This is a genomic window from Actinomyces sp. oral taxon 171 str. F0337 (assembly GCF_005696555.1).
Taxonomy (GTDB): domain Bacteria; phylum Actinomycetota; class Actinomycetes; order Actinomycetales; family Actinomycetaceae; genus Actinomyces; species Actinomyces oris_E.
This window is the reverse complement of sequence record NZ_CP040005.1, coordinates 2986814-3097489: the sequence shown is the minus strand read 5'-3', so window position 1 is coordinate 3097489 and position 110676 is coordinate 2986814. Positions and strand designations below refer to the sequence as shown.

The following is a 110676-nucleotide window of genomic DNA, read 5'->3' as shown; positions in this document are numbered from 1 at the left end:
GACGGACTCCTGATCGGAATGGTTGATGAACCCGGTGAATGCAGCCCGACCGACGCCGGCCGGGTCCTGTGTCGATGATGACAGGGTTGTGTGGAACTGGCGAACCGGAAGGTCTGACCGGGCGTCCCATCATGCTGGTTCTCCACAGCCTTGTCCACACCTGGGGACACAGAGAGCGATGACTCACAGACAACGTTCAGAATAAACTCTGAAAAAAGTAGGTGCGAGTGGCTCCGATCATGTGTTGCGAGCCCACGGAATGACAGATGTGTCGTCATTGACGGGGCTTCTGAGAAGATACACACAGATCAGTGAGTTATCCACATATCCGCAAGGTTGTGGACGGAGTTCTTCCCACAGCGGTGGATATGGGCCGACCCTGGTTGTGGATGACGTGTGAAGAGGTTGTGGATGACGCCATCGGTCACAGTGGTCACAGTCGGCCACATTCGTTTGACCGGCAAGAGGGCCAAACGTAGGCTGTTGCAGACGTTCGCGCGGAGTCAGGTCCCGATCCATGGGGCAGCCGCACGAGCGACAGTGCCGCGAACCTCGCGATGCACTGTTCCGATCACCTCAAGCAGGAGTTAAGCCCGTGAGCAAGCGGACCTACCAGCCGAACAACCGTCGTCGTGCCAAGGTGCACGGCTTCCGCAAGCGCATGTCCACCCGCGCAGGCCGTGCCGTTCTCGCTTCGCGGCGCCGCAAGGGCCGCGTTCGCCTCGCCGCCTGAGGTGCTCGGCGCGGCGCACCGACTAGCGCGGGGTGAGGACTTCACTACCGCGATTCGTCGGGGTACGCGTTGCGGGAATCGCAGGCTGGTCGTGCACTACCACGCCGGCGGGAGAGGGGATGACTCCCCGGCTCTCGTCGGCGTCGTCGTGCCCAAGAAGCAGATACCGCTGGCGACCCGCCGCAATCGCGTCAAGCGCCGGGTCAGAGCCCTCATGGCGCAGCGGGTCGGCTCCCTCGAGCCGGGAACCCGTGTCGTCGTGCGCGGACTCGCAGGTGCCGACGGCGCCGACAGCACCACCCTGGGACGGGACCTGGATCGGCTTCTGAGCCGGTGCCGGGAGCGCCAGGTCGAAGGGCACCGGCGATGAGCCGGTCGGTCGCGGGTGAGCGATGAGCGAGTGGTTGACGCGAGCCCTCCTGGCTCCAGTGCGTTTCTACCAGCGCTTCATCTCTCCGGCCCTGCCGGCCTCCTGCCGTTACCACCCCACGTGCTCGGCCTATGCCGTCACCGCGCTGGAGGTGCATGGTCCGATCAAGGGCACGCTGCTGGCCCTGTGGCGTCTGCTGCGATGCAACCCGTTGACCCGTGGTGGAGTCGACCATGTCCCGGACAAGGGGCAGTGGCGATACCACCATCCCCGTGACGTTCCGAGGTTCACGGTCGAGGACCCCTGACTGAACCTGGTGAACCGATGGATACGATGCCGGCTCAGACCCTGAGCTCACACTGATACCGCTCTCGCACGAGAACCCTCATACAAGGAGTACGGATGGACACGTTGCTGTGGCCGCTCAAGGTGGCCGTGGCCTGGGTCATGGTCACGATCCACAAGGCCCTGGTCCTCATCGGGTTCCCCGATGGGCCGGGTATCGCCTGGGTGCTGTCCATCATCGGTCTGACGATCGTGGTGCGGCTGCTCATCATGCCGCTGTTCGTCAAGCAGATCCGAGCCTCCCGTGGGATGCAGCTCCTCCAGCCGGAGCTGCAGGCGCTTCAGGCCAAGTACAAGGGCAAGAAGGACCCCGAGTCGCGCCAGCGCATGAACGAAGAGATGATGGCGCTCTATCGCAAGCACGGGACCAACCCCATGGCCTCCTGCCTGCCGATCCTGGTGCAGATGCCCATCTTCTTCGCCCTCTTCCGCGTGCTGGCCTCCTTGGGTGCGGTTGCCACCGGCAAGTACGGCCGTCCCTCGATCGGTCCGCTCACGCAGCAGCTGGCCGAGCAGGTCCAGGCCTCCAGCGTCTTCGGCGCCAGCCTGTCCTCCTCCTTCCTGAGCAGCTCCGACACACAGGTCAAGATCGTTACGGTCGCCATGATCATCATCATGTCGGTGACGCAGTGGTACACCATGGCGCAGCTGTCGATGAAGAACATGTCGACGGAGTCCCTCAACTCCGACAACCCCATGATCCGTTCCCAGCGGATGATGCTGTACGTGATGCCGGTGATCTTCGCCGTCTCCGGCGTCAACTTCCAGATCGGTGTGCTCGTCTACTGGGTCGTCTCCAACTTGTGGACCATGGGTCAGCAGTTCTTCACCATCCGCAACATGCCCGCACCCGGCAGTGAGGCCGAGAAGAAGTACCGCGCCCGCATCAATGCCAAGCGGGCGCGCAAGGGACTGCCCTCCCTGGAGGAGGAGGAAAGGGCTGAGGCGGTCGCCAAGGCCGAGGCCGAGGGCCGTACCGGAGGCCAGCGGGTGCAGCCGGTGCGCAAGAACCGGCAGAAGAAGGCCGGCGGTTACGGCGAGTCCCGCAGCGATGCCTCTGCCGACCTCGCTGACGACTCCGATGTCGAGCAGATCGAGGACGAGGACGAGGCGAAGGAGTCGACGTCGTCCAAGAGTGGTGGCCTCAGCGATGAGGAGATCGCTCGACGTCGATATGAGCGCCGAGCCCGCCAGCGTCGCGAGGCGGCGGCCCGACGCAAGGTCCAGGCCAAGAAGAAGCGCAACCGCTGAGGCTCGCTCAGCGGCGACGAACCCGGTTCCCATCACAGATACGGATGACATTATGAGTGAGCAGCACAGTAACGACTCCTCCCAGCAGTCAGCGGAGGAGGCCGTGAGCCGCCCCGTGAGCAACACCGTCTCGCGCCTCGAGGAGGAGGGCGAGATCGGCGCCGACTACCTGGAGGAGCTCCTCGATATCGCCGACCTGGGCGGCGATATCGATATCGACATCGATCACGGGCGCGCCTCCATTGCCGTGGTCGCCTCCGAGGAGGGCGATGAGCGCGAGCTCGCCGACCTCGTCGGACGCGACGGAGAGGTGCTGGAATCCGTTCAGGAGCTGACCCGCCTCGCGGTTCAGGCCCGCACCGGCAACCGTTCCCGCCTCATGCTCGACATCAACGGCTACCGCGCTGACCGTCGTGTCGAGCTCACCAAGGTCGCCCAGGAGGCGGTCACCAAGGTGCTCACTTCGGGAGAGGCCGTCAGCCTGGAGCCGATGAACCCCTTCGAGCGCAAGGTGTGTCACGACGTCGTTGCCGCCGCCGGACTGGTCTCCGAGTCCGAGGGCGCCGAGCCGCACCGATACGTCGTGGTCCTGCCCGCCGATGAGAATGATGAACAGGCTGTCGACAAGGCCGACGTCAACGATGCGGCTGACGACTCCGCTTCGGAGCAGGCCTGAGCATGAGTGAGGAGCAGCGGGCCCAGGTGGAGGAGCCGACGGCGGAGATGCGGGAGATCTTCGGGGTCTCCTTCTCCGCGGCGGAGCACTTCGCGCAGATGCTCGCTGAGGAGGGCGAGCTGCGCGGTCTGGTCGGGCCGCGTGAGCTTCCCCGCCTGTGGAGCCGGCACATCGTTAACTCGGCTGCCGTCGTCCCCTTCCTGCCGGCTCGGGGAAGCGTGGCCGATGTGGGCTCCGGGGCAGGCTTTCCCGGCATTGTCGTCGCGCTGCTGCGACCCGACCTCGACGTGACGCTCATTGAGACGATGGAGCGACGCACTCAGTGGCTCTCCGACGTCGTCGAGGAGCTGGACCTGGACAATGTGACCGTTCGGCGGGCCCGGGCCGAGGAGATCAAGGACCGCTATGACGTGGTGACGGCTCGCGCGGTGGCGAACCTGTCCAAGTTGGTGCGGTTGACGGCGCCGTTGCTCCGGCCGGGGGGCGCCCTGCTCGCCCTCAAGGGTATGCGGGCGCAGGACGAGGTCGATGACGCTAAGTACGTCATTAAAAAGGCAAAATTATCAGTCGCCGTTATTCATGAGGTTGTTACAGCCGGCGACGAAACAACGGCTGTCGTTGAGATTCGCCGCACGAAGAACCGTTGAGATACGGCGCGCGTTCGGTGTAACGCGTAAGGATCGACCTGCTCGCGTAGACTCGTAACTGCCCGACTGGCTCGGGCTGTTGGGTCACCGTCCGAGGAGAAGCAGGTTTGTCCGGATCGTCTATCTTCGATCAGCTCCAGGCCGAGCACCTCGCGTTAGACGAGGTAGCGGGTGGAGAGTTCCCACATCCCGAGCGGACTCGTGTTATCGCAGTCGCCAACCAAAAAGGTGGCGTCGGAAAGACATCGACCGCAGTGAATCTTGCAGCCGCTTTAGCTGAAGGCGGGTTGCACGTCCTGCTCATTGACGCGGACTCACAAGGAAATGCCTCAACAGCACTGGGGGTGGAGCACGATGAAGACAGTGCCTCCATCTATGACGTCCTCGTCGACACCATGCTCATCAAGGACGTTGTCACCAAGACGCGATTCTGCGAGTCGCTGTGGTGCGTACCTGCGACCATTGACGTAGCTGCTGTCGAGATAGAGCTCATCTCCACCGCTGAGCGGGAGTCACGTCTGCGGCGTGCACTGGTGGACTACCTGGTTTCACGTGAAACCGAGGGTCTGGAGCCCCTTGACTACGTCATCATTGATTGCCCACCGAGCCTCGGCATAATGACGATCAATGCCTTCGTCGCTGCCGATGAGGTTCTTATTCCGATGCAGGCTGAGTACTACGCCCTTGAAGGACTCGCTCTGTTGACGCGCTCCATTGACAGGATCGCGCGCATTCACAATCCGGGACTGGGAGTCTCCATGATTGTGCTCACCATGTTTGACGGACGCACCACGCTGGCGCGTGAGGTGGAGTCCGAAGTCCGTTCCTATTTCCCTGATGCCACGCTGGACACTAAGGTGCCACGTTCCATCCGTGTTGCCGAGGCTCCCTCCTTCGGCGCTCCTGTGGTGTTCTGGGATCCCCGGTCCACCGGCGCGATTGCGTACAAGAAAATGGCTCGTGAGGTTGCTCTGCGGGGCGCTCCCCGAATTGAAGGCGAGGAAGCCTGATGGCTCAGAAACGGCGCGGACTCGGACGGGGTCTGCAGGCGCTGATCCCGGAGGCGCAAAAGGAGAAAGTCCCTGCTGCGTCTCGTCCTTCCGATGTGTTCTTCCCTGACTCGCGGAAGGACGAATCGCTTGACGACGATGCGGCTGCTCATGCCGAGTACGTCGCTTCAGAGCCTGAGCCGGCTTCGGAGGCGCGGAGTACTCGCGATCTGACTTCTGCTCTCCTGGCTCCTTCTCAGCGGAAGCGTGGATCCAAGAGCCGCTCGGCCCGGTCAACGACCTCATCCAAGACGGCTGCTCAGAGCAAGCAGACGACGCCGGTTTCACGTGAAACCACAACGAACTCGAAGGCTGAGGCTCAGGCCGAAGAGAAGAAGGCCGCGAAGGCATCGTCGTCGGCGACCTCCACCAAGCGGACCCGTTCAGCCGCTCAAGCCGCTTCAAAGCGTGCGACCAAGAAGGCCACGGAGGAAGTGTCCGCTCCGGTGGAGGAACCCTCGCGTGAGTCTACTGTCGTCGAGGACGAGGTGACTGCGGTATCGGCTCCGGAATCGACCTCAGTGCCAGCCACTCCTGATGTTTCACGTGAAACGGCGGAGGAGAAGTCGGCGGTCAGCAATAGTGAGTCCTTCGCCTCTGAGAATGAGCAGACCGAGGAGGACCCGTCATCGGGCACCTCTGTGACTCATGTCGACGTTTCTGAGGACACCGATGGCCAGCAGGACTCTGCGGACACCGACGGTCTTGTCCCGGTGCCAGGCGCCCGCTTCGCTGAGATTCCGGTGGAACTGATCCACCCGAATCCCCGCCAGCCCCGTCAGGTTTTCGATGAAGAGGACATCTCAGAACTGGCGGCCTCGATTGCGGAAGTGGGTCTGCTGCAGCCAATCGTGGTCCGGCAAGTGCCGACTGCTTCGGGAGAGGAACAGCGGTATGAGCTCATTATGGGTGAGCGTCGTCTTCGGGCTTCCAAGGAAGCCGGCTTGGAGACGATTCCAGCAGTTGTTCGGGACACGGATGATGTTGATCTGTTGCGTGACGCGCTACTGGAGAACCTGCACCGCGTCCAGCTCAATCCCTTGGAAGAGGCCGCGGCCTACCAGCAGCTTCTGGAGGACTTCCAGTGCACCCACGCTGAGCTCTCCGAGCGGATCGCTCGGTCGCGTTCGCAGATCTCCAACACTTTGCGTCTCATGAAGTTGCCACCGCTGGTGCAGCGCAGGCTTGCCGCGAATGTCATTTCAGCGGGACATGCTCGTGCGCTTCTGGGCCTCCCCAATGCGGCCGAGATGGAGCGGCTCGCACAGCGTGTGGTGGCCGAGGGCCTTTCAGTGCGTGCCACGGAAGAACTCGTCGCGCTTCATGAGGAACCCGAGCCGGAATCGGGTCAGCCGAAGGTACTGCGTGCTCGGAGCACCCCTCTCCCAGCGCTCTCGACCCGTCTGTCCGATGCCTTCGACACTCGCGTGAAGGTGACGCGGGGAGCGAAGAAGGGGCGTATCACCATTGAGTTCGCCGGAGAAGAGGATCTTGCCCGCCTTGTCGATGCGCTGGCGCCTGGGACATCCCTTGATGAGGAGTAGCCTGCGCTGATAGTGCGAGCCACGGTGGGGCCGAGACAATGAATGTCTCGGCCCCACCGTTGTTCTCGATGACGACAGCAAGTGCGTGTGTGATTCTGGCAAGTACACCGTGTTTCACGTGAAACCAGCATGCACCTGGCTGTTCTTGGGTGATGTCAGGAAGAGCGGGAAGCGCAGCGAGTGCCAACTAACGTTGGTCATCGGCGGTCGCAGGCTTCACGTGAAACACGCGAGCGTGCATCCCTTGCTTGTTATGAGGGCAGACGGGTAGAGCAGAACAGCGTGCCGCTTCAAAGTCAGTTCGTCAGAACTTTCGATGTTTCACGTGAAACAAAGGGATCGGTTACGACCAGGAACGTGTCCCGGGGTGTGCTGAGGTTGGAGCAGCTCGTTGACTGAGAAGCACCTATTGGACGAGCGAAGCATCATGAGGTGCCACGCTAGGTGTTGTAACCAGATTCCGGAAAGGGTCGCGTAAGGCCGCTCCTCTGGGGTACCCAGCAGGAGTGGACTCAAGTCCGGGAGATTCATGTTCTCGTTCGGACACTCCTGCGAGTGCGTCGTGGGCGCCTAAGAAGGAACGCAGGACGGATAGCCACGAACCTGAGCGGCTCTCAAGCGTGTTGGCCCCGTTATCAGGAATGGATCTAGGAGTGTGTTGTTACCGGGACGATCTGTGATTCGCTTGGTTTCACGTGAAACTGAAGGCGAGCCGCTATCCCGTTCGTTCAGGATAGGGCTGGGCGTTCCCCATGCGTGTGACCGTTCGTGCGCGGATGGACAGCATGGTGCGGCCGGGCTGACTTCTTGCCTCGGTCCATGACCGATGTCGATGCTGCATGATGATGCGCATCGCAAAAACTGCGGATCAGAGGCAGCAAGACCATGAGGACCTCGTGAGACTGGCGGTTTCACGTGAAACTAAAGGAGAGGTGACAGCCGGGCTTGCTTCTTCAGATGTGGCTGATGGAACTCATGAGAATACGGACATGAGGTCTCAATGAAGGGCGGGATTGAGTGATCGACCCCTCCCCAGAAGGAGATATCGGTCCGCGTCTTTGCTATGAAAAGGGAACCGGATCTGACGTCGATCTACGTACAGACAAGGTCAGCGACCGGACGACGACGTACTCGATCAGATGGAGGGCCTGTTGTTGAACTGGATCGACAAGACAGACCTTGACTCTGTTGCCCTCGAAACACGTGCTATGCATCGATATGGAGCAGACGAGTCGAGCGCACCGACGTGCATTGACGGGCTGTCCTGGGTCTGTGTCGATGATGCATTGGCGCCTCAGGACATGTTTCACGTGAAACAGCGGAGAACCGTAGGTTGTCGGGCCGTTGACGCGGGCTCTGTGGGTCGACAGCGTGCGGCGGGTACCGGAGGAGGGGTGGTCAGCAATTGCTGTCATGGAATGCTTGAACAGCGCTCTGTCGATGAGGGTGAGGTGGATACTGTGAGAAGCGGACGTAGCTGCTTCCGTTGAGAGCGTCCATCATTCGTAGCGCTCAGGTCCAGAAGTCACTCTGTCGTGTCACGTGGGTTCTCCCAGTTCGTGGGGTTACGGCACCGCTTGCTCCCGGTGAAGGGCTCGACGTCCTTCCATGACAGAGGGAGCAGATATCAGCTGGCCACGTCCCGACGTTGGGAACAATGAGCGCGAATCCTCCGCTGTATTCCACATAGAACTGCGGGCCACAGCAGGGTGCTGGTTCTGGTTCGGGATGGGGGTGGTGTTAACCGCAGCCGCAGTTCTGGAATGTGGTCTATTCTTACGAGAGAGTACGTGCACAGCGCTCCTAGGGGCCAGCACGATCCAGTAGGTATGAACTGAAGGGGTTGCCACTCCCCGGTGCACCGTGAGTTCCTCTCCCGGATTCTGGCGCCGGCACCGACAACCACCTTGGAACTAGGAGTCGGAGATACCTCAGACGGGCCGGGTTTCACGTGAAACACGGAAAGCTGTACCGACTGCTTGCGCTGGGCGCTGATGCGTACTCTGGCCTCTTCTATCGGAGGTCACGCGGTCGCCTCGGTCCGTATCGGTGGGGCGTGGGTGTCCAGGCAATGTCGGCCCGAACTCCTCTACTTTTCTTCACTTCCTACGGCGCCGGACGTACCTCGAATGGGAACACAGATACTCTCCGAACGCGAGACAGCTGTTTCAGTTCTCCAAGAGGAGTCTCAATGACGCATGAAGTGTCATGCACTCAAGGAGCAGGCACAGGGCTGTCGACGCACATGAGAAGTTCTCGGGCCATACAGATCGACTCCTGGTCCTGGTTTCACGTGAAACAGGGACGATTCTGGGCATTCGCATGCCCGTCGTCCTGCCGGTATGCGATGTCGTTCATGGTCTTGAGACATTGAGGCAGGTCTAGTTGTTGTGGGCTTTGAGGTTGCAGTCACGGGGTGCCTGGGGGCAGCGGGACCCCGGGCTGTCAGGATGAGTGGTGTCGAATCATCCTTCCGACAGGAGAAAAGTCCCGCTGTTATGACCTACCGTAACGCTGTGTTGACGCCTTAGGGCTGCTACCGGCTCGTGATGCGTGTCCAGGCAGGTCGTCCTATCGCCTGTGTGGCCGCCGAGGCGATACCCGGTTCTACTGGGCAGACCAACGATGCCGGCAAACCGATCCTGGCCCGCTCGTCGAGCTATATGATCCACCTGGACGTCAAGAAGGTTGGACGCATCCCACCTAAGGGAGGCTGGCGGGCTCATGGGCGCGGTACCCCCGAGGCGAAGGCCTCCAAGCGGGGCAAGAGCACCAGGATTGGCTACACCTACCTGCACACCGCCATCGACGGCTTTTCCCGCCTGGCCTACACCGAGGCCCTCGACGACGAGAAGGCCTCCACCACGATCGGCTTCTTCTGCCGTGCCCGGACCTTCTTCGCCGCCCACGGCATCACCAGGCTCGTGCGGGTCGTCACCGACAACGGGGCGAGCTGCCGCGCCCAGACCTTCACCACGAATCACCTTTTTGGCCTCACGCCACCAGAGGATCCGTCCCTACACCCCACGTCACAACGGCAAGGTCGAGCGATACAACCGCATCCTGGCCGAGGAGTGCCTCTACGCACGCCCCTACTCCTCACAGCAGCAGCGCCGCGATGCCGTCGCGGTGTGGAGCCACCACGACAACGACCATCGACCCCACACCACCTGCGGCAACCAGGCTCCTGCCACCTGCGTCCCAGCACACGTTACCAACGTCATGACCTCATACACCTGGGTGAGGGTCAGCCCCTACCCCGTTGGAGTCTTGGCGTGCTTCAACGATTGGGAAGGTGTTGACTGGGGGGAACGACGACTGACGCAAACTAACTCCTGGTTTCACGTGAAACCAGAGGCGTGCTGCTGTTGCTGAAGCATCGTTGAGGGAAGAGACGGGATCTTTCATGTCGACAGAACATCGCCGTAGGGTGGTGGCCGAATACAACGGTGGCTCCACTCGTATCGAGTGGAGCCACCGTTTCACGTGAAACCGAGTCGGAACTACGGATGAACGAGTGGGTTCCTGACCAACGCGTCATACAGTTCCTCCAACGACCCCTCTGCCTCGGCAGCAATGGGCAGTAGGGATGTCTCCGTCATTCCCGGAATGACATTGACATCAATGAACCACGGTGTCCCCTCATCATCGAGGATAAGGTCGGTTCGTGAGAGATTACCCAGTCCGAGCGTGGTGTGAACCGTGACAGCAGTGGCTTTCACCGTCTCGATCACCGCGTCATCCAGCCGTGCTGGAACGAAGTACTCTGAGCGGCCCGGGTTGTACCGTGCATCAAAGTCGTACTGCCCATCGGTGACGACCTCAACGGGCGGAAGCGCATGCGGCCCCTCTCCTGTGTCGACAACGGAGACCGCAAGCTCAGTCCCGGGGACGTAACGCTCAATGAGGGCGCGCTCGTCGTAGGCGAAGCAGGCCACCATCGCCGATCGCAGCTCATCCGCTGTCGATGCGTAAGAGACACCAAGGCCAGAGCCCCCCTGATGGGGCTTCACCACCACGGGAAGACCCAGATGACCTGCGACGACGGTAAGAACCTCCTGCGCTCCCATTTGACTGAAATAGGATTGTGGAAGTGTTAACGAGTCAGGAGTAATCACTCCGCCGGTGCGAACGCTCGCCTTCGCGGTTGGTTTGAAGGAGGCCCGCTGGCAGCCGTCTGAGTGCGTGCCGACATACGGCAGTCCCAGCGCGATGAGCACATTCTGCAGACCCCCATCCTCCCCGGGGCCGCCGTGAACCAAGGGCCAGACGACGTCGGGTCCGAAGGTCCTGAGTGATCCAATGGTGCGTGCGTCAATGTCCAGGACGAGCACGGTATGCCCGAGGTGCTTGAGCACCTGGGCGACACGATGCCCTGAGCGCAGGGAGATGTCGCGCTCGTGGCTCAATCCGCCGGCGAGGACAGCGATACGGAGTGGAGACTGGTTCATCGTCAACCTCAGATCTGGTCGGGTGCGGGCGCGTGGACGCCTTCGGACTGATGGGGGCTGTGGGTAGGGCCGAACAGGTTCAGCAGTTCAAGATCGCGGCTCACGACGCCGGACAGCCGTCGCACCCCTTCGCGGATCTCGGTCGGCTCGGGATAGCAGAAGGACAGTCGCAGATGGTCCTGCCCTGCCCGACCTCCGGCGTAGAAGGCTGTACCGGAGACGTAAGCGACCAGGCTGGTGACTGCGCGTGGCAGCATGTCCTTGGCGTCGAGTCCCTCTGGAAGCCGGACCCACACGTAGAAGCCGCCGTCGGGGACGTTCCATTGACACATGGGTAGGAACTCTTCCAGCGCCGATACCATGGCGTCGCGCCGCTCCTGGTACATGGATCGGAAGTCCACGATCTGCCGCTTCCAGTCGAACTGCTCCAGGTACATGGAGATCGAGAACTGGCCCACCGACGACGGGCACAGGATCGCCGCCTCCGAGGCCAGCTTCATCTTCTCCCGCACGGCCGGCGGAGCCACGGCCCAGCCCACGCGGTATCCCGGGGCGAAGATCTTGGAGAAGGAGCCCAGGTAGACGACGTCGTCGGGTGCGAGGGTCTTGAGCGCGGTGTAGGTCTGCCCCTTGAAGCCCAGGAGACCGTAGGGATTGTCCTCCACGATCAGGATGTGGTGCCGCCGGCAGATCTCGATGACCCGCGGACGACGCTCCTCGGTGAGCGTCACTCCGGCGGGGTTGTGAAAGTTGGGGAGGCAGTAGAAGAACTTGATGCGGCGTCCCTCCCGCTCGAGGCGGACGATCACCTCCTCCAGGGCCTCAGGAATGATGCCTCCGGCATCAATGGGTACCTGCTGCACGTCGGCCTGGTAGGTCGCAAAGATGGACAGCGAGCCGACATAGGTGGGTGCTTCGGTCAGGACGACGTCGCCCGGATCGACGAAGAGCTCGGTGACGATGTCGACGGCCTGCTGAGAGCCGGTGGTGACGATGACGTCCTCGGGGTCGGCTCTGATGCCCTCCAGAGCCATGACCTCGGTGATCTGCTCACGCAACTGTGGCATGCCCTGCCCGTTTCCGTACTGCAGCGCCCGGCCGCCGTCCTCGCGGATCATCCGCGAGGTGGCCTCAGCCAGACGCTCCAGCGGGAGGTCCTTGAGGTTGGGCATTCCGCCGGCCAGTGACACGACCTCGGGACGTGAGGCGACGGCGAACAATGACCGCGTCTCGGAGGCACGCAGGCCGTGGGCTCGTGCCGCATAGCTGTCCAGCCACGGATCGAGTCGGTTGCCCTTCACCTGGTTACTGCTCTCACTCACCTGAGGTCCTTCCCTGGTCGCCACTGCTGCGTCCGTGCACCCAAGTCTGCCACGGACGCAGCAGTGGTCAGGAGCCGGCGGGCCAAGAGTATTCCGCGGTGTTTCACGTGAAACAAGCGAATCACCCCGCCCGGGCCAGAACGACGAAACGGACCGGGCAAGGACGCGCCGCGCATCGTGGGCACAATGCGCGGCGCGGTGAGGTGCCAGCACCCTTGCGGGTGGCGTCGTCGATCAGCGGCTCAGAGCGCGCTCCTCAATGAGAGTACGCAAGGGAGCCTCCTCGTTGTCGATCGTTTCCACTTTCTGGGGCCGGGCGAGCAGATCGGCGACGACGTCAGGAGTCTCCGGCTCGCTCCCGAGTGCCTCGGCCACAGTCTGTGGGAACTTCGCGGCCTTGGCGGTCTCCATGACGAGTGTGGGGAAACCGGGTTCCATGACGCGCAGAGCGACCGTGACGCCGTCGGCCGTGTGCGGGTCAATGAGGCTCCCAGAGCGCTTCTTGACGCTGCGGATGGTCTCCAGCCGGTCGGCGTGCGAGGACGTCCCGGCTACGAAGCCGAACTCCTCACGCAGACGCGGAAGCTGATCGCGCAGGTCGAGCGTGCCGGTGGTCTCCAGCTCCGCCCAGCGCTGCATGAAGACCTCCGGCCCCAGCAGTGCCCAGATGAAGCGCTCCAGGTTGGAGGCCTTCGAGATGTCCATCGACGGGCTGGAGGTGGCCAGGGTGTCCTCCGCCGAGCGGGGCCGGTAGATGCCGGTGGTGAAGAACTCCTCGAGCACGTTGTTCTCATTGGTGGCCAGAATGAGACGGCGAATCGGCACCCCCATGGACCGAGCCAGGAAGCCGGCATAGATGTTGCCGAAATTGCCCGAGGGCACGCATACGTCGATGCGGGTGTCGGCGCGGCGCCCCTCCTCCACCGCATCGGTGACCCGCAGCCAGGACCACACGTAGTAGACGGCCTGCGCGGCGATCCGACCGATATTGATGGAGTTGACGGCACCCAGGTGATGGGCGGCCTTGAAGCTCGCGTCGTTGCTCAGCGCCTTGACCAGTGCCTGGCAGTCGTCGAAGACGCCGCGCACCGCGATGTTGTGGATATTGGCGTCCTGGAGGGTGTACATCTGGGCGCGCTGCACCGGGCTCATGCGGCCGGCCGGCGAGAGCATGAAGACACTGACACCCTCCTGCCCCCGGAAAGCGTGCTCGGCTGCCGAGCCGGTGTCACCGGAGGTGGCGCCCAGGATGTTGAGAACCTGGCCGTGCTTGGCCAGAACATAGGGAATCGCCTGCCCCAGGAACTGCATGGCCAGGTCCTTGAAGGCCATCGTCGGCCCCTCGGACAGGCCCACGAGGGCAAGGCCGTCGGCGACGTCGTCGATCTCGGTGACAGGGACGACCGGCTGTGGGAACCGCTCCTGGCCGTAGGCGGCTCGAGTCAGTGCGGCGAGGTCCTCCCGGGGAATGTCGGTGGCGAACAGGCCGATGACCTCCGTGGCCAGGTCGGCGTAGCCCAAGGGCCGCCAGGCCTCGAGCTGCTCGGGGCTCAGAGCGGGAAGCCGGCTTGGTACCGCCAGGCCGCCGTCGGGCGCCAGGCCCGCCAGAAGAACGTCCGTGAACCCCGCTGGTGCCATCTGGCCACGGGTGGAGATGTACTGGGTGTGCTGCATGTGCCGCTTTCTTGCCGTGTCGCATGCCCTGGTTGCCGCGTGCGATTCCGGTGCGATTCTACGGGGCCGTGACGGTGGGTGACAGATGCGGTGACGACCGCCCGGCGGCGAGACCAGACATCAGACAATCGGCGGGACAATACATCGGCCCCGCCGAGAGACACCCGTGAGGGGGCGGCTCAGCGAGGCCGATGTGTGAGAATGAGAAGAGGGGCGAAGCCCAAGCCTCAGGCCAGGACCTTCTCCACCTCGGCCTTGAAGGAGGCCTTCGGGCGCGAGCCGCTGAACTGGTGGAAGATCTCGCCGTCGCGCACCACGGCGAAGGTCGGGATGGAACGCACGCCGTAGGAGCGGGCCGTGGCCGGGTTGGCGTCCACATCGACCTTGACGAACTTGACCTTGTCACCGAAGTCGGTGGCGACCTCGTCCACAATCGGCGCCATCTGGCGGCAGGGGCCGCACCACTCGGCCCAGAAGTCGATGACGACGGGCACCTCGGACTTGAGGACCTCCTCCTCGAAGGTGGCGTCGGTGACGGCGAGAGCCTCAGACATGATTGTTCTCCTCGAACGTTGTGAATGGGTGAGTCGGGATGGGGCGTGCCGGTTCTCCGACGTCGGCGGAGCCTGCCCGCCCCGTGCTGGGTGGAGAGAGGCGCCGGGTCAGGCCTGCAGAGTGGTCAGGTAGTGCTCGGCGTCGAGTGCGGCGCGGCAGCCGGATCCGGCCGCCGTGATCGCCTGCTGGTACGTGGGGTCGGCGACGTCACCGCAGGCGAAGACCCCGGGAATGCGGGTGCGCTGCGAGGGAACCTCGACCTTGATGTAGCCGGCCTCGTCGAGCTCGAGGACGTCGGCGACGAGCTCGCTGCGCGGCACCTGACCGATGGCGACGAACAGGCCCGTGGCCTCGATCTGGCGGCGCTCCCCGGTGACAGTGTCCTCCAGGGTGACACCGGTCAGCGAGTCCTCGCCGTGAAGCTCGACGACTCGCGAGTTCCAGGCGAAGGAGATCTTCGGGTCCTCCTGGGCGCGCTTGGCCATGACCGCCGAGGCGCGCAGCTCATCACGGCGGTGGACCACCGTCACGGAGCGGGCGAAGCGGGTCAGGAAAGTGGCCTCCTCCATGGCCGAGTCCCCGCCACCGACGACGACGATGTCCTGGTCCTTGAAGAAGAACCCGTCGCAGGTGGCGCAGTAGGACACACCGTGGCCCGAGAGGCGCTCCTCCCCGTCGATCCCCAGGTGCCGGTACTCAGAGCCGGTGGAGATGATGACCGTGCGGGCCTCGTAGACGCCGTCGGAGGTGGTGATGCGCTTGACGTCGCCCTCCAGCTCGAGGGCGGTGACGTCCTCGTAGCGGATGTCGGTACCGAAGCGCTCGGCCTGCTCCTGCATCTGGTTCATGAGCTCGGGACCCATGATCCCCTCGATGAAGCCGGGGTAGTTCTCCACCTCGGTCGTGTTCATCAGGGCGCCGCCCGCAGTCACCGAGCCGGCCAGGACGACCGGGTTGAGCTGGGCACGGGCCGCGTAGATGGCGGCTGTGTAGCCGGCGGGGCCGGAGCCGACGATAACGACGTCGTGAATCATGACTCTCCTGACGAGCGGATGGGGCCGCAGTGTGCGGTCACTTGGGGTAACTGGTAATCAATACGGCCTGTTCCCGGAGAAGATCTTATTTGAGTGTGATCTCCGTCATTGTGGCCTTGTAGTTGTCCGTCCTCTTCAAATTTTGGGGAAGCTGGGTGATCCGAATGACGATGGTGTTGACCTCTTCAGGCTTGTCGATCTTCAACGTGGTGTTACCTGCAGTGAAGGAGTTCGTAGCGAGTATCGTGCCGTTGGCGTCCGATGCGTGGACCTCGACCTGACCTCCCTCGCTGGTGGTGCCCTGAAGATCGATCTCCGAGACCTTGGCGGGGTTCTTGAGCGTGATCTGGATGTCGACCGGATCCGTCTCAGGAGTCGCCGAGTAATGAGAGGACCACTCATTACTCGTGTCCCCATCAGTGAGGAATCCAGCTTGCGAGGAAGCGAATTTACTGGAGTCGTCCACAACGCTGACGCCGGCGATCTCGGGTGGGGCCGCAGTCTCCTGGGGCGCGGGCTGCTGGCCGCCCCCCTCATCGGCCTTCTGAGCACTGGCCGAGGGGACGGTGTCGGCGGCCGCGCGGTCCTTGTCCGCGAAGGGGATGCCGATCGTCTGGTACACGATGTAGCTGGCCACCACCAGTAGGACGACGACCATCAGGACGAAGGTGACCAGGATGGAGCTGGTCGTGCGCTGCTCCCGGCGAGCGGTCTCGGGGTCGACCTCCTCGTCCTCGTCGTCCTCGAAGGCCGGGAAGCTGCCGGTGAAGGGCTCGGCCGGAACCGGTGCCGGCCCGGGGACTGTCTCGGAGGCGGTCGACAGGACATTCGGAATCGGGTTCGTCGGCCCGGTGACCTGGACATAGACGTCGTCGGCGGACCGCTCCTGCGCAGCCGCCGGCTCGGGCTGCTGAGGTTCAGGGACCGGCGTGGTCGGTGCTGCGGCAACGGAGGCCGCCTCGATGACGGAGGTCCGCTCCGCAGGTGCGTCGGTAGCGGCAGGCACGGACGGTGCCGGCTCCGGCTGAACCGGCGCGGGTGCCCCCTGTCCTGCCGGGGCGCTGACCGTGGTGCTCCTGCCGGCACCACTGCGCCGCAGCCTGTCGAGGACTCCGCGAGCCGCGCTGGCGACGCCGGCTCCCGCGGCACTGACGGCGGCTGTCGCACCTGCGGTGGCGTTGGTGCCGGAGCCACTCCCACCGGTGACACCGCCGCCCGACGAGGGACGCTGGGGCGAGGGGGCATGCGTCGTGCCGGACTCGTGGTAACCGGTCACCTGATCCCAGGTGCCCAGTGAGCGCGCCACCTCCGCCGAGGAGATGGGGGGCTGGCTGCTCCACGTCCGTTCGCACAGCTCATCCAGGACCGGGTCGATTCCCGGCACGAGAGTGGAGGGCTTGACCGGGACGCCGCCCAGTCGTGGCGCGGAGGGAATGCCGGGGCGCTTGCCCGGCCACCGGCCGGTCAGACCGTAGTAGAGGATCTCCACCAGGGAACGGGCGTCGGCGCGGTCGGCGGCCGACGGGTCATGGCCGGCGACCCGGCTCTCCAGATCGAGGGCGGCGGCCTCGATCCCCAGGCCGCTGACCTTCACCGTCCCATCGGGAAGAATACGGATGGACTCGGGAGACAGGTTGAGGTGGTGCAGGCCCTTGCGTGCACCGGCGTCGAGCGCCTGCGCGGTCTCACCGATGATGGCGCGCGCCTGCGCCGGGGACATACCCCGGGAGACCAGGGAGGAGAAGGTGCGTCCGGTCAGCGGCTCGGTGACGATGACGGATGGCTCGGCGCGCTCGACGTCATAGACCTGCTGAAGACGCTGGTCCTCGACCAGTACCGCCCTGCTGGCCGACTCCAGGACGTTGTCGCGATGAAGCGTCGCATCGGTGAGAACCAGGATCGTGACGTCTCGATCCAGGATCGTGTCGACGCCACGGTGCCTGACAATGCGCGGCAGCGTGGTGGACAGCGTTCCCAGGAGCCCGTAGCGACCACTGCCGATCGGCGTCGCCTCCGACATGCGTCTCCTTCCTTGAGATGGTTGTCCATCTGAACCAGTTGTCCCCATCGTAACTGTCTGAGGGCGCCGGATAGGGGTGATGTGGCCCGTGTGGGCGGAGGCATGTGACTGGTGGAGGGCGGACTGCCCTGTGGCCACCCGGGAAGGGGGAATGCTGGCTGGCAGCGACGGCGGGATACTCCCGGGTGCGTTGGCCGGGACGTGCCCCGGGGTCTGCCAGTGGTGGGAGGAGCCTGCCGCGGCATCGGCACTGGGGGGCGGTGGCGGCGCCACTGCCTGCGAGGGCGCCGGTGGTGGCGGTGCGAGCGGGTGGACGGGCCGTCCGTCCTGGGGGTGGCCCGCCATGGCCTGAGACGGGTGGCCGCCCGGGTGCTGCGGACCCATTTGACCCGGCTGTCCCCAGGAGTGGGTCCGCGCCTGAGCCGGTGGTGGCGGTGCGGGCGCGACCGCCTGGGTGCCGCCGGAGGTGTAGCCAACAGCACCATGCCCCGTCGGGTCCGTCGAAACACCCGAGGGACCTGAAACCGTGTGAGCCGCTGGGGGTGGCGGCGGTGGTGCCGGTGTCTGGACGGCGGGCATCTGAGCAGTCGCCTGAGCCGGTGGCTCCTGCGGTGACAACCAGGCCGCCGCCGCCAGGACCACTCGCCCGGGTGTCCCGGGCAGACGACGACCGACCGTGGACAGGATCCGTGAGAAGGGCCGGAAGGCGACCGTGATCTCCTCGATCCCGACGACACGCCCCATCAGCAGGTAGATGAGTGACATGACGGTGGCGACGACGGCGATGTGCCCGAGTGCTGCCGACATGTTGGCCAGGGAGGAGTCGGCGTCGACATTGCCCAGCATCATGTTGAGCAGGATCCCGACGATGATCGCGGGCGCCACCGCCATGATGAGACGCAGGTGGGTGGTGACGATCTTTCGGCCGTCGAGGCTGGGCAGGTGGGAGCGCATCATGGGCATGACCACCACGCAGCCCCCGATCTGGCTGATCGTGTTGGCCGCGCCCGCCCAGGTCATCCAGTGGTTGGCCGGAGCGACGAAGTAGGCCATGACGCACAGGATCACCGGGATGACACCGACGACGACGTCGGCGAGCAGCAGCCGCTTGGTGTCGGAGTAGGCCAGCATCACCCGCTGAGTCCCGAACCAGATCCCCTGCGGGACGATGCCCAGCGCCAGCGCGATGAGCATGGGGGCGCTGGCCTGGGCCTCGGGCAGGGAGATCGAGGGGGTGAAGAGCTGAAGGGCCGGGACGGCCAGGACACAGATGCCCGCGGTGGCCAGCACCGTGAAGACACCCGCCGAGCGCAGCCCCAGGGAGAGGTCCTCGCGCACGCCGGCGGCGTCCCCGGCCGCGGCCTTCTCACTCATCCGGGTGAACAGGGCGGTGATGATGGAGGTGACCACGAGGGACTGGGGCAGCATGTACACCAGGTAGGCGTTGAGCCACATGGTCGTCGAGGGCACGATGACGTCCGCGTACTCGGGCTGCTCGGAGGCCGTGACCGCGTAGGAGCCCAGGTTGGAGGTGATCCAGTTGCTCAGGCTGGCCACGCCCACTCCGGCCAGCGCCCACAGGGCCACCTTGACGGTCTTGCCCAGCCCCAGGCCCCGCACCCCGAAGATGATGCGTGGCCGGAAGCCGGAGCGCACCAGGGGGATGTAGAGGATCAGTGCCTGGACCGCGATGCCCAGGGTCGTCGTCGCTCCAATGAGAGTGATCCGGGTCCAGTCCCAGACCTCTGCGCTCTGACCCGCGCTGTAGCGGCCATAGAGGTGGAGGTAGAACAGGATCGAGGCGATCGAGATGATGTTGTTGAGCACCGGGGACCACATGTAGGGCCCGAAGCTCGAGCGGGCGTTGAGCACCTGCCCCCACAGGGCGTACAGGCCGTAGAAGAAGACCTGGGGCATGAACCAGAACGCGAAGGCGAAGGACAGCGCGCGCCACTGCCCCTGAGCCAAGGAGTTGGCGTTGAGGGTGAAGATGAGGGGCGCGGCCGCGGTCGCGATGCACGTGACCGCCAGCATGAGCGTGGCCGCGGCGGTCAAGAGGCGATTGACGACCTCCTCGCCGTTGCGGCGTCGGAGTGCCTGGACGATCTGTGGCACCAGGATCGCGTTGAGGATCCCGCCGATCATCATGTTGTACAGGTAGGTGGGCAGGTTGTTGGCCGTGTTGAAGGCGTCGGCTGCCCCCGACCCGGTGGCGCCGAGCGCCATGACGATCAGGGCGTTGCGCACCATGCCCAGGATGCGGGAGACCAGGGTCCCCGAGGCCATGATGGCCGAGGACCGCGCCAGGGACGCCTGGCTGCGCCCCGGGGAGGGGGAACGCCCGATCCGTACACGCTTGATGATGCTCATGCCGTCTCCTGTGCAGCCGGGGCCACCGCGGTGCGGCGGCCTCGTCGTACTGTCCTCACCGTACCGATCACCACGATGGAGACCAGGACCCCGACGACGATGCCGGTGCCCCGGCCCTCCCAGTCGGCGCGTACTCGCATGTGGACGGTGGTGGGTGTGCCCACGGTCGTGCCGTCGGCGGCAAGCACCTGCACCCTCAGACCGACGTCGCCCGAGCCGACGGCCTGGATCGGCACCGTGACCTTGGCCTGCTGGTGGGCCGGCACCCTCACGGTGGTGGTGCGTGGGACCTGAAGGCGCTTGTTGTTCGAGACCAGGTAGACCTGGACGGTGACGTCCTGGCTCAGGGAGGAGGTGATGCGCACCGGCAGCTGCGCCTCGGAGCTGATGACGTTGATGGTCGACGACGGCACCGCGGCCAGCGAGGAGGTGACGTTGGTGCCGGAGGCCTCCGCGGCCGGAACCTGGGCGTTGCGGGTCCTGGGATCGGCTCGCCAGGACGCTGATGAGACGACTGCCTGCAGGTCGGTGTAGTCGCCCAGCACCGCGGCCGGCTCGGAGAGTACGGAGGAGATCGACTGCAGGGTTCCGGCCGTACGGCCGGCGGCGACGAGGGTGTCGGTGGACAGCTCGTTGTCGTCGATCACCGTCTCCGGCAGCTCGGAGCGCTCGATCCGCGAGGTGCCCTCGTTGACGGCTGCGACCTCCTCCTGGGCGCGCTCCTGAAGGGCGTCCAGGGGCTGGGACCGGGCCCAGGAGACCGAGCGCAGGGTGGCCACCCGCTCCCGCACGACGGACGGTTGCACGGCGGAGGCGGCCTGGCGGGGCATCGCCACGACGACGTCTCTCTCCAGCGCCGGGGCCTGGCGGGCCAGGATGGCGCTGTTGCTGCGCAGCAGCTGGCGGGTGTCGAGCTCGGCCGCCTGGGCGCTCTCGACACTCTGGGTGCTCTGATCGGAGCCAGTGGGCCTGGCGTTCTCACCGGTGAGTGCCCCCGACAGGGACTGCTCCGGAATCAGGACCGCATGGCCCCCGGACGCACCCAGACCCGAAGGGGTGTAGGTCAGCTCGTCGGCCGGTGGCAAGGACTCCGGTGAGGCGATGATGGTTGACGCCGGTTGCGGCAGCGCATTGACCGTGGTTGCGTCCGCGGCGCTGGAGGCCAACCAGGTCAAGGACGTCGGGGCCCCCGCCTTGACGATGGCCGACTCCTGGGTGCGCCGTGCGGCCGTCTCAATGAGGCCCGTCTGCTGCAGATGCGCCAGCGCCGCGGTATCGGAGTCGCCCCACGGCAGGGCCACCAGGCTGTCGGTGTGGATGGCCCGCGCGAGAGCGGCGGAGAGCTGGATGACCTCGTTGGAGGCCTGAGACGCCTTCTTGTCCGACGGTGACGCCGTGGCGGTGCCCCCCGACTGCGGGGACGGGGCGGGGCTCGCCGAGGGCCCCGTCGTCGACGGGGCCGATGACGCGGAGGGGTCAGCGCTCTGGGATGATTGAGGGGCGCCATCAGGGGTGGCGGGTTGGGAACCGCTGTTGCGCGCGGCCTGCTCCAGGCTGGCCGTGGTGACGCCGAGGGCCTCGACCAGCGCCGGGTCGACGGCGACGACGACGCCGTCGCCGGCCATGCTCACCAGGCCGAGGACCCGGCTGTGGATGCGACTGAGGGCCTCCGAGCGCTCCTGAGTGCGCGGACCGGACAGCACCGCCATCTCCTGCGCGGAGGCGGTGACCGGCAGGAAGACGGTCATGCGCACCGGTGCGACGGAGGCGCCGCTGTCCCACACGAGGATGCTGCGGTCCTGGGCCAGGGAGATGTCCTGGGCCACCAGAGCGACGGAGACGCCACGCGGCCCCCACTGGTCGGCGCTGGTCAGCGGCAGCTCGCCGGCGGGGATGGTGATGGAGAACTGGGAGACTCCCCCGGGCTGGAGATCGTGACCCAGTGGGACCGCGACCGGGTCCGACAGCCCCGACTCGTCGGTTCCGGTCAGCCACCTGCCCAGGCCCCGACTCGTGGACTCCGTGGATCGCTGCACCCTGGTCACCAGGTCCGCCCCGGTGATGGCCTGACTGGTTCCGTTGGTGATGGTGCCGGTCAGGATGAGGTCCTGGTCTGTGTGCAGCACCTCGGGGGCCAGGGCATCGATGCTCAGGGTCACCTGGTTGGTGGTCGTCTCGGCGCGCTGGCCCGAGGAGCCGGTCTTCTCGCTCGCCGCCGGAGGTGAGGAGGCCGTCGTCGCGGACGGCGTCGCCGGAGCGAGCGGTGCGACGTCAGCAGAGAGTCCACCGGGCTGCGCGACCAGGATCGCTCCGGAGCCCTGGTCCGCCTCGGCGGCGGGCAGAGCGATCACCGGCCACATCGCCAGGCCCGCCACCCCCAGTAGGGCGGCAATGGTCACCATCGCCCTGCTCCGCAGCCGGGAGCCCAGCGTGGTGACCACCTTCGCGCACAGATAGGTGGTGCCCGTCATCCATCCCCCACCAGGATGTCCCAGGCCGCGGCCACGATACGGCGCTCGTTGGGGTAGGCCAGCCGGTGGGAGACGTCGTCGAGGGCGACCCACTCGACGTCCTCGGCCTCATGGTCCGGGTCGTTCTCCGTGGTCAGCGTGCCGCTGACCGCCTCCAGCAGGAAATGGTGCACCACCTTGTGGACACGGTGCTCGTGGCCGGCGAACCAGTAGTCGATGGTCGCCAGGTGCCGAAGAACCCGACCGGTGATCCCGGTCTCCTCCATGATCTCGCGGACCGCGGCCTGCTCGGGGGTCTCAGTGCCCTCCAGGTGCCCCTTGGGCAGGCACCACTCCAGCCGCCCGCCCCGGTTGCGCCGAGCGATGACCGCGGTGAAGGCCTGCCCGTTCTGAACGTCGACGACCAGGCCGCCGGCACTGGTCTCGTTGATGATCGGCAGAGTGCGCGCACCCGCCCGGTGGGCCGGGTTTCCGGCGCGGGGCGTGCGAGTGCGTGGAGAGGGCATGGGGACACTCTAGGGCGTTCGAGCCGCCGGGCGCCTCTGGCCGAGTACGTCGTCGCACACAACTGCGCCGTGCGCGGACGGACTGCCGTGACGGTGCGTGCCCGCCTGCGCGAGATGGTCATCACCACGGGGATGCCGAGGCCGAGGACGACGGCGCGCCGGTGAGGGTTCATGGCAGGCTTGGGCCGATGACTGCGCACCCCACTCCCGCTGAATCCGCCGACTGCCCGGATGCCGTCGAGAACCGCGGCCTGACACCCAAGGCCCGTCAGGCGCTCGAGGGCCTGCCCCCCGCCCTGGCGGCCCTGGGGTACGCCTTCGTGCGCGCCGGGCACGAGATCGCCCTCGTTGGCGGGCCGGTGCGGGACGCCTTCCTCGGCGTCGCCCCCCACGACCTGGACCTGACCACCTCGGCCCGCCCCGAGCAGACCGAGAAGATCCTGGCCGCCTGGGGTGAGACCACCTGGGACGTGGGCCGGGCCTTCGGCACCATCGGCGCGCGCAAGGGCTCCACCATCGTGGAGGTCACCACCTACCGCACCGAGGCCTACGAGGTGGGCTCGCGCAAGCCCCAGGTCACCTACGGCGACACTCTCACCGGGGACCTCACCCGCCGCGACTTCACCGTCAACGCCATGGCGCTGCGCCTGCCCGACCTCGAGCTCGTCGACCCCTGCGGCGGCCTGGCCGACCTGGCCGCCGGCGTGCTGCGCACCCCCGTCAGCGCCGAGCAGTCCTTCGACGACGACCCCCTGCGCATCATGCGGGCCGCACGCTTCGCCGCCCAGCTCGGCTTCGACGTCGAGATGGACGTCATGACCGCCATGGAGGAGATGGCCTCCCGCCTGGAGATCGTCTCCGCCGAGCGCGTGCGCGCCGAGCTCGAGCGCCTGCTCATCAGCCCCTGGCCCCGGCGCGGACTGGAGCTGCTGGTCCACGCCGGCGTGGCCGACGTCGTCCTGCCCGAGCTGAGCGCCCTGCGCGAGACCGTCGACGAGCACAGGCGCCACAAGGACGTCTACGAGCACACCTTGACCGTCCTGGACCAGGCCATCGACCTGGAGACCGGCCCCGATGGACCCGTCCCCGGCCCCGACCTGGTGCTGCGCCTGGCCGCCATCCTCCACGACATCGGCAAGCCCGCCACCCGCCGCTTCCTGCCCGATGGCACCGTCACCTTCCACGGGCACGACCACGTCGGCGCCCGCATGACGGCCAAGCGCCTGCGGGCGCTGCGCTTCGACAAGCAGACCGTCAAGGACGTCTCCCGGCTGGTCGAGCTCCACCTGCGCTTCCACGGCTACGTCGACGCCGCCTGGTCGGACTCGGCCGTGCGCCGCTACGCCACCGACGCCGGTCCCCTGCTGGAGCGTCTCCACCGGCTCACCCGGGCCGACGTCACCACCCGCAACCGCCGCAAGGCCGCCATGCTGGACCGCGCCTACGACGACCTCGAGGGGCGCATCGAGTCTCTGCGCGCCGCCGAGGAGCTCGCCGCCATCCGCCCGGACCTCGACGGCGGCCAGATCATGGCCGAGCTCGGCGTGGCCCCCGGACCGGTCGTCGGCGAGGCCTACCGCTTCCTCATGGACCTGCGCATGGAGAAGGGATCGATCGGAGAGGACCTGGCCCGCCAGGCACTGCGCTCCTGGTGGGCGGCCCGGCAGAAGAGCTGAGGGCGAGAAATGCGTGAAACCTCAAAGGATCTGCAGGTCGGTGTCGTCGGCATCGGGGCCCGCTGCTACCTGGCCGCGCTCGCGGATACCTCACCGGTCCCGGCCCGGCTGGTCGCCGCGGCCGACATCGCTCCCGACGCCGCCGAGCGCGCCCAGCGGCTCCTGCCCGAGGGCGTGGCGGTCGTGGCCGACCACCGCGACCTGCTGGGTCACGGGATCGACGCGGTCGTCCTGACCACTCCCGACGACACGCACGAGGAGCTGGCCCGCTTCTTCCTCGAGGCCGGCATCCCGGTCTACCTGGAGAAGCCCCTGGCCATCACCATCGAGACCGCCGACCGCATCCTGGAGGTGGCCCGGCGCACCGGCACCCGCCTCTACGTGGGCCACAACATGCGCCACATGGAGGTGGTGCGGCTGCTGAAGTCGATCATCGACTCCGGGCGGATCGGCGAGCTCAAGGCCATCTGGTGCCGCCACTTCGTGGGCAACGGCGGCGACTACTACTTCCGCGACTGGCACGCCGAGCGCCGCCACGTCACCGGCCTGCTGCTGCAGAAGGCCGCCCACGACATCGACGTCATGAGCTGGCTGGCCGCCTCCGCGCCGGCCCGCGTCGTCGGCATGGGCGGGCTCATGGTCTACGGGGAGGCCGAGCGGCGCCCGGCCGGGACGAGCGCCGGCACCGTCATGCAGGACTGGTTCAGCCTCGAGCACTGGCCCGCCTACGAGGTGAGTGACCTCAACCCCGTCATCGACGTCGAGGACCACTCCATGCTCATGATGACCATGCGCAACGGGGTCATGACCTCCTACCAGCAGTGCCACTTCACCCCCGACTACTGGCGCAGCTACACGGTCATCGGCACCCGCGGCCGGGCCGAGAACCTCGGCGACGGGGCCGGTGACGTCGTCAAGGTGTGGACCGAGCGCACGGAGCACTACTCCGAGCGCGCCACCCAGGAGTACGTCATCGCCGAGGAGGGCACCGGGCACGACAGCGCCGACCAGCTCGCCATCGACGAGTTCCTGCGCTTCGTGCGCGACGGCGGGGCCACCGACGTCTCCCCGGTCAGTGCGCGCGACGCCGTCGCGGCGGGCGTGCTGGCCACCCGGTCCCTGCGCTCGGGGTCCGTGCCCTTCGACGTGCCCGAGCTCGACGCGGATCTGGCGGCCTACTTCCACCGCGGACAACAAAATCCTCACTCACCGGCGGAATCTTCATAAACGACGTGGCTCCGCGTCATCTTTGAGGAAAATGTCGGTCTGGACGGTCGGTACCACGTACAGTGCGAGCCGGGCGGTGCCGGTGCCTCAAGGGGGACCCGACCCGCGGGCAGGACAGGCCGGAGCCGAGGAGAGCGCATGATTCACCACATCACCCTGACCGGGCGCAGCATCGCCCTGGCCTGCGACGGCACGGTGACCACCCAGCACGGGGCCGGCGGCGCCACCGGCGCGGTCTACATCGAGGCCTCCCACCTGACCCTCCTGCACGACATGCGCGACGGCGAGTTCTACCGTACCGGCCAGAACTCCTGGTCGCCGTCGGGCTGGCGCCGCCTGAGCGAGGCGCCCATGCGCATCGCCAACGAGCAGCGCCGTCGGACCGCTGACGACGCCCCCTGGGACGACCCGGCCCGCCACCACTCGGCCTGGATGGCGGTCCTGGAGGACTCCGCCGGGGCGCTGCTCGTGGGCTGCCTGGACGGGCGCACGCCGCGCCTGCGCGCCGACACCGCGGTCCTGGAGGCCTTCACCGAGTCCGGTGACCCGGCGCGCTGGGTGATCCTGCCCGGCCCGGCCACCGCCGTCATGGCCCGCTACGCGCGCGAGCTCGGTGAGAGCCTGGGCGGCCGGGAGATCGAGCCGCAGAGCGTGTGGTGCTCCTGGTACTCCTACTACGAGGGCATCTCGCAGGACGCCCTCGAGCGCGAGATCCCGCAGGTCGCCGAGCTGGGCTTCAAGACCCTCCAGATCGACGACGGCTGGGAGGTCGCGGTCGGCGACTGGGAGGCCGGCGAGAGCTTCGGCGACGGCATGGAGGCCGCCGCGACCCGGATCCGGGAGGCCGGCATGCAGCCGGGCCTGTGGGTGGCGCCCTTCATCGCCCTGCCCGGCTCCCGGGCCGTGCGCGACTACCCGGAGATGTTCGTCCACAACGCCGACGGCGGCCTGGCCGTGGCCGGCTCCAACTGGGGCGGCGACTACTACGCGCTGGACACGACCCACCCCACCGCCCAGACCTACGTGCGCAAGCTCATCGCCAAGATCGTCCACCGGTGGGGCTTCAGCTACCTCAAGCTCGACTTCATCAACGCCGCCGCCATCCCCGGCTACCGGCACCGGCAGATCGATCGCGAGGAGGCCTACCGCACCGGGCTGCGCCTCGTGCGCGACACCGCCGGCGAGGAGACCTTCCTCCTGGGCTCCGGGGCGCTCATCATGCCCTCCATCGGGCTGCTCGACGCCGTGCGGGTGGGGCCGGACGTGGCCCCCATGTGGGAGAACTACGCCTCCGACGACCTGTCCGACGCCAAGGCCTACAACGCCCTGCACGCCGGCATCAACCGGCTCTGGCTGGGGCGGGTCATCGGGGTCGACCCCGACGTCGTCTTCTTCCGCCACCGCCGCAACCTCCTGGACGACACCCAGATGCAGTGGCTGCGCGACGTGGCCGAGGCCAGCCGCTACCGGTGCCTGTCGGACCAGATGACCTGGCTCGACGAGGAGGAGAAGGAGGCCGTGCGCGCCTACCTGGCCGCCGAGGACGAGCCCCTGGAGATCCTGGGCCGCTACCGCTTCAGCCTGGGTGAGCGCGAGATCGACCTCACCGAGGCCATCGAGGGCGAGGCCTCGGCCTACCCCCTGTGAGGCGGGGCTGGGGCGGCTGTCTGAAGTCGGTTGAAGCTAGGCGGATCGCTTCATCGACTGTTTGGTCGCCTCTTCGCAATCTATTTGGTCGCCTTTTCATGATCTGTTTGGTCGCCTCGGAGCCCGCGCATCGCTCTCTTGAGGCTCTGCAAGCCATCTCTGTGCCAGCACAGGAGATATCGGTTGGTGGCCTCTTTGCACTCGACCCAGTACCCGGGCTCGGTCAGCCAGCCCAGGACGACTACTGCACGAGGGTCGGGTGCTACTGGAGGAGGGTTGGGGCTACTCCATAGGGGTCGGGGGTTCGTGCAGTACGCACAACCCCTGGCCAGTAGATCCCCACCCTCGTGGAGTGGGCCGGCTCGAGGCCAGCGCCCAGCGCTGAGCCGATGTCGAACCGCCGCCGGGAGGCTGCGCGGGAACCAGAAGGGGCTGGGCGGGGGAAGGTGAGGCCGGCTCCGGGCCGGTCCTCCGCCAAGAATCCGTCAGGACTCCGCCGTCGGGCCCGGCCTACGTGGTGGGGGTGCGGCCCAGGGTGAGGTAGCCGGGGAGCGTCTGGTCCTGGCCGGCGCTGGAGAAGCGCAGCGGCTGGCCCGACTCCAGCGGGTTGACCACGCGCACCAGGATCGTGTTCTGCCCGGCCGGGTCCGCCGGGAGCTGCCCGGAGAAGGTCTGGGTCTTGCCGACCTCGATCTTGCGCAGGTCCCCGTTGAGCGTGGTGCGTCCGACCTCCGTGCCGTTGGAGGTGTTGATGGCCACCGCCTCCACGTTCCAGTTGTAGTAGAAGGGCGCCACCCCGTTGTTGGCGATCTGCACCTCGACCTTGCCGTTGCGCATCCGCCAGCGCGCCACAGCCAGGTCGTAGCCGGTCTCGGCGGAGGCCTGCACGGCCCGCTCCCGCTCGGTGCCGTTGAGCGTCGTCGTGAAGGCCCAGTTGTCCACCAGCCAGCTCGCGTGCGTGGCCTTGATGGAGGCGTTGATGTCCACTGTTCCTCCGTTGGAGCCCGAGGCCATGCAGCTGCCCGGGTTGCGCACGGAGCACTCCTGGATGCCCGGGTAGACCTCGCCGCCGATCGGGTGCTGCTGCCAGGCCTGGTCCGCCTTGGCCTGCTTCAGCTGCGGCAGGAAGTGCCAGTCGGCGGTGTCCATCGTCGCGTAGCCGAAGGAGTCGTCGTGGTAGCCGACCCCGCGCTTGACCGTCTCCGCGGACGGGTAGCGCGCCAGCGTCGGCGTCACCTGGAAGGCGCCGTCCCAGGTGTCGATGAGGGTGTTCTGGTTCGCCGATGACGGCATCCAGTTCTCGCCGGAGGGGTTGTCCCCGGAGACCTTGCCGTTCATCGGGAAGGTGTGGCCCTCGCCCCAGAAGCCCACCAGGCCGTGGGTGACGAAGGCCAGGCGTGGGTCGCCGTCGTACTGCTGGCCGAGGGCGGAGACGAAGCCGGTGAGCATCGACATCATCTCGGGGTCGTTGTAGTCCGGCGCCAGCGACTGGCCCGGCGCGTTGCCGTTGACCGTGTACTCGTGGGTCGCCACCGCGTGAGAGGTCAGCAGGTAGGACGGGATGCCGCTGGAGCGCCCGGGGTAGTCGACGTAGAAGCGCAGCACCGCCTGGTGCCCGCGCGAGGCGATGGCGTTGAGGTGCGCATCGAGCTTGTCCCACGAGTACGTGCCGGGCCCGGTGACGACGTCGCTGACCGGCAGCGTCAGCCACTCCATCGTGTACGGCGGGGCGTTGTCCTGCAGCCCCGGCGAGTGCGAGGCGTCCGCCGGCGCGAAGGGCATCATGCCCTTGAGCGGGTTGGCCTCCGGCGTGGCCGCCGCGGAGACCTCGGTCCAGGCGCGGTTGCAGTTGCAGGCCCGGAACCCGGTGGCCAGGGACACCACGGCGATGAGCGCCACAACGAGCGCGCCGAATCGCGGCCTGCGTCCCCTGCGGAGCCGGTCGAGCATCTGACGGCCCATCGGGCGCCGACGTGCTCCTGCGCCGGATGCGCCGGCAGCGTCGTCGGCGCCGGCGTGAGACTCTTGCACGGCTCGGACGATGGGGGCCGCAGAGCCTGCTGAGGGGTTGTTGTCGTTCTGTGAGGCGATCATGAGAACTTGTCGGTAGGGACTTGAGCGTGAAGGCAACCCTAGCGGTCAGTTGAGCAGTCCACCTGTGCTATCGCTGACAACGTGCTTGGTTGACAGGGCGGAGGGGCTGTGTCACCCATACTTTGGGCGGACATGGGAATTCCGTGCCGCCTTACGCCCTGTTCCAGTGGCGGACCGACGTCGGTGGGCGTCACCAGTCGGGACGAGATTGCCGACGCGCGTATAAGCGGCAATGATGACTCCGTGCGCGTCTTCAATTTCTCCGCCGGTCCCGCCCAGCTCCCCCTGCCCGTCCTCGAGCAGGCCGCCTCCGAGCTCACCAGCTGGCGAGGATCGGGAATGTCCGTCCTGGAGGTCTCTCACCGCGGGGCCGACTTCGTGGCCTGCGCGGCCGACGCCGAGGCCACCCTGCGCCGACTCCTGGCCGTCCCCGACAGCTACCGCGTGCTCTTCCTTCAGGGCGGGGCCAGCGCCCAGTTCGCCGGTATCCCCCTCAACCTGACCGCCCCCGGTGACACGGTCGCCTACCTCAACACCGGCCAGTGGTCCGCCAAGGCCATCAAGCAGGCCGGCGCCTACGAGCTCGACGTCGTCGTGCCCGCCGACGAGGCCGCCTCCTCCTACACGACCACCCCCGAACCCGGATCCTTCACGGTTCCAGAAGCCGCCCGCTACCTGCACTACACGCCCAACGAGACCATCGGCGGCGTCGAGTTCGACTACGTGCCTGAGGCCGGCGACGTCCCGCTCGTGGCCGACTTCTCCTCCACGATCCTCTCGCGGCCCATCGACGTCTCCCGCTACGGCCTCATCTACGCAGGCGCCCAGAAGAACATGGGTCCCTCGGGCCTGGCCGTCGTCATCGTGCGCGAGGACCTGCTGGGGCGGGCCCGTGCGGTGACCCCCACCATCCTGGACTACCAGAAGATGGCCGACGCCGACTCCATGCTCAACACGCCCCCCACCTTCGCCATCTACCTGCTGGGGCTCATCGGCCACTGGATCGAGGACGGCGGCGGCCTGGAGGCGATGGCCGAGCGCAACCGCGCCAAGGCCGAGCTCCTCTACGGCTTCATCGACTCCTCCGACTTCTACGCCAACCCGGTTCAGGAGCGCTCGCGGTCCTGGATGAACGTGCCCTTCACCCTGGCCGACCCCGCCCGTGACGCCGACTTCCTGGCCGGCGCCCAGGCCACCGGGCTCACCAACCTCAAGGGGCACCGCTCCGTGGGCGGCATGCGCGCCTCCATCTACAACGCCATGCCGATCGAGGGCGTGCGCGCCCTCATCGACTACATGACCGACTTCGCCGCCCGGGCCTGAGCGCCCGCCGTCCCGCCCGGCCTGCGGGCCCGGCCGCCCGTCACAACCCTCCTCCACCCGGACCGTCCTGCAGAAAGTATCTCCGTGACCACCAGCCGCGTTGACCACAAGTTCCGCATCCGCACCCTCAACGCCATCTCCGGGGCCGGCCTGTCCCGTCTGCCCGACGAGCTCTACGAGGTCGGTGGCTCCGTGGAGGAGCCCGACGCCCTCCTGGTGCGCTCGGCCAAGCTCCACGACACCCCCATCGAGGACTCGGTCCTGGCCGTGGCCCGCGCCGGCGCCGGCACCAACAACATTCCGGTCGAGGCGCTCACCGAGCGCGGCGTGCCCGTCTTCAACACCCCCGGCGCCAACGCCAACGCCGTCAAGGAGCTGGTCCTGGCGGGCCTGTTCATCGCCTCGCGCAACCTCATCCCGGCGGCTCGCTTCGCCCACACCCTCGATGGCGACGACGCCGAGATCGCCAAGGCCGTGGAGGCCGGCAAGAAGCAGTTCGTCGGATTCGAGCTTCCCGGCCGCACGCTCGGCGTCATCGGGCTGGGGGCCATCGGTGTGCAGGTGGCCAATGCCGCCCTGGGGCTGGGGCTCAACGTCGTCGGCTTCGACCCGGGCATCTCCGTGGAGCACGCTTGGCACCTGAGCGCCGAGGTCGAGCGGGCCGGCTCCATGGAGGAGGTCTTCCGCCGTGCCGACATCCTCACCGTCCACGTGCCCCTCATCCCCGCCACCCGTGGGCTGGTGAGTACCCAGCGTCTGGCCCTCATGGAGGAGACCGCGGTGCTGCTCAACTTCGCGCGGGCCGAGATCGTCGACACCGACGCCGTCGTGGCGGCCCTGGACGAGGGCACGCTGGGTGGCTACGTGTGCGACTTCCCCTCCACGCAGGTCCACAAGCACCCCAAGTGCATCTCCCTGCCCCACCTGGGCGCCTCCACCAAGGAGGCCGAGCGCAACTGCGCCATGATGGCGGTGGACTCCCTGCGCGGCTTCCTCGAGGACGGGCAGGTCCACAACTCGGTGAACTTCCCCGAGGCCGTCATGGCCCGGCAGGAGGGCACGCACCGGCTCGTCATCGTCAACCGCAACGTGCCCAACATGGTCGGCCAGGTCTCCACGATCGTGGCCCAGCACGGGCAGAACATCGCCAACCTGCTCAACAAGTCGCGCGGCGAGCTGGCGGTGACGCTGGTGGACGTCGAGGGCGAGATCGAGCCCAAGGTCCTTAAGGAGCTGCGCGCCATCGACGGCGTCCTGTCCGCCCGCGGCATCTGAGCCGAGCCGGGGTCCCGCGCGGCCGGGGACATGTGACGCGTGCGGGGACATATCTGTACGGCCAGGGGCACTCGACGCCGTCGGGGACAGGAATGTGGTCCCCGAACGCGCAGGGTGGCCCCGGCTGGAAGGACACGCACCCGGTCGCGTGGAATGTCGCCTTCGGTGATGAGGGTCTGCCGGAGGCGCGTGCCCCGGGGGGGCGAGGTCGTACCTAAGGCTCACGGTCTGCACCCGTGGGGGCAGTACTCGCAGCCTCAGGTGCGTCCTGGACGAGGCGCGGGGTCAGTTGTGCGCGCACAAGGCGTGACAGGACGACGTCAGGTCCGGTCCCGATCCACGGGGCCGGCCACCTGAGTGAAGGGCTCAGCCCAAGCGCTGCGCCATGGCCACTCAGGCGCTCAGCCGCCGTTGTTGTTCCCCCCACCGCCAGGATTGGGGTCACCGGGCTGCTGGTTGTTGTCGGCACCGTCTTTACCGGTGGAGACCGTGAGGTTGACGGTGGATCCGGCGCGCACCTGAGAGCCGGCCTTCGGGTTCGTGCCAATGACCTTACCGGCGTCCACCTTGTCCGAGGACTTGGGGTCCATGGTGACGGTGAGCCCGAGATTCTGCAGATCGGCAGCCGCTTCGTCAGCGGTCTTGCCGTTGAGGTTGTTGGGAATCGTCACGGTGCCGTTCGGCGTCGGCGTGGCCGCGGCACCGCTGGAGAAGTGCACGGTGATCGTGTCTCCCGCTGAGGCGCTGGAGCCTGCGGCCGGGTCGGAGGAGACGGCCTTGCCGCGCTCAACATCGGCGGAGGCGACGTCATCGCCCTTCTTGAACTTCAGGCCGGCGTCCTCAATGGCCTTCTTCGCTGTGGCCTCGTCCTGGCCGGCGACGTCGGGGACGGAGGTATTGCCGGTGGAGAGCACCAGGTCCACCGTGGTACCACGCGCAACGGAGCTCCCCGTCGTCGGGTTGGTGTAGATGACCCGGTCCTTCGCGACCGTGGCGGAGTCCTCCTGGGAGGTGTTGCCTCCCTCGAGCCCGGCGTCCTTGAGGGCCTTGCGGGCGTCCTCCTGGGTCTTGCCGGCCAGGTCGGGAACCTTGACCATGGCCGATCCGGTGGAGAAGTGGACGGTGACGGTGGAGCCCGACTCGACCTTCGTGCCCTTGCCCGGGTCGGAGGAGACGGCCAGGCCCGCGCTGACCTCCTCGTTGGCGACCTCGTCCTTGGCGAACTTCAGGCCGGCGTCCTCAATGGTCTTCTTGGCCGACTCCTCGTCCTGACCGGAGGTGTCGGGGACCTCCACCTTGCTGACGGTTGGGCTCTGTGTCGGAGTGGGCCGGCTGTCGAAGGCCCCGGAGGCCCACCGTCCGGCGACGACGGCCAGGGCCACGAACAGCAGGAACACGAGGATCCAGATCCAGGCGTGGCTCCTGGACCTCTTCTCCGGCTCCTCGCCCTCCTTGACCGTGGACGCCGGAGAGGGCTCGGAGGCCACCTGGGCGAAGGCGGAGGTGGGCTGAACCGCTGCGGTGGCCGGTGAGGCCATGACCGAGGTGGCCGGGGACCAGGAGTCGGCGGCCGGCGCGGCCACGGACATCCCCCGGGCGGCCGCCTGCAGGTCGGCGCGCATGTGGGCGGCATCCTGATAACGGTCCTCGCGGCTCTTGGCCAGCGACTTGAGGATCACTCGGTCCAGGGACTCGGGGACATCGGCCGCCAGCGACGAGGGACGCTTGGGGATCTCCCTCACGTGCTGGTAGGCGATGGCCACGGCGGAGTCACCCTGGAAGGGCGGCTGGCCGGTGAGTAGCTCGTAGAGGAGGCAACCGGTGGAGTACAGGTCCGAGCGGGCGTCCACGGACTCACCGCGCGCCTGCTCCGGGGAGAGGTACTGGGCAGTGCCCACCACCGTGTGGGTCTGGGTCACCGTGGAGGCGGAGTCCTCAATGGCCCGAGCGATGCCGAAGTCCATGACCTTCACCGCGCCGGTGGAGGTCAGCATGATGTTTCCGGGCTTGATGTCGCGGTGGACGATCCCCACCCGGTGGGAGTACTCCAGGGCGTCCAGGACACCGGAGACGATCTCCACCGCCTCCGTGATCGGGACGGCCTCGCCCTCGCTGAGGAGCTCGCGCACCGTGTGCCCCTCGATGTACTCCATGACGATGTAGGGGACGGTGCGGCTGGCGCCGCCGGGCTGAAGGAGCTCCTCCTCACCGGAGTCGTAGACGGCCACGACGGCGGGGTGGTTGAGCGCCGCCGCGGACTGGGCCTCACGGCGGAAGCGGGCCTGGAAGGTGGGGTCGCCGGCGATGTCCGAACGCAGCAGCTTGATGGCCACGACCCGTGACAGGCGAGTGTCGTAGCCGAGGTGCACCTCTGCCATACCACCACGTCCGATGAGGTCGCGGATCTCGTAACGGCCCGCGAGGACCTGGGGGAACTGACTGGTCACAGTACCTCCTTGACAGGGATGCTCAGCATCAAGGCTGGCACGACCTGATGCGCATGGGCAAGCGTACCCGTGCTGTGCAGGGTGATGAGCGAGAGGGCCGGGATGAGGACCCTCAGGGTCAGCAGGTTGAGACCGAGAAAGGACCGACCCGAGGCGTGCCGGGCGGTGCGAGACGGCGTCGGCTCCTGAGCCGCGTGACGGCCGGGACGTACGGTGGCGGGCTGGGGCAGCTCGCGGGTCTGCGGGCCACGGCGGCCGGTGGACTCCCAGCTGAGCGCCTCACGGGGGTCCCACGCATCCGTGGGCAGGTTCACCACCGCCCGGTCCAGGGCGCGGGCCACCTCACGAGCGGAGTGCGGCCGGTCGGAGGGCTTCTTGGCCAGCAGCTTGAGGATGATGGCCTGGACCTGAGGCGGGACGGCGTCGGGAAGGGCGGGCACCTCCTCGTTGACGTGCGCGAAGGCGATGTCCACCTGGGTGGCTCCGCTGAAGGGGCGCCGCCCCACCAGGGCCTCGTAGGCGATGATGCCCAGCCCGTAGAGGTCACCGGCCGGGGTGGCCATATTGCCCATGGCCTGCTCGGGGGCGAGGTACTGGGCCGTGCCCATCACCATGCCGGAGGCCGTCAGCGGGCGCTGGTTGATGCCGGTGGAGATGCCGAAGTCGGTGAGCTTGGCCAGGCCCTCGCGGTTGATGAGGATGTTGGAGGGCTTGACGTCCCGGTGGACGACGCCGGAGTCGTGGACGACCTGGAGGGCGCGGGCGACCTGAGCCAGGACCGGCAGGATCTCGGCGGGTGACAGGGTCCCCTTCTCGGCGATGATGTCGGACAGGGCGCGCCCCTGGACGAGCTCCATGATGAGCCAGCCGGTCCCGTCCTTCTCCCCGGAGTCCAGGACGACGGCGAGGTTCGGGTGGCGCAGACCCCGAGAGTTCTTGGCCTCCGCGCGCAGGCGGGACAGGAAGATCTCGTCGCCGGTCAGCTCGGGGCGCAGGATCTTGGCGGCCACCGCCCGGCCCGAACGCAGGTCGGTGGCGCGCCACACCTGGCCCATACCGCCCAGGGCGATCTGCTCCACCAGCTCGTAGCGGCCCTGGAGCTGGAGCCCCGCAACAGGTTTCACTGGTTCACCGCCGCATCGATGACCTTGGCGGCGACGGGACCGGCCACCTTGCCACCAGTGGCGCCGTCCTCGGTCTCGGTCTTACCGTCGAGCACGACGGCCAGCGCGATCTGAGGCTTGCTGATGTCGGTGCCGGCGAAGCCCACGAACCAGGTGGTCGGGCCACTGCCCGTGCCGGTCTCCGCGGTACCGGTCTTTCCTGCCACCTGGACCCCGGCGACCTGGGCGCTGGTGCCCGTGCCGTTGGCGACGGCCTCCTGCATGAGGGAGGTCAGGGACGAGGCGGTGGTGGAGTCGATCGGGGTGCGGGCCACCTTCGTGGAGGTGGCGCTGACCTCGTTGAGGTCGGGGTCCAGGGTGCGTGAGACCAGGTAGGGGGTCATCTGCTCGCCCTTGTTGGCCACGGTGGCGGCCACCATCGCCATCATGAGCGGAGTCGCCTGCACCGAGGCCTGACCGATGCCGGCCATTGCGGTCTGGGCCTGTGAGTCGTTGTCCGGGTATGTCGACGGCGTGACCTTCAGCGGGATGGACAGGTCGGAGTCGAAGCCCCAGTTCTTCGCCTCCTTGGAGAGCTCCTTCTCGCCGACGTTCATGGCCAGCTGGGCGAAGGGGGTGTTGCAGGACTCGGCGAAGGCGTAGGTGAAGGTGGTCCGACTGCCGCCGCAGGACTCTCCGCCGTAGTTCTCCAGCGCGTGGTTGGTGCCCGGCAGGGTGATGGTGTCGGGGGCGTCGACCTCGGCGTCCGTCGTGATCTTGCCGGTGCGCAGCGCCGCCGCTGTGGTGATGATCTTGAAGGTCGACCCCGGCGGGTAGCGGTTACCGGCGATGGCCCGGTTGTCCAGGGGACGGGAGGGGTCCTGGCTGAGGGTCGTGTTGGCCTCGTTGGCGGCGTTCCCGTCGCGGGTGGCGAAGGCCGAGGGGTCGTAGGAGGGCGAGGAGACCAGGGCGAGGATGGCTCCGGTGCTGGGGTCCAGGGCGACGACGGCGCCCTCGCGCCCGGCCAGGGCGTCGTAGGCGGCCTGCTGGATCTCGGGCTTGATGGTCAGCTCAACGGCCCCGCCCCTCTGGGAGTCACCGGTGATGAGGGTCTTGATCCGGGAGGAGAACAGCGAGGGGTCGTCCCCGTTGAGCACGGAGTTGCCCTCCTTCTCCATGCCGGTCATGGAGGCGAAGGCGGGCGAGAAGTAGCCGGTCACCGGGGCGTAGAGCGGTCCGTTGGCGTAGACGCGCTGGTAGTCCTCGGAGCCCTGACCGTCGTCGGACTTCTGGGTGCTGGCGATCGTGGTGCCGCCGGCCAGGAGGATCGGGCCGCGCTCGGTGTCGAAGTTGCGGTTGACGGCGCGGCGGTTGCGCGGGTCGGAGTTGAGGGCCCCGTTGGCCGACCACGGTTCCCACACGGAGGGGCGGGCCAGCCCCTGGACGCTGGTGACGGACAGGGCCAGCGCGGTGAACATGACCAGCACCAGGAAGGCGACCTGACGGATCTGTCGGTTCATGGCTGCTGCCTCCTGTCGCTGTCCTCAGTGAAGCCCGGGGCGCGCGATGAGCGCAGGGTCCCCCCGTCCGGTGCGGTGTGCGGCGGAGGCGGCGCCTCCGGACTGACGGCGACGACGGGGCGAGCATCGTCCAGTGGATCGCCGGGACCGGGTACGGCCGACGGGGACGTGTAGCCGCCGACGTCGGCCTGCTCGGCTCCGGTGGGTGCGTCGTCGACGTCCTCGGCGATCGCCTCCTCGGCCCCGGCGTCCTGGACCCGACGGCGCAGGGCGAGCGGCAGCTCGGCGGTGTCGATGATCCGTGGCGCGTGGGTGGCCGGACGCCGGGCGGCGTCGGACAGGCGCAGCAGCAGGGCCAGGATGATCCAGTTGGCGATGAGTGAGGAGCCGCCGTAGGCCAGGAAGGGCAGGGTCAGTCCCGTCAGTGGGATGAGCCGGGTGACGCCGCCGATGACCACGAAGATCTGCAGAGCGATGGCGAAGGACAGGCCCACGGCCAGGAGCTTGCCGAAGCCGTCGCGCAGCGAGACGGCGATGCGCAGCCCCCGCTGGATGAGAACGAGGTAGAGCATGAGGAGGACGAGCGTGCCGGTCAGGCCCAGCTCCTCACCCAGTGAGGCGAAGATGAAGTCGGAGTTGGCGAAGGTGACCAGGGTCGGTGAGCCCTTGCCCCAGCCGGCGCCCATGAGCCCGCCGGTGGACATCCCGAACATGCCCGTCAGCAGCTGCCAGGAGCCACCGACCTGGGCGTTGAACACCGCGCTGTCGGTGGCGTGGAGCCAGCCATCGATGCGCTGCTTGACATGCTCCAGGTGCGTGGCGGCGAACCACGCCGCCGGGAGGAACAGACCCGTACCGATGAGCAGCCAGGAGGGCCGGTCGGTGGCCACGTACAGGACGACGACGAACAGGCCGAACAGCAGGACCGAGGAGCCCAGGTCCTTCTGAAGGACCAGGACGCAGATGCTCGCGACCCACACGATGAGCAGAGGGCCCAGGTGTCGGGCGCGCGGCAGGCTCATCCACAGGATCTTGCGGCCCGCCAGGGCCAGGTTGTCCCGGTTGGCCACGAGGTAGGAGGCGAAGAAGACCGCCAGCAGCACCTTGGACAGCTCGGCCGGCTGGAAGCTCATGGGGCCGATCCGGATCCAGATCCGGGCTCCGTTGATGCTCTGGCCGATGCCCGGGACGAAGGGAAGGATGAGGAAGACCAGGCCGGACCACATGGCCCAACGGTCCCAGCGCCTCAGGCGCCGGTAGTCGCGCAGCAGGAGGAGCACGGCGCAGAAGAGGCCGACGCCCAGCAGCGTCCAGACCAGCTGCTTGGAGCCCACGTAGAACTGCCACTGCTCGTTGAGCTCATAGGCCAGGTCCAGGCGTCGGATCATGGCCAGGCCGATCCCGTTGAGCGCCACCGCCGTCGGCAGGAGGACCGGATCGGCCCACGGGGCGGCGTAGCGCACACACAGGTGCATGACCACGGTCAGGGCGAGGAAGGCGATCGCCACGACCACGGTCTGCGCCGGGGATGAACCGGTGCGGTTGAGAGCGGTGAGCACGAAGCCGCCCAGACCCAGGACCAGGGCGACGCCGAGCAGCGCCGCCTCCGCCCACCGTCCCGAGTATCGCGCGGCGCCGGCGGGCTGGATGGTCGCGACGCCCGCGGGGGCGCCCATGGGGCCGGGAGCAGCAGTCATCTCACCCCTCCTGCCCGGGCTTACCGGGCCGAGTCGGTGTGGTGGAGGCCGGCGACGGGGTGGAGGTGGGTGAGGACGAGGGCCTGGCCGTGGGACCCGAGGTGCTGTGCGGGGCGGCGGCCGGCTTGCGGTAGGAGCGGACCGTCTTGTCCACGTAGGTCTCCGCGTCGCTCATCGACGACTGGGTGACGGTGGCCTCCAGGCGCTCGCGGATGTTGTGATCGAGGCTATTCACCGGCAGGTCCTCGTAGGTCTTGACCGAGTGGCTCAGCTTGAGGGGGCCGACGGACTGGGGGATCCCCTGGTAGATGGCGACCTTGCCCTCGTCGGTGGAGACGTAGTAGCGGGTCTGGGTCCAGCGGTAGAACAGGGCGCTGGCACCGACGAGCGTGACCAGCAGGATGAGGCCGCCCACGAGGACCCGACGACGATGACGGCGTCGGGCCTTCTGCTGGGTGGCGGCCTCGGCGGCAATGGCGTCGTTGACCTTGGAGGACTCCTTCGTGGAGGAGGGGCCGGCCTGCTCCTCCAGGGTGGCCAGGAGGGCTGCGGCCTTGGCGGCGGGGCTGGTGGCCTCGGTGTCCTTGGCCCCGGCGTCCCCTCCACCGGCGCGGTGGGCGGCGGCGGCACGCTCCTGGGCCAGGCGCTCGGTGGCGGCGCTGCCCACCACCTGCGGGACGGTCTGCGGCTCGGGATCGTCCTTGACGACGTCGAAGACGACGGCGGTGACGTTGTCCGGTCCGCCGGCGCGCAGTGCCAGGTCGATGAGCTGGTCGGCGGCCTGGCCGGGGTCGGCGACGCCGGCCAGGACCTCGCCGATGGTCTCGGCGGTCACCGGGCCGCTCAGGCCGTCGGAGCACAACAGCCAGCGGTCGCCGGGAACGGCCTCGCGGATCGACTCGTCGAGCTGGACCTCGCCCTCGGTGTCCCCCAGGACGCGCAGGAGCACCGAGCGCTGCGGGTGCTGGCGGGCCTGGTCCCGGGTGAGGCGCCCGGTCTCCACGAGGTACTCCACGAAGGTGTGGTCGGTGGTGACCTGGGTGAGTGTGCCGTCGCGCAGCATGTAGGCGCGTGAGTCGCCCACGTGGACCATGGCGAGCTTGTTGCCGCTGCGCATGACGCCGATGCAGGTGGTGCCCAGGCCGGCGAGGTCGGGGTCCTGCGAGGACAGGGTGACGAGCTCGGTGTGGGCGGCCTGGACGGCGTCGCGCATGAGGCCCAGCAGCTCGCCGGCCTGGTGGGAGTCGGCGTCCAGGGGCATGAGGTGCTCGACGGCGACCGCCGAGGCGATGTCTCCGCCCGCCGGTCCGCCCATCCCGTCGCACAGGACGCACAGATGGGGGCCTGCGTAGCCCGAGTCCTGGTTGGACTGGCGGACCAGACCGACGTCGGAGCGCGCGGCGAAGCGCAGGGAGATGGTCATGAGCGCAGCTCCAGCGTCGTTTGGCCGATTCTGACAGGTATGTTCATGGGGAGCTCCACGGCGCCGTGCACGGGGCGGCCGTCCATCATGGTTCCGTTGGTGGATCCGAGGTCCTCCAGCCACCAGGCGCCGTCCTTGGGGAAGACGCGGGCGTGACGCGATGAGGCGTAGGAGTCGTCGAGGACCAGGGTGCAGGAGGGCGAGCGGCCGATGATGATCGACGACGGGCTCAGGGGCACGGTCGAGCCGGCCAAGGGGCCCTCGGTGATGACCAGGCGGGTGGCGCTGCGGCGTCGGCCCCTGGGGGGAGGAGCTGAGGGCTGCTCGGAGCCACCCGTGGAGCGCCGACGTGCCGAGCCGGCGGCGGGGGAGTCGGCCATGTCGCGGCGCATGACGCGCACGATGAGGTACAGGAAGAACCACAGCAGGACCAGGTAGCCCAGCCGTAAGATCGTGAAGGCGAGTGCGCTCACCCGTTGACTCCGCTGTTCTGGGTGCCGTCCCAGAACAGGATCTGGGTGCGGCCGATGGTCAGTGTATTGCCGTCCACGAGCGTGACGGCGTCGACCCGCTGGCCCTCGACGAAGGTGCCGTTGGTGGAGCCCAGGTCGCTGGCGATGGCGTTGCCGTGTGTCAGGCGGATCTCCAGGTGACGGCGTGAGACGCCGGAGTCGTCGACGATGATGTCCGCCTCAGAGCCGCGCCCGATGACGGTGACAGGCCCGGTGAGCAGGTAGCGCTGGCCGTTGATGTCGACGATCGGGTGCGTCGGGGTGGCGGTGGCGGAGGCGGCCGGGGCGGCGGCGCCGCGCCGCGTGGAGGACTCGATCTCGATGGCCGGGGCGTTGGGGTTGTTGTTGACGAGGAAGGAGACCTCGACCGGGCCGACGAAGGAGTAGCCCTGGTCCGCGGCGTGCGAGGTGGCGACCTCCTCCATCTGACGCACCATCTCGTCCTGGCCCCAGGCGGTGATGCGCTCGATGCTCGGTGGGGTGAGGTGGATGCGGAAGATATTGGGAACCACTGAACGGTCGCGGGCGAAGGACGCCGCGCGCTTGTCCATGGTCTCGCGGAGCTTCGAGGCGATCTCGATGGGCTCGATGTCGTCCGAGAAACGGGACATGGCGCGGTTCGTGACGTTCTCGACGCCCTTCTCGAACTTGTCCAGGAATCCCATGGACAGTACCTCCCCCAAATGTGGTGTGGCGGCCCCCGGGATGGAGCCGGGAGGCGGGACTGTCCCGCCTCGCTATGGGCCTGCACGGACCTGCGTGCAGGCCGATACCGTTCCCATCGTAACGGTAGCGAAGCCATTGCAGGGAAGACGGCCCCCCGCTGTGTGAGGTAATTGTGTCGTGAGCGGTCTCACGGCCGGATGTGGCGGTGAGGATTGGACGACGGCGGGGCCGGCAGGCTAGTCTCATGCTCGCTTCTCGCGCGAGTGGCGGAATTGGTAGACGCGCACGGTTCAGGTCCGTGTGATCTTACGATCATGGGGGTTCGAGTCCCCCCCCGCGCACAGAACGGAAAGGCCCGGGCCACATGGTCCGGGCCTTTCGCTGTCTCGGATGATGCCGGCCCCGTGGACACTGAGCCGCGGATCGGCCTACTCCACGGGGGTGGGGATCCACTGGCCGGGGTTGTGTCCACTGCACGAAGGCCCCACCTACCTGGAGTGCCCCCGACCCACCACCAGTAGCACCCCACGCTCGTGCAGCACACGCCCCGCACCACCCGAGGGATGAGCCTGCTTGCTCCCCCGGGACGACAGGCGTTCGTCGCGCCCTCATGGCTTCCTCAGTCCCCTCTGAGAGGACATCGGGCGCACATGGTGACGCAGTTCTCTTGGAGGGGGCGGTGTCGTTCCGGTGATGACGGGGGAGTCAGGCGGCGGTCCGGAGGTGCCAGCGGCGCAGCAGGTACCAGGCGGTCAGGGCCCCGGCCCAGGCGCCGACGGCGTTCTGGCCGACATTGGCCAGCGAGGGGCGCCGCTCCAGCATGGGCAGGAGGCTCTGGAGCACCTCGGCGCTCAGCCCGATGACGCAGCCCACCAGGGCCCACATCCACCAGGGGACGTCCCGCCAGCCCGCGACGGCGCAGAAGGTGGCCGGTGCCAGCATCACCAGGTTGAGGACGATGTCCTTGCCCTCGGAGCTGAGGAAACCCGGTCCCATGGTGTCCTTGAGGTCGGCGACCTCGTGTCCGGAGGGCCATGTGACCGCCACGCAGATGATGGACAGGAGGATGACCGTCGCGACGCGGGCGATCCGCTCGTAACGGGCGCGGCCCGGGAGGACGTCCTCGGGCTGGTTCGGGCCCGAGGCGCGGTTGGCGGATGGCGAACCGGCCGACACCGGTGATGTCTCTCGGGAGGTGTCGGGGGAGTCGGCGGACGTCAGTGCGTCGGGCGCGGGCTGCTGGGCGGGCACGCTCACGACGCTACCGCCCGCCCTCCGGGGACCCGGAAGGCGGGCGGTGACGATCCGAGCACAGGAGTGTGCTCCGGGGCTCAGCAGCAGCTGGCGTTGATCTCCGTCTCAGCCTGCTTGGCCCGGGCGCGCCAGAACTCGCGCTCGCTCATGGGGCCGTGCCCAGAGCCGTGCCCGGAGCCGTGGTCGCCCCCGTGACCGTGGAGGCACTGCGCGTGCTCGCGGGCGTAGCGCTCCAGGTAGCGGTCATAGGCGGACTCCCCAGTCATGTCCCGCCACAGGGCACGGGCCCGGGCCAGGGCCTGGTGCAGTCGACTGCGGGTGCTCGGCCGACCTGCCGGCCGCGGTGTCGGAGGGGTTGACGTCATGACTTCTCCGCGTGGGCCTTGTGGGGGATGAGGGCCGGGTCGCCCACCTGCTCGTACTCCCGGGAGACCTTCTTCATGAGCGAGGAGGCGATCATCGTCTCGGGCGCGTAGAAGTTGGACTCCTGGTAGGGGTCCTCCGACGTCGTCGTGTCCCGGTTGCGGATCGTCTGGACGATGCGGATGAGGGCGCAGACCATGACGAAGGCGACCATGACCAGGAAGACGATCGACAGCGTCCCCTGAATCATCGTGTTGCGCACGATCGCCTTGGTCTCCTCGATCTTGGCCGGGTCGGAGAGCGTGCTCAGTTTGGCGACCGCCTCGCGATGCTGCTGGAAGTAGCCCACGAGCGGGTCGGTGGAGAAGATCTTCTGCCACGAGGCCGTGAAGGTGACGGCCGTGTCGAAGACCAGCGGGATCGCGGGGATCCACACCCACTTCGTGTAGCCCTTGCGCACCACCATGACGGTGACCACCAGCAGTGCCACGGCCGCGATGAGCTGGTTGGCGATACCGAACAACGGGTAGAGCGTCTGGATGCCGCCGCGCGGGTCGGTGACGCCCATGAGGAGCAGAGCCCCCCAGGAGGCGACGACGACCGCCGTTGTCCCCCAGGCGCCCACGTGCCAGGACGGGTCCTTGAACCTGGGGAAGGCGTTGCCCAGGGCGTCAGAGAGCTGGAAGCGGGCCACGCGGGTGACGGCGTCGACGGCCGAGAGGATGAACAGGGCCTCGAACATGATGGCGAAGTGGTACCAGAAGCCCATCATGGTCCGGCCTCCGCCGATCTGGTGGAGGATGTGGGCGATGCCCACCGACAGGGTGGGGGCGCCGCCGGTGCGCGAGACGACGTTGGGCTCGCCGACGTCGCTGGCCAGGCGCTCCAGGGCCTCGGCGCCCGTGTAGGTCTTGGGGTTGCCGTTGTCGTCCCAGGAGTCCCACTCGGGGGTGAGCCTGCGGCCCTGGGCGTCGGTGACGCCGAGCTTGGCGACGGCGGACTCGGCGAGCTTCTCGCAGTGGTGATCGGGGTCGTCGGTGGTCTTGCAGGGGGCGGCGGCCACCGTCTCGGGGCCGGCGAGCTTGTTCATGGTCGCCGTCGAGGTGTTCATGGAGAAGTAGATGCCCGGGCTCAGTGAGACCGCGGCCGCCAGCGCCATGATGGCCACGAAGGACTCCATGAGCATGCCGCCGTAGCCGATCATGCGGACCTGGGTCTCCTTCTCCACCATCTTGGGGCTGGTGCCCGAGGAGACCATGGCGTGCATGCCGGACAGGGCGCCGCAGGCGATGGTGATGAACAGGAAGGGGAAGAGGGTGCCGGCGAAGACGGGGCCGGCGGTGTTGAAGGCGAACTCGGTGACGGCGGACATCTCCACCAGGGGGCGCACAATGATGATGCCCAGGGCCAGGATCGTGATGGTGCCGACCTTCATGAAGGTCGACAGGTAGTCGCGCGGGGTGAGCAGGACCCACACGGGCAGGACCGCGGCCAGGAAGCCGTAGATGATCATGGCCCACACCAACGTGGTGGGGGATAGGTGCAGGTAGTGCCCGAAGGAGGACTCGGCCACCCAGCGTCCGCCGATGATGACAGCGATGAGCAGGCCGAAGCCGATGAAGGAGACCTGGGTGATCTTGCCGGGCTGGACGAAGCGCAGCCACAGGCCCATCCCGATGGCGATCGGGATGGTCATGCCCACCGAGAAGACGCCCCAGGGGGAGGCGGCCAGGGCGTTGACGCAGACCATGGCCAGGACCGCCAGGACGATCATGAGCATGACGAAGACGACGATGGTCGCCACGATGCCGCCGATCTTGCCGATCTCATCCGTGGCCATCTGGCCCAGAGAGCGGCCGCCGCGGCGCATGGAGAAGAACAGGACGAGCATGTCCTGGACGGCGCCGGCCACGAGGACGCCAATGATGATCCACAGGGTGCCGGGCAGGTAGCCCATCTGGGCGGCCAGGACCGGGCCGACCAGCGGGCCGGCGCCGGCGATGGCTGCGAAGTGGTGGCCGTAGAGGACGACACGGTGGGTGGGGTCGAAGTCGCGCCCGTTGTTGATGCGCTCGGCCGGGGTGGCGTTGGTGTCGTCGGGGCGCATGATGCGCCGCTGGATGTAGAGGGCGTAGAAGCGGTACCCGATCGCGTAGGTGCACACGGCGGTGACTACGAACCAGATGGTGTTGACGTGCTCGCCGCGCACGACCGCCAGCATCCACCACCCCAGGACGCCCAGGGCGGTGATGGCCACCCATGTGGCGATCCGTACGGGTGTCCATCGATTGTCAGGACGTATGCCGACGGGGACGCCGTCGTCGTTGCGGATGATCCGTTTCTCCTCCTGCTCGGTGTATGTCGGCAGGGAGGCTTCTTTCTGGGGCATCGGGATTCCGTTCTCGTCGTCGAGAAAAGGTGTGACGTCATCGTCTCCGGTGACCATCCCAGGGTATTCCTCCTGGTGGCGGAAGGGAAGCGATGGCGGATCCGACGGCGGGGCGTACGGCTACCCTGGCGTCGTGTCCGTGCTTCATCCCGTCCTCGACGTCCTCGCGCAGGCGCCGATCCTCACCGTCTTCCTCGTCATCGGCCTGGGGACCGCCGTCGGGCAGATCCCGCTGGGACCGATCCGCTTCGGCGCGGCCGGGGCGCTCTTCGTCGGCCTCGCGGTCGGCGCCCTCGACCCCCGGCTCGGCGCTGATCTGACCCTGCTGCGAAGCCTCGGCCTGGCCCTGTTCTGCTACACCGTGGGCCTGGCCGCCGGCAACACCTTCTTCCGCGACCTGCGCAGGCAGCTGCCGCTCATGGCCGTGTGCGTCGTCGCGCTCGTGATCGCCGGTGCGGCGGGCGGCCTCTACTCCCACCTGGCCGGGGTAAGCCCCGCCATGGACTCCGGCGCCTACGCGGGCGCCCTCACCTCACCGGTGCTCGACGCCGCCATCGAGGCGGCCGGCACCCAGGAGCCCGCCGTCGGCTACGCCCTGGCCTACCCCGTGGGCGTTGCCGTCGCCATCCTCATCGTCTCCGGGGTCGTGGGGCGCTCCTGGCCCGGGGGGCGCGACCCGAGGCCCGCCAGCGCTGACGGCATCACCGCCACCAGCGTCTACCTCCTGCAGCGGGTGGCCCTCGGCGAGATGAAGGCCTTCAAGGAGGGCAGCATCCGCATCTCCTACCTGGAGCGCGACGGCGAGACCCGGGTCGTGGCCCCCGGTGAGGTGCTGCTGCCCGGGGACAAGGTCGTCATCGTCGGGGCGCCGTCCGCCGTCGAGTCCGCCGTGCACGACCTGGGCACCGGGTTTCACAACTGCCTGGCCAAGGACCGCACCGCCGTCGACTTCCGGCGCCTGACCGTCTCCTCGACACGGGTGGCCGGCCGCACCGTCGCCGAGGTGGACATGCCCGGGCGCTTCCAGGGCGTCATCACCCGCGTCAAGCGCGGTGACCTGGACCTGCTGGCCCGTGAGGACCTCGTCCTGGAGCTCGGTGACCGGGTGCTGGCGGTCGTCCCCAGCGACGAGCTGGAGAAGGCCGGCGACTGGTTCGGCGACTCCGAGCGCTCCATCGCCCAGATCGACGCCTTCTCCGTCGGGGCCGGCATGGCGCTCGGCGTGCTCCTGGGGCTGGTGGCGATCCCGCTGCCCGGCGGCATCACCCTGCGGCTCGGGGTGGCGGCCGGGCCGCTCGTCGTCGGCATGGTCCTGGGGTGGGTGGGGCGCACCGGGCCCTTCGTGTGGGGGCTGCCGCACGCCGCCAACTCCACCATCCGTCAGCTGGGGCTGCTGTTCTTCCTGGCCGCGATCGGGTTGGCCTCGGGGCCTGACTTCGCGGCCTCGGCCTTCTCGATGACGGGGCTCAAGGTGGGGGTGCTCGCCGCGCTCGTCGTGGCGGTCAGTGCGATCGTCATGCTGGCCGGGGCGCGGTGGGCCGGGGTCTCCGCGCAGCGCGCCTCCGGCGGCCTGGCCGGGCTCGTCGGGCAGCCCGCGATCCTGGCCTTCGCCCTGTCCAAGCGCGATGACGAGCGCATCGAGGCCGGCTACGCGACCCTGTTCGCTCTGGCCATCGTCGTCAAGATCGTCATGGTCCAGGTTCTCGTGGCGCTGTAAGGGGTGACTTGACAGCGGTGGGCGGGGGAGTGCCTCCGGGGCCGCCGGATCCGGGCCGAGTGAGCCCTGGGTGTCCAAATCGGTGACAAAGAAGCCTGCGGCCCGATGAGGCTGGCAATAGAAGCGCGGAATCATGCGGTTTCTTTGTGGCAGTGTGCACCCGGAGCCCGCCTTTGTCACCGATTTGGACACGCACGCCTCTTTCACGACCTGCTGAGGCCGCGCGATACGAGCCGATGCGGACGATCATTCGGCGGCGTCGCGTTCGGTGAACACCTCGCGGGCCACGAAGGTGGCGTTGAGCGCTCGCGGGAAGCCGGCGTAGACCGAGGCGTGCAGGATCGCCTCGATGATCTCCTCACGGGTCAGCCCCACGTTGAGGGCGGCCCCGATGTGGATCCTCAGCTGCGGCTCGCAGCCGCCCAGGGCCGTGAGCACGCCGATCGTGACGAGCTGGCGGCTGCGCGGGTCGAGCCCGGGGCGGGCGTAGACGTCCCCGAAGCCGAAGGCCGCGATGTGGTGGCCGAGTGCCGGGCTGATGTCGGCCAGGGAGTTGATGACGGCCTGGGCCGCCTCGCCGTCGACCGAGCGGGCGATCTCCAGGCCGCGCTCGCGCCGGGCCAGGTTCTCGGGGCTGTTGACGTCGTGCTGGGGGTGAGTGGTTTCAGTGGTCATGAGGGGTTCTCCTTGTCAGTCTCGGAAGTGTCGATGTCGTCCACGGTGGTTTGCCCCTCCAGCTCCCGCGTGTAGACGGTGATCTTGTACTCGGTGGCGGACAGTGCCAGCCGGAGCTCGTCGATCCGGGTGCGCAGGCCGTCGCGGTGCTCGGTGAGCAGGGACAGGCGCTCGGGCACCGTGTCCCGACCGGCCTTGACCAGCGCGACATAGCGCCGCAGATCGCGGATCGGCATGCCCGAGGTCCGCATCCGGGTGAGGAACACCAGACGCCGTACGCCGGCGGCGTCGTAACGACGGTGTCCCGAGGCGTCACGCTCCACCCGCACGAGCCCGATCCGCTCGTAGTAGCGCAGAGTGTGGGCGCTGACCCCCAGGCGATCGGCAGTGGTTGCAATGTCCCATCCGGCTGCACCAGGCCCGGTTGCCGGCCCGACGTTGTCACTGGGTGGGACGAAGTCGAGGCGGAGTGCCTCGCGGAGCCGGACGTCGTCGGGCTCGTTGTCTGGAGCAATCGCGCTGGTCATGGTGCAGACCGTAGGACTTCGAGCGCACTCGAAGGCAAGAACGATCGGCGGCGGCCCCGGATGGCGCCTCGGGGCTAGCCTGGCCGCATGCTTGTCGCCTTCTCCGTGTCCCCGACCACCACTGACGCGCCCGACGGGTCAGTCTCCGAGGCGGTGGCCCGAGCCGTGCGCGTAGTGCGCGACTCGGGACTGCCCCATGAGACGACGTCGATGTTCACCACGGTCGAGGGGGAGTGGGACGAGTGCATGGACGTGGTCAAGCGGGCCTGCGAGGCGGTCGCCGAGGTGAGCCCGCGCGTGGCGCTCGTCCTCAAGGCCGACATCCGCCCCGGCTGGACCGGCCAGATGGCCGCGAAGGTCGAGCGCGTCGAGGCCCGCCTGCGCCAGGCCGACTGAGTGGCGCCCGGCAGACACCCGCAGCCTGCCCGCTCTCTGCTGTCGCCGCGATGTCGCGCCCAGACGCCCACGCCGGCCGACAGACCGACGTTTTCTTCAGAATCGACGCGGCTCCGGGTCATCTATGAAGAAGAGGTTGGTCTGTGAAGAAAATGTCGGTGAGTGCGGCTACGAGACCGCCAGGTCCTCCAGCCACTGCTCGATCGGGCGCGGTCGTAGCCCCAGGAGCTCCTGGGCGCTGCCGTCCTCGGCGATGGTGTTGCCGTCCTGCGCGTTGAGGGCCCGGTAGAGCTCGACGACCGGCGCCGCGGCCGGCCCGAAGAGCGGCGTGATGAGCTCGCCGAAGGCCTCGGGCGTGATGCCCTCGAAATGGACCTCGCGGCCCAGATGGTTGGAGAAGGCCGCGGCCAGATCCGGTCCCGTCAGTCCGGGCAGGTGACCGACGCCGACCGTGCCCGTGGTGGGGGAGGCGTCCGTGAGCAGGCGGGCGACGACCTCGGCCACGTCCAGGTGCGAGCTCCAGGAGACCGGGAACGACGTCGGGAGCGGGTAGCGCAGCACGCCCTCCTCACGCGTGGGGGCCAGGACGACCGGCAAGAGCAGGTTCTCCAGGTAGAGGCGTGGGGCGACCACGGCCGTGGGGACGCCGCTGCCGGTCACGCCGTTGATGAGCGTCATGATGGGGCTGTCCGCGGGCGCCTGCAGCGGTGATCCCGGCTGGTCGACGATCTGCCCGCTGGTGGAGATGACGACGCGACCGGGGCGGGCCCGGGTGACGGCCTCGACGACGGCCCGGGCCTGGGCGGCCGCCGCCTCGGGTGCGCCCATGGGCAGGTGGACGAAGACGCCGTCGGCGCCCTCATAGGCGGCGGCGAGTGAGTCAGCCGAGGCGAGATCGACCTGCCGGGCGACGACGCCGGCGGGGACCGCCTCGGGATGGCGGACCGCTGCGACGGCGGTGCGCCCTGCGGAGGTCAGAGCGGATAGAACGGGGGAGCCTTGGGCGCCGGTGGCGCCGTGAATGATGTCAGCCATGACGCCATTAGTGCATACGGTGCATCAGTTACGTCAACTGCACTATTGGGGTAGGTTTCGATGTCATGAGTGAGGTCGATCTTCCCGAGTGCGGGGTGGCGAGGTTCCTGCTGCTGTTCGACGGGCCCTGGGCGACGCTCATCGTGCGCGAGCTCATGCACGGCCCGCAGCGCTTCGGGGAGCTGCGCGACGCCCTGCCGGGGATCAGCGCGCACACGCTGACCAACCGGTTGCGGATGTTCGAGTCGCGCGGGATCGTCAGCCGACACGCCTACCCGGAGGTACCGCCCCGCGTCGTCTACGAGCTCACCGACCTGGGCAGGAGCCTGCGGCCGGTGCTCGATGCGATGAACGAGTGGGGCGCCAGCTGCCCGACGTCGGCCTTCACGCCGCAGCACGACTCGCGCCGGTGAGGCTCGCTTGCGCCAGGCCGACTAAACCGACACATTCTTCAGAAACGACGCGGCTCCGGGTCGTTTGTGAAGAACAGGTCGATCTATGAAGAAAATGTCGGTGAGGCTCGGGGCCGTCAGTGGATCAGCTGAGCAGGGCCAGGACGACCGCGGCGCTGCGGGCGGCGGCCTCCTCGGCGGCGATGTGGAAGTCCTGGCCAGCCTCCGGGCCGCACAGGTCGGATACGCCGCGCACCGAGGCGAAGGGGATGCCGGCACTCGCCGCCACCTGCGCCAGAGCCGTCGACTCCATGTCGGTGCTCAGCGCTGCGGGGAAGACCTCACGAGTGTCGGCCACGTTCGCAGCCGTCACGAAGGAGTTGCCGGCCAGCATCTGACCGACGCGCAGCCGCGCCGAGCCCGACGACGCTGTGGCGCCGCGCAGGGCCTCCTGGCCCACCTGCTCCAGGCGCTCCAGCAGAGCCGGGTCCCCGCCGAAGGTCTCCGGCTGGCCCGGGGTCTGGCCGCGGGCGTAGCCGAAGGCGGTGGCGTCGGCGTCGGTGTAGGCCAGGGTCGTCGAGACGCAGACGTCGCCGACCTCGACCTGGCGGCCGAGCCCGCCGGTGGTCCCCGCCGAGACGACGGCGCCGGGGCGGACCTGAGCCAGGACCGTCGCCAGCGCGCTCGCGGCCGCCACGAGCCCGATACCACTGCGTACCAGGATGAGCTCGCGCTCGTCGCCGGGGAGCTGGAGGGACCAGGCGTGCGCGGAGCCCGGCAGGTTCGGCGCCTTGGCCGCCGCGCGCTCGGGCAGGGCGTCCATGAAGGGCTCGGCCTCCTCTGCCATGGCGCAGGAGACGATGACGGGCGCGGCACTGGTGCGACTCACACGCTGAGCCTACAGAGGGTGCCCGAGCCCTGAAAGTGTCCAGATGGGACGGCTTTGATGGCCGATCGCATCCACTATTAAATAGAAACAAAGTGATGACCTGGGCTTTTACAAACCGCGATGCGGGCGCTCCGATTCAATGTCGTCCTATACGGACAGAATCGCTGCATGGTGACTCTGTCGGTCTCTTTGCTCTGAAGACATGCTGTCGTCATACGTCCGCGGGTCAAGAGCTGGGACGTCTGGCTCCAGGGCGGGGCAGATGCGGCGGTCTGCGTCCGCCAATGATCCAGGTGACGGTTCCCCCGGTTCGTCTGCCGTGCCCGTCGTGCTCGGAACCTATGGGGTAAGGGTGCCTTCACCCCGCCTGGAGCGGATGATCGGGGTGATTCCCATACGCATGGCGATGGGGGTGACAATCTCGACCGTGCCGTGCTGGAGGACCTGTCGGCTAGTCAGACGCAATGGAACGTGACTCGCGGTGATCGCGGCCTGGTCGCGCAGGTGGTCGTGCTCCCAGTCGAGATGGGAGGAGTGAAAGGTGTAGCCGTCCGTTTCGATGAGAAGCGCTGGGTGACTGTCTGATCGAAGCGCCTTGGTGTCGGGGGTGAGGTCGTGTGGGTGAGCTGTCAGCACCAGATCCACCTCTCCAACGCCGGGGACGAACACTGCCGTCGCCGGCCGGTATCCGGCCTCTTCTAGCTCATAACGAGCGATCGTCTCCAGGAGAGAGCGGGCATCGGGGAGCGACCGTGACACAAGCGTGCGGGAGCGGTGGTTTCGCGGGCCCCGTAGGAGGCTCTCAAGCTGAGAGCGGGTCGTCAGACCAAGTCGAAGGGCCGCATCGAGTGCGATGAGTGCATCAAGCTCGTCCGCACAACGTAGGTAGCAGATAAGTGCCTGTTCCACGGAAGCCACCGGTGCCGCATCCGCGGCGGGGAGAATGAGATCGCCCAACCGGTGGGTGACGACACGCCCGATTGCGTCCGGTATGTGACCCCGGTTCCCGGGGATGGCGATATGCAACGTTGTGGGCGCTGATTGCAGTGGCAGGCCGTAGTGCTGCATCGCATGGGCACAGGTGATAACACCCCTGATGCGTCGGCAGAGGATGAAATGAGGGTCGGCACTCTTCAGCGCGACCACGCGGTTCGGGTGAAGAGTAATGAGCCCATCGGCGGCGGCTCGGGTGGCAAGACGCCGTTCGGTCCGCGTGCTGCACAGCGTGCTCAGGCGCGCTGCTCCCTGGTGAGCGGCGAGACGCGCCAGCAGCTCCTCGATTCTGGATGACTTATCCATACGTAAATGATGTCAAACATCATCAAAGTGTGTCTCGCTGGAGTGGGTGCTTGTGGATTGAGGTGTGTCCGTTGTGTCCAGATGGGACGGCTTTGACGGTTGATCGAATCCGGTATCTGTGAGTAACAGGGTGATGACCTGGGCCTTTGTAAACCGTGGTGCGGCTGCTGTGATTCAAAGTCGTCCCGTACGGACAGATTCGCCGCATGGTGGCTCTGTTGGGGCGCTGTAGAGAGCGTGCAGTGGGGGTCGGCGGGGCGCTGCGGCCTTCTGTCGCCGGCGTGGAATCCGTCGCTTCGACGGGAAGTAGGTCCTGATGCGGAGTTGCGTCAGGCGTCGCCAGCCTTCGTTGGCGCGCTCAGCCCGATGATGACCGCCTCGATGAGGTCGCGCAGCCTGCTGCCGTCGATGCTCTCGGTGATCGAGTCCATGAAGAGCAGGCTGACGAGGTCAGCCAGGCTCGCCGTGGGGACGGTGGGGCGGCGTCCCATGCGGATGAGCACCTTCTCGACCGTCCCGGACAGTCTGGCGGTGAAGTCGGCGCGAGCCGTCCCGGGGATCGTCGGGCTGTCGGGGTTGCGCAGCTGGAAGAGGGAGTACTCCGTGGTCAGTAGGTAGATGGTGCGGGCCTCGGGGCGGATGGCCTCGAGCAGCTCCATGAGCGAGTCCATTGTGGGAGCGCCCTCGAAGGAGTCGATGGCCTGCGTGACCCGTGACAGCAAGGTGTTGGAGCGCGTGACGATGGCCTCGGTCAGGATGTCCTGGAGCGAGGAGTAGTTGGAGTAGAAGGCGCCCCGGGTGAAGCCGGCCTGCTTGACGACGTCGTCAATACGAGTGCTGGCGATGCCCTTGGAGGCGATGATGTCCGCAGCCGCCTCGATGAGACGGGCGCGGGTGTTCTCCCGCTTGCGCAGTGTGCGCTCGGCGGCTGGCGGGTCGGTGCTCGGTGTCATGAGACCGCCCACCTTACCGGCGCTGTGGGGGTGCGAGGAGTCACAACGTCCTGGGTTTCAATACATACATATATCCAGTACGTTTGCGTATCGAATTCGATCATCTCCGTACCTTCTGAAAGGGCTGCCATGTCCAACTTCCTCCTATCCCTGGGGCGATGGTGCGCTCGTCACGCCACCCGGGTCCTCGCCGCCTGGGCGCTGCTCATCGCTGCCCTCGGTGGCGTCGTCGCCACCACCGGTATCCAGCTCGACGACACCTTCACCATCTCCGGTACCGAGTCGATGCGGGGCCTGGAGGTCCTCTCCGACCGGCTTCCCCAGGCGGCCGGCACGAGCGAGCAGGTCCTCATCACCAGTTCCAACGGCCGCATCGAGAACCACGCCCCGGCCGTCAACGCCTTCGCTCTTCGGGCCTCGCAGATCGACGGCGTCGCCACGGTCTCCCCGCCCTTCGGGGACAAGGCCACCGGGGTGGCGTCGACCGTCTCCGCCGACGGCACCCACGTGCTCGTCCAGGTGCAGGCGGACGCCTCGGTCGGCTCCATCACCACCGGAACCACGCCGAAGGCCAAGACCGTCGCCCAAGACCTCGATACCCTCGCCGAGCGCACCGAGGCCATGGACTCGTCTCTGACGGTCCAGCGCAGCGGCAACATCGACCAGGAGGTGGGGATCGGTATCTCCGCCGTTGAGCTCGTCGGCGTCGCCATCGCCGCGATCGTCCTGCTCATCTCCTTCGGTTCCCTCGTGGCTGCGGGCACCCCGCTCATCGCCGCTGCCGTCGGTGTGGGAACCGGCATGCTCGGCATCCTCGCGGCGGCGAGCATCACCGACATCAACTCCACCACCCCGGTCCTGGCCGTCATGATCGGACTGGCGGTCGGCATCGACTACGCACTGTTCATCGTCTCGCGGGCGCGTGAGTACCTCGCCGACGGCGTCGAGCCGGCCGAGGCCGCAGGGCGGGCCACCGCCACCTCCGGAGGGGCCGTCGTCTTCGCCGGTACCACGGTCATCGTGGCCCTGTGCGGTTTGAGCGTGGCCGACATCAGGTTCCTGACCACGATGGGACTGGCCTCGGCGGCGGTCGTGGCGGTGGCCGTGCTCGTGGCCCTGACGGTCGTCCCGGCTCTCATCGGCATCCTCGGGAAGCGTCTGCTCCCGCGCCGCGGCAAGGTCGCTGCCAGCGGCGCGGACGCGGACCGGAGGCCGGCGTCCCGCTGGGTGCGCGCAGTGACCCGCCGTCCCTGGATGACCATCGGCGCCGTCGTCGTCCTCCTGGGACTGTGCGCCGTCCCCGCCAGCGGCCTGCGCCTGGCCCTGACCGACAACGGTTTCGCCGAGAAGGGGTCGCAGCAGCGCGAGACCTACGACGCTGTCGCCGCGGCCTACGGCGAGGGCTACAACTCCCCCATCGTCGTGATTGCCGACGTCTCTCAGCCCTCTGGTTCCGTCGCCGCGGTTCAGGGCCTGGCCCGTGACCTCTCCCAGCTCGACGGCGTTGAGGGAGTCTCCCTGGCCACCCCCAACGAGGACGGGACCCTCGCCTTCGTCCAGCTCCGTCCCGAGAAGTCGCAGGCCGACCCCGCCACGATGGAGCTCGTGCGTAACATCCGCTCCCACGCCGGCGACTATGAGAGCCGCTACGGGCTCGACAACGTCATGGTCACCGGCCAGACCGCCGTCGCGATCGACGTCGCCGAGGAGCTCAACGCCGCCCTCATCCCCTTCGGCATCGTGGTGGTGGGCCTCTCGCTCATCCTCCTCATGGTGGTCTTCCGCTCCGTCGCCGTTCCTGTGACCGCGACCCTCGGGTACCTGCTGTCGCTGGGGGCGGGCATGGGCGCGGTGGGCGCCGTCTTCGGTTGGGGGTGGGCGGCCGACCTCCTGGCCGTCTCCAAGGTCGGCGCCGTCATCTCCTTCCTGCCGGTCATCGTCATGGGAGTCCTGTTCGGGCTGGCCATGGACTACCAGGTCTTCCTCGTCTCGCGCATGCGCGAGGAGTGGAGCCGGCGGCGCGGTGACGCGACTTCCGCGACGCCTGCGGCTCGTCGTGGGGCGGCCGCGGCGGCGGTCGAGACCGGATTCCTGGGCAGTGCGAAAGTCGTGGTGGCGGCGGCCGTCATCATGGTCGGCGTCTTCATGGCCTTCGTTCACACCGACAACGTTTACGTCAAGCCCATCGCCCTCGGTCTGACCGTCGGGATCGCCGCCGATGCCTTCCTCGTGCGCATGACCCTCATTCCCGCGCTCATGGCGGCGCTGGGGGAGAAGGCTTGGTGGCTGCCGGCATGGCTGGACCGGCTGCTCCCTGTCGTCGACGTCGAAGGGGAGGGCCTGGAGCAGGCACTGGAGCAGAAGGAGGTCGACGCCGGCCAGTCGGCCCGACCGGAGACGGACAGCTCGGGCGATGAGGCCGAGGATGCTGAGGGCGCCGCGGACGCCGAGGACAGGCAGGCCGCTGTCGTGTCCTGAGCCCGCGCTCGCGGGGTCTGGCGAGGGCGGGTCAGGTGGATTGCCGCTGGCCCGCCCTTGCCGGGGACATTCCGCGCGGCCGGGTGCGTGTCGCTTCGGGTGGGGGCGTTCGACGCCGTCGGGGACAGGAATACGGTCCCCGCACGCGCAGGATGTCCCCGGCGGTGCGGAAAGGTCCCCGCACGCGCAGGATGTCCCCGTACGTATCGGGCCAGTCCGTCGCGGCCGCCGGCCTTTGCTTCACCTCACCGCCGTGCCGTGCCTTGCCGCGCCTCTTCGCTGGTCCTCAGGCCTCGGGCTCCACTGTGTTCCGGTGCCCCATGGTCTACGACGCCCTACTGACCCGCGCCCTCGTCGTCCCGGGAACCCGTGGCGGCGGTGACGGCCGCGGCCGGGTTGATGGGCAGTGCCCTGCGCGACTGGTCGCGGCGCAGCAGGAAGTTCCCCAGCCGGATCGGCCAGGCCACGTGGTTGATCCGCGGCCAGCGCAGCATGACGTAGTCGACGGCGTCGTCCACCTCCAGGCGCCGCGTCGAGTTGCCGACCCGTACCCACAGTGCCGCCCCGTCGCGTCCCTTGGCCGGCTTGAGGTAGACCGGCAGTGGGGACGGGGGCGCGGTCACCCGGCACACCTCCGCGGTCCCATCCGGGGTCGGCGCGAAGTCCACCTGCGGCAGCGCAGCCACGTTCGTGCCCATGCGTGTGCGCCACATGCCGCGCAGCCACAGCTCGAAGCGGTCGGCGTCGGGCTGTTTGAGGGTCGTGTAGTCGGGGCCGAGCCCGATGAGATTGCCGCCGTCATCGACACCGAGCAGGAGTGTGCCGCCCGCGGAGTTCATGAAGGCCGCCACCGTCTTGGCCACGACCTCCTCCATGGCCTCGTCGCGCTTGTCCGTGCGTAGGTTCCAACGCGCTGAGGACTTGAACTCCAGGCGGTCGGACTCGCCCATCTGGGCGACCTCCGCGATCGGCAGCAGCGTGCGACGGTGCTGGACGCGCGCCAGCACCGCGGAGGTCGCCACCAGCACCACGACCGCCACGCCGCAGGAGGTCGCCAGCATCTTGATCGAGAACAGGTCGCCCTCGTCGAAGATCCATCCCGCCAGCAGCAGCCCCAGCCACAGGCCGACGAGCGCGATGAGTGTGGCCGCCGCATCCGACACGGAGACCCTTCCGCGCAGCAGGAACCGCGTCAGCCGCCCTACGAGGAAGGACAGCAGGAGCAGCAGCGGCTGGGCGATGACCCACCAGATGAGGACGGGGTTGGCGGGATTGGTGATGGTGACGGTCTCGATGCTCTCCACGGGCGTCAGGTTCTCTTCGGGTCGGTGCCTCGCGGCGCGGGCACGGGGTGGGCGGGGGCGGGCTGAGTGCGGTTCAGGATGCGGTTGGCGCCGGTGCCGGACCGGGCTCGACGTCGGAGCCCGGTGACGGCGCACCGTCTCACCCCGTCACTCTGCCGGCCTCGGTGTTGCCAGGATGTGAGGACTGGCCTCTCCTCGGCTTCTGGTCTCGGTGGTTCCTGGTCTCGGTGGTTCCTGGTCTCGGTGGCGCTTGGTTGTGGCGGCTCCTCGTCTCGCCGGCGGGGACGTTTCGCGCGGTCGGGTGCGTGTCCTTCCGGGCGGGGGCACTCGACGCCGTCGGGGACCGCAATCCCGTCCCCGCACGCGCAGGATGTCCCCGGCCGTGGGGGGATGTCCCCGGCCGGGAGAGGCGGATGCGTCAGGCCATGACCTGCGTCCACTCCTCGCGGGCGGCGAGGAAGCCGCGCACCGCCTCCTGGGCGGCGGCCAGCGAGTGGTTGGCGCCCCAGCCGCACTGAACCACGTTGGCCGCCGGCACCTCCTCGGCGGTGAGGATGTCGCGGAAGGTCGCCTCCAGCAGCGGCAGGAACTCCTCAGTCCCCACCCCCAGCATGAGGGCGTAGAAGCCGGTCTGGCAGCCCATGGGGGAGAAGTCGATGAGCCGGTCGGTGTGGTTGCGCATGAGCTCGGCGCTCAGGTGCTCGATGGAGTGCACAGCCTCCATCTCCAGGTGCGCGCGGTTGGGCTGGCAGAAGCGCACGTCGTACTTGACGAGCACGTCCCCGCCGGGCAGTTCCTTGCGGTCGGCCACGCGCACGTAGGGCGCGGCCACCTTGGTGTGGTCCAGGTTGAAGGACTCGACGTTCATCCTCGGCGTGCTCTGCTCGCTCGTCTCGCTCATGGGCTCAGCCTACGGGGCGGTCACGAGGCAGGATGGGGGCATGACTTCACTGGCGCGCATCGTCACGGGGCCCGACGGCGCCCCCACCCTGGTCCTGCTCCACGGCATCACCGGCTCCGCGGTCTCTCTGGCCGAGGCCATCGACCACTGGGTCGGCCGCGGCTACCGGGTCCTGGCCGTCGACGCCCGCGGGCACGGCTTGTCCCCGCGGTGGACGCAGGCCCGGCTCGAGCGCGCCGGGGAGGTCCTCGTGGAGGACCTCGTCGCCGTCCTGGAGGACCTGGAGACCGCCTCGCGCGGCCGGGCCGCCCTGGGCCTGCCGACGCCGCCCGCCCCGGTCGTCATCGGCCACTCGATGGGCGCGGCCACCGCCATGGTCGCCGCCGGCCGCCGCCCCGACCTGGTCTGCGGCGTCGTCCTGGAGGACCCGGCCCGCTTCGGCACCCGCAGCCCGCGCGAGCTCCTGGCCCGCGGTGCCGCCCGGGAGCGGGCCCGCGCCGCCGAGGTCGCCGACCTGCCCGCCGCCGTCGGCCGCGCGCTGAAGACCATGCCCGACGCCGAGGCCCTCCCGGGCGTGTGGGCCTCCCAGCGCACCGACCCGGGCCTGCTGCTCACCGGCGTCGTCGCCCCCGAGGTCCCCTGGGACGAGGCCATGGCCGCGCTCGACGTCCCCGCCCTGCTGCTCACCGGTGACCGGCCCGGCAGCGCCCGCGTGGGACGCGAGGGCCTGGAGGCCGCCGCCCGCAATCCCCGCATCTCGCCGGTCCTCGTCCCCGGAGCCGGCCACCAGGTGCGCCGCAGCGACCCGCAGGCCTTCTACCGCGCCGTCGACACCTGGCTGGCCGAGGTCCTGCCGGTGGACTGAGACGGGGCCGCGGGCACGAAAGAGGAGAACTCCCACGGCGCGTACAGGCCGTAGCGCCGGGATGCGCCGTCGGTCCGTGGGAGGATGCGCCCATGGCAGCTGTGTCGGAAAAAGCTCGGAAGGCCTCCGTCCCCGTTCCCGGGGAGCGCACGCAGGGGGAGACCGTCGCCTACCTCCTGGCGGCACTTACTATTGGCGCGGTGGGGCTCTACCTCATCCAGGACCTCTTCGCCCCGGCCTTCTTCGCCCTCACCCTCGTGGTGACGGTCCGGCCGCTGGTGTCCTGGATGACGCGCCACCGAGTGCCGCGCGTGGTCGCGGCGACGGCGGCGATCCTGCTCATCTTCACCTTCGTCGTCCTGCTGTTCGCGGCCCTGGCCGTCGCGGTGGCCCAGCTCGTCGACACTCTTCCCCAGTACGCCCCCAAGTTCCAGGCGATCTGGCGCCAGACTGAGACCCAGCTCAACGGCATGGGGGTCGACCAGTCCACGGTGCTCAAGGAGGTCACCGACGTCCTGGACACCTCCCGACTCGTCATGGTGGCACAGACGGTCCTGGGGCAGCTGACCTCGGCCAGCGCGATGCTCGGCGTCATGGCGATGGTGGTCGTCTTCCTCATGTTCGACACCGCCAAGATCGAGATCCGCACCGCCGCCCTCGGCGTCCTCAAGCCGGGTATGGCCGCCGCCATGGTCTCCTTCTGCGAGGCGGTGCGCTCCTACTGGATGGTCTCGACGGTCTTCGGTCTCATCGTGGCCGTCATCAACGCGGTCACCCTGTGGTACCTGGACGTGCCGATGGCCATCACCTGGGGCGTGGTCTCCTTCATCACCAACTACATCCCGAATATCGGCTTCGTCCTGGGCGTGGTGCCGCCGGCGATCCTGGGGCTGGTGGACTCCGGCCCCTGGACGGCGCTGTGGGTGGTGCTGTCCTACGTGGCGGCCAACTTCGTCATCCAGTCCCTCATCCAGCCCAAGTTCACCGGGGACGCGGTGGGGCTCAACACGACGACGACCTTCCTGTGCCTGCTGTTCTGGTCCACCGTCATCGGGGCGATGGGGACGATCCTGGCGGTGCCGCTGACCCTGTTCGTCAAGGCCCTCCTCATCGACTCCGACCCGCGCTCGCGCTGGGTGGGGATCTTCCTGTCCGCCGGCGACTCGCCCGTGCGCGACCCCGATGAGCTGGACCAGGAAGTGCTCGACGAGCTCGACAAGCTCGACCTTGACGGTGACGGCGTCGGCGAGGGGGACCCCGACCACGGTCGGCCCGTCGTGGAGCGGGCCGCCGACAAGACTGAGCAGTCAGACAAGGCAGAGAGGACCCGGGATTCTGAGGAGACGGCCGACGACGTCGACGGCTCCGGGCCTTCCGGCAGGCACCAGCGCGCCCAGGCGGACTGACTGCCTCAGGACTCGTTCCAGGCGCGGAGAGCCTCGACGACTGGTGGCAGATTGACTAAGACTGTCTGTCGGACGATGGCGTCGTCGATGAAACCGTAGTCGTGAGCGATGCGGTTGCGCATCCCCCGCATTTTCGGCCATTGGTTGCCAAGGATGAGTGTGCGTGTGTCAGGATCCAGTGCTCCGAGTGCCTCCACGCCTGCTGAGAGTCTCATCGCGATCGCATCGATGACGACGAGGTCGGAAAGGTCCCGTTGCGAGTGGCTGATGGCGAGGTCAAAATGCTCCAGGGCTTCGGCGATGATCTCAGCTGCGGTTCTCCTGGTGGAACTCATAACGGTACCGCCTCGGAGATGATTCGCTCGCGCATAGTCGGGCGGATATTGGTGTCGGGCACCAGGTCGACGTCGGCGTGCAGGACCGTCCCCAGCTCCATCTCCAAGCCAGCCAGGTCCATGAGCCCGAGCGGTTGATCCATATGGAAGAGCAGGTCGATGTCGGAGCCTTCGTGCTCCCGGCCGGTGGCCACAGAGCCGAAGACGCGAACATTTGAGCCCCCGGCAGCCTCGACCATCTCGATGACCTGGCGGCGTGCAGCTCGCAGGCGCCGGGCCAGTGGCGTGGTGCCGTGAAAGTGCAGGAGCCGGGAGACTTCGGGTTGACTTCGACCGATCTGCCGGGCGATCTCCTGCTGGGACATGCCGTTCTTGGAGGCATTGCGCACGGCTGCGACCATCTGATTCCGCGCTTGACGGATGGCCTCATCCGTCTCCTGGGCGATGACGGCCAGGCTTGCGGTCGACTCGACAACAGACATGACTTCAGTATAGCAAGTGCTATACAAGTCATCGGTTCCGGAGCCTCGGGCTCAGGCCTCGGCGCGGCCCTGGCGCCAGTAGCCCATGAAGGCCACAGAGCGCCGGTCGATGCCGCGCTCGCTGACCAGGTGGCGGCGCATCGTCCGCACTGCAGCCGCCTCCCCGGCGAGCCACGCGTACAGGGTGGTGCGCTTGAGCGCGTCCCCGCCCTTGGCGTGGCGCGGCACGTCCCACAGCAGCTCACGGTCGACGTCGATCTCCTCGACCTCTTGCGGCACCCCTACCGGACACAGCTCCTCGGCGGCCCGGCGTACACCCTCGACGAGCAGCTCCCCGTGCGAGCGGCCGTTGCGTCCAGCCACCCGCACCTCGATCCCGGGGTGCGCAGGCAGGTAAGGGGCATCCGCGTCATCGGGCATCTCGACGACGGCGACTCCCCGCGCGCTCGCGGGCAGGTCCTCCAGGATCCGGGCGATCGCCGGTGCCGCCGTCTCGTCCCCGCCCAGCAGGTAGCGCTCGGTCACTTGCGGAGGTACGAAGTCCACGCCCCCGGCATCGCCGTCCCACTGCCGGTTCGGCCCCAGCAGGACCGCCTCGGTACCGACCTCAGCCTCAAGGATCCACCGAGAGGCCGGGCCGAGCGGATCGTGCACCACCATGTCGACGTCCACCTCCGCACGCGTTCCGTCCGGAACCTCCACCTCGTGGCGAACCGTGCGCGTCGTGTAGGTACGGATCGGGCACCGGTGCTCCTCGGGCAGCTTCATCAACCGGCCGTACCAGTCCTCGCCGTCGGGTAGCTGCTTGTAACCCGACGCCGGCGCCGGCAGCACCAGCTTGATCCGCTGGTCCCAGCCCGGGTCGGCGTAGTGGACCAGATCATCCCCGATGAAGGTGAAGCGCCGCATGGACGGCGTCACGTCGCGGACTGCCGCCACTGTGACATGGAAGAAGCGGAACGGGGACGTCGGTGAGGCGGACGGTCTGGCTGGGCTCATTGATGCTCCTTTGGGTCAGCTGCCGTGTGAGGCCTCGCGTACGTGGTGGCGGCCCTTGGGCAGGATGAGAGGGGTGCCGGAGACCGGGTCGGTGATGACGTCGGAGTCCAGGTCGAAGACTGTCGCCACCAGGTCCGCGTCGATCACCTCCTGCGGTGGTCCCGCGGCCACAACCTTGCCGGCGCGCATAGCGATGATGTGGTCGGCGTAGCGGGCCGACAGGTTGATGTCGTGCAGCACCATGACCACGGTGGTGCCGCGCTCGCGGTTGAGGTCGGTGAGCAGATCGAGGACCTCCACCTGGTGGGTGAGGTCCAGGAAGGTCGTGGGCTCGTCCAGCAGCAGCACCGGTGTGCGCTGGGCCAGTGCCATGGCGATCCACACGCGCTGGCGTTGACCGCCGGAGAGCTCGTCGATGGATCGGTCGGCCAGTTCGGCGGTGCGGGTCGCCAGCAACGACTCCTCTACGATCCGACGGTCCTCGGCGCCCGTGGAGCGGAACATGGACTGATGTGGGTGGCGCCCACGCCCCACGAGATCGGCCACAGCGATCCCCTCAGGTGCGATCGGCTGCTGGGGTAGCAGACCGAGTCGCGTTGCCAGCCTTCGGGTGGGGATCTGGTCGATGGGCTCGCCGTCGAGCAGGACCTGGCCCGACGTCGGCGCCAGGATCCGGGCCATGGTCTTGAGAAGCGTTGACTTCCCACAGGCGTTTGCCCCCACGATGACGGTGATTCTGCCGCTGGGGATCGTCGCGTCCACGCCGTCGACGACGATGTGCCGACCGTATCCGGAACGTAGGCCCTGTGTGGCGAGCTCGGGGACCAGGGAGGGGGTGGAGGTCGCAGAGGAGGTCATGCCGAGGCGCCCTGTCTGTTGATGCGGATGAGTTGGCTGATGAGGTAAGGGGCGCCCATGAGGCCGGTGACCACGCCCACGGGCAGTGCGGCGGACAGAAAGCACTGGGCTACCAGATCGCATCCCAGCACGATGACCGCGCCCATGAGTGCCGCTGGCACCAACAGGCTGTGGTCGGTCTGCCCGATGAGCCTGGCCGCCATTGGCCCGGCCAGGAAGGAGACGAAGGCGATGGGACCGGTGGCCGCCGTGGCGAAGGCCGACAGCGCCACCATCGTGATGACAAGCGCCAGGCGGGCCCGGTTCACGGGCACGCCCAGTCCGGTGGCGGTCTCCTCGCCCAGGGTCAGGGGCCCCAGGTCACGGCCGATGACGAGCAGCAGTGCCCCGCACACCGCCATCGCCGCAGCCAGCACCGGCACCTGGTTCCAGCTGACCGAGTCCAGTGAGCCGCTTAGCCAGCGCATCGCCTCGATGGCCTTGTATACGTTGCCCTGAAGCTGGAGATAGGAGATGAGGGAGGTGAACATCGCTGACACGCCGATGCCGATAAGAATGAGCCGCCCGCCCTGGGAGCGCCCCTGACCGGACAGTAGGAAGATGGTGAGCGCGGTGCCCAGACCGCAGGCGATGGCCAGGATGTTGACGCCGATGCCGGCGGGAGACCAGCCCAGCACCAGGATGGCGAAGACCGCCGAGGCCGAGGCGCCCGAGGTGATGCCGATGATGTCGGGGCTGGCCAGCTGGTTGCGAAGCATTGTTTGGGAGGTCGTTCCGGCCATTCCGAAGGCCATCCCGGCCAGCAGTCCGATGATCGCCCGGGGCAGTCGGATCTCTCCGACGTCGAAGGAGGCTCCCGGCACGATGTCGCCGGAGAGCACCGCAAGCACCTCATCCGGGCTGTACCAGGTCTCGCCGACCAGGATCATGGCCACCCACAGCGCTGCGGCTGTCAGAGCCAGGGCGATGGTGACGGCTGCAAAGCGGAGGGTGCGGCGTCGGCGACCGGCGATGGAGAAGCCCGGATGCAGAGACTGGATGTTGGGAGCGCTGGTGGTGGCCTCGGTGATGCTCGGGGTGCTCATAGCTCGCGCACCTTCGTTCCACGGACGATCATGATGAGGATGGGGGCGCCGATGAAGGCGGTCACCACCGCCACCGGCAACGCGGCCGAGGGGCGGGAGACGACCCGCCCGACGACATCGGACAGGGTCAGCAGGTCGGCTCCGCACAGGGCGGATAGCGGCAGCAGCCAGCGGTGATCGGGGCCGCAGAGCATGCGCACCGTGTGGGGGACCATGAGTCCGACGAACCCGATGGGGCCAATGACGGCGGTCACCGCCGAGCACAGGAGCACGCCGGCGCTCGCCGCCGCCAGGCGCGTACGGGTGACGTTGACGCCCAGCCCGATGGCCATCTCCTCGCCCAGCGCCAGTGAGTTGAGAGGGCCTGCGACCAGAAGCGCCAGGACGGTAGCCACGGCCAGGAAGGGGGCGATCGTCGTCAGGGAGTTCCAGTTGCCGCGCCCCAGGGAACCCATCTGCCAGAAGCGGTAGTCGTCGAGGCCCTGAGCGCGCGGAAGCATGACGGCGCTGATGGCGCAGGACAGGACGGCGCTCGTGGCCACACCTGCTAGGGCGAGCTTGACCGGCGTCGGACCGCCCGGACCCAGGGAGCCGATGGCGTAGACGAACACCGCCGTCAGGGTCGCCCCGATGAGGGCGAACCACAGGAACTGTGAGGCCCCCGAGATGTCGAGGAAGGCGACACCGATGAGAATCGCCAGCGAGGCACCGATGTTGACGCCGAGGATCCCGGGGTCGGCGATGGGGTTGCGGGTCACCGCCTGCATGAGGGCGCCGGAGACCCCGAGGGCTGCCCCGGCCACAAGGGCGACGGCGGTGCGCGGCAGGCGCTCGGCGACCACCAGCGCGCCGATGTCGGTGCGCGAGCCGGACAGGCCTCCGACGATCTCCCCAATCCCCACGACCCGAGTACCGAAGGCGATTGAGCACAGGGCGGCGGTGACGGCGAGCGCCGTCAGAAGGATCAGGGCGGCCAGGCACCGGCGCACCTGCCTGCTGACGCCAGTGCTTGGATCGGTTGTCGCTGTTGAGGTACTCACCGGGCCCTGGTACTCACTTCACCTTGCCCGCCGCGGTGGCGATGAGCCCCACGTACTTCTCGATGCCCCACGGGATCGACAGCGGGCCGGGGTTGGTGGAGGCAGCCATCGGATCGCTATTGCCCACGAAGGCGACTGCGCCGTTCTTGATGGCGCGCACCTGGCTCAGGAGGCTGTTGGCCTGCATGGCGGCCAGGTCGGACTCGGTGCCGTACATGACGATGAGGTCGAAGTCGTTGAGCGAGTCCGCGTTCTCGGTGGAGATGTCCACATTGAAGGCCGAGGCGTTCTCCTTGGAGGTCTTCTCCACGGAGGCCGGCACCTTCATCCCCAGGTCGGGCAGGAAGGCGGTACGAGGGTCGGCGGTGGTGTAGTAGCCGAACTTGGTCGCATCGCCTTCGGCGGTGTAGCAGAAGGCAGCGGCCTTGCCCTTGATCTGCGGGTGCTTGGCGACGGCATCGGCCACCTGCTTCTCCAGGTCAGCCACAAGCGTGTCGCCCTCGGTCTTTTTGCCGACGGCTGTGGCGTTGATCGCGATAGTCTCGCGCCAGGGTGTGCCCCAGGCGACCTTCGGGTAGGCCACGGTGGGGGCGATCTTGCTCAGCGTCTCGTACTCCTCCTTGGACATGCCGGAGTAGACGGCCAGGATGACCTCGGGCTTGGTGGCGTTAACGGCTTGGGGGTTGATCTTGACGCCACCGTCGTCGTCGAAGAGCTTGGGCTGGGCGGCACCGTTAGCGGTCAGCTCGTCGACCTTCTCCTTGGTCCAGGGCAGCATGCCGGAGCCGTCGGTCACTCCCCAGGTCTGCTTGGAGAAGCCCAGCGGCATGATGCCCAGCGCCAGGAGGACGTCCTGGTTGGCCCAGGCAACGGTGGCGACCTTGGTGGCGTCTGCGGGAACCTCGGTGGTGCCGTAGACGTGCTTGATCGAAATGGTCTTGCCGGAGGTGGTGGACGATGCGCTCTTGGAGCGGCCGCAGGCCGCCAGGAGAGTGGTAGTGGACAGGGACGCGGTGCCAAGGATGAATGACTTGCGTGAGACGGTCACGAGGCCTCTTCTCTGGTAGAGCCGATCAGGAGAGATCGGTCGAACAGGCTGACGCTAACCGAGGTAAGGCATACCTAACAATGGGAGGGTCGGTGCAATAGCGCACGCTGACGCCGCGTCATCTCGCGAGGTTCCCGTAAGAGCCTGGATGGCTGCTGGTTTCCAGGCCGACCCGAGGATGGTGCCCGGGTGGTTCAGGGCTGGCGGGCCAGATCCGCGGCGCCGACCAGTCCGGCCTCCTGGCCGCCCTCGGCCAGGACCACCGGGATGGTGGGGCGGTGGGTGCCGGCCGTGAGGTTCTCATCGAAGGTCTTGCGCGTGGGGGCGAGCAGGATGTCGCCGGCCTCGGCCAGGCCGCCGGCGATGACGACGACCTCGGGGTCCAGCAGCGCGCACATGTCCGCCAGCCCCACTCCCAGCCAGTGGGTGAGCTGCTCGTAGCACTCCAGGGCCGCCTGGTCCCCCTCACGAGCGGCCGCGGTGACGGCCTTGCCGGAGATGTGCTCCGGGTTGCCTCCGGAGAGCTCGATGATGCGGGCCGCGTAGCCGGGGCGGAACTGCGCCAGCTCCCAGGCGTTGACACCCAGGGCCGTGCCGGCGCTGTAGCGCTCCAGGCACCCGCGCAGGCCGCACCCGCAGGGGCGCCCGCCGGGGACGACGGTGAGGTGCCCGATCTCCCCGCCGAATCCGGCAGCCCCGCGCAGGAGGTGGCCGTCGACGATGATGGCCCCGCCGACGCCGGTGCCGATGGCCACGATGAGGGCGTTGCGCTTACCTCGGGCCGCCCCGAAGCGGGCCTCGGCCCAACCGAAGGCGTTGGCGTCGTTCTCGACGACGACGGGAAGGCCCACACCCTCGGAGATGACGTCGCCGATCCGCATGCCGGTCCAGTCCAGGTTGGTGCCGTGCGCCATCGTGTTGCGGTCGGCGGACACGAAGCCCGCCGCCCCGATGCCCACGGTGGCCACGTCGGGGAAGTCCTCCCGCAGCCGGTGCACCACCGTCGTGATCGTGTCGATGATCGCCTGGCGGCTGAAGGCGGGGGAGTCGCGCCGAATCGTCTGAAGAACCTTTCCGTCGTCGTCGACGACGCCGGCCGCGATCTTCGTTCCGCCGACATCCACTCCGATGCTCAGTGCCATGCTCGCGCTCCTTGGTGAGACGACCGTTGGTGACGTTGCGGTTCGCGTCATTGCCCGTCAGACGATCGATGGGACAGGTGGTGGAAGAATAGCCTCCCCCGGCCCGCCGTCGTGGCGAGTCGGGGCATGAGCCCTGGGGTGGGATGGGCGCGCGTGCGCCGCCCGCGCCCCCTCGTTGTTCTTCTCCGCGTCGTGGTCAGTTCGCCGACGCCGGTGCCGCGGGGCGCGTGGCTCCCTTGGTTCCCTTGGCCTCCTTGGCCTCCTTGGCCTCCTTGGCCTTGGCGGCCTGGCTCTTGACGACGGCCGTCATGTAGTCGGCGTCCTTGTAACCGCTGATGTAGGTCTCGCCCACGATCATGAACGGGGTTCCCTGAATGCCGATGGAGTGGACATGGTTGGTGGACTCGGAGACGGCCTTGACGGTCTCCGCGGCGGTCATATCGGCGCGGAACTTCTTCAGGTCCGGCACCCCGGCCTTCTTGGCGAAGGCGACCAGCGAGTCCTCGGTGTAGGTCGGGTGGCCCTGGGGGTCGGCGGCGGCGTAGACGGCGTCGTGGAACTCCCAGAACTTGCCCTGCTTGGCGGCGGCCCGCCCGGCCTGAGCGGCCAGGGGCGAGGTCTCGCTGATCTGAGCCAGGTCACGCCATTCAACGCGCAACGTGCCCTGTTTCACCAGCTTGTCCAGCTCGGGCTCGACCTTCTGGGCGAACTGGGTGCAGTAGGGACAGGCGAAGTCGGAGTAGATGACCATGACGACTGGTGCGTCGACCTTGCCCTTGGCCTGGCCGTCGGCCGGGTCGCGGTGGGTCTCGGAGTGGATGAGCTCCAGGGTCTGCTGGTCGACGACCGGAGGAGCCGGTACGGGCTCGGGGGCCGCGGTGGCGGAATCGGAGGCGGAGGCCTGGCTGGTGGCGGCGGCGCCATGGCGCCGGGAGGCGACGTTGTGCAACAGCGCCGCGGCGAGGACGCCCAGGATGACGGCGATGACCACGAGGGTGATGACCGTGGCGCGGTTGGTCCTCGACCGAGTCGGCGTCGAAGAAGACGGCTGAACACTCATGGCAGCGAGTCTGTCAGAGGAGGTACGCCCCGCAGTACGCCACATAAGGCTGGTGAGAGCACAGTTCGTCACAGGCGTCTCAGGTTGGTCTCGGACCGACGTCGTCGCGCACACGTCGACCGAATCTTCACAGGCGACACGTATACGCGTCGTTTTTGAAGATTCGGTCGACGTGAGTCGGGGTTCCCGGCCGGGAACCGCCCTAGCGCAGTGCTGCTCCGGCAGACAGTCCGAGTCCGACGGCACCCAGGGTCGCCGCCGTCATGAGGGCCGCGTGCACGAGGGCCGGCCCCCACCGCCCCGCCAGCAACAGACGCGCCCCCTCGACACAGGCCGTGGAGAAGGTCGAGTAGCCGCCCAGGAACCCGGTCCCCAGCACGGTCAGCGCGGCGGCGGCCCAGCTCCCGGAGCGCGGCGGGCCTCCCGCCCGGCCCACGAGCAGGCCCATGAGGAGGCAGGCCGTCACGTTGACGACGACCGTGCCCCACGGCATCCGCAGCATCCAGGGGGTCTGCGGTATCCGCGGCGCCCGCACCCCGGGACGACGCCGCTGCCAGGCGCCCGCTGCGGTGTCCTGGACGACTCGGTTGCTGAGGCGGCTGACGGAGGTGTCCACGCACCAGCGGCAGGCCGCCCCCACCCCGCCGGCCATCGCCAGGGGGAGCCAGTCGACGAGCCAGGTCCCCAGTCCTGTGGCAGCGGTCCCGCTCATGGCACCTCCGGGAGGATGCTGCCGTCCGGGCGGCCCGGGCGGTGCAGCTGACCGGCCAGCCACAGCCCGAGACCGGCCGTCCCCAGTCCAGCCGCCATCGACCCCACCAGGTAGACGGCGCCGAGGACCGGGTGACCGGCGTCCCCGCCGGAGGTCAGGAGCCGATGGCTCTCCAGGATGAAGGTCGAGTGCGTCGTCAGCCCTCCCAGCACCCCTGTGCCCAGGGCCAGTCGCAGGCGGGGGCGTCCCTCGCCGAGCGCCCCGAGCAGCAGCCCCAGGGCCAGGGCCCCGACCACGTTGAGGGCCAGCGTCGTCACCGGTAGGTGCCCGGGCGCTGCGGGCCAGGCCCGCTCCAGAGCCGCGCGCACCAGAGTGCCCGTGCAACCGCCGGCGGCGACCAGGGCCAGGGAGGCGGCCACGGACGGAGCCCGCCCGACCACCGGCGAGGAGCCCTCAGCGACCGTAGGTGAGGGCTCAGCTCCCGGATCCGTGTTGATGACAGCCCCCGGTGGGGGAACACATTCGGCCCCGGAGGCGTCGTGGGTCCCAGCATCGGCACCGGGACCGACCTCAGCCATTGCGCTTGGCGATCTGGTAGCCGTCCTTGTTGAAGATGAGGGAGTAGTCGGCCCCCTGCTTGGAGTGCTGCTCGCCCCAGGTGGCGGCGTTGGTGGTGCCCCACTGGCTGGAGCTGTTCCGGCTCATGACGATGTACTCCTTGTCGGGGCCGCTCGTGCCCACCCAGGAGACCTCGGCCCGGGGCACCAGGTAGGCCAGCAGCGACAGGTCGGTGACCACCGTGGCCCCCTCGGGGATGGTGGCGATGACCTCGCGGGCGACGGCCACCCGATGCGTCTCGGGTCTCTTCGCCTCGTCGGTCTCCTTGGCCTCGGCGCTGAGCGGGTCGAACTTCTGGTCGGTGGCCTTCCACAGCGGGAGGTAGGGACTGGTCAGGACCCCGGTGGCCACAACGATGAGGATGCTCGTCGCAACCACGAAGCGGTGCCGCAGCGGCACCGTGAGCCAGGTGGGGAAGGCTGCCGGGTGCCGGCGGGGACTGTCGACGTCGGACTCGTCGGCTCCGGCGCCCTCGCCTTCGGCGGCCTCGACTGAGGAGTCCATGACCGCCCGGCCGTCGACCCCCACCTCCCTGACGGGGCGGTCGGCCGCGTAGGAGCCGTGCATCCGGCGCCGGGCGACGACGTCGAGCAGCGCCCCCAGCGCGATGGGCATGAGGGTGGCGTTGTAGTGCCAGTTGTCCCACACCCAGTAGAACTCCACCGACCCCAGGAACCTCCACGCCAGCGTCGGCAGCACCACGAGCAGCCACGGTGAGGTGACCCCGATGATCCCGCTGGTGAGGATCAGCATGACGACCACCTTGACCTTCTGGGTCAGGGCGTCCGGCGACGTGGGCTTGTCCTGCGAGCTCAGCCCGTAGTCCCACACCCCGTTGATGTTGAAGGCCGGCAGGAACACCAGGATGGAGAAGAGGAAGGTCGCGATCCCGCCGACGATCATGCCCACGCCCAGGCGCAGTCCCCGACGCCGGTTGCGGGCGGCATCGGCCTCAGCGGCCTCAGCGGCCTCAGCGGCGTCGTCGGGGTCGTCGGCTCCGTGGACACCGGGCCGGATGACCGTGCACGTGCGGTACCAGGCCGGGACCAGCGAGGTGAGGATGACGGCCACCCCGATCATGAGCACCGTCAGCCCCATGTCCTCCTTGACCAGGACCAGGGGCGCCGACCAGGCCGTCACCGCCACCCAGCGCCGCTCCACGAAGGCCACCGAGGCGTAGGCCAGCATCGGCATCGCGAAGGCGATCTCATGGAACTGGGCCTCCACTGCCCCCTGCATTCCCCAGGACAGGACGTAGACGAGCCCCAGCGCGCCGGCCACCCACTGATTCGTCAGCCGGCTGGCCAGACGGGTCAGCGGCCAGGCCGAGACCGCCAGCAACAGGTCCTGGGTGATGAGCAGGCTCAGGGGCGTGGGGAAGAGCCGCCAGATCGGCCCGAGGAGAAGGAGGATCGGGTGGAAGTGGTCACCCAGGAGGTTGTACCCATCACCCTTGACCGGCACGATCGGGGCCTGGAAGTGGGCGTAGGCCTTGGCCAGCTCGGAGAAGATCGCCAGGTCCCAGCTGGGCACCGGTTTCATCGTCTCCCACTGGACGATCGAGTAGTAGATCATCACCCAGGCGCCGATGACGACGACGATCACGGCTGGAATCGAGTGGCGGATCTGCTCCTTGAGGTTCACGGCGCCGAGCCTACCCGTGTGAATCGGGGATGAACCTCGTACCGCTAGGCTCGTGGCGTCACCCACGATCAGGAGACGAGATGCCCCACACGCCGCCGCCCGCCGATTCCGCCTCGGCGGTCGAGCCCTCAGAGTCGCCTCAGCGGCCTGACCTCGACCAGATGGTGGACCACGACGCCGAACCCCGGCTCCAGCGCCACCTCACCAACCGCCACGTCCAGCTCATCGCCATCGGCGGGGCCATCGGAACCGGGTTGTTCATGGGGTCGGGAAAGACGATCTCCCTGGCCGGCCCCGGTGTGTTCCTCGTCTACGCGGTCATCGGCGCCATCCTCTTCCTGGTCATGCGGGCCCTGGGCGAGGTGCTGCTGTCCAACCTGTCCTACAAGTCCTTCGCCGACGTCGCCCACGACCTCATCGGGCCGTGGGCCGGCTTCTTCGTGGGCTGGACCTACTACGTGTGCTGGCTGGTGACGGCTGTGGCCGAGGTCATCGTCATCACCGGGTACGTGAGGTACTGGTGGCCGCACCTGCCGCTGTGGATCACGCCGGTGGTGACCGTGATCCTGCTGTTCGGCCTCAACCTCGCCACCGTCAAGGCCTTCGGGGAGATCGAGTTCTGGTTCTCCATTATCAAGATCGTGGCCATCATGGCGCTCGTCGTCGTCGGCGTCCTCATGGTGCTGCGCGGGTTCACGGCACCCAACGGCGCCCACGCCCAGATCTCCAACATCTGGAGCGGAGGGTTATTCCCCAACGGTGCGAGCGGGTTCTTCGGGGCCTTCCAGATCGCCATCTTCGCCTTCGTGGGCACCGAGCTCGTAGGGACCGCGGCCGCCGAGGCCAAGGACCCGGAGGTCACCCTCCCGCGGGCCATCAACGCCATCCCGGTGCGCATCGTCCTGTTCTACCTGGGGGCCCTCGCAGCCATCATGGCCGTCACACCGTGGCAGGAGATCAACCCCGAGGACAGTCCCTTTGTGGCCATGTTCGCCCTGGCGGGGCTCGGCGTGGCAGCCAGCGTCGTCAACTTCGTGGTGCTCACGGCCGCGGCTTCGTCGGCCAATTCCGGGGTCTACTCCACCTCCCGGATGCTCTTCGGCCTGTCCTGGGCGGACAACGCCCCCCACATCTTCCGCAGGCTGACGACACGTTCGGTGCCGGGAGTGTCCCTGGCCGTCACCTGCGCCAGTCTGCTCACCTCGATCCCGTTGCTCTACACCTCCAAGTCCATCATCGCGGCCTTCACGACGGTGACCACGGTGGCCAGCGTCTTGTTCATCCTCGTGTGGTGCATCATCGTTGTGAGCTACCTGCGGTTCCTCACCCTGCGGCCCGAGCTGCACCAGGCCAGCACCTTCCGCCTGCCCGGTGAGCGCGGGGCGGCCTGGCTGTGCCTGGGCTTCTTCGCCTTCGTCATCTGGACCCTCACCCAGGCCCACGACACCCGCATCGCGGTCTTCGCCTCGCCCTTATGGTTGGTGGTTCTGGGGGTGGCCTGGTTCGTCCACAGCCACCGACTCGCCAGGCAGCAGGAGCCCCAGTCGTGAGTGCCAGTGGCGGCGGGTCAGCGACCCCGAAGCCGTCAGAGGGGCCGACGACGTCGGCCTCCCTGGAGGAGCTGCTCGCCCGCGGGGTGGGTGCGGTCCGCCAGGCGGCCGCCTTCGCCCTGGATCCGGGTGAGGACCTGCGGGTCGAGGCCAAGGCGCACCGCAACGACCTGGTCACCCAGGTCGACCGCGGCGTCGAGGAGCGCATCGCCGGCCACCTGGAGGCCACCGGTGTCCCCATCCACGGCGAGGAGGCGCACCGCGTCCAGGACTTCGAGACCTACCGCGGGCCGGCCTGGGTGCTCGACCCCATCGACGGTACCCTCAACTATGTGGCCACCCACCGCGACTGGGCCATCTCCCTGGCCCTGGTCGACGACGGCGTACCCACGGTGGCGGTCCTCGCCGACCCCGTGGCCGACCGGCTCTACACGGCCATCCGCGGGCGGGGCGCATGGGTCCAGCCGCTCCGGGCGGAGGCGGCGGGTAACGATGGTGCGGCGCCGCGGGCTCTGGGGCGGGTGGAGGACCTGCCCTTGAGCGAGGGCATGCTCATCGCCCACTACCAGCTCACGCAGGACGCGGGTATCGGAAGGGCTATCGGGGCCTCACGCGGGATGCGCTGCTACGGGGCGGCCGCCCTGGAGATGGCGGAGGTGGCCGCCGGTGGCGCGGTCGTCTACGCCCAGCCGCGGCTCCATCCCTGGGACGTCGCGGCCGGTGCGCTGCTGTGCTCCGAGACCGGCGCCATTCTCACCCGGATGGACGGGGCGCCCTTCGACGTGCGCCGTGCCGGCTCGCTCCTTGTGGGTACCCCGACCGCCCACGCCGAGGTGCTGGAGCACCTGCGCGCCGTCGGCGACTGAGGCCCGCAGGGGCGGGGCCGCTCCTTGCGGGCGTGCTGTATGTCGAGCGTTCGAGGGGGAGAGGGTACGAACGCGTGACTTACCCTACGAACACATGGGGGACACAGGTGGTATTCGTAGGATGCCGGGCATGACAAGAACAGTAAGGCAGCGCCCGGTCGATTCAGGGCGCGCCATCGCGGCGCAGGCGTCCGCGCAGTCCTCGATGGCAGGCGGCTCGCCGCGCCGTCGTCGCACGGGCATCGGTGTCCTGGCGGTCCTCGTCGGCGGGTGCCTGAGCGCTTGCGGGACGGGACTGGCCCCCGCAGCGGGCGGCTCGGCCACCGTCGCGGGCCCGATTCCTTCCGGCCTGGAGTCTTTCTACCGCCAGGCCGTCAACTGGTACCCCTGTGCCGCCACCGACGGCGTGGAGAAGGCCTCCGAGAAGACCGCCCAGGCGAGTGCCTCCATGACGGCCGCCGCCACGGCCTCGGCGCAGGCAACCGCCACCCCGAGCTCGGAGAGCGCGACCGACGCGACCGGGACGGCCGACTCCTCCGAGGAGACCGACACGGCCACCTTCAGCTGCGCCGTCATCACCGTTCCCCTCGACTACGCCAACCCCAAGGGCGAGACCATCTCGATCGCCGTGAAGAAGCGCGCCGCCACCGGCGGCCACTCGCAGGGCGCCCTGTTCATCAACCCCGGTGGCCCCGGTGACTCCGGGGTCTCCTTCGCCGAGCGGGCGGGCAACGCCTTCAGCCCCGATCTGCTCAGTGCCTACGACATCATCGGCTTCGACCCGCGCGGGGTTGGCTCCTCCACGGCCATCACCTGCTCCAGCGACGACGACTCATCCTCCAGCCCCGCCGAGCCGTCGGCCACGGGTACGCCGTCCGCAGGCAGTACGCCCTCCGCGGGGACCGCCTCGGGCGGCGAGTCCTACGAGGAGTGGGCGGAGTCGACCCGGCAGTCCTTCCAGGAGCTGTCCAAGCAGTGCGGATCCAATACCGAGCCCGCCGCCCTGCTCGACCACGTCGACACCGTCTCCGCGGCCCGGGACCTCGACATCCTGCGGGCGCTGGCCGGTCAGGAGAAGCTGAACTACCTGGGCTTCTCCTACGGCACCTACCTCGCCTCCGTCTACGCCGAGACCTTCCCCGGCAACACGGGGCGCATCGTGCTCGACGGCGCCATCGACCCCTCCCTGTCCCTCGCTGAGCAGGGACTGGGGCAGGCCAAGGGCTTCGAGCAGGCGCTGCGCACCTACGTCGACTACTGCCAGTCCTCCAGCGGCTGCCCGCTGAGCGGCGGCACCGACGCCGGAGTCCAGCAGATCCGCGACCTCATCACCTCCGCCAACAGCACCCCCCTGGCGACCGGTGACCCGAAGCGCACCGTGACCGGCGCGGACATCGTCACTGCCCTGAGCGAGTACCTCTACACCACCGAGCAGAACTGGCCGCCTCTGACCAAGGCCCTCGACCAGGCCATCAACCACCGCGACGGCTCGGCCTTCGCGGCCTCCGAGGAGCAGGATTCCTCCTCGAAGGATGACGGCGGCGGCGCCTTCCAGGCGATCACCTGCCTGGACTACCCGGTGGAGGGTGACACGACGACCTGGGCCGCTCAGTACGAGCAGGCCAAGCGCGAGGCCCCGATCTTTGCGGACTCCGCGGTCGGCATGGACCTGGTGTGCAGCGTGTGGGGGCACAACGGGACCCGCAAGCCCGCGCAGATCCACGCCCGCGGCGCCGCGCCGATCCTCGTGGTGGGCACCACCGGGGACCCGGCCACTCCGTACGCCTGGTCGAAGTCCCTCGCCGAGCAGCTCGACTCCGGCCAGTTGCTGACCTGGGAGGGCAACGGGCACACCGCCTACGGCGGCGACGCCTCCTGCGTCAACGACGCCGTCGACGCCTACCTGATCTCCGGCACCATGCCCAAGAAAGGACTGACCTGCCACGGCAACGAGTAGGCGCGTAGTCATCGAGTCAGCGGGCGGGCCGAGGTGCACTCTGTACTCGGCCCGCCCTTCTGGCCGTGCCTCATGTCTTGCGTTGGTGAGGCGGAAGGTGCGACCTCGCGAACACGAGATGGAGAATCCATCGCTCTATCAGTAGGACAAGGAATGCGCTCAGGACTAGTAGCCCGATGGCGATCCGGCTGTGCACAATGCATGCATGTGGTAAGCCTTCAGTGTGCTCTAGGTTGCTATCAAGCATGAAAGAATAGCTGTTTCCGCAGAGAACGATATCGCCACTCGCGTTCGTGGTGTGCGCATCAACCAGTGTGTACATCCATAGATACGTCATAATGCCGATTGATATCGTACTGATGGGCGTTCGCCAACGTCGGCGGATTTCTTGCTGGTTGGCGCCTCGAACGATCCTTCTCCACCAAGGTAGAGCGCCAGCAATGACAATAAGTGTGCCGAACGTGACGTTGACGACTATTCCTCCCAAACTTCCAGGAGACACTGACTACTGCTCCCTAACTTTCGCGCTGGAGTCCATACCACTTTATGTCTGTTTTCTGTTGTGCTGTGGCAAAATTGATGGACAAACTAAGTGGCAAGTTACTTCTGTTTGGTGTTTTTTGGGAGATGAGTGGTTCATTGTGGAGAGTTCGCGGCGTCCCAGAGATTCTACCGCGCTCAGGCGGCGCCCTTGAGCTCGGGCCGGGCGGGGTGCCGCCGTGACCCAGGACTGAGACGGGTGTGCTCCACGAGCCTCGGGTCGTACCGGCCGGGGGTTGTGCGTACTGCACCAGCCCCCCACCTACGGGGAGTGCACCCGAGCCTTCCCCAGTAGCCCCCGACCCTCGTGCGGTACGGGTGAGGTGTTCGCGGGACCTGGCTGCGGCTCGGCGCGCTGGTTGTAGCGGGCGCTGTGCCCCGTCGTCGGCGGGCCTACAGGTCCCCGACCTTCTGGAGGCGCTGGAGGCTGAGCCAGCCCACCGGGATCGGGATCCAGAAGGTCACCAGGCGGTAGACGATCGCCGTGGACAGCGCCACCCCGTAGGGGACGCCGGCGGCGACGAGCCCGGCGGTCAGGGCGAGCTCGACCGGCCCGATACCGCCGGGGGAGGGCACGATCGAACCCACCGTGTTGGAGGCCAGGTAGGTGATGGCCAGGACCGCGAAGGGCACCGTGTAGCCGAAGGCCCACAGGCTCGCGCTGAAGGACAGGATGTAGGACAGGGTCAGCATGAGCGCGCCGCCCACGCCCAGAGCAAGACGCATCGGATTGGACATGACCCACACGAGCCGCGGCCACACCTGGCGGTAGGTGGGCTCGATCTTGGCCCACGCCCAGGTGCGCGCCTTGGGGATGGTCAGGATGACCGCCGCCACCACGACGACGGCGCCCGCCGCCACCAGGACCCAGCCCGACGGCAGGGTCAGTCCCGTGGACTGGCCGGTCATGGCCGCCAGCACCACGAGCAGCACCACGGTGACGACGAACTGGACCACCTGGACCAGGGCCACCGTAGCCACGCCGACCGCAGTGGGCACCCCCTTGCGGTTGAGAAAGCGCAGGTTGATGGCCGCGCCGCCCACACCGGCCGGGGCCACGAGCGAGACGACGGCGCTGGCCAGGTGCACCTCGGTGGAGCGCCACAGGGAGAGCCGCTCGGGGCTGAAGGCCACCAGCGTGAGCCCCGCGCCCACGTATGTCGCCACCGAGAAGGCCAGGGCCGCCAGCATCCACCAGACATTGGCCTGCGAGACGGCGGTGGAGACCTGCTGGAAGTCCAGCTGCGCCAGCAGCGTCCACACCGCCACCAGCGCCACCACGGCCATGAGGACGGTGCGCGTGGAGAAGCGGTTGAGGCGGGCCGGCTCGGCGTCGGCCGTGGGGGTGAGCGCCACGAGGGCGTCACGCAGGTCCTGGAGGACCTGTCGGTTCGCGCCGCGCCGCCCCATGACCTCGCGGGTCTGGCGCGGCAGCACCACCCGCTGAAGCATGGGGGCGATCGAGGCCAGCTGCGCGGTGGTCAGTGAGCGGGAGGCGGCGTCGATGGCCCGCTCGGCGCCGACCGTCAGCGCCGTCAGTGCCAGTGCCTGAGCCAGGTCCACGCGGCGGGAGAGCTCGGAGGAGATCGTCTCGCCCGAGGCCCAGTCCAGGAGCCACAGTCGCCCGGCCGCATCGACGACGACGCTCGAGGCGTCGATGCTCCCGTGGGCCAGACCTGCGGCGTGAGCGCGCTGGAGCTGGCTCCACAGCTGGTCCAGGACGTCGTCGTCCACCTCGGCCCCCAGGTCGCTGATGGACCGGGCGCCGACGACGTGATCGGTCACGAGAAGCACGGACTCGGCGGCCTCGGCCATACCCAGCAGGCCGGGGGTGCGCACGCGGGCGCGGCGGGCCTCCATCGTCATGAGGGCGGCGTGCTCGGCGGCCGGGCGCAGGGACAGGTCGCGGGTGGGGGACAGGCCCCTGACGCGGATCTGGTCCCAGATGTTGGAGAGGAACCCGGCCACCTGCCGGTCGGCGTCGAGGAGGGTGACGTTGCGGCGCTCGCCGGCCGAGTCCCACACGGCGTACATCCGGTGGACCGAGGCCCGCTCCTGGGACAGGGCGTCGCTGGAGGCCTCGGCCAGGACCGCGGCCAGATCGACGTCGGCGGCCGGCCTGATCGTGTTCGCGCCCGCTGCGCCGCCCGGGCCCGCCGTGTCTGACGGTGTCGGGTCGAGGGGGGAGGCGGGCGTCCCGCTCGATGGACCAGTGGCCGCGTCGGTGACCTGTCCGTCGGCGGGGGTGGAGACGTCCCCGGTGGGGGGCTCGAGGCTCGCCGGCTCCTCCGGGGGCGGGTCCGGCGGGTTCTCGCGCGCCTGCTCGCGCACCTGCTCGGTATAGCCCAGGGGGGCGTCGGTGGTGACGACCCAGGCGCGCGCCTCAGGGGCACGGTCCATGCGGACCACGCGCACGGCGTCGATCCCGGCCCGGCGCAGGGCGCGCACGAGCGTGACCCCGTGGGCGCGGCGGTCCTCCACGCCGAAGACGTAACGGACCAGCAGGCCGACGACGCGGCCCAGCAGTAGTGACAGCACCGCCCCCGGCAGAGTCAGGGCGCCGCGCAGGACGGCCATGCCGAGGACCACCAACAGGGCCGCCCAGCCCGAGCGCATCACGGTCGAGCTGTTGCGGTCGCCGGCGCCCGTGAGCAGACCCGCCATGGAGGCGAAGACGGTGGAGACGCCCAGCTGGGCGGTGCCCGAGGCGGTGACCGTCAGTCCCATGACCAGGGCGGTGGGGCCCCAGGCCACGAGACCGGTCATTGCGGCGGCGGCGACCGAGTGGCCGGCGATCCCCGACAGGACGGCCTGGCCGCAGGAGCGCCAGGAGCGGCGCAGGAGGCGGTCCAGCAGGACGGCCAACGGCACGATGAAGGTGGTCAGGCCCTCAATGGTCTGCAGGGGGAAGACGAGGATGCGGCGCAGCACCACCGCCAGGGCGTTCTGGACGTCCTGGGTGACGCCGGTGGTGGTCTCGCGGGCGTAGATGGCCAGAACGAGGACGGCGAAGATGCCCAGAAGCGTCAGGGTCAGGTCGAGCAGGTCCTCGGTGCGGCGCAGGCGGTGCGCGGTGGTGTCCACCAGGAGCGTCGTCGAGCGGGGCGTGGTGTGGTCGGAGGTCGGGGTGGGCTCGGCCATGGGGGCGACCCCGATGACGGGGAGGCCGACCGGCGAGGTGGAGGCTGACTCGGCCGAAAGTGCCGAGGTCGCGGAGACGGCTGACGGGCTGGGGGCCGCAGGTTCCTGCTGGACGACGGCTGTGGGGGGCTCGCTGGGAGGCTCGGTGACCGTCGAGGCGTGGTCGAGGTCGCCGACCGGCGGAGGCGAGCCTGGTGCCGCATCTGTCATGACGCCGATTCTAAGGGGCGTGCCTGTGCAAACCCTCGTACGCCGGAAGGAACCGCGCGGCAACGGGTGTCCTACTCGAAGTAGTTTGCGACGCAAACTAAAGAGGGCCGACTACCAGAACAAGACCTGCTCCGGGCGCAGTCCTGCCACCTACCTGGCGCTGACTTCTGAGGGGCGGGTCGCCTTCGAGCGCTACGTGCGCAATCTGCGTGCCCTGCTCGACGGCTGAGCTCTCGGGGAGTGGACTTCGACAGGGGGTATTATTAACCGCTTGGTTGGCGTATAGTGTGAATCAGGTCTCATAGGTGGGTGCCGATGGCGGTGCCTTCGTGAGGCCCTGTTGCAAGGGTCGGCCGGTGTCCGTCGGCCGACCGGACCTCGGGGCGGGCGGTCCGCCCCGCCAATCCCGTCACTGTCGACCACCCAAGGACACGCCATGCCTCTCAGTGCACAGACCACACCCACCGACCCTCCAGCCCACCTCCGGCCCGGCCACGTCTACGCCCACCGGCTCAGCCGACGGACCCTGCTCAAGGGGGTGGGCGGGCTCGCCGCCGCCTCCGTCATCGGGGGCGGCGCCGTCGTCGCCGGATCGGCCCCGGCGCAGGCCGCCCTCACCGTGGCCGAGCACGAGGACCACGGCCGCATGCAGTACTACAAGCTGGCCACGTCGTCGGTCGGCTTGCTGCCGAGGGTCAACGTGCTGCTTCCCGACGGCTACGACATCTCGCGCCGCTACCCGGTGCTCTTCCTGCTGCATGGCGGCGGTGAGAACTACTCGACCTTCGACACGAAGTACGACATCCGCAACCACACCGCAGGCCGCGACCTCATCGTCGTCATGCCCGACGGCGGGGCGGCCGGCTGGTACTCCGACCCCGAGTCCTCCAACGTGGGGCCGCGCAACTGGGAGACCTTCCACATCAAGGAGCTCATCCCCTGGGTCGATGCCACCTTCTCCACCACCGGGCAGGCCTCCGGCCGCGCGGTCTCCGGCTTCTCGATGGGTGGCTTCGGGGCCTTGAAGTACGCCGCGAAGCACCCCGAGCTCTTCGGGTCGGTCTCCAGCCACTCGGGGCCGGCCGACCTGCGCATCCAGGAGGGTGCGGTGGTCCACTGGGCGAACTTCACCGCCGGCGCCACCGACCTCAAGGGCGGCACCATCTACGGGATTCCGTGGGACCAGGCGCGGGTGAGTGCCGACAACCCGGTCGAGCACGTGGAGAGCTACCGCGGCAAGCGCGTCTTCCTGGTCTCCGGTACCGAGAGCGATCGCTACGAGAGCGTCGTCCTGCCCAGCCAGCAGCGCTTCGGGAAGGCGCTCGACGATGCAGGCATCAGCTACGAACGCTACGAGGACACTGGCGCCCACGTTGTGCGCTGGGGCCGCATGCGACAGGACATCGACTCCCTGCTCAACCACTTCGCCAAGGCCGGGTGAGAGCTGGGCGGGTGCGCTGGGTTGCTGCTAGCGCACGCCGCCGGTTCGGCGGGCGACGAGGACCAGCAGACCCCACATGACAGCGCCCACGCCGACGGTGGAGAGCAGGAGAGGAAGCGTGCTCGCCGCGTCCAGTTCCCCGGCCGTCGTCATGGCTGTCGATCCCAGAGACAGCGTCATGCTGACAAGCCCTTGGGGAGTGGCGTAGGCCAGAGAGCTCTGTGCCGCTAGCAGGCCGAATCCGATGACGCAGCCGACGAAACCCAGTGCCACCGGTGCGGCGAAGGACCGCATGAGCATGCTCAGTAGTGACTGCAGGGCGATGAGCGGGATGATGCTGACCACTGCCAGCAGATTTGAGGCGACGATGGTGCCGGGCATTGCGGGACCGAGACCCATCACGAATGCTCCTGAGATCCATGCCAGCACGATGAACGCCACTTGCATGGTCAGCACCGGAAGCAGAATGACCAGGGTCTTGGCGAGAACGACGGACACCGGGGAGTGCGCGGAGGTCCGCATGGCGTTCCAGCTCGTGCCCCGGTGCTCCATCCGCCAGGCGGCGGAGGCCAGCAGGGCCACACCCAGCGAGCAGAAGAACATCGAGTAGAACAAGGATATCTGGGATGTCAGAACTCCCCATTCCGCGGAGAAGTCCCCCTGATTTCGGTAGAAGTTGAAGGTGCCGGTGACAACTGCGAGCAGCGGCAGCAGGACGGCCACCACCCACACCGAGGAGCGCTTGAGCTTGATGATCTCGGAGGCCAGCAGGGACGGGAAACCACCGTTGCCCGCGCTGCGGGCCGTGGCGGGGGTACGTGCAGGAGTGCTCACGGGGGCTACCTCTCGATCCTGTTGAGCCGGTGGGTGACAACGGTGAATATGAGGGCTGTCAGGATGAGGAATCCGGCGATCCACCCCGCCGGGACGTCAATGTATGTGACGGCCGTTTGAGAGCCTGTGGAGGCGCTCCTGGCGGCGGGAGTGATGAGGGCGTAGTACCCCCAGGGGGTCCATCGGACTATCTCCGGTGGTACGAGCAGGGTGAAGATTCCGATGAAGCCACTGAGCAATCCTGTGCTCATGACGATCAGCTGGTTCTCCACCACAGTTGCGAGCCACAGGAAGTAGGCGCACGTGGCCAGGTCCACGCAGATGAGGAGGGTCGTGTAGGTGGCCCAGGGGCCGACATCGAGCGCTACCGTCAGTCCTCTGAAGCGGGCGAGCATGATGATGCCCAGACTCTGAACCGTCACGGCTGGGACGATGAGGAGTGACAGCGCCGCGAGCTTGGCCCGGCACAGGGTCCCCGGTGTCAGGCCGGAGGTGGCGGCCAGGTTCCAGCCGGAGCCGGTGTGCTCGATATCCGTCTGCCGACTGGCGAGCACCGAGACGAGGATCGGCCCGATCATCGCGTTGTAAAAGCACGTCATCAGTAACAGCCGTGCCCACGGCATCGCACTCGGGTCGTGGAGGAAGGCCGTGAACGATGTGCTGAACAGGTTCATGCTGCACAAAGCCGCCGATGTGCCGACGATCAGCGTCGTGATCAAGGGCGTGCGCAGCCGACGCATCTTGAGGATCTCGACGCCCACGGCCGTCAGGAAGCCAGGTGCGGATGACTGCCGGGAACCGGTCGAGCCATGATCCGAGGTTGGAGCAGCAACGGCGGGGACGGAGGAGAGTGCGGCGCTGGTCGTCACAGCACACCTCCGCGACCGGTGAGGTCCATGAAGACGTCCTCGAGGCTCTGGGCCTCGCGCCGTACCTCGTGTAGCTCGACGCCGGCGGTCACGAGCCGGTTGATGAGCTCGGCGACCGCCTCCTTCGACATCCCCGGAATGCGCACGCCCTGCGGCACCAGTGCCGGACCGCTTGGCTGACCGGACGCGCCGGGAGCCTGAGCCGGCACGAGCCCGGCCAGGATCTGAGGGTTCAGGACGGCTTGCGGCGTCGGGGTGACGACGAGGACGTCCGGTACCGAGCGCTCCATGAGCTCGGCGCGCGTGCCCTGGAAGACGAGGCGGCCGGCCGACAGGATGCCGAGTGTGGAGGCCATGCGGTCGATCTCGTCGAGCAGGTGGCTGGAGACCATGACGGTGACGCCCTCGTCGGAGAGCTCGACCAGCAGCCGGCGCACCTCCTCGGTGCCGGCCGGGTCCAGGCCGTTGGTGGGTTCATCGAGGATGAGCAGCTCGGGCTCCCGGGCCAGCGCCAGCGCGATGCCGAGGCGCTGCTTCATGCCCAGTGAGTAGGTGCGCACCAGGCGGTCCTTGTGCTCGGTCAGACGTACGAGCGCCAGGGCGCGGCTGACCTGCTGGTCGCTCAGTCCCTGCATCTTCGCCGCGATCCGCATGTTCTCCGCGCCCGTGAGATGGCCGTAGCCGGGTGGGTTCTCGATCATGGAGCCGGTGCGTGACATGATCTCGGCGCGTGTGGCGGGGCTGAAGGGCCGCCCGAGCACGCTGATCCGCCCGCGCGTGGGCGCCAGGAGTCCCAGCAGCATCTTCATCGTGGTTGACTTGCCCGAGCCGTTGGGGCCCAGGAAGCCGTAGACGCTCCCGCGCGGCACCACGAGGTTGAGTCCCTCAACGACAGTGCGCTTGTCGAAGGTCTTGGTGAGGTCGTGGGTGAGGACGACGGCGTCGGAGGCCGCCGCTCCGGGGTCCGGTCCGCCGGCCTGCGGGAGGGGAACCGGAGGGGCGGTCCGGGCTGGCTGAGGCGGCGCTGAAGGCGCTGGTGGGATGCGATGCGAAGTCGTCATGGGAACAAGGCTGCTCGTACCGGGTCGGGCGATCATCAGCCCGTGGTCTGCTTCTGGAACCGGTGACATGGCGAGGCTCATACCCGGGTATGAAATCCCGGCGGCGCCCTCTGGGGCTCCCGATCGCGACGGTACGGTTCAGGCATGAGAAAACGGCTGGGTCGCGAGGCGGCGCGGGCGGACTCGGTGGCACCCGCGCCGACGTCGGCCGGGCGTGTGCCCCCGGCGGGTCCGATCTCGGCCGCCTGGCGCGACCTGCGCTCGGCCCGGTGGACGACGACGTCCGACGTCATCATCGCGCTGGCCTTCTTCTTCCTGCTGTGCATCGGCCGGCCCGACTCGGCTCCATGGCTCATCGAGGGGGCGGGGCCGGTGCTCCACTCCCTGCTGGTGGGGGCCTGCGCCCTGGCTCTGGTCGTCCGGCGCCACTCCCCGCTGCTCTTCGTCCTGGTGGCCGGCATCTGCCTGAGCGCGCACCTGGTGCTGTTCACGGAGTTCTCCGTCTTCTTCGTCGTGACCGGCTTGATCGCGGTGGAGACGACGCAGTCCCGCCTGGAGGCGCCATGGCGATGGGTGGCGCTCGTCCTCGAGCTCGTGGGCGTGGGCCTGGCGACGGCGCGCGTGCACCACCTCATCGGTGGCTACATCCACGCGGGTGAGGCGCGGATGGTCGTCGTCGTCAATATCTGGCTGGTGACGATGGTGACGGCCTTCGTCGGCGCTGCGCGGCGCCGCAGCCGCGACCGCTACAACCGGGCCCTCGAGCGGGCCTCGGTGCTCGAGGCGCAGCAGGCCGCTGAGCGGCGCCTCGCAGTCATTGAGACCCAGCAGCGCATTGCCCGTGACGTCCACGACCTGCTGGGCCACAGCCTCACCGTCATCGCCATGCAGGCTGAGGGCGCCCGCGCCATCCTGGCCACTGACCCGGCCGCAGCCGACGAGGCCCTGGCCGTCATCGGGGAGACCTCCCGCCGCTCCGTCGACGAGGTGCATGCCCTGGTCGACATGCTGCGTTCCGATGTCGATGCCGGTGCTGACCCTGACGACCGCACCAGCAGCGACAGCGACACCGGTTCCGGGGCCACCGGCACCGTCGAAACTGTCGATGCCGGCATCGGTGCCTTGGCCGGAAGCGGTGTGGCGGCGTCGGGTCATGAGGATCGCCTGGAGCTTGTGCGCGAACCGGTGCGTCAGGCGCAGCGGGCGGGACTGCCCGTCACCCTGGAGACCGACCTGGATGGCGAGATCCCGCCGAATATGGTGCAGGTCCTCCACCGGGTGGTCCAGGAGTCGCTGACCAACGTGCTGCGCCACGCTCCTGGGGCGGACACGAGCGTCTCGTTGTGCACCGGGGCTGGCCTCGTCGTCCTCGTCGTTGAGAACACCCCGGTCCCGGAGCCGCCGGCCGGAGACGCGGACCCTGCGCCGAGGACCGACGACCGTTTGTATCGTCAGGACATCGGGGAGCAGACGGACGCCGTGCCGGCGGAGGCGCCGCCCGGGTCGGCCACTGCGCTCCGCCCCGCGGCGAGCGTCTCCGAAGGCACGAGGCACCGCGGCTTCGGCCTCGTCGGTATGCGCGACCGGGTCGCCCAGCTCGGAGGCACCTTCACTGCCGGCCCCGCCCCTGAGGGTGGATGGAGGGTGGTGGCGGAGCTCCCCTCTGATCCAGAATGAGAGCCGATTCCGCCCATATGGTGAACCTCGCAGGGCGTCGTCGGCACTTCGTCAGTACAAAACCGCACAAGCCGACCCTGAAGGGCGGATACTTCCGTTGAGTTGATGTCGGGAAGGGGAGGTGCCTGTGATCCGCCTGGGTCTGGCCGATGATGAGCCGCTGTTCACCATGGGGCTGGCCATGCTGCTGGGGGCGCAGCCGGATATGGAGGTCGTCTGGCGCGCCGTCGACGGCAACGACGCCCTCAGGCGCAACGATGACGACCCCGTCGACGTGCTCCTCCTCGACGTCCAGATGCCCGGGCTGGACGGACTCGCCGCGACCCGCGAGCTCATGGCCCGCGGCACCACCGGACGGGTCGTCATCCTGACCACCTTCGACACCGACGGCTACGTCATGGGTGCCATCGAGGCCGGTGCAGCCGGCTTCCTGCTGAAGAACACCCCGCCCCAGGACCTCATCGCCGCGATCCGCACCGTTCACGACGGCGACTCCGTCATCTCCCCGGGGCCCACGCGCCGGCTGCTCACCGCCGTGCGCACCGGGCGGGTCAGCGGCGTTCTTCCCGGGGACGGCGCTGGACGCCACGCCTCCGAGGACTCGGTCGAGGCGGTTCGGGCCGCGGAGGCCTCCCAGCAGGTCGCAGGCCTCACCCAGCGCGAGCGCGAGATCTTGGCGCTTATCGCCCTGGGGCTCACCAATCAGGAGATCTGCGACCGGGAGTGGCTGTCCATGCCCACGGTCAAGACCCACGTGAGCCACCTGCTGTCCAAGACCGGCTGCCGCGACCGGGTCCAGCTGGTGCTGCTGGCCCTGCGCGGCGGCGTCGTCGACCTCGCCGACGTCCTGGGCCGGGCCTGAAGGCGATCACTCAGGCCGTCTGCCGCTGCACCAGGACGGCCACGGTGCGCGCGGGCACCGAGATCGTCCCGCTGGTGCGGTCGAAGCCGGTGCGGCGCACCACCTCATCGCCGCCCTCGGCCTGGATGGGGGAGAGGCGGAAGTCCCGCCCCGCCAGCTCGGGCAGCGGCTGGGTGAGCGTCTGACCCGAGGCATTGAAGACCACCAGGACGGCGTCGAGCTCGGGGTCCACGTCGCTCCCGCCCCGGGTGTCGTCGATGAGCATGACGATCACCCCCGCCGGCGCCCCGAAGCCCGCCCCCGGGAAGCTCAGCTTGTCCTGGATGAGGCGGGCCGAGCCCAGGCTGAACAGCGGCGTCGAGGCGCGAAGCCGCAGCAGGTCCAGGGCCTGGGAGCGGGCCGCCGCGATCTCCTCGGGCGAGGGCCGCAGCCAGTCGTCCTGCAGCAGCGGACCCTGGATCGCCCAGGAGCCCTCGTTGCGGCTGGCCGGTGGCAGGCCCCGCCCAAAGCCGTTGGACTGTCCCGTGAAGTCGATGGCGTTGAACCAGTCCCCGGAGTTGTAGGAGTCCCGGTCCAGGGACTTGCTGCGCAGCAGCTCAGTGCCCGCGCTCCAGAAGGCCGGCGACTGCGCCAGCGCCACCGTGGCCAGGCACACCGTGTTCATCCGCACCCGCTCGGCCACCGGCATGCCCTGGGGCAGCTTGTAGGCCAGCAGGTCGTAGAGCGTCTCGTTGTCGTGGGCGTCGACGTAGTTGACGTTCTCCTGGGGGTGGGAGGCGAAGGCCGCCGGCGCGCCGTTGTGGATGAGGTCGATCCCGCGGCGCACCGTCCCGTCGGAGACCGTCATGACATAGTCCTTGAGGTTGCCCGCCAGCCCCAGGCGCACCAGGTCGGTGCGGTGGGCCAGGTCCGCCGACTGATCGTTCCAGCCGCGGTGGTCCAGGCCGCTGGGCTGGGTGAGCAGGCCGGTGCCGAAGCCCTGGAAGACGCGGTGGTCGGGGTCGAAGGCGCCGCCGCCGTGGACCGCGTCGCGCAGGCGGTCGTTGAAGGCGCCGATCCCGGTGCCGTCGAGCTGACCCTGGGTGGCCTGCACGAACAGGGCGTTGCCCGCGACCTCCCCGAAGTTCCAGCCCTCCCCGTACAGGTAGACGGAGCGGCCGTCGACGCCGTCGGCCTCCAGCGTCAGCTCGTCCAGGGCCGCCCGCACACGTTCCATGACGGCGCGCGGGTGGTGGCCCATGAGGTCGAAGCGGAAGCCGTCGACCCGGTACCAGCGCGCCCAGCGCACCACCGAGTCGACCATGAGGCGCGCGCACAGGGCGTTCTCCGTGGCCGTGTTGGCGCAGCAGGTCGAGCTCGTCACCCGTCCCACGGCGTCGAGCCGGTGGTAGTAGCCCGGCACCACCCGGTCCAGGACGCTGCGCGGGTCCTGGCCGCAGGCGGCCGTGTGGTTGTAGACCTGATCGAGGACCACCTGGAGGCCCAGGTCGTGCAGGGCCCCCACCATCTCGCGGAACTCGACGACGCGCGCCCCGCCGTCCTGGTGGCCCTCGGTCGCGTAGGAGCCCTCGGGGGCGCCCCAGTGGAGCGGGTCGTAGCCCCAGTTGTAGGCGTCGTCGTCGGCCACCTCCGCGATGGCGGCCTGCTGGTCGGCCGAGGCGGGGTGCGCGCCGGCGGGGATGCTCGGGGAGCGCTGGGAGCCGCGGTGCTCGGGGATGGTGGCGATGTCGAAGGTGGGCAGCAGGTGGATCGTGTTCATGCCGGCCCGGGCCAGCTCGGCCAGGTGGCGCACGCCCGCCGAGCCTGCCACCGTGAAGGCCCGGTAGGTGCCGCGCAGCTCGGGCGGGACGGTGCCGTCGGCGGCGGAGAAGTCCCGCAGGTGGAGCTCGTAGATGCTGCGGGCCGAGTCGTTGCGGACCGCCGGAGCCCGGGTGGTGGCCCACTGCTCGGGGGCCAGGCGCGGGTCGGCCAGGTCGATGGCGACCGAGCGGGTCGAGTCCGTCGTCAGCGCCGTCGAGTAGGGGTCGGTGACGATGTTGGTCTCCACGCGCCGAGTGGAGGGCACGTAGACCCGCACCTCCCACAGGTACTGGCAGCCGGCAGTGATGGGGGCATCGGGCCGGCTCGTGCCGGGTTCGCTGCCGGGGTTGCTCGTGGTGGTGTCGGCCGGGGAGTCGGGCCGGTTGGCGACGACCCAGCGGCCGTCGCCCGAGCGGATGGCTGGAGTGCGTCTCGGCGGGCCGGGGACCTCGGGCACCGAGCCCAGCGGGTCGCCGGTCTCCCAGGTCAGGAGGGTGACGGCCTGGGCGGTGGGAGCCCACAGGGCGAAGGAGGGGCGGCCATCGTGGAAGGTGACGCCCAGCTCGGCGCGGGTGGCGGCCTCGGCGTAGAGATGGTCCAGGAGGATGGCGGTCTGCACGCCGGTGAAGGCGTCGAGGCGGGCGCCGCTGACGTCGGCGGCCTCGGTGGGGTCCGGGACCCCGACGTACTGGGCGATGGCGACCTGGCCGGTCAGGGCGGAGGCGACGGCGCCGTCGTCGAGCAGGGGCGTGCCGGCGGCGTCGGTCGTGCTCAGGGCGATGTAGCCCTCCAGGTTCGGGTGCGCGGCGAGGATCTCGCCGGGCAGGTTCCCGACGATGCGCAGGGGCGTGAGCGTCGGGGAGGGCATGCCGTCCGCGCCCAGGATCCGGCCGTGGATGGCCGCGGCGCCGCCGTCGGGTGCCGTGATGAGACGCAGGGCGAGGCCGGAGCCGGGGAGGGGGTCGCCGGCGTCAGTGACGATGACCCCGCGGTCCATCCCCCTGGGCAGCAGCGACAGCGGCCACGCCAGGATGGTGGGGGTGACCCAGTAGGCGCGCTGCTCCTCGCTGCCGGCCACGGGCGGGAGGGCCGCGGTGGTGTCGAGTGTGCAGGTGAGCGTGTAGGTGAAGGTCATGGTGGTGTCCTCCCGAGTGGAGGCGCCTTGGTGGGACGCCGCCGGTCCTGCCGGTCGTGTCGCGTGCGGCCCCGTGGCGCGGGGATCGGCAGTGGGGCCGCTCAACTCGTAGTCTCCCCTGGGCGGTGGGGCCCTGTCAGCCCGATGGCGGGAATTGTCCCGCCCGGCCTGCGGACGCCGGACCGGGCACCTCGAGCCCCGGCTGCGGTGGCCGCCTCGTCTACTTGCTGGCCGCGGTAGGGTCGACGGCCTCGCGTGGCTCGGCGGCGCGGTGCTCTCTGCCATCCTCCCCGCCGTCCTTGCGCGGCCGACCCCTCCCGCGCATGGGGGCGGCCTTGACACCGCGTCCGGCGTCGTCGAGCGCGCGGCGCAGCAGGACCTCGATCTGGGCGTTGACCGAGCGCAGGTCGTCCGCCGCCCACTTGGCGATGGCCGCGTGGACGGCGGGATCCAGTCGGAGCAGGACCTGCTTGCGCTCTTTACCGGCCACGGCTCAAGCGTAGAGGGATCCGGTGTTGACGACGGGCTGGGTGCGCTGGTCGGAGCAGAGCACTACCAGGAGGTTGGAGACCATCTGAGCGCGGCGCTCCTCGTCCATGGTGACGATGTCGTCCGCCTCGAGGCGCTTGAGGGCCTGGTCGACCATGGACACGGCGCCCTCGACGATCTGCTCGCGGGCTGCGATGACGGCGCCGGCCTGCTGGCGCTGGAGCATCGCCTGGGCGATCTCGGGGGCGTAGGCCAGCGAGGAGATGCGAACCTCGACGATCTCCAGGCCGGCCAGCGCCACCCGGGCCGCGACCTCGGCCGCCAGCTCGGCGGAGACGACGTCCGTGCCGCCGCGCAGCGAGGTCTCGCCCGGGCCCGGCTCGTCGTAGGGGTGGGTGGTGGCCACGTGTCGCAGCGCGGACTCGGCCTGGGCCCTGATGAACTGCTCGTAGGCCTCGACGGCGAAGACGGCGCGGGCGGTGTCGGCCACCTGCCACACGACGATGGCGGCGATGTTGACGGGGTTGCCGTCCAGGTCGTTGACCTTGAGCTCATGGGTCTCGAAGTTGTGGACCTTGATGGAGACCCTTCTGCCGGAGGTCAGTGGCGGAACGAGTACCAAACCTGTGTGGCGTACGGTGCCGATGTAGCGGCCGAGGAACTGACGCACGCTGGTCTGCCCGGGCACCACGATGGTGAAGCTGCTGAACAACGGGGAGGCGATGAGGAGCCCGACGCTCCCGGCGACGATGTCCAGCACGGCTCCCGGCTCGCCCGCGTCGGCGGCGGCGCCGCCGACGATGAGGAGGGTGATCGATCCGGCGGTGAGCGCCAGGATGAGGAGCATAGCGAGGAAGGCGGGGCCCGAGCCCGCGGCCAGCGCCGGCTTCTCCGTGATGTCGACGCGGCTGGAGGAGTGCTTGGGGGCGTTGACGGACTGGTCCAAGGCGTCGGTGGGAACGGCAGTGGGGGACTCGGTGGGCGGAACGGGGGACGTGGACATGAGAACCTCCTTGAGTTAGCAAAATGATATCTATTTTTTGAAGAGGTGCAAGCGGCACTGTTTATGCGACCTCGCTGATGGACCGATCGGGGTGGTGTGGGCCGGAGGAGTCGGACAGGCGTGCAGCCGGTCTTGATGTCACCGCCAGGTCCTACGCTCGGGGCATGGCTCGTTACGCGCCCGAACCGGACTCGCCCTCGTTGCTCGATGCCGCCGGTCCCGATGGCTCCGGCCTCGTCGACGACCCCGCCCGCTGGCCGGCCGGCTGCGTCCGCGGACGCTTGACGACGTCGTCGGCCAGGACCATCTGCTCGCCCTCGACGCCCCGCTGGGCCGCATGGTCGCCTCCGGCCGCCTGTCCTCGATCATTCTGTGGGGTCCGCCGGGCTGCGGTAAGACGACGGTCGCCCGGCTCCTGGCCGACCGCACCGGCCTGGTCTTCGAGCAGGTCTCGGCGACCTTCTCCGGCGCGGACTACCTGCCCGACGGCGTTGAGCGACAGCCCCTCTACGAGCCCACCGTCAACGGTCACGAGCGCCGTATCCGTGAGCGTCTGGCGCACTGGGAGGGCCTGCGGGCGCGCAAGCGCCGACCTCCCGGCGGGGTGGCGGGCGGATACGCCTACTCCCCGCCGCGGCGCACGGCCTCCAGCATGAGGGTGGCCACGTCCGTGACCCGCACGTCCGCGCCCTCGGAGGCGACGCCGTCGGAGAGCATCGTGGTGCAGAAGGGGCAGGCGGTGGCGATGACCTGCGCGCCGGTGCCGATGGCCTCGCGCGAGCGCTCCACGGCGATGCGCGTCCCGATGGTCTCCTCCATGAAGGCGCGCGCGCCGCCGCCCCCGCAGCAGAAGCCCCGCTCGTGGCTGCGCGGCATCTCCACCGTGGTCGCGCCGGTCGCCTCCAGCAGCTCGCGCGGTGGGGAGTAGACCTGGTTGTGGCGGCCCAGGTAGCAGGCGTCGTGGTAGGTGACCGTCGGGATGACCGGCTCTCCGGCTGCCGTGCCGTCTGCCTCCCCGCCCGACGGCGCCGCCGGGGTCTTGGCCTGAGGTGCAGTGGTCTCCGTGCTCTCTGTCGGAGTGTCCCCAGCCGGTGAGTCGCCGTCCTCCCCGGAGGCGGGTGTCGACGTGGCCTGGGCGGCGGAGGCGGACGGGGCGTCGGACACCGTCGAACCGCCCGTGGCCTGCGGCGGCAGGGGGCGCAGCCGCCCCTCGCGCACGAGCCGGTTCAGCAGCTGGGTGTAGTGGACGACCTCGTAGCGGCCCCCGATCTGCGGGTACTCCCGCGAGATCGTGTTGAAGCAGTGCGCGCAGGTCACCACGATCCTCTGCGCCCCGACCTCACCCAGGGTCTCCACGTTCTGCGCGGCGAGCATCTGGTAGAGGATCTCGTTGCCGGCGCGCCGGGCCGGGTCGCCGGTGCAGGTCTCGGCGTCGCCGAGGACCGCGAAGCTCACCCCCGCGGTGTGCAGCAGCTCGGCCACCGCCCGCGTCGTCTTCTTGGCCCGGTCCTCGTAGGCGCCCGCGCAACCCACCCAGAACAGGTAGTCGACGTCCGCGGCGCTCTCAACGTCGTCGCCGATGACCGGCACCTCGAAGTCCAGGTTCTTGGCCCAGTCCATGCGCTTGCGAGCCGGCAGCCCCCACGGGTTCCCCTTGGACTCCATCTTGCGGAACATGCCGCCGAGCTCCTTGGGGAAGGCCGACTCCATGAGCACCTGCTGGCGGCGCACGTCGACGACGTGGTCGACGTGCTCGATGTCCACCGGGCACTGGTCCACGCAGGCCCCGCAGGTGGTGCAGGCCCACAGGACGTCGGCGGGGATGACCTCGCCGGCCAGGGGAGCGGGGCGCGTGGCCACGCCCGTCTCGGTGGGGGCCGCCTTGGCCGCCAGCAGCGCGCCGAGCACGTCGCCGGTGTGGGCGGTGCCCGGCTCCAGGCCCAGGTTCGTCTCGCGCGCCAGGCCGTCGTGCATGCCCAGCGCCTTGCCGACCAGCCCGCCGGAGGTCGGGCGGGAGGCCACCATCTCCTCGGTGACGTCGTCGGGCTCGACGCCCAGGGCGCTCGCGGCCCGCAGGTAGGGGGTGGCCGCGGCGTGGTGGTCGCGCAGCGCCATGACGAACAGCTTGGGGGACAGGGGCTTGCCGGTGTTCCACGCCGGGCACAGGTCCTGGCAGCGACCGCACTCGGTGCAGGTGGAGAAGTCCAGCAGGCCCTTCCAGGTGAAGTCCTCAATGCGGCCCACGCCCAGGCGCACCTCGGGGCCCTCACCGGAGTCGGCGGCCTCCATGGCCTCCTCCAGCGCGTCCATGGTGGCCTCGGTCAGGGGCTCGTCGCCGACCATGAGCGGCTGGAGCGCGCCCAGGGCCTTGGAACCGTCCACCTCGCGGCGCGCGTAGACGTTGAGGATCGCCAGGAACCGGTGCCAGGCCACGCCCATCGAGGGCTGCAGGCCCACGACGACGAACCAGGTCATCGACAGCACCACCTTGATGGTGGCGACGATGAGGATCGCGTTACCCAGGGCGTCGGTGCTCACGTGGGCGAGAAGCGGACCGGTCCAGGCCGTCAGCGGGAAGTGCGTCCAGGAGGCCAGGGCCCGCTGCGCCGGGTCGGGGGAGGCGGTGAGGAAAGCGTGCTCCAGCATCCGCAGCGCCAGCACGCAGGCGACCACGCCGATGATCGTGGCCTCGACGAACTTCGCCTGGGCCGACGTCGACCCGGCGAAGCGTGAGGTGCGCGGATGCTTGCCGCCGTCGGAGTCCGGGGCGTAGGGCGGGGCGGCCCGGCCGGCCCGGGTCATGCGCCAGCGCAGGATCGTCAGACCCACGATCCCGAAAGCGGACAGCCAGGCGATGAGCTCGACGACCCAGGCCCACCAGGCGGCGTGCCCGATGAGCGGCAGCGCGAAGTCGGCCCCGCCCAGCACCTGCCCGTAGCCGGCCACGAGCGTGAGGAACAGCAGCGGAAAGGAGACCATGACCAGCCAGTGGGCGGCCTTGATGAAGGGGCGGCCCTTGAAGGCGGTGTGGCCCACGAGCGCACCCAGCGTGAGCACCAGGCGCCGACCGACCGGGCGCAGACGCTCCGGCGCGGCCGCGCGCCCCACGGCCATGCGGGCGCCAATAGTGAAACAGGCACGTGCGAAAACTGCGATACCGATCGTCGTGGCGATGACGACGATGACGACACAGACGATCTGCACGGCACTCATCGGGGTGGGCTTCCTCAGGTCTCCGAAGGCAAAGGCGGAAGCGCTGGGAGGTGGGCCGGTGGCGCCCCGGAGGGTCGCCTGCGCGGCACACCGTTGGCGCTCCCCGTCAGCCTACCCGGGGGCGGGCCGGGAGCCGTGACCGGGCGGGTGAGGTGGGAGGTGTCAGACCTGGGGGCTGAGGCGCGACGGAGGAGAAAGTGTCACGATTGGCGACTTTTCGAGGCGCGGCCGACGGCCGTGAGCTCGACAGGAACCTCGAAAACTGACTTTGACCTGCGAAGATACTGTGGTGTCGAGTGTGTGGAGGCCCCTCGCGAACGGTGCTCGGGCGGGAAAAGTCGCCAATCGTGACACGGGACCGCAAAAAAAGTTTGCCGACCCCGCAATGGGGCCGGCACTGACGGAGTCCTCAGCTGCTGATGGCGCGCTGCGCGTAGGGGGAGTCGGGGCGGCGGGCGCTGTACCACTTGGCGGCCTGGCGCAGTCCGAGCTCACGCACCAGGGTGACGGTGGCCCCGGAGATGATGGCGAAGGTGACGATCTCGGCCAGCTTGTAGTTGAGGAGCTGGTCCTCCTCGCGTGGGGCCGGCCGGCCGGAGATCGCCCGCCAGCCGAGCGCCACGACCTTCTCGGCCACGAACCCGGAGGCGAGCGTGGCCACGGCCGCGGTCGCCTTCCACATGAAGTCGGTGGTCTGGTCGATCTGGGCGGGGTCCTGTGCGCTCATTGAGTCCTCCTTGCGCCCGGGCCGGGCGGCGTCGTGGGTACCTGCGTGCTGGCGGCGGACCGATGGTGTCGGCCCGTTCCGCCCCGATCATGCCGCACCTGGGCCGACGGCGCAGCCAGTGTCCGCCCGCGTGGCGCCTTTCAGCCGATGAGCCCTCTCTGCGCGCCGAGGGCCAGCAGCGCGTACAGCGCGGCGAAGACTCCGGCGATGCTGGCGCAGATGAGGGCGGGGCGCCGCCGGTAGGTCAGGACGGCGACGTACTCGCGCAGCCAGGCGTTGACGATGTAGAACCAGGCCGTGCGCGCTGGCGCCACCGCCCACGGCACCCCCATGTCGGAGGCGAGGATCGCGGTGCGCACCGCGTGGAAGGAGCTCGTCACCAGCAGCACCTGCGGGTCGACCATGCCGCGCTCAGCCAGGAGGTCACGGGTGCAGGAGATGTTCGTGCGGGTCGTCGTCGAACGGTCCTCCAGGAGGATCCGCTTGGGCGGGATGCCGCGGGCGATCGCGTAGTCGGCCATGGCGCGCGCCTCGCTGACCGGCTCATCGACGCCCTGCCCGCCGCTCATGACCAGCAGTGGTGCGCCTGGGCGGAGGGCCTCCTCCTCGCGCCAGGCGTCGATGCCGCCGGCGATCCGCGAGCCCAGCAGCGGCCCGACCTTCCCGTTGATGAGCCCGGCACCATGGACCACGACGACGTCGGGGTGCGGCACGGTCCGGCGTCCGCCCCAGATCCGTTGCACCACCGTCTGACCCAGGAAGATGAGGAGGAAGGCGCCCAGGTAGGCGCAGGCGCAGAACATGAGCGCGGCGACCAGGAGGGCCCAGGGGTTGCCGGTGGCCACGAGGGTGACCGCGGCCATCGGCGTGGCGATGAGCCCCAGGCCGGCCGCCAGACACAGCAGGTTGCTCATCCGCTGCCCTTCGCGGCGGATGAGGACAACGCCGTTGAACATGAGTAGGAACGGCATGAGGGCGATGAGCAGGAAGAAGGCGACGCTGCCCAGTCCCACCGGGACCTTGAGGGCGGGGATGAGGGAGGCGAGGTGGAGCAGTGCTCTTGCCGCCGAGCCGACCAGGAGCAGGAACAGAACCCCGTTGCGCAGCCGGCGGTCGTCGCGGCGCCGCGAGAGCCTGAGGAGCCCCCACCACAGCGCCAGCGCGGTGATATCGATCAGCGGAGCGGGGAGGAACCAGGGGGTGCTCATGGGGGGCTCCTCTCGTAGGGCAGGGGGCTTGGTCGCCGAGGAGGAGAGCTCTTCCTGGCATTGCGCGGGACGGCGGGGGTTGACGAGCCGGAGCTCATCATAGAACCGGGGCCGGCTGGTGCCGCCTTGCGCTCATGCGATCAAGTTAGGAGGCGGCTGAGGATGAGTGTGGGCGTTGTTGGGACGATCCGTGGGAGGCGGCCCTCCACCCTTCGGACGACGGCACGCGCCCCGGCTCCTCCCTAGCGTGAGGTCGGGGTACCCGCCCGTGCGGGAGGCTCGCGCCTCGATCTAACGTATGGGCCTGCCCGCGTGGGCGCGGTCGTAATCGGTCTGGGCCTGAGCGATGTCCTTCCGGTGCGCCAGCGACCAGTCGGCCAGGGCTCTCAGTAGATGCGTCAGGCTCGCCCCCATCTCGGTGAGCCGGTAGTCGACCTGGGCGGGAACCGTGGGGTAGACCGTGCGGCGCACCAGCCCGTCGCGCTCCAGACGCCGCACCGTCAGGGTGAGCATGCGCTGCGAGACTCCGCCGACGGCGCGCTGCAGCTGCCGGAAACGCAGCGGACCGTGCGTCAGCTCCGCGATGACCAGCAGGGACCACTTGTCTCCCAGTCGGTCGTGGACCGCCCGGATGCCGGGATCCTCGCGGTGCGCCCGGGTGCAGCGCTCCAGAGGCACCGGATCGGGATCGCCGGTGGTCACATCGCTGTGCGTCGGTGACAAGAAACTGCCTCCTTGTAGGTGCGTGCACGATGCCTCAGGCTCATGCGCAGAAGGTTCGGTGGCCGCGGGAGGCGGCTTCCTCAGTGCGGTTGAGTCTGAAGGAGACTACTCATGATCATGGTGACCGGTGCGAGCGGACGGTTCTCCTCGGCCGTCCTGGCGGAGCTGCGCGCTCGCGGTATTCCGGCGGTGGGTGGCAGCCGCACGCCGTCGGCGGGGCAACGGCATGTTGACTTCAGCGCCCCGGACAGCCTGGACTTCACCGGCGTCAACACCCTGCTGCTGGTGTCCGCCGGGGCGCAGGAGGACGACCGGCAGATCGCCTTCAACCGCGTCGCTGTTGAGGTCGCGGCGCGCGACGGCGTCTCTCACCTCGCCTACACGAGCCTCACTGGCGCGGGAGACCACCTGTCGATGGCTCTGCCGCACCGAGTCACTGAGCGAATCATCATGGCCAGCGGCATGACATGGACCATTCTGCGCAACGGCGTCTACGCCGAGATTCTCGCGGCCCCGCTGTCGTGGGAGAAGCAAGGAGAAGCGCTGAGAATCGTGTCGCCGCTGGGTGACGGGGCCATCGCCGCGGTGGCACGACGAGACCTGGCCCGCGCGGCCGCCTCGGTCCTCAGCGACCCAGGCGGGCACAAGGAGAGAGTCTACGAGCTGGTGGGAAGCCGTGCAGTTTCCGCCGCCGACGTCGTAGGCCGCCTGGGCTGCGAGGCGAGAAACATCGGCCTGGGCGAGTACCGGCAGCTGCTCGCCGAGAATGGGATGCAGGCCTTCCGCCAGTCCCTGATGCTCTCGATCTCCAGTGTCATCCGGCACGGGTTCCTGGCCAGAACGGGTGATGACCTCCCCTACCTGCTGGGCCGGGAGCCCACGGATCCGCTCTCCGTCGCGGCCGAGGTCATGGCCAACCAAGCTCCAGCGTCATAAGACGTAAGGTCGGTGGGTCCCAATGGGACGGCTCCGGAGGTTGCCGGCTGCCGGTCCCGTGCGGGAGGGTGACGCAGGAGAGTGGTGCGCCAGGGTGATGGGTTTCGTGGTGCGGGGCACCGGAGTTGGTGTCGACGGGCGCCCTCGAACTACAGTTGACCTGCAACGACAGGGGAGCGCCCCGTCGTCGGTCCGGCCACCACTGGCCGACGGGCCGACACCGACGGCGCTGAGAGTGCGGACACCCGCAGACCCTCGAACCTGCTCCGGTTAGTACCGGCGAAGGAAGTCGAGACCATCTCCCCGGCGCGCCGCAGACGGCGTCCGGGCCCTCCGGAGAACCATCCAGGAGGCACACATGAGCATCCAGTCCACCCGCCGCCCCGGCCGGGCCCGCCCGGCCCTCAGCCGCCGCGCCGTTCTTGCCGGAACCGCCGCCGGCGCCGTCGGCCTGAGCCTGGCCGCCTGCGGCAAGAGCAAGAAGAGTGCCTCCAAGGCCGACTCCAAGACCGTCACCGTCGTCACCCACGACTCCTTCCACGTCTCGGAGGACCTGCAGAAGGCCTTCACCTCCGAGACCGGCTACACCCTCAAGATCGCCACATCCGGGGACGCCGGTGCTCTGGTCAACAAGCTCGTCCTGACCAAGGACACCCCCCTGGGCGACGCCGTCTTCGGCATCGACAACACCTACGCCACCCGCGCCCTCGACCAGGGCGTCATCGACACCTCCGCCACCGTCAGCCTGCCCAAGGGCGCCGAGAGCTATGTCGTCGCCGACACCCCGGCCCTGGCGCCCATCGACGTCGGCGATGTCTGCCTCAACATCGACACCGGCTACTTCACCGGTAAGGGCCTGACGCCCCCGGCCACCTTCGAGGACCTCACCAAGCCCGAGTGCAAGGGCCTGCTCGTGGCCATCAACCCCACGAACTCCTCGCCCGGCATGGCCTGGCTGCTGGCCACCATCGGCCACTTCGGCGCCGGCTCCTTCGCCGACTACTGGAAGCAGCTCGTCGCCAACGGCGCCCGGATCGCCGAGGACTGGAGCGCCGCCTACGAGACCGACTTCTCCGGCAGCGGCAAGGGCACCTATCCCATCGTCGTCTCCTACGCCTCCTCGCCCTCCTTCACGGTCTCCAAGGACAAGAGCTCCAGCTCCACCTCCGCCCTGCTGGACACGGCCTTCCGCCAGGTCGAGTACGCCGGGGTCCTCAAGGGCGCCGCCAACCCCGAGGGCGGTAAGGCCTTCGTGGAGTGGATGCTCTCCAAGGCCGTCCAGGAGGACATCCCCGGCCAGATGTACATGTACCCGGTCCTGCCCGACGCCGCCCTGCCCGAGACCCTCACCAAGTTCGGGCAGCTGTCGAAGTCGCCGGTGAAGGTCGACCCCAAGGAGATCACCACCCACCGCGAGGAGTGGCTGAACACCTGGACCGAGGCCGTCGGCAAGTGAGCACGCCGGGCGAGAAGACCGCCGCCGACGCCGCTGCGCGGCCCGACGCCGAAGCCTCTCCGGCACCGGTGCCGGGGGCGGCCGGACTGCCGGCCGGGGCCGACGCCGCTGCTCGACGCGCAGGCGGCCCCCGGCCCGGCTGGGGCGAGCGCGCCGGCTGGACCCTGGCCGTCGTCGGCCCGCTGGCCTTCCTGGCGGTCTTCTTCGCCTGGCCCGTGGCCACGCTCATGGGCCGCGGCCTCGCCCCCGACGGCGCCCTGGACCTGAGCGGCTTCGGAGAGGTCCTGGCCCGCGAGCGCACCTGGCGGATCCTCACGCAGACCCTCACCCAGGCGGTACTCGGCACCGCCGTGTGCGTGGCCCTCGGCATCCCCGGGGCCCTCGTCCTCTACCGGCGCGCCTTCCCCGGACGCGACCTGCTGCGCGGGGTGGTGACCGTGCCCTTCGTGCTGCCCAGCGTCGTCGTCGGCGTCGCCTTCCACGCCCTGGTCACCCGCGGCGGTCCCCTGGAGGCCCTGGGCCTGGACGGGACCCTGACCGCGGTGGTCGCCGCGCTGGCCTTCTTCAACTACGGGCTCGTGGTGCGCACCGTGGGCACCATGTGGTCGCGGCTCGACCCGCGCGCCGTGGAGGCCGCCCGGGCGCTGGGGGCCTCGCCGATGCGGGCCTTCGCCACCGTCACCCTGCCCGCCCTGGCCCCCGCCATCGCCTCAGCGGCCTCCCTGACCTTCCTGTTCTGCGCCACCGCCTACGGGGTGGTGCTCGTGCTCGGCGGGGTGGGGATCGGCACCATCGAGACCGAGATCTACCGGCTGACCACCCAGTACCTCGACCTGCGGGGCGCCGCCGTCCTGTCCGTCGTCCAGCTCGGCGTCATCGCCCTGGCCCTGTGGGTGGCCGAGCGTGCGCGCGCCGTCACCCAGACGCGCCTGCGCCTGCGCACCGAGGTGCCCGCCCCACGGCTGCGCGCCGCCGACGCCCCCGCGCTCGCGGTCACCGCGGTCACGGTCGGGGGGCTGCTGGTGGCGCCGATGGCGGTGCTGGTGGCGCGCTCCCTACAGCGCGACGGCGCCTGGACGCTGGCCAACTACACCGACCTGGGCACGACCGGCGGGCGCAGCGCCCTGCTCGTGACCGTGTGGGAGGCGGCCGCTAACTCTGTGGCCGTGGCCGTGGCGGCCGCGGCCATCGCCCTGACCCTGGGGGTGGCCGTGTGCCTGGTCGTCTCGCGCCGACCCCGCGGCCGGGCGCTGGCCCGGGTCATCACCGGGCTCGACGCCGCCTTCATGCTGCCGCTGGGCGTCTCCGCCGTGACGGTCGGCTTCGGCTTCCTCATCACCCTGGCGCGCCCGCCGCTGGCGCTGACCCGCTCCTGGTGGATCCTGCCGCTGGCGCAGGCCGTCGTGGCCGTGCCGCTCGTGGTGCGCACCCTGCTGCCGGCGCTGCGCGCCATCGACCCGCGCCAGCGCGAGGCGGCCGCCGCCCTGGGGGCGGGACCCGGCCGGGTGCTGCTGACCGTGGACGGGCCCCAGCTGCTGCGCGCCGGCGGGCTGGCGGCCGGCTTCGCCCTGGCGACGTCGCTGGGTGAGTTCGGGGCGACGTCGTTCCTGGCCCGCCCCCAGGAGCCGACGCTGCCGGTGGTCGTCTACCGGCTCATCGGCAGCCCCGGCTCCCAGAACCAGGGGATGGCGCTGGCCGGGGGCGTGGTCCTGGCGGTGGGCAGCGCCGCCGTCATGCTCGGCTGCGAGTGGCTCCAGACCCGGCTCGGCCCCGGGCGGGGCGGGCGCGCGGGTGCGACGTCGAGGTCGGGCAGGGCGTCGGCGCATCAGCCGGCCCCGCAGCGCGCAGCCTCCGCGGAGACCGGCCGGTACTCGGCGGGTACCACAGGCGAGAATAACGAGACGGCCCGGGCTCGCGGGCCCAGGACGGACGGAGGCGAGCGGCCATGAGCCCGACTACCAGTGACACCAGCGCTTCTGCGGGCCTGTCGGTGCGCGGGCTCGCGGTGACCTACGGGGACCTGCGCGCCGTCGACGGCGTCGACCTGGAGGTGGCCGCCGGCGAGGTCGTCGCCCTCCTGGGGGCCTCGGGCTCGGGCAAGTCCTCCCTGCTGCGGGCGGTGGCCGGCCTGGAGGACGTGGCCGCCGGCGAGGTCGCCTGGGGCGGGCGGAGCATGGTGCGCGTGCCCGTCCACAAGCGCGGCTTCGGCCTCATGTTCCAGGACGGCCAGCTCTTCGAGCACCGCGACGTCGGCAGCAACATCGCCTACGGGCTCACCGGCCTGCCGCGTGCCCAGCGCAGTGAACGGGTGCGCGAGATGCTCGAGCTCGTCGGCCTGCCCGGCTTCGAGCGGCGGCGCGTGACGACCCTGTCCGGCGGGCAGGCCCAGCGGGTGGCGCTGGCCCGGGCGCTGGCCCCGGCGCCGAGGCTCCTGCTGCTCGACGAGCCCCTGTCCGCCCTGGACCGGGCCCTGCGCGAGCAGCTGGCCACCGACGTGCGCACCATCCTGCGTCAGGGCGGCACCACGGCGCTCTACGTCACCCACGACCAGGACGAGGCCATGACCGTGGGTGACCGGGTCGGCGTCATGGAGGCCGGTCGCCTTCTGCGCCTGGACACCCCCCAGCGCCTGTGGGCCGACCCCGGAAGCAGCAAGGTGGCGCGGTTCCTGGGCTTCGACGTCGTCGGCGAGCTCGCTCTCGCCCCCGGCGCGCTGCGCGTCGTGGAAGAGGCCGTGGGGGAGCCGGAGCTGCGGGGCGGGTCCGCGCAGACGGAGATGCCTGCGACACCGGAGACCCTGCCGGCCACCGTGCTGGCCTCGCGACTGCGCCGCGGCCAGTGGGAGGTCGAGGTCGAGCTCGACCCCGACCAGCTCGCCGAGCCGGCTGGGCCGGCCGGGAAGGCCGGTGTCGGCACCGATGCTGCGGCTGCGCGTGAGTCGGCCCGTGCCACCGCCCTGACCCAGCGCCCCCACACTCCCGGTGCGCACGTCACCCTGAGCCTCGACCTCGCCCGCACCGCCCACCTGTAAGACAGCGGGGCGGGAGCCTCGTCGTCGTGGTCGTACCTTATGTCGCACGTTCGAGGGGTAGAGGGCACGAACGCGCGGCCTACCCTGCGACCGCACGGTTGAAGGGTGTTGGGCCACCTGTGGGTCACGGAAAGATCTCGAGGTAGGTCATGACCAGGCCAATTGTGTCCGCAGCGACACCGTGATCCTTGTCACCTGCTGATGTTTCCGGGCCCGCCCCGGTGCGGTTCCTACCGGGACTTTTCTCCTGTGTGGCATCGCCGTTGTGGGCGGAGGAGAAGCCGTCGTTGACGGAGGAATGGCAAGGGGGAACCGCGTCCGAATGCCGGGCGCTGCGCCGTCAGAAGATCACGAACAGGTCGCAGTTGAAGTCTCCAGTTGAGTAGCATCCACAGTGCTGGCAGTCGTGGGTGCCTCTGCGCCGGGCTCACGCGTCGGCGTTGTCGCCGACCCCGAGGTCGCGTGTCCACAGCCTCGGCAATCGGCGCCTTCCTCAGTGATAATCCCGATCCTCCACCGCAAGGAGCCTGACATGTCCGCCTACGTCCGCTACTACCGGCGGCTTCAGGCACTCACTCAGCGCCTGAGCACCTACCTGGACCGGTTGGAGGCTCGCGCCCGGGAGTTCGGCGTCAGCTCGGCCCGCACCGCGATGGAGATGCAGATCACCGACCCGGCCTCCGTCTCAGCCTTCCGCTCGGAGGTCGAGGCCCAGATCATGTTCCTGCACACTAAGGCCCAGCGGGTCTTCGCCAAGCACTTCGCCCCCTTCCTGGACATCGACGCCGACCTGTCCATCGAGGAGGACCGCCAGCTCTCCGCCCGCCTCCAGGACGCGGCCAACCTCGTGGGCAGCTTCGAGGTGCGACTGCGCAACATCATCGAGGAGGTCTTCGCCCCCGGCCGTGCCGAGCAGGCCCGCGAGGAGTGGAACCGGGCCATGACCGACTGGCGCCAGGCACAGTTCTCCTTCACCTGCGACAAGTGCGGCGACCCGGTGCCGCTGCCCGAGCTCTACCACATGCCGGTGTTCATCACCTGCCCGCGCTGCAAGTCGCGCGTGGCCTTCCAGCCCACCCCGGCCATGGTGGCCGCACCCACCTGGGCCAAGGAGGTTGCTAAGACCACCTGCTACGCCGAGTGGCAGAAGTCCGAGTCCGAGCAGTCCGCCGAGGAGGGAGTGGGCCTGGCCTTCTTCTACTTCGTCGACTACGCCATCGCCCACCACCTCATGATGAACCGTCTGCTGCCCTTCTACGTGCGCTCCGAGGGCGGCCAGGAGGCCCTGCGCCGCGACGTGCGCAACGCTCTGGAGACCCGCACCCACCAGCTGCGCCCCGACGAGGTCTCCCCCCAGTACCACGCCATGGAGTACGTCAACTTCATGGGCGCCCTGGGCCGCTCGGCCCAGATCCTGGGCCAGGAGGGCCTCGACGACCGCCGCCAGCTCATCCTCCAGACGGTGCGCGACATCATGCGCCCCGACGAGCCCCTGGCCCGCTCCATCCTGGACAACACCTTCACCGAGGAGCTGTGGAGCCAGCAGGCCCACACCGCCGACCAGCTCTCCTGCGAGGTGCCCCGCTAGCGTTCCTACCCCCCCCATCCGCCCGGCCCGACTCGCAGGCGGTGCCGAGACGGCCCGAGTCCGACGGCGCACCGCGTGACTCCTTCGCCGTCCCGTCAATGTGTCAGATCTTCGTTCCCCGTACGGCCCGACGCCGTTCGACACCATTCCCGAAAGGACCACCATGGTCGGCTTCCGCAAGAAGTCCCAAGACAGCTCCTCCCCCTCCCGGTCATCCGCTGCCAGGGCGGACGGGCGAGCGGGCGCCGCCGCCTCCGGCGCTGCCCAGCGCACCCGCGCGGGGCGCAACGAGCCCATTGCCCGCACCGGCAAAGGACGACGAGGCCCGGCCGCCGGCCGCCGCGGCTACAAGACCTCCGAGCAGATGGACTCGCGGTGCCTGACCCTGGCCGAATCGGCCTCCAGTGTCCTGGGCCGCTCCCTGGACCAGGCGCTGGGGCGACTCCCGGACGGTCCTGGTGGCCCCACCGCCTCCGCAGGCCCCACCGGACCAGCCGGGCCTGCGGGATCGGCCAGGGGGAACTGGCCCGACGCCGTCGGCGCCCCGGGCTCGACTAGGGGCCGGGGGGCATCTGCGGGTAGCGTGCGCAGCGCACAGGTTGGTGCCGGCCAGGTCGACACGGTCGCGGACATCGCCTCCGACATCGAGTTCTGACGGCTCGTCCTGTGCCACCACCGGCCCTGAGCCGGACAACCAGTCGCGCCGCACGCCCCAGGCGGCGCCATCCGCACCGAACCCGCACCATGCCCCGTACCGGGAAGGAGGCGAGAGATCCCATGAGCGCGCAACCGGCTCTGACCCTGGACAGGGTGGAGACCTGGCTGTCCCGGCACGGTATCGCCGCCGGCCCCGAGGAGGACGGCGCCGTCTTCATGGGCTTCCCGGGCTGCGACATCGGCGTCTACCTCCACGACGAGGAGGCCGCCCTCGTCGTGGCCGGCATGTGGCGCGGACGCCCGGAAGCCGAGCGCCTCGATGAGATGCGCGCCTTCATCGACGCCCAGCACCGCTCCACCTACGGCCCGGACCTGGCCGTCACCCCCGCCCATGACCCGCGCCTGCTCCTGCTGAGCACCCAGATGGTGGCCTACGTCGGTGCGGGCATGAGCGAGGCCCAGCTCGACGCCTTCATGGACATGGGTCTGGGCATGACCCGCGCCTTCTTCTCCGCCGTGGAGGAGCGCTTCCCCGAGCTCGTCACCTGGGAGGAGGACTGATGGCCTGGTGGAATCAGCCGGAGGGGTCGGTGACCCCGACCGTGACCCTCAGGCGGCTCGCCGCCTGGATGGCCACGCGCGGTCACCGCTACGACATCGACCTGTCCGAGGGAGTGGTGCGCTCCTCGATGTCCGGATTCGACTACGTGCTCATGGTGGTCGACCGCCGGATCCTCGTCGTGCGCGCCCACCACCGGCTCGCCGCCGCCCTCCCGGGAGCCGCGGCGCTCTCGCGGGTGCGCGCCGTGGCCCAGGAGGTCTCCAGCGGCCGGCTCATCCCCGCCCTCTACACCGAGGTCGACGACGCCGGCCTGGCCCTGTGCGCCGAGGCTCTCACCAACATCGGGGTCGGGCTCGACGACGCCCAGCTCGCCGGCACCATGGACTTCATCCTCGAGGGCATCGACGGCGCCCTGCGCGAGGTCCTCAGCCTTCTTGCGGCCGAAGATGCCGATGCCGACGAGTGGCCCGCCGTCGGGCCGGAGGCTGAGACCGAGGTCGAACCCGGGCCCCAGGCCGAGAGCGAGCCGGAGACTGAGACTGACGGTGAGGGTGATGGGGCGACCGTCATCGCCCTGCCCGATGCGCCCCAGCCCATCCGGCCCACCGGTGACACCGGTACTGCCGCGGCGACGGGAGGGGAGCCGGTGCGCGAGAGCGCGCAGACACCTGCGGGTGCGATGGTCGAGGGCATGCCTGCTGACATGTCGGATGCGACGGTGGAGATGGCGGCCGTCGTCGACGGGCCGGGCCCCGGTGCCCCGGGTGATACGGAGGGCGGAACCGGGGTTGAGACAACCGACACCTCCAAGCCCCTGCTCGTGTCCTAGCACGCGCGGGTCTCGCGGACCCGGCGCTGCGGCACCCGCTGGAAACACTGGAGTGGTGGGAGTCGCCGTCGGGGTGCCCGGTCCTGGAGCCGGCCGGTCCGGACGTTGCTCCGGCTTCAGACATGCCCCGCGGCCGAGTTGCCGCTGGCCGTTGCAGTAGCGGATTCTATAACTGTTCGGTAACACTGGACGTCGGACAACCGCCCTCTGGACGAAAGGAGCCCGATATGCCCATGCCACCGTTCACCGGTGAGCGGTGCGGGACGACGCTCCTCCCACGGCGTCCCTGGGGTGCGCGGATCGCATTCCGTGTGTTCTTGCAGCACACGGTGGAAGCCTTCGCCTCATGACGGTGCAACGTCAGGCTCCGCCCGGAAGGACAGACTCCATGACCACACGCGAAGACATCCTCGAGCGTCTGGCCTACGCCGATGCCCTCGGTCACGGCCCCCAGACCTCGGCCCTCATCGCGGAGGCCGTCAGCTGGGCGGACGCACTGGGCGACGAGGACCTGCGGATCGCCACCCGGCTGGCCCTGACCGAGGCCTACCAGCAGGGCAACGAGGCATGGAAGGCGCTGTCGCCCTTCGCGTGGAACCTCGGCCGCTACCAGCGCCACTCCGAGGCCTTCGACAGCGCCCAGGTACGCACCCTGCACTGGCACTTCAAGTGGGCGGTGGCCGTGGCCGGCGCCAACCCCAAGGTCTCCAAGGACAAGGTGCGCCAGCTCGAGGCCAGCCTCGAGGAGTTCTACCGCGCCGAGGGCGCCTCCATGCACGTCGTTCACGGCGAGCGCGCCTCGGTCGCCGGCCTGCTGGGCCTCGAGGAGGAGGCCGCCGAGGAGCTGGCCGCCTGGCGGGCCACCCACCGCGACGAGAACGCCGACTGCGAGGGCTGCGACCCGATGCGCCAGGTCGCCTTCGCCTACCGCACCGAGGCCTGGGAGCTGGCCGTGGCCACCGCCGTGCCCGTGCTGACCGGCGCCGTCAGCTGCTCCGTGCAGCCCCAGACCACGCAGTCCCTCGCGCTGCTGCCCCTGCTGGCCTCCGGTCGGCCCCGGGCGGCCTGGGAGGCGCACCTGCGCTCCTACCGGGAGATCCGCCGCAGCCCCAAGGCCCTCATCTCCCTGGCCTACCACCTGGAGTACCTGGCCCTCGTGGGGCGGGTGGACCGGGGCCTGGAGATCCTGCGCCGTCACCTGTCCTGGCTGGCCCAGGCCGAGTCCGCCTACGTGCTGCTGTCGGCCCTGCGCGGCATGAGCCTGGTGCTGCGCGAGGCGGAGCGGGCCGGCCGCGGTGAGGAGGCCCTCGGCGTCGAGGTCCCGTCCGCCGACCTGTGGTACCCGCTGCCGGGTCTGGAGGCCTCCACCACCATCTCGCGCGTCTACGCCGAGATGACCGGCTGGGCCCGGCGCCTGGCCCAGCAGTTCGACGTGCGCAACGGCAACTCCACCATCTCCGACCACCTCGAGCGCTCCCTGGTTCGGGCCGCCTTCGACGCCGCCCCCGGCGCGGTCCACGGGCTGGGCGTGGAGGTCGACCTCCTGGAGCCCTCCGAGGAGCTGCCCGAGCCGGCCCAGACGAGCCTGACCGTGGACGAGGACGGCGCCGCACCCGACGTCGCCTCCCTCCTGGGTCTCGTGACCGACGACAACGGGCTGGTCCAGGAGCACGCCCTCCGCACGACGTCGCCGAGCCAGGAGGCGGCGGGCCGACGCGCCCGTGCCGGACGCACCGCCACCAGCCACCAAGGGGGCGACGAGCCCTTCCCCCTGGTGGACCTCGTGCGGCCCCGACCGGTGCGCAACGGGGAGGAGGCGGTGCGCCGCTACGTCGACCACCGCCGTACCATCGGCTCCTCGACGATGGACTACTGGTACGTCGTCGACCAGGTGGCCACCCGCGACCTGCTGCCCCCGATCGGTGAGGAGATCCCAGGCCTGGAGTACCACACCGGACTGCTGCGCGCCGCCGCCATGACCTGCCGCACCGAGATGGACGAGGCCATCGCCGAGCGCCTGCGGATCCGCCCCCTCATCGAGCTGGCCTTCGGGCCGCTGGGCGCCCACTACGTGGACCTGCTCAACCTCGACAACGAGATCACCGCCGACTCCATCGCCGAGCGCTCCCAGGATCCCGAGCGCGACCGGCGCCTGCAGCGGGCCACCTCCCTCATCGGGCAGATCGAGGCTCAGGTCGAGGACCTGGTGTCCACCGAGCTGCTCGACCCCGGGGGCACCGACTCCCTCGTCCTGGCCGCCGACGCCCTGCTCGTGGGGGCCTCGGTCCTCACCGACCTGCACGCCAAGGACGAGGCGCTCGGGGCGATCCAGGTCGTCGCCCGCGCCGCCGACGCCGTCCCCGAGGACCGCCACGCCGAGCGGATGGACGACATCCTCGACATGGCCCGGGCCGAGGTCCTGGCCGAGTGCGGTGACGTCTACGACGGCTGCCTCCTGGCCGAGGAGGTCATGCGCCGCCACGAGAAGGTCTCCCCGGTCCTGGCGGCCCGCGGTCGGCGCCTGCTGGGCATCTCCTCGATGGAGGTGGGCCAGTTCGACGAGGCCATCGCCCAGTTCCGCGAGCAGGCCAACATCATGCTGGCCGCCGGCATCACCCTGTACGCCGTGGCCTCCCTGCTGTCCCTGGGCTCGGCGCTGGAGGCCTCCGAGCGCTACCTGGAGAGCGCCGAGATCCTGGAGTCCGCGCTGTCCCTGGCCCAGCGCTCCGGGGCCGAGAGCATCGCCCTGTACCTGCACCGGCTCCTGGCCCAGACCGGCATGGCCATGGGCGAGGAGGAGAGCGTCGCCGAGCACTCGCTGGCCGCCGCCCGGATACTGCAGGACCAGGGGCGCCGGGCGCTGGCGGCGGAGTACCTCTCGCACGCGGCGATGGCCGCCTCCAACCTCAAGGACAATGTGCGCGCCGCCGCCCTGTTCCGCCAGGCCGCCGACCTGGAGGACACCCGCACCGACCAGGGCTGCCTGGACCGGGGGCGGGCGCTGCGCCGCTCGGCCAGGGCGCTGGTGGACGACCTCACCCTGCCCATGGCCCGGGGGCGGCTCGACGAGGCCCGCGAGATCATGGAGGAGGCCCGCCAGGCCTTCGCCGGCGTGGCCGACACCGAGGGCTACTCCTCAGCCTGGGAGATCGGCGACTGGCACGACGACATGGCCTGGATCCTGTGGCGCACCGGCCAGAACTGGCAGGCCGTCCAGCACTGCGAGTCCGCCTACGACGGCTACATGGACACCGAGGACCGCGACTCGGCCTCGCGTGCCCTGTGCATGCTGGCCCGCCTGCACGCCGAGCGCGGTGAGCGCGACGAGGCCCTGGCCGCCTGCGCGCGCGTGCGCGACCTGCTCGGTGAGCCGCACTGGGACGGTCACGACGCCCTGGAGTTCGTGGCCTCCATCGAGGAGACGTTGCGCTGATCCCGGGGCGCGGTTCCCGGCCCGCGATGCAGCCCCTCCCTGGCCCGTGGCCGGGGACGTTCGACGCCGCCGCGGGCGTGTTGTTCCGGGCGGGGGCGTTCGACGCTGTCGGGGACGGGAATCCTGCACCCGAACGCGCAGGATGCCCCCGTTGAGTCAAGAATGTCCCCGTCGGCGGGTGCGGAGTGCGAGATTCCGCCCCGTGTGAATCGGGTGACGGCGGCCGACGCGCAAGGAATGATGGGCCTTGGGCACCACGACCCCTCGACGACCCTCCCGGGAGGCACCCCTTGGCCATCGCAGTCTCACACCGATTCGTACCCAGCGGCGACCTGCCCGTGGAGGCGGGGCGCTATCGACTCGTGGCGTCAGGGGCCTGCCCGTGGTGCCGCCGCGTCCTCATCGCCCGGCGTCTGCTGGGCCTGACCGAGGCGATCCCCGTGTCCTGGACCTACGGCAAGGGTGCGGACGGGTACTGGGAGCTGACCGGTCCCGACGGCGAGCCCGGCGTCGACCCGGAGCTCGGCGCCCGCTCGCTGGCCGATGTCTACGCGAAGACCCCCGGCTACGAGCCTCCCCCCACCGTCCCGGCCCTGGTGGACACCACCACCGGCGAGGTCGTCAGCGACGACTCCGGCGACCTGCTCTTCGACCTGTCCACCGCCTGGTGGGACCTCCACCGCGAGGGCGCCCCGGACCTCTACCCGCTCAACCGCCGTAACTCCACCGACGCCTGGGACAAGTGGATCGGCTCGCAGATCAACGTCGGCCACGCGGTGGCCACCCACTCCCAGGACCCGGAGAAGGCCGCGGCGGCGGCCAACGGCGTCCTCGTGGGCTTCGACGTCATCGACACCCTCCTGGCCCGGGCCACCCGGATGGAGGCCTCCCGCGAGGACGGCCTGACGATGCTCGACGGGCCGGCCCTGTCCGCCGTCATCGCCATCGGGCAGTACCTGTGCGGCGACAAGCCCACCGGCAGCGACATCCGCCTGTTCACCACTGTCCAGTCCTACGAGTACGGCGGGCGCCAGCACTACCCCGGTGGCGAGGCGCCGTCCATCTCCTTCTGGCCGGCGCTGGCCCGCTGGTTCCGCGCCCTGGAGGGTCGCTCGGGCTGGGTGGGGCCGGAGGAGCGCAGCGCCTTGGGCTGCTGACGCTGCTGCGGCCGCCGAGGCCCGTTTTCGCGCTCGCCGTACCCCACGAGCCTCAGGTGGCGTTCGTCCTCGCTCAAGCGAGGACGAACGCCACCTGAGGCTGATGGTAAGGAACGAGGGTCAGCCCATGGCCCCCCGGAAGACGGCGGAGTGGTAGGCGGCACCCAGGTCGACAACGACCTTGACGTTCTTCCGCCCTTCAGCGGGCACGACGAAGGCCCTGTCGA

At 69.0% G+C, this 110676-nt stretch carries 88 protein-coding genes, 1 tRNA gene, 2 pseudogenes and 1 riboswitch (1 of these 92 running past the window's edge); of the genes and pseudogenes, 40 read left to right on the top strand and 51 right to left on the bottom strand.

The features are described 5' to 3' along the window. Nucleotides 1–595: 595 nt before the first annotated feature. From rpmH to FBF36_RS13620, 9 genes and pseudogenes are all read left to right on the top strand, one after another. A complete protein-coding gene (rpmH, locus tag FBF36_RS13190) occupies nt 596–733 on the top strand; it encodes a 50S ribosomal protein L34 (RefSeq protein ID WP_003788507.1) in 138 nt (45 codons plus the stop codon). A gap of 1 nt (nt 734) precedes the next feature. Next, a complete protein-coding gene (gene rnpA, locus FBF36_RS13185) occupies nt 735–1103 on the top strand; it encodes a ribonuclease P protein component (protein ID WP_087943991.1) in 369 nt (122 codons plus the stop codon). Nucleotides 1104–1125: 22 nt separating this feature from the next. After that, nucleotides 1126–1410 (top strand): membrane protein insertion efficiency factor YidD, encoded by a 285-nt coding sequence (gene yidD / locus FBF36_RS13180; RefSeq protein WP_009395780.1) that lies wholly within the window; start codon nt 1126–1128, stop codon nt 1408–1410. Nucleotides 1411–1505: 95 nt separating this feature from the next. Then, nucleotides 1506–2699: a membrane protein insertase YidC gene (yidC, locus tag FBF36_RS13175; RefSeq protein ID WP_009395781.1), complete on the top strand. Its 1194-nt coding sequence runs from the start codon at nt 1506–1508 to the stop codon at nt 2697–2699. 52 nt (nt 2700–2751) lie between these two features. Continuing rightward, nucleotides 2752–3375, top strand: a complete 624-nt coding sequence (locus tag FBF36_RS13170; protein WP_009395782.1) for a protein jag — start codon at nt 2752–2754, stop codon at nt 3373–3375. A gap of 2 nt (nt 3376–3377) precedes the next feature. Further along, on the top strand, nt 3378–4022 hold the full coding sequence (rsmG, locus tag FBF36_RS13165) for a 16S rRNA (guanine(527)-N(7))-methyltransferase RsmG (protein ID WP_009395783.1): 645 nt from the start codon (nt 3378–3380) through the stop codon (nt 4020–4022). 107 nt (nt 4023–4129) lie between these two features. Continuing rightward, nucleotides 4130–5032: a ParA family protein gene (locus tag FBF36_RS13160; protein WP_034492036.1), complete on the top strand. Its 903-nt coding sequence runs from the start codon at nt 4130–4132 to the stop codon at nt 5030–5032. Next, nucleotides 5032–6615: a ParB/RepB/Spo0J family partition protein gene (locus FBF36_RS13155; RefSeq protein ID WP_138137729.1), complete on the top strand. Its 1584-nt coding sequence runs from the start codon at nt 5032–5034 to the stop codon at nt 6613–6615. Before FBF36_RS13160 ends, FBF36_RS13155 begins: the two co-directional genes overlap by 1 nt. Before the next feature lie 2627 nt (nt 6616–9242). Further along, nucleotides 9243–9852 (top strand): annotated as a pseudogene (locus tag FBF36_RS13620) (integrase core domain-containing protein); the annotation flags it as partial. A 266-nt stretch (nt 9853–10118) separates the two neighbouring features. Here FBF36_RS13620 and FBF36_RS13145 read toward each other — a convergent pair. The 8 genes from FBF36_RS13145 to FBF36_RS13110 all read right to left on the bottom strand — a co-directional run bounded on the left by FBF36_RS13145 (nt 10119) and on the right by FBF36_RS13110 (nt 23018). Continuing rightward, nucleotides 10119–11066, bottom strand: a complete 948-nt coding sequence (locus tag FBF36_RS13145) for an ATP-grasp domain-containing protein (RefSeq protein ID WP_009395793.1) — start codon at nt 11064–11066, stop codon at nt 10119–10121. 8 nt (nt 11067–11074) lie between these two features. Beyond that, nucleotides 11075–12388 carry a PLP-dependent aminotransferase family protein gene (locus FBF36_RS13140; protein ID WP_034492037.1) on the bottom strand — a complete coding sequence of 438 codons (1314 nt, stop codon included), beginning with the start codon at nt 12386–12388 and terminating at the stop codon, nt 11075–11077. A gap of 234 nt (nt 12389–12622) precedes the next feature. Next, complete coding sequence (gene thrC, locus FBF36_RS13135) at nt 12623–14062, bottom strand: threonine synthase (RefSeq protein ID WP_009395795.1); 1440 nt, start codon at nt 14060–14062, stop codon at nt 12623–12625. A gap of 227 nt (nt 14063–14289) precedes the next feature. Next, nucleotides 14290–14616, bottom strand: a complete 327-nt coding sequence (trxA, locus tag FBF36_RS13130) for a thioredoxin (RefSeq protein WP_009395796.1) — start codon at nt 14614–14616, stop codon at nt 14290–14292. Between the two features lie 108 nt (nt 14617–14724). Continuing rightward, nucleotides 14725–15651 (bottom strand): thioredoxin-disulfide reductase, encoded by a 927-nt coding sequence (gene trxB / locus FBF36_RS13125; protein WP_138137725.1) that lies wholly within the window; start codon nt 15649–15651, stop codon nt 14725–14727. A gap of 85 nt (nt 15652–15736) precedes the next feature. Further along, the gene (locus FBF36_RS13120) at nt 15737–20041 is read right to left on the bottom strand and encodes a lipid II flippase MurJ (protein WP_138137723.1); all 4305 of its coding nucleotides are present in this window, start codon (nt 20039–20041) and stop codon (nt 15737–15739) included. Next, a complete protein-coding gene (locus FBF36_RS13115; protein WP_009395801.1) occupies nt 20038–22512 on the bottom strand; it encodes a DUF6049 family protein in 2475 nt (824 codons plus the stop codon). The genes FBF36_RS13120 and FBF36_RS13115 overlap by 4 nt, the downstream gene beginning before the upstream one ends. Next, complete coding sequence (locus tag FBF36_RS13110) at nt 22509–23018, bottom strand: NUDIX hydrolase (RefSeq protein ID WP_009395802.1); 510 nt, start codon at nt 23016–23018, stop codon at nt 22509–22511. Before FBF36_RS13110 ends, FBF36_RS13115 begins: the two co-directional genes overlap by 4 nt. Nucleotides 23019–23206: 188 nt before the next feature. Between FBF36_RS13110 and FBF36_RS13105 the strand changes: the two genes are divergently transcribed. The 3 genes from FBF36_RS13105 (at nt 23207) to FBF36_RS13095 (ending at nt 27568) form a co-directional block, all read left to right on the top strand. Further along, nucleotides 23207–24694 carry a CCA tRNA nucleotidyltransferase gene (locus FBF36_RS13105; RefSeq protein ID WP_009395803.1) on the top strand — a complete coding sequence of 496 codons (1488 nt, stop codon included), beginning with the start codon at nt 23207–23209 and terminating at the stop codon, nt 24692–24694. 9 nt (nt 24695–24703) lie between these two features. Next, nucleotides 24704–25921: a Gfo/Idh/MocA family protein gene (locus FBF36_RS13100; protein WP_009395805.1), complete on the top strand. Its 1218-nt coding sequence runs from the start codon at nt 24704–24706 to the stop codon at nt 25919–25921. Nucleotides 25922–26059: 138 nt separating this feature from the next. Next, nucleotides 26060–27568 (top strand): glycoside hydrolase family 36 protein, encoded by a 1509-nt coding sequence (locus tag FBF36_RS13095; RefSeq protein ID WP_075376715.1) that lies wholly within the window; start codon nt 26060–26062, stop codon nt 27566–27568. A 510-nt stretch (nt 27569–28078) separates the two neighbouring features. On the opposite strand, the gene FBF36_RS13090 is transcribed toward FBF36_RS13095, so the two are convergent. Beyond that, a complete protein-coding gene (locus FBF36_RS13090; protein WP_225792393.1) occupies nt 28079–29599 on the bottom strand; it encodes a DUF4832 domain-containing protein in 1521 nt (506 codons plus the stop codon). Between the two features lie 306 nt (nt 29600–29905). Between FBF36_RS13090 and serC the strand changes: the two genes are divergently transcribed. Both serC and FBF36_RS13080 read left to right on the top strand, forming a co-directional pair. Further along, nucleotides 29906–30985, top strand: a complete 1080-nt coding sequence (gene serC, locus FBF36_RS13085) for a 3-phosphoserine/phosphohydroxythreonine transaminase (RefSeq protein WP_034492040.1) — start codon at nt 29906–29908, stop codon at nt 30983–30985. 84 nt (nt 30986–31069) lie between these two features. After that, nucleotides 31070–32260 (top strand): phosphoglycerate dehydrogenase, encoded by a 1191-nt coding sequence (locus tag FBF36_RS13080; RefSeq protein WP_009395811.1) that lies wholly within the window; start codon nt 31070–31072, stop codon nt 32258–32260. Nucleotides 32261–32661: 401 nt separating this feature from the next. On the opposite strand, the gene pknB is transcribed toward FBF36_RS13080, so the two are convergent. From pknB to FBF36_RS13045, 7 genes are read right to left on the bottom strand one after another with little or no spacing between them, the layout of a single operon-like run. Beyond that, a complete protein-coding gene (gene pknB / locus FBF36_RS13075; protein WP_009395816.1) occupies nt 32662–34707 on the bottom strand; it encodes a Stk1 family PASTA domain-containing Ser/Thr kinase in 2046 nt (681 codons plus the stop codon). After that, complete coding sequence (locus tag FBF36_RS13070; RefSeq protein WP_009395820.1) at nt 34704–35831, bottom strand: serine/threonine-protein kinase; 1128 nt, start codon at nt 35829–35831, stop codon at nt 34704–34706. Before FBF36_RS13070 ends, pknB begins: the two co-directional genes overlap by 4 nt. Then, nucleotides 35828–37330, bottom strand: coding sequence for a peptidoglycan D,D-transpeptidase FtsI family protein (locus tag FBF36_RS13065; RefSeq protein ID WP_009395822.1), 1503 nt, complete (start codon nt 37328–37330; stop codon nt 35828–35830). The genes FBF36_RS13070 and FBF36_RS13065 overlap by 4 nt, the downstream gene beginning before the upstream one ends. After that, nucleotides 37327–39027 (bottom strand): FtsW/RodA/SpoVE family cell cycle protein, encoded by a 1701-nt coding sequence (locus FBF36_RS13060; RefSeq protein WP_034492041.1) that lies wholly within the window; start codon nt 39025–39027, stop codon nt 37327–37329. Before FBF36_RS13060 ends, FBF36_RS13065 begins: the two co-directional genes overlap by 4 nt. Before the next feature lies 1 nt (nt 39028). Continuing rightward, nucleotides 39029–40450, bottom strand: a complete 1422-nt coding sequence (locus FBF36_RS13055) for a PP2C family protein-serine/threonine phosphatase (RefSeq protein WP_009395825.1) — start codon at nt 40448–40450, stop codon at nt 39029–39031. After that, the gene (locus tag FBF36_RS13050) at nt 40447–40923 is read right to left on the bottom strand and encodes an FHA domain-containing protein (RefSeq protein WP_009395830.1); all 477 of its coding nucleotides are present in this window, start codon (nt 40921–40923) and stop codon (nt 40447–40449) included. The genes FBF36_RS13055 and FBF36_RS13050 overlap by 4 nt, the downstream gene beginning before the upstream one ends. Further along, nucleotides 40920–41627: an FhaA domain-containing protein gene (locus FBF36_RS13045; RefSeq protein WP_009395832.1), complete on the bottom strand. Its 708-nt coding sequence runs from the start codon at nt 41625–41627 to the stop codon at nt 40920–40922. The genes FBF36_RS13050 and FBF36_RS13045 overlap by 4 nt, the downstream gene beginning before the upstream one ends. A gap of 258 nt (nt 41628–41885) precedes the next feature. Here FBF36_RS13045 and FBF36_RS13040 point away from each other — a divergent pair. Further along, nucleotides 41886–41969: transfer RNA gene (locus FBF36_RS13040), tRNA-Leu, on the top strand. 364 nt (nt 41970–42333) lie between these two features. On the opposite strand, the gene FBF36_RS13035 is transcribed toward FBF36_RS13040, so the two are convergent. The 3 genes from FBF36_RS13035 to FBF36_RS13025 all read right to left on the bottom strand — a co-directional run bounded on the left by FBF36_RS13035 (nt 42334) and on the right by FBF36_RS13025 (nt 45634). Further along, the gene (locus tag FBF36_RS13035; protein WP_225792392.1) at nt 42334–42879 is read right to left on the bottom strand and encodes a VanZ family protein; all 546 of its coding nucleotides are present in this window, start codon (nt 42877–42879) and stop codon (nt 42334–42336) included. A gap of 80 nt (nt 42880–42959) precedes the next feature. Next, nucleotides 42960–43247: a YbdD/YjiX family protein gene (locus FBF36_RS13030; protein WP_034492042.1), complete on the bottom strand. Its 288-nt coding sequence runs from the start codon at nt 43245–43247 to the stop codon at nt 42960–42962. Beyond that, nucleotides 43244–45634, bottom strand: coding sequence for a carbon starvation CstA family protein (locus FBF36_RS13025; protein ID WP_034492048.1), 2391 nt, complete (start codon nt 45632–45634; stop codon nt 43244–43246). Before FBF36_RS13025 ends, FBF36_RS13030 begins: the two co-directional genes overlap by 4 nt. A 133-nt stretch (nt 45635–45767) precedes the next feature. On the opposite strand from FBF36_RS13025, the gene FBF36_RS13020 reads away from it, so the two are divergent. Further along, nucleotides 45768–47351, top strand: coding sequence for an aspartate:alanine exchanger family transporter (locus FBF36_RS13020; protein WP_009395840.1), 1584 nt, complete (start codon nt 45768–45770; stop codon nt 47349–47351). A 246-nt stretch (nt 47352–47597) separates the two neighbouring features. Here the strand turns inward: FBF36_RS13020 and FBF36_RS13015 are convergent, their stop codons facing one another. Together FBF36_RS13015 and FBF36_RS13010 are read right to left on the bottom strand one after the other, a co-directional pair. Further along, nucleotides 47598–48026 (bottom strand): carboxymuconolactone decarboxylase family protein, encoded by a 429-nt coding sequence (locus FBF36_RS13015; protein WP_009395842.1) that lies wholly within the window; start codon nt 48024–48026, stop codon nt 47598–47600. Beyond that, entirely contained in the window at nt 48023–48553 is a 531-nt protein-coding gene (locus tag FBF36_RS13010) for a MerR family transcriptional regulator (RefSeq protein ID WP_009395843.1), read from the bottom strand. The genes FBF36_RS13015 and FBF36_RS13010 overlap by 4 nt, the downstream gene beginning before the upstream one ends. Nucleotides 48554–48640: 87 nt before the next feature. Here FBF36_RS13010 and FBF36_RS13005 point away from each other — a divergent pair, with 87 nt between their 5' ends. Further along, the gene (locus FBF36_RS13005) at nt 48641–48949 is read left to right on the top strand and encodes an MTH1187 family thiamine-binding protein (RefSeq protein WP_009395844.1); all 309 of its coding nucleotides are present in this window, start codon (nt 48641–48643) and stop codon (nt 48947–48949) included. 168 nt (nt 48950–49117) lie between these two features. On the opposite strand, the gene FBF36_RS13000 is transcribed toward FBF36_RS13005, so the two are convergent. Further along, on the bottom strand, nt 49118–49984 hold the full coding sequence (locus FBF36_RS13000; protein ID WP_138137721.1) for an NmrA family NAD(P)-binding protein: 867 nt from the start codon (nt 49982–49984) through the stop codon (nt 49118–49120). A 65-nt stretch (nt 49985–50049) separates the two neighbouring features. Here FBF36_RS13000 and FBF36_RS12995 point away from each other — a divergent pair, with 65 nt between their 5' ends. Next, a complete protein-coding gene (locus tag FBF36_RS12995) occupies nt 50050–50397 on the top strand; it encodes a winged helix-turn-helix transcriptional regulator (RefSeq protein ID WP_009397924.1) in 348 nt (115 codons plus the stop codon). 124 nt (nt 50398–50521) lie between these two features. On the opposite strand, the gene mtnN is transcribed toward FBF36_RS12995, so the two are convergent. From mtnN to FBF36_RS12980, 3 genes are all read right to left on the bottom strand, one after another. Further along, complete coding sequence (mtnN, locus tag FBF36_RS12990; protein WP_138137719.1) at nt 50522–51265, bottom strand: 5'-methylthioadenosine/S-adenosylhomocysteine nucleosidase; 744 nt, start codon at nt 51263–51265, stop codon at nt 50522–50524. Nucleotides 51266–51604: 339 nt separating this feature from the next. After that, nucleotides 51605–52564, bottom strand: coding sequence for a hypothetical protein (locus tag FBF36_RS12985; protein ID WP_009393501.1), 960 nt, complete (start codon nt 52562–52564; stop codon nt 51605–51607). Nucleotides 52565–52893: 329 nt separating this feature from the next. Beyond that, entirely contained in the window at nt 52894–53517 is a 624-nt protein-coding gene (locus tag FBF36_RS12980) for a TetR/AcrR family transcriptional regulator (RefSeq protein WP_009393503.1), read from the bottom strand. A 129-nt stretch (nt 53518–53646) separates the two neighbouring features. Between FBF36_RS12980 and FBF36_RS12975 the strand changes: the two genes are divergently transcribed. Beyond that, nucleotides 53647–55995: an MMPL family transporter gene (locus tag FBF36_RS12975; protein WP_009393505.1), complete on the top strand. Its 2349-nt coding sequence runs from the start codon at nt 53647–53649 to the stop codon at nt 55993–55995. Nucleotides 55996–56330: 335 nt separating this feature from the next. Here the strand turns inward: FBF36_RS12975 and FBF36_RS12970 are convergent, their stop codons facing one another. Continuing rightward, entirely contained in the window at nt 56331–57299 is a 969-nt protein-coding gene (locus FBF36_RS12970) for a helix-turn-helix domain-containing protein (protein ID WP_009393507.1), read from the bottom strand. Nucleotides 57300–57717: 418 nt separating this feature from the next. Beyond that, entirely contained in the window at nt 57718–58200 is a 483-nt protein-coding gene (locus FBF36_RS12965) for an S-ribosylhomocysteine lyase (RefSeq protein WP_009393514.1), read from the bottom strand. Between the two features lie 40 nt (nt 58201–58240). Between FBF36_RS12965 and FBF36_RS12960 the strand changes: the two genes are divergently transcribed. Both FBF36_RS12960 and FBF36_RS12955 read left to right on the top strand, forming a co-directional pair. Beyond that, the gene (locus FBF36_RS12960) at nt 58241–59065 is read left to right on the top strand and encodes an alpha/beta fold hydrolase (protein WP_138137717.1); all 825 of its coding nucleotides are present in this window, start codon (nt 58241–58243) and stop codon (nt 59063–59065) included. A 92-nt stretch (nt 59066–59157) separates the two neighbouring features. Further along, nucleotides 59158–60471, top strand: a complete 1314-nt coding sequence (locus FBF36_RS12955) for an AI-2E family transporter (RefSeq protein ID WP_009397095.1) — start codon at nt 59158–59160, stop codon at nt 60469–60471. Nucleotides 60472–60476: 5 nt separating this feature from the next. Here the strand turns inward: FBF36_RS12955 and FBF36_RS12950 are convergent, their stop codons facing one another. The 12 genes from FBF36_RS12950 to FBF36_RS12895 form a co-directional block, all read right to left on the bottom strand. Continuing rightward, nucleotides 60477–60806, bottom strand: coding sequence for a DUF86 domain-containing protein (locus FBF36_RS12950; RefSeq protein WP_009397096.1), 330 nt, complete (start codon nt 60804–60806; stop codon nt 60477–60479). Then, nucleotides 60803–61288, bottom strand: a complete 486-nt coding sequence (locus tag FBF36_RS12945) for a nucleotidyltransferase domain-containing protein (RefSeq protein WP_009397097.1) — start codon at nt 61286–61288, stop codon at nt 60803–60805. Before FBF36_RS12945 ends, FBF36_RS12950 begins: the two co-directional genes overlap by 4 nt. Nucleotides 61289–61339: 51 nt before the next feature. Next, entirely contained in the window at nt 61340–62287 is a 948-nt protein-coding gene (locus FBF36_RS12940; RefSeq protein ID WP_034492706.1) for a siderophore-interacting protein, read from the bottom strand. A 15-nt stretch (nt 62288–62302) separates the two neighbouring features. Further along, nucleotides 62303–63145, bottom strand: a complete 843-nt coding sequence (locus FBF36_RS12935; RefSeq protein WP_009397100.1) for an ABC transporter ATP-binding protein — start codon at nt 63143–63145, stop codon at nt 62303–62305. After that, nucleotides 63142–64230: a FecCD family ABC transporter permease gene (locus FBF36_RS12930; RefSeq protein ID WP_009397101.1), complete on the bottom strand. Its 1089-nt coding sequence runs from the start codon at nt 64228–64230 to the stop codon at nt 63142–63144. The genes FBF36_RS12935 and FBF36_RS12930 overlap by 4 nt, the downstream gene beginning before the upstream one ends. After that, nucleotides 64227–65270, bottom strand: coding sequence for a FecCD family ABC transporter permease (locus FBF36_RS12925; RefSeq protein WP_225792391.1), 1044 nt, complete (start codon nt 65268–65270; stop codon nt 64227–64229). Before FBF36_RS12925 ends, FBF36_RS12930 begins: the two co-directional genes overlap by 4 nt. Before the next feature lie 13 nt (nt 65271–65283). Then, nucleotides 65284–66318, bottom strand: coding sequence for an ABC transporter substrate-binding protein (locus FBF36_RS12920; RefSeq protein WP_009397105.1), 1035 nt, complete (start codon nt 66316–66318; stop codon nt 65284–65286). 194 nt (nt 66319–66512) lie between these two features. Next, nucleotides 66513–67460: an ROK family glucokinase gene (locus FBF36_RS12915; protein WP_009397107.1), complete on the bottom strand. Its 948-nt coding sequence runs from the start codon at nt 67458–67460 to the stop codon at nt 66513–66515. A gap of 196 nt (nt 67461–67656) precedes the next feature. Continuing rightward, a complete protein-coding gene (locus FBF36_RS12910) occupies nt 67657–68520 on the bottom strand; it encodes a DsbA family protein (RefSeq protein WP_009397109.1) in 864 nt (287 codons plus the stop codon). Nucleotides 68521–68722: 202 nt separating this feature from the next. Continuing rightward, complete coding sequence (locus FBF36_RS12905; RefSeq protein WP_009397110.1) at nt 68723–69232, bottom strand: fluoride efflux transporter FluC; 510 nt, start codon at nt 69230–69232, stop codon at nt 68723–68725. Beyond that, entirely contained in the window at nt 69229–69810 is a 582-nt protein-coding gene (locus tag FBF36_RS12900; protein ID WP_225792390.1) for a fluoride efflux transporter FluC, read from the bottom strand. Before FBF36_RS12900 ends, FBF36_RS12905 begins: the two co-directional genes overlap by 4 nt. After that, nucleotides 69803–71494: a DUF2079 domain-containing protein gene (locus FBF36_RS12895; protein ID WP_009397113.1), complete on the bottom strand. Its 1692-nt coding sequence runs from the start codon at nt 71492–71494 to the stop codon at nt 69803–69805. The genes FBF36_RS12900 and FBF36_RS12895 overlap by 8 nt, the downstream gene beginning before the upstream one ends. A gap of 80 nt (nt 71495–71574) precedes the next feature. Between FBF36_RS12895 and FBF36_RS12890 the strand changes: the two genes are divergently transcribed. From FBF36_RS12890 to FBF36_RS12880, 3 genes are all read left to right on the top strand, one after another. After that, entirely contained in the window at nt 71575–73044 is a 1470-nt protein-coding gene (locus tag FBF36_RS12890; protein WP_009397114.1) for an amino acid permease, read from the top strand. Beyond that, entirely contained in the window at nt 73041–73910 is an 870-nt protein-coding gene (locus tag FBF36_RS12885) for an inositol monophosphatase family protein (RefSeq protein WP_009397115.1), read from the top strand. Before FBF36_RS12890 ends, FBF36_RS12885 begins: the two co-directional genes overlap by 4 nt. Nucleotides 73911–74031: 121 nt before the next feature. Beyond that, the gene (locus FBF36_RS12880) at nt 74032–75867 is read left to right on the top strand and encodes an alpha/beta hydrolase (RefSeq protein ID WP_009397116.1); all 1836 of its coding nucleotides are present in this window, start codon (nt 74032–74034) and stop codon (nt 75865–75867) included. A 933-nt stretch (nt 75868–76800) separates the two neighbouring features. On the opposite strand, the gene FBF36_RS12875 is transcribed toward FBF36_RS12880, so the two are convergent. After that, nucleotides 76801–79758, bottom strand: coding sequence for a lysylphosphatidylglycerol synthase transmembrane domain-containing protein (locus FBF36_RS12875; RefSeq protein ID WP_138137715.1), 2958 nt, complete (start codon nt 79756–79758; stop codon nt 76801–76803). A gap of 85 nt (nt 79759–79843) precedes the next feature. Here FBF36_RS12875 and FBF36_RS12870 point away from each other — a divergent pair, with 85 nt between their 5' ends. Next, entirely contained in the window at nt 79844–79987 is a 144-nt protein-coding gene (locus FBF36_RS12870) for a transcriptional regulator (RefSeq protein ID WP_318655708.1), read from the top strand. 207 nt (nt 79988–80194) lie between these two features. Continuing rightward, on the top strand, nt 80195–81199 hold the full coding sequence (locus FBF36_RS12865) for an alpha/beta hydrolase (RefSeq protein WP_138137713.1): 1005 nt from the start codon (nt 80195–80197) through the stop codon (nt 81197–81199). A gap of 27 nt (nt 81200–81226) precedes the next feature. Here FBF36_RS12865 and FBF36_RS12860 read toward each other — a convergent pair whose 3' ends face one another. Together FBF36_RS12860 and FBF36_RS12855 are read right to left on the bottom strand one after the other, a co-directional pair. Next, on the bottom strand, nt 81227–82033 hold the full coding sequence (locus tag FBF36_RS12860; RefSeq protein WP_009395130.1) for an ABC transporter permease: 807 nt from the start codon (nt 82031–82033) through the stop codon (nt 81227–81229). Between the two features lie 5 nt (nt 82034–82038). Next, nucleotides 82039–82632: an ABC transporter permease gene (locus tag FBF36_RS12855; RefSeq protein WP_225792388.1), complete on the bottom strand. Its 594-nt coding sequence runs from the start codon at nt 82630–82632 to the stop codon at nt 82039–82041. A 49-nt stretch (nt 82633–82681) separates the two neighbouring features. Here FBF36_RS12855 and FBF36_RS13615 point away from each other — a divergent pair, with 49 nt between their 5' ends. After that, a complete protein-coding gene (locus tag FBF36_RS13615; protein WP_225792387.1) occupies nt 82682–82846 on the top strand; it encodes a hypothetical protein in 165 nt (54 codons plus the stop codon). A 52-nt stretch (nt 82847–82898) separates the two neighbouring features. Here FBF36_RS13615 and FBF36_RS12850 read toward each other — a convergent pair whose 3' ends face one another. Further along, nucleotides 82899–83963: an ABC transporter ATP-binding protein gene (locus FBF36_RS12850; RefSeq protein WP_009395134.1), complete on the bottom strand. Its 1065-nt coding sequence runs from the start codon at nt 83961–83963 to the stop codon at nt 82899–82901. Nucleotides 83964–84107: 144 nt separating this feature from the next. Here FBF36_RS12850 and FBF36_RS12845 point away from each other — a divergent pair, with 144 nt between their 5' ends. Both FBF36_RS12845 and FBF36_RS12840 read left to right on the top strand, forming a co-directional pair. Next, the gene (locus FBF36_RS12845; RefSeq protein WP_138137706.1) at nt 84108–85640 is read left to right on the top strand and encodes a sensor histidine kinase; all 1533 of its coding nucleotides are present in this window, start codon (nt 84108–84110) and stop codon (nt 85638–85640) included. Nucleotides 85641–85767: 127 nt separating this feature from the next. Beyond that, nucleotides 85768–86502 carry a response regulator gene (locus FBF36_RS12840; protein WP_009398174.1) on the top strand — a complete coding sequence of 245 codons (735 nt, stop codon included), beginning with the start codon at nt 85768–85770 and terminating at the stop codon, nt 86500–86502. 10 nt (nt 86503–86512) lie between these two features. Here the strand turns inward: FBF36_RS12840 and pulA are convergent, their stop codons facing one another. From pulA to FBF36_RS12825, 3 genes are all read right to left on the bottom strand, one after another. Beyond that, nucleotides 86513–89437, bottom strand: coding sequence for a pullulanase-type alpha-1,6-glucosidase (pulA, locus tag FBF36_RS12835; RefSeq protein WP_138137704.1), 2925 nt, complete (start codon nt 89435–89437; stop codon nt 86513–86515). Between the two features lie 220 nt (nt 89438–89657). Then, entirely contained in the window at nt 89658–89927 is a 270-nt protein-coding gene (locus FBF36_RS12830) for a hypothetical protein (RefSeq protein WP_009398182.1), read from the bottom strand. Nucleotides 89928–89930: 3 nt separating this feature from the next. Next, the gene (locus FBF36_RS12825; protein WP_009398183.1) at nt 89931–90929 is read right to left on the bottom strand and encodes an SPFH domain-containing protein; all 999 of its coding nucleotides are present in this window, start codon (nt 90927–90929) and stop codon (nt 89931–89933) included. A 164-nt stretch (nt 90930–91093) separates the two neighbouring features. Between FBF36_RS12825 and FBF36_RS12820 the strand changes: the two are divergent. Then, nucleotides 91094–91398, top strand: a pseudogene (locus FBF36_RS12820) (AAA family ATPase); the annotation flags it as partial. Nucleotides 91399–91550: 152 nt separating this feature from the next. On the opposite strand, the gene FBF36_RS12815 reads toward FBF36_RS12820, so the two are convergent. The 4 genes from FBF36_RS12815 to FBF36_RS12800 form a co-directional block, all read right to left on the bottom strand. Next, nucleotides 91551–94142, bottom strand: coding sequence for a (Fe-S)-binding protein (locus FBF36_RS12815; protein ID WP_138137702.1), 2592 nt, complete (start codon nt 94140–94142; stop codon nt 91551–91553). Between the two features lie 409 nt (nt 94143–94551). Then, complete coding sequence (locus tag FBF36_RS12810; protein ID WP_009393159.1) at nt 94552–94869, bottom strand: DUF4235 domain-containing protein; 318 nt, start codon at nt 94867–94869, stop codon at nt 94552–94554. Between the two features lie 140 nt (nt 94870–95009). Continuing rightward, on the bottom strand, nt 95010–96077 hold the full coding sequence (locus tag FBF36_RS12805) for a YdcF family protein (protein WP_009393158.1): 1068 nt from the start codon (nt 96075–96077) through the stop codon (nt 95010–95012). 291 nt (nt 96078–96368) lie between these two features. Further along, nucleotides 96369–96800, bottom strand: coding sequence for a winged helix-turn-helix transcriptional regulator (locus tag FBF36_RS12800; RefSeq protein WP_034490771.1), 432 nt, complete (start codon nt 96798–96800; stop codon nt 96369–96371). Nucleotides 96801–96911: 111 nt separating this feature from the next. Here FBF36_RS12800 and FBF36_RS12795 point away from each other — a divergent pair, with 111 nt between their 5' ends. The 10 genes from FBF36_RS12795 (at nt 96912) to FBF36_RS12750 (ending at nt 110449) form a co-directional block, all read left to right on the top strand. Next, complete coding sequence (locus FBF36_RS12795; RefSeq protein WP_009393155.1) at nt 96912–97736, top strand: NAD(P)H-binding protein; 825 nt, start codon at nt 96912–96914, stop codon at nt 97734–97736. Nucleotides 97737–97896: 160 nt separating this feature from the next. After that, nucleotides 97897–98041: riboswitch (TPP riboswitch) on the top strand. 53 nt (nt 98042–98094) lie between these two features. Further along, nucleotides 98095–99192 (top strand): thiamine ABC transporter substrate binding subunit, encoded by a 1098-nt coding sequence (locus FBF36_RS12790; protein WP_138137700.1) that lies wholly within the window; start codon nt 98095–98097, stop codon nt 99190–99192. A gap of 227 nt (nt 99193–99419) precedes the next feature. Beyond that, entirely contained in the window at nt 99420–101141 is a 1722-nt protein-coding gene (locus FBF36_RS12785) for an ABC transporter permease (protein ID WP_412784067.1), read from the top strand. Next, a complete protein-coding gene (locus FBF36_RS12780; protein ID WP_138137698.1) occupies nt 101138–102223 on the top strand; it encodes an ABC transporter ATP-binding protein in 1086 nt (361 codons plus the stop codon). Before FBF36_RS12785 ends, FBF36_RS12780 begins: the two co-directional genes overlap by 4 nt. A gap of 532 nt (nt 102224–102755) precedes the next feature. Further along, complete coding sequence (locus FBF36_RS12775; protein WP_034492133.1) at nt 102756–103811, top strand: hypothetical protein; 1056 nt, start codon at nt 102756–102758, stop codon at nt 103809–103811. A gap of 163 nt (nt 103812–103974) precedes the next feature. After that, the gene (locus tag FBF36_RS12770; protein ID WP_075376659.1) at nt 103975–104466 is read left to right on the top strand and encodes a hypothetical protein; all 492 of its coding nucleotides are present in this window, start codon (nt 103975–103977) and stop codon (nt 104464–104466) included. Nucleotides 104467–104588: 122 nt separating this feature from the next. Then, entirely contained in the window at nt 104589–105029 is a 441-nt protein-coding gene (locus FBF36_RS12765; RefSeq protein ID WP_009395496.1) for a YbjN domain-containing protein, read from the top strand. Then, nucleotides 105029–105859 (top strand): hypothetical protein, encoded by an 831-nt coding sequence (locus FBF36_RS12760; protein WP_009395499.1) that lies wholly within the window; start codon nt 105029–105031, stop codon nt 105857–105859. Before FBF36_RS12765 ends, FBF36_RS12760 begins: the two co-directional genes overlap by 1 nt. 388 nt (nt 105860–106247) lie before the next feature. After that, complete coding sequence (locus FBF36_RS12755; RefSeq protein WP_009395504.1) at nt 106248–109292, top strand: tetratricopeptide repeat protein; 3045 nt, start codon at nt 106248–106250, stop codon at nt 109290–109292. A 290-nt stretch (nt 109293–109582) separates the two neighbouring features. Beyond that, on the top strand, nt 109583–110449 hold the full coding sequence (locus FBF36_RS12750) for a glutathione S-transferase C-terminal domain-containing protein (RefSeq protein WP_009395506.1): 867 nt from the start codon (nt 109583–109585) through the stop codon (nt 110447–110449). A gap of 120 nt (nt 110450–110569) precedes the next feature. Here the strand turns inward: FBF36_RS12750 and FBF36_RS12745 are convergent, their stop codons facing one another. After that, nucleotides 110570–110676, bottom strand: partial view of a DUF4232 domain-containing protein gene (locus tag FBF36_RS12745; RefSeq protein ID WP_009395508.1) — the end only. 313 nt of this gene lie beyond the right edge of the window; the window shows 107 of its 420 coding nt (coding positions 314–420); its start codon lies off the right edge, out of view — the gene reads right to left on this strand; the stop codon is at nt 110570–110572.

Excerpts from the sequence above, each read along its gene's own strand:
- FBF36_RS12900 (WP_225792390.1), bottom strand. The coding sequence starts at position 69,810 with ATGGCTGAGGTCGGTCCCGGTGCCGATGCTGGGACCCACGACGCCTCC.
- FBF36_RS12775 (WP_034492133.1), top strand. The coding sequence starts at position 102,756 with ATGTCCGCCTACGTCCGCTACTACCGGCGGCTTCAGGCACTCACTCAG.
- FBF36_RS13045 (WP_009395832.1), bottom strand. The coding sequence starts at position 41,627 with ATGGGATTCCTGGACAAGTTCGAGAAGGGCGTCGAGAACGTCACGAAC.
- FBF36_RS12905 (WP_009397110.1), bottom strand. The coding sequence starts at position 69,232 with ATGAGCGGGACCGCTGCCACAGGACTGGGGACCTGGCTCGTCGACTGG.
- FBF36_RS12780 (WP_138137698.1), top strand. The coding sequence starts at position 101,138 with ATGAGCCCGACTACCAGTGACACCAGCGCTTCTGCGGGCCTGTCGGTG.
- FBF36_RS12980 (WP_009393503.1), bottom strand. The coding sequence starts at position 53,517 with ATGACACCGAGCACCGACCCGCCAGCCGCCGAGCGCACACTGCGCAAG.
- FBF36_RS12890 (WP_009397114.1), top strand. The coding sequence starts at position 71,575 with ATGCCCCACACGCCGCCGCCCGCCGATTCCGCCTCGGCGGTCGAGCCC.
- FBF36_RS13120 (WP_138137723.1), bottom strand. The coding sequence starts at position 20,041 with ATGAGCATCATCAAGCGTGTACGGATCGGGCGTTCCCCCTCCCCGGGG.
- FBF36_RS12995 (WP_009397924.1), top strand. The coding sequence starts at position 50,050 with ATGAGTGAGGTCGATCTTCCCGAGTGCGGGGTGGCGAGGTTCCTGCTG.
- FBF36_RS12955 (WP_009397095.1), top strand. The coding sequence starts at position 59,158 with ATGGCAGCTGTGTCGGAAAAAGCTCGGAAGGCCTCCGTCCCCGTTCCC.
- FBF36_RS12915 (WP_009397107.1), bottom strand. The coding sequence starts at position 67,460 with ATGGCACTGAGCATCGGAGTGGATGTCGGCGGAACGAAGATCGCGGCC.
- FBF36_RS13105 (WP_009395803.1), top strand. The coding sequence starts at position 23,207 with ATGACTGCGCACCCCACTCCCGCTGAATCCGCCGACTGCCCGGATGCC.
- FBF36_RS12790 (WP_138137700.1), top strand. The coding sequence starts at position 98,095 with ATGAGCATCCAGTCCACCCGCCGCCCCGGCCGGGCCCGCCCGGCCCTC.
- FBF36_RS12880 (WP_009397116.1), top strand. The coding sequence starts at position 74,032 with ATGCCGGGCATGACAAGAACAGTAAGGCAGCGCCCGGTCGATTCAGGG.
- FBF36_RS13000 (WP_138137721.1), bottom strand. The coding sequence starts at position 49,984 with ATGGCTGACATCATTCACGGCGCCACCGGCGCCCAAGGCTCCCCCGTT.
- trxB (WP_138137725.1), bottom strand. The coding sequence starts at position 15,651 with ATGATTCACGACGTCGTTATCGTCGGCTCCGGCCCCGCCGGCTACACA.
- FBF36_RS12865 (WP_138137713.1), top strand. The coding sequence starts at position 80,195 with ATGCCTCTCAGTGCACAGACCACACCCACCGACCCTCCAGCCCACCTC.
- FBF36_RS13115 (WP_009395801.1), bottom strand. The coding sequence starts at position 22,512 with ATGACGGGCACCACCTATCTGTGCGCGAAGGTGGTCACCACGCTGGGC.
- pulA (WP_138137704.1), bottom strand. The coding sequence starts at position 89,437 with ATGACCTTCACCTACACGCTCACCTGCACACTCGACACCACCGCGGCC.
- FBF36_RS12760 (WP_009395499.1), top strand. The coding sequence starts at position 105,029 with ATGGCCTGGTGGAATCAGCCGGAGGGGTCGGTGACCCCGACCGTGACC.
- FBF36_RS12935 (WP_009397100.1), bottom strand. The coding sequence starts at position 63,145 with ATGACCTCCTCTGCGACCTCCACCCCCTCCCTGGTCCCCGAGCTCGCC.
- FBF36_RS12805 (WP_009393158.1), bottom strand. The coding sequence starts at position 96,077 with ATGAGCACCCCCTGGTTCCTCCCCGCTCCGCTGATCGATATCACCGCG.
- trxA (WP_009395796.1), bottom strand. The coding sequence starts at position 14,616 with ATGTCTGAGGCTCTCGCCGTCACCGACGCCACCTTCGAGGAGGAGGTC.
- FBF36_RS12945 (WP_009397097.1), bottom strand. The coding sequence starts at position 61,288 with ATGTCTGTTGTCGAGTCGACCGCAAGCCTGGCCGTCATCGCCCAGGAG.
- FBF36_RS12785 (WP_412784067.1), top strand. The coding sequence starts at position 99,420 with ATGGGCCGCGGCCTCGCCCCCGACGGCGCCCTGGACCTGAGCGGCTTC.
- FBF36_RS13145 (WP_009395793.1), bottom strand. The coding sequence starts at position 11,066 with ATGAACCAGTCTCCACTCCGTATCGCTGTCCTCGCCGGCGGATTGAGC.
- FBF36_RS12965 (WP_009393514.1), bottom strand. The coding sequence starts at position 58,200 with ATGAGCGAGACGAGCGAGCAGAGCACGCCGAGGATGAACGTCGAGTCC.
- FBF36_RS12855 (WP_225792388.1), bottom strand. The coding sequence starts at position 82,632 with ATGACGTGCTTTTACAACGCGATGATCGGGCCGATCCTCGTCTCGGTG.
- FBF36_RS13010 (WP_009395843.1), bottom strand. The coding sequence starts at position 48,553 with ATGACCAGCGCGATTGCTCCAGACAACGAGCCCGACGACGTCCGGCTC.
- thrC (WP_009395795.1), bottom strand. The coding sequence starts at position 14,062 with ATGCAGCACACCCAGTACATCTCCACCCGTGGCCAGATGGCACCAGCG.
- FBF36_RS13060 (WP_034492041.1), bottom strand. The coding sequence starts at position 39,027 with ATGACTGCTGCTCCCGGCCCCATGGGCGCCCCCGCGGGCGTCGCGACC.
- FBF36_RS13110 (WP_009395802.1), bottom strand. The coding sequence starts at position 23,018 with ATGCCCTCTCCACGCACTCGCACGCCCCGCGCCGGAAACCCGGCCCAC.
- FBF36_RS12950 (WP_009397096.1), bottom strand. The coding sequence starts at position 60,806 with ATGAGTTCCACCAGGAGAACCGCAGCTGAGATCATCGCCGAAGCCCTG.
- yidD (WP_009395780.1), top strand. The coding sequence starts at position 1,126 with ATGAGCGAGTGGTTGACGCGAGCCCTCCTGGCTCCAGTGCGTTTCTAC.
- FBF36_RS13025 (WP_034492048.1), bottom strand. The coding sequence starts at position 45,634 with ATGCCCCAGAAAGAAGCCTCCCTGCCGACATACACCGAGCAGGAGGAG.
- FBF36_RS12795 (WP_009393155.1), top strand. The coding sequence starts at position 96,912 with ATGATCATGGTGACCGGTGCGAGCGGACGGTTCTCCTCGGCCGTCCTG.
- FBF36_RS12930 (WP_009397101.1), bottom strand. The coding sequence starts at position 64,230 with ATGAGCACCCCGAGCATCACCGAGGCCACCACCAGCGCTCCCAACATC.
- FBF36_RS13170 (WP_009395782.1), top strand. The coding sequence starts at position 2,752 with ATGAGTGAGCAGCACAGTAACGACTCCTCCCAGCAGTCAGCGGAGGAG.
- rsmG (WP_009395783.1), top strand. The coding sequence starts at position 3,378 with ATGAGTGAGGAGCAGCGGGCCCAGGTGGAGGAGCCGACGGCGGAGATG.
- FBF36_RS12960 (WP_138137717.1), top strand. The coding sequence starts at position 58,241 with ATGACTTCACTGGCGCGCATCGTCACGGGGCCCGACGGCGCCCCCACC.
- FBF36_RS12825 (WP_009398183.1), bottom strand. The coding sequence starts at position 90,929 with ATGTCCACGTCCCCCGTTCCGCCCACCGAGTCCCCCACTGCCGTTCCC.
- FBF36_RS12815 (WP_138137702.1), bottom strand. The coding sequence starts at position 94,142 with ATGAGTGCCGTGCAGATCGTCTGTGTCGTCATCGTCGTCATCGCCACG.
- FBF36_RS12875 (WP_138137715.1), bottom strand. The coding sequence starts at position 79,758 with ATGACAGATGCGGCACCAGGCTCGCCTCCGCCGGTCGGCGACCTCGAC.
- FBF36_RS13005 (WP_009395844.1), top strand. The coding sequence starts at position 48,641 with ATGCTTGTCGCCTTCTCCGTGTCCCCGACCACCACTGACGCGCCCGAC.
- FBF36_RS12975 (WP_009393505.1), top strand. The coding sequence starts at position 53,647 with ATGTCCAACTTCCTCCTATCCCTGGGGCGATGGTGCGCTCGTCACGCC.
- FBF36_RS12770 (WP_075376659.1), top strand. The coding sequence starts at position 103,975 with ATGGTCGGCTTCCGCAAGAAGTCCCAAGACAGCTCCTCCCCCTCCCGG.
- FBF36_RS13015 (WP_009395842.1), bottom strand. The coding sequence starts at position 48,026 with ATGACCACTGAAACCACTCACCCCCAGCACGACGTCAACAGCCCCGAG.
- FBF36_RS13095 (WP_075376715.1), top strand. The coding sequence starts at position 26,060 with ATGATTCACCACATCACCCTGACCGGGCGCAGCATCGCCCTGGCCTGC.
- FBF36_RS13100 (WP_009395805.1), top strand. The coding sequence starts at position 24,704 with ATGCGTGAAACCTCAAAGGATCTGCAGGTCGGTGTCGTCGGCATCGGG.
- FBF36_RS12845 (WP_138137706.1), top strand. The coding sequence starts at position 84,108 with ATGAGAAAACGGCTGGGTCGCGAGGCGGCGCGGGCGGACTCGGTGGCA.
- FBF36_RS12940 (WP_034492706.1), bottom strand. The coding sequence starts at position 62,287 with ATGAGCCCAGCCAGACCGTCCGCCTCACCGACGTCCCCGTTCCGCTTC.
- FBF36_RS12755 (WP_009395504.1), top strand. The coding sequence starts at position 106,248 with ATGACCACACGCGAAGACATCCTCGAGCGTCTGGCCTACGCCGATGCC.
- FBF36_RS12765 (WP_009395496.1), top strand. The coding sequence starts at position 104,589 with ATGAGCGCGCAACCGGCTCTGACCCTGGACAGGGTGGAGACCTGGCTG.
- FBF36_RS13055 (WP_009395825.1), bottom strand. The coding sequence starts at position 40,450 with ATGACCATCTCCCTGCGCTTCGCCGCGCGCTCCGACGTCGGTCTGGTC.
- FBF36_RS13030 (WP_034492042.1), bottom strand. The coding sequence starts at position 43,247 with ATGACGTCAACCCCTCCGACACCGCGGCCGGCAGGTCGGCCGAGCACC.
- FBF36_RS13065 (WP_009395822.1), bottom strand. The coding sequence starts at position 37,330 with ATGAACCGACAGATCCGTCAGGTCGCCTTCCTGGTGCTGGTCATGTTC.
- yidC (WP_009395781.1), top strand. The coding sequence starts at position 1,506 with ATGGACACGTTGCTGTGGCCGCTCAAGGTGGCCGTGGCCTGGGTCATG.
- FBF36_RS13155 (WP_138137729.1), top strand. The coding sequence starts at position 5,032 with ATGGCTCAGAAACGGCGCGGACTCGGACGGGGTCTGCAGGCGCTGATC.
- FBF36_RS12910 (WP_009397109.1), bottom strand. The coding sequence starts at position 68,520 with ATGAGTGTTCAGCCGTCTTCTTCGACGCCGACTCGGTCGAGGACCAAC.
- FBF36_RS12810 (WP_009393159.1), bottom strand. The coding sequence starts at position 94,869 with ATGAGCGCACAGGACCCCGCCCAGATCGACCAGACCACCGACTTCATG.
- FBF36_RS12985 (WP_009393501.1), bottom strand. The coding sequence starts at position 52,564 with ATGGATAAGTCATCCAGAATCGAGGAGCTGCTGGCGCGTCTCGCCGCT.
- FBF36_RS12850 (WP_009395134.1), bottom strand. The coding sequence starts at position 83,963 with ATGACGACTTCGCATCGCATCCCACCAGCGCCTTCAGCGCCGCCTCAG.